The following is a 115,343-nucleotide window of genomic DNA, read 5'->3' on the forward strand; positions in this document are numbered from 1 at the left end:
CTCCTCCCCCTTCAAGGGGGAGGCTGGGAGGGGGATGGGTCAATTCGCGACGCTTGAAACCCATCCCCACCCCAGCCCTCCCCTTGAAGGGGAGGGGGCTTCGTTGTACCACCTTAAGTGCCAAACAGCACGCACCACTACACTAGCCAGGCGGGTCAGTCATCTTCGAGCTGAATGCGCGCCCTGGTTGATTCATCCATGCCTGCGGGAGAGGCGCGCACGTCTTGCGGCGCTGGGCGCAGCGGCTCAGCGCGCGTCGAGCCTCCACGAGACGCTTGAGGGGCGCCCGTCGAGCGCCAGCCTGGCGGTGGCGGGCTCGGTGCGGGCAATGACCTTGCCCGCGCGCATCACCAGCAGCCGGGTCGCGCGCAAGCGCAGCGCCTCGACCGGGTCGCCCGCCTGCAGCATGACAAGGTCGGCACGGTATCCGGGGGCAATGCCATAACCATCGAGGCCGAGGATAGCCGCCGCGGTGTCGGTAACCGCTGAATAGCACTGGCGCATGGCTGCCTGGCCGGTCATTTGCGCAACATGCAGGCCCATGCTCGCGACTTCGAGCATGTCGCCGCTGCCCAGCGCGTACCAGGGGTCCATCACGCAATCGTGACCGAAGGCCACGGGGACGCCGGCGGCAAGCAGTTCGGGTACGCGGGTCATGCCGCGGCGCTTTGGATAGGTGTCGTGCCGGCCCTGCAGGGTGATGTTGATCAGCGGGTTGGCGATGGCGGCCACGCCTGCTTCGCGAATCAGCGGAATCAGTTTCGATACATAGTAGTTGTCCATCGAGTGCATCGAGGTGAGATGCGAGCCTGCAACCCGGCCATGCAGCCCGAGCCGATGCGTGTGCTGGGCGAGGGTCTCGATATGGCGCGACATCGGATCGTCGCTCTCGTCGCAGTGCATGTCGACGCGCAGGCCGCGCTCTGCGGCGAGCTCGCACAGGATGCGAACCGATTCGGCGCCGTCGGCCATGCTGCGCTCGAAATGTGGAATGCCGCCGACCACGTCCACGCCCATGTCGAGGGCGCGGGTGAGGTTGGTGAGTGCGCCGGGCGCACGCAGTACGCCATCCTGCGGAAATGCCACCAGTTGCAGATCGAGATACGGCGCAACGCGGCGCTTCACTTCGAGCAGCGCTTCGACCGCCAGCAGGCGCGGGTCGCAGACGTCGACGTGTGAGCGGATGGCGAGCAGGCCCTTGGCCACCGCCCAGTCGCAGTAGGCCATGGCGCGTTCGATGATCGCATCCTGCGTGAGCAGGGGCTTGAGCTCACCCCACAGCGCGATGCCTTCGAGCAGGGTGCCGGACTGGTTGACGCGCGGCTGACCGTAGCTGAGTGTCGAGTCCATGTGAAAGTGCGGATCGACGAAGGGTGGGCTGACGAGCTGCCCGGCGGCGTCGATGACTTCGTGGGCATCGGCGACCAGCGAGCGTTCGACCGCAACGATGCGCCCGTCGAGGATGCCGATGTCGATCGGGCTGCGGCCATCGGGGAGCGAGGCATTGAGAATGATGACGTCGAGCATGGGAGTCCCGGTATCTGTTTGGCTGTGGTGTCGGTTGGCGCCGGTTCAGCGCTCGCCCTTGCGATACGGCTTCATCAGGGCCTGCGGATAGGCGGCGCGGCGGGCCATCACGATCAGGGCGAGGATGGACAGCAGGTAGGGCAGCATCAGGTAGATCTGGTAGGGCAGCGCGCCACCGGCCTGCTGCAGACGCAACTGAGCGGCATCGAAGGCGGCGAACAGCACGGCGCCGAGCAGGGCCTTGCCTGGCCGCCACGAGGCGAACACGACGAGCGCCACGCAGATCCAGCCGCGACCGTTGATCATGTTGAAGAAGAAGGCATTGAAGGCCGACAGGGTGAGGAAGGCCCCGGCCAGCCCCATCAGTATCGACCCGGCGATGACTGCGCCGGTGCGAACGGCGATCACGTCCACGCCCTGGCCCTCGGCCGCGGCGGGATTTTCGCCGACCATGCGCAGCGCCAAGCCCATCGGTGTGCGATAGAGCAGGTAGGCGACGGTGGGCACGAGCGCGATCGCAAGCAGGGTCAGCGAAGTCTGCCCGGCCAGTACCGGGCCGATCAGCGGCAGGCCGGCCAGCCCTTCGAGCGGCGCAAAGGCCGTGACGGTGGGGGGCGTGCTGACTTGCGGAAAGCTGACCCGGTAGGCGAAGGCCGACAGGCTGGTGGCGAGCAGGGTCACGCCGAGCCCGGCCACGTGCTGCGACACCGTCAGCCACACGGTCAGCGCCGCGTGCAGTAGTCCGAACACGCCGCCGACCAGACCGGCCACCAGCACACCGGTCCACAGGTCGGCGCCGTTGAAGACCGCGAGCCAGCCGGTGAAGGCGCCGGCCACCATGATGCCTTCGATGCCGAGGTTGAGGACGCCGGCGCGCTCGCAGATCAGCACACCCAGGGTGCCGAGGATCAGCGGCGTGGCAACGCGCAGGGTGGCCACCCAGAAGGAGGCCGAGCCGAGCATGTCGAACAGGTTGGCGAGGAAGTCCATCATGTGCGGCCCCAACGGAGGCGGTAGCGGGTGAGCAGCGTGGCCACCAGCATGGTGAGCAGGGCCGTGGCAACAATGACATCGGCGATGAAGTTGGGCACGCCCACCACCCGGCTCATGCTGTCGGCACCCACCTGCACGGCGGCGACGAAAAGCGCCGCCAGCAGCACGCCGAGCGGGTGCAGCCCGGCGAGCATGGCGATGACGATGCCGGCGTAGCCGTAGCCCGGTGACATGTCGGTGGTGACGTAGCTCGTGCGCCCGGCCACCTCGCCGACGCCGGCCAGCCCTGCCAGCGCGCCCGACAGCAGGGCGCACAGCAGTACCGTGCGCCCTACCGGCAAGCCGGCGAAGGCGGCAGCGCGGTGGTTGGCGCCGACTGCGCGCAGGGCGAAACCGAAGGTGGTGAAGCGTTCGATCAACCACACCAGGATGGCCAGCCCGCAGGCCATCAGCAGCCCGGTGTGCACCCGCGAGCGCTCGATCAGACGGCTGAACTCGAGTTCGGGGTCGAGCGCTACCGACTGCGGCCAGCCCATGGCAAGCGGGTCTTTCATCGGCCCGTCCAGCATCATCGACACCAGCAGGAGGGCGACGAAGTTGAGCAAGAGTGTGGTGACGACTTCATCCACGCCGAGCTTCAGTTTCATCCACGCCGGCCCCAACAGCCACAGCGCACCGGCAGCCGCGCCGGCGGCGATCATCAGCGCGGACAGCAGCGGCAGCGGGAGGTCGAAGGTGCTGCCGCCGTGCATGCCGCCGACCGCGACCGCCGCCAGCGCGCCGAGATAGAGCTGGCCTTCGGCGCCGATGTTGAACAGACGGGCGCGAAAGGCGACCGCCGCAGCAAGCCCGGTGAGAATCAGCGGGGTGGCGCGGGTCAGGGTTTCGGCAAGGGCAAAGCGCGAGCCGAAAGCGCCATCGAAGAGCAGGGCATAGGTCTGGCCGACCGGCGCACCTGCCCAGGCTACAAGGAGTGCGCACACGCCCAGTGTGACGAGCACGGCAACAATCGGGGCGAACAGCATTGCCCGCGGAGAGTACTCACTGCGTGATTCAAGCCGCATGCTGCGAGGCTCCTTTTGTGTCCGACGCGGCGCTTCCCGCCATGGCCAGGCCGACCGCGGCGCGGCTGCAGCCTTCGGTGGGCAAGGCGGGGCCGAGGCGGCCCTTGAACATCACCGCGATGCGGTCGGCGATGGCAAACAGTTCGTCGAGGTCTTCGGAGATCACCAGCACCGCGGCGCCGGCCGCGGCCGCATCGAGCAGGCAGCGATGAACATAGGCCACCGCGCCGATATCCAGACCCCAGGTGGGCTGGTTGGCCACGATCAGGGTCGGGGTGACGTCGTCTCCGGCCACCGACAGCGCGCGGCCCAGGATGAGTTTCTGCATGTTGCCGCCCGACAGCACCCGGGCGGGCACGTCGATACCCGACAGGCGCACGTCGAACTGCTCGACCAGCGTGCGGGTGAAGGCGCGGGCGGCCTTGCCGCGCACAATGCCGGCGCACGAGAAGGCGGGCAGGTGCAGGCGCTCCGACGCCGCGTTCTCCCACACCGGCAGGTCGCCCACCACGCCGACCGCATGGCGGTCTTCCGGGATGCGGGCGACTCGGCGGGCGATCCAGTCGCGCGGATTGGCGCGCATGGCCTGCCCGCTGACGGACACCTCGCCGCTGTCTGCCGCGAGGGTGCCGCATAGCAGATCGGCCAGCGCCTGCTGTCCGTTGCCGGAGACGCCGGCAATGCCGACGATCTCTCCGGCGCGAACGACAAGGCTGAGGTCGTCGAGCAGGGTCTTGCCTCCCTGCGCCGCATGCACGCCGGACAGGTTCAGCACCATGTCGCCATGCGGTCGCGGTTCGCGGGTGGGCAGGGTCACGCTGCGCCCCACCATGAGTTCGGCAAGTTCGGTCTTGGTGGTGTCTTCGGTGTTGCGCACGCTCACCAGCCGACCGCCGCGCAGCACCGCTACGCGTGCCGAGACGCGCAGCACTTCGTCGAGCTTGTGGCTGATGAAGATCACCGACAGGCCTTCGGCGACGAGGGTGGCGAGGGTGGCGAACAGGGATTCGCTTTCCTGTGGCGTCAGCACCGCGGTGGGTTCGTCCAGAATCAGGATGTGGGCACCGCGGTAGAGGGCCTTGAGGATCTCGACACGCTGGCGCTCGCCGACCGACAGCGCGGCCACGCGCGCGTCCGGATCGACGCCGAGACCGAAGCGCGCCGCGGTATGGAGCAGTCGTGCACGCGCGGCACGCCGGCGCGAAAACGGCAACCATAGCGGCTCGGTGCCGAGCAGCACGTTGTCGAGCACGCTGAGATTGTCGGCAAGGGCGAAGTGTTGATGCACCATGCCCACGCCGGCGGCAAGCGCGGCTTTCGGGTTACCCGGCACCAGCGGCTGGCCGAAGACCTCGATGTGGCCTTCGTCGGCGACGTAATGCCCGAACAGGATGCTGACCAGCGTACTCTTGCCGGCGCCGTTCTCGCCGAGCAGGGCGAGCACTTCGCCAGTGCCGAGCTCGAGCGAGATGTCGTCGTTGGCCACCAGCTTGCCGAAGCGCTTGGTGATGTTTGCCAGGCGCAGGGCAGGCAGGCTTTCATTCATGATGCGCGATACTCAGTTCGACTTCGGTTCGGCGTCATTCACCTTGACTGTGAAATTGCCGTCAAGAATGGCCTTTTCCTTCGCCTTCACCTTGGCGATGAGTTCAGCCGGCACCTTGGATTCGAAGGTCCCGAGCTTGGCCATCTCGCTGCCGCCGAATTTCATCGTCGAATACTTGCCATAGTCCTCGGCCTTGAAGCTGCCGGCCTTGACCATCTTGAGCGCGGTGTCGATGGTCGGTTCCATGTTCCACAGCGCCGAGGCGACCACGGTATCGGGGTACTGCGCCTGGGTGTCGATGACGTTGCCGATGGCCAGCACGCCGCGTTCCTTGGCGGCGTCGGACACGCCGAAGCGCTCGGCGTACATCACGTCCGCACCCCTGTCGATCATCGCAAATGCGGCTTCCTTCGCTTTCGGGGGATCGAACCACGAGCCGATGAAGCTGACGGTGAACTTTACCTTGGGGTTGATCTCGCGGGCGCCGTCCATGAAGGCATGCATCAGGCGATTGACCTCGGGGATGGGGTAGCCGCCGACCATGCCGATCTGGCCGCTCTTGCTCATGCCGGCGGCGATCATGCCGGTGAGGTAGGCTGGTTCCTGGATGTAATTGTCGAACACCGAAAAGTTGGGCGCCTGCGGCTTGCCCGATGAGCCGAGCAGGAAGGCCGTCTTCGGATAGTCGCGCGCGACCTTGCGCGCAGCGGCTTCAACCGCGAACGCCTCGCCCACGATGAGGCCCTTGCCCTGCTCGGCGTACTGCCGCATGACGCGCTCGTAGTCGGCATTGGTGACGTTTTCGGAGAACACATACTCGATGTCGCCACGGGTCTGTGCCGCATTGAGCGCCTTGTGGATGCGCGACACCCATTGTTGCTCGACGGGGACGGTGTAGATCGCCGCAACCTTGATCTTGTCCGCGGCGAAGGCGGGCAGCGGCAACAGGGCGGCAGCAGCCAGCGCAAGGCTCGAAGTCATCAGGGTGCGACGCATGCGATTGGTCATCTTGGCTTCCTTTCAGTGAGTGGTGTTTGCGGGAGGCGGTGAAATGGTGGCGGCGCCATGTGCCGGGCAGGGCAGACCGCAGCTGCGCAGCACGACGGTGAGCACATGGGCGGTGGCACGTTCATGGTCCGGTGGTGACAGGCGGGTCTTGCCGAGCACGGCGCAGACCTGGCTGTCGAAGTCGGCATAGGTCTGGGTCGCGGCCCAGATGGTGAAGAACAGGTGGGTGGCATCCACCGGCAGGATCCGGCCTTCGGCGGCCCACTGGTCGATGACCGCCGCGCGCTTTTCCACCGTGCTGCGCAGCTCGGTGCGCAGGTATTCGCCGATATGGGTGGCGCCGTGCACGATCTCGTTGGCAAAGACGCGCGAAGCGTCGGGACGGCGCGCGCTCAGGCGCATCTTGGCGCGAACGTAGGCGCTCAGCGCGGTTGCGGGATCGGCGTCGGCGGTGATGCTTTCGGTTTCGGCCAGCCACAGGGCGAGGATGTTCGCGAGCACCGCGCGGTAGAGCGCTTCCTTGGACGCGAAGTAGTACAGCAAGGTGGCCTTGGGTACGCCGGCGACGTCGGCGATCTCGGCCATGGTGGCGCCCTGGAAGCCGGCCCGCGCGAACACCTTCTCGGCGGCCTTCAGCATTGCGCCCTCCTGGCGCTGGCGGATGCGGCCCTTCAGCCGTGCGCCATCGTCCACACCTGTGTCGGCCTGAATGCTCATCGTGTGCCGAACAGGCGGTCGCCCGCATCGCCGAGGCCGGGCACGATGTAACCGTGCTCGTTGAGGTGGCTGTCGATCGATGCGGTAAAAATGGGGACGTCGGGGTGTTCGCGGGCCAGGGTCTCCAAGCCCTCCGGTGCCGCCAGCAGACAGACGAACTTGATGCTGCTGACGCCGTCCTCCTTGAGTCGGGAAAGTGCCGCGCTCGCCGAGTTGCCGGTGGCCAGCATGGGGTCAACCAGGATGACCTGTCGCTCGTCGATATCGGACGGCACCTTATAGTAGTACTCGATCGCCTCGAGCGTTTCCGGATCGCGATAGAGTCCGATGTGGCCGACACGTGCACCGGGCAGCAACTCGACCATGCCATCGAGCATGCCGTTACCGGCGCGCATGATGGCGATCAGGCACAGTTTCTTGCCGCTGATGACTGGCGCCTCGCAGTCGGCCACCGGCGTCGTGACCGGGACCAGTTCGGTGGCGAGGTCGCGCGTGACCTCGTAGGCCATCATCGCCGCAATCTCGCGCACGACGCGGCGGAAATTGTCGGTGGTGGTGTCCGCGTTGCGCAGGATCGTCAGCTTGTGCTGCATCAGCGGATGATCGATCTCGGTGACCTTGGGGTGCATCGCGTCTCTCCGTGGCTGGGTACGGGGTCAGAAAACGGTGCCATCACTGATGATGGTGAGCGGTGGCACGCCTCCGGCCCGGCGCTGCGCGGCGATGCGGCGTCCGGCCGACCAGGTGCCGCCCTGCAGGACCTTGGGCAGCGGGAACTGAGCCTCGTCGACACCCAGTTCGGCACGTACGGCGTTCGCAATGCGGTCGAGTCCGATCACGGTGAGCGCCCGCCACTCGACGATGGGGGGAGAATCCACCCGCCATGGCGTGGTCCAGAACTCAGCGCTGCGGGGGCGGATCACGCCGAGATCGAGCAGCAGGCCGCCATTGCGATATTCGGGCAGCCCCGTCAGTGCGTCGAGTCCGCGCACCTTGAGACCTGCGGCATCGAGCGGTTCCAGCAGCGAATAGGTGAGCCACTGCGTGAGCTTGTGGAAAGGCAGCAATTCGTCTTCCAGTGCCGGGTGGTGCCAGCAATCGCCCAGGGAAATGCCCTGCAGGCTGATCCGTCCCGGCCATACCGGCCCGAGCGCCTTGAGCAGCGTGGCGAGGATGAACTCCGCATCGATTTCGCCGCGATCGGCATGCGCGAACAAGTAATCGACAAGATTGCCGAGACGGGCAGGCTCGCCGAACACGGCGGGTGTGCCCGAGATCACTTCGCCCAGGCGGCGCAACAGGCCGGCACGGCCTTCGAGACCGACGAGCGGATTGTCTTCGCTTTCCTGAAAAGCGGTGGCCAGTCGATCGGCCGTCAGGCGGCTCAGGGCTGCCGCGTCGCTGCGCAACGGGCGCCCGGGTGCGTCGGAGAGGAGGCCGGCGGCAAACAGCTCGATACTGGCAACGGCCAGGCCCTCGGACCGCACATGGACCTGAGCATTGGCTTCGTCGCGGAAATGCCAGTCTGGACCGGCGCCGGCGTCGAGGAGCACGCTGGGTACGACGAGGTCGATGGCGATGCGGGCGATTTCGCGCTCGTCCGCCGCATGCGACATGGCGCGCAGCGCCTGCCAGCGATCGACGCCGCCAGCCTCGAAATGCCGCCAGCGGCTATGGTAGGGTACTTCTAGGTTCGGATAGTCGTGACGGATGGTGTCGGCCACATATAGCGCGGCACCGGGCAGGGCCTCCGCCCGCCACTCGAAAAACGACGAGCGGCCGCTTTCGACCGCCGCCATCACGGCCGCACAGCGCTTGCGCACCGCCTTCGCGCTCAGCAGTGCCGTCGCCGGATGGCCGATCGGAACCGGGGCGTACCATCCGGAGTTGGCGCGCGCTGCAGCGTTCATTCGTTCAGCCCCCGGCCTTTCGGCTGCAGAAGTTCCGCGGCCTGTGGCGCCCCGCTCGGGGAAAAATAGCCGGCTGCCATCTTGGCATCCATTTCGACCCGCGCATCGGCTGGAATTAGTTCGTCGGGAATGGCGACCTGCTCGACGATGTCGATGCCGGCGGACACCAGCGCATTGCGCTTCATGTCACTCATCGACGCCCAACGGTCGATACGGCTGATGCCGAGCCAGTGGAAGACGTCAGGCATCAGTTCCTGGAAACGCATGTCCTGTACGCCGGCCACACATTCGGTGCGGGCGAAATAGGTCTCGGCGCGGTCGCCGCCCTTTTGCCGTTTGCGTGCGTTGTACACCAGGAACTTGGTCACCTCGCCGAGGGCCCGGCCTTCCTTGCGGTTGTACACCACGAGTCCGACACCGCCCTGCTGGGCCATTTCAATGCAGATTTCAATGCCATGGGCGAGATAGGGGCGGCAGGTACAGATGTCGGAGCCGAAGACGTCGGAGCCGTTGCATTCGTCGTGAACCCTGCACGCGACCCGGGTGTCGGGCAGCCCGAGCTTTTCCACGTCACCGAACATGTACAGCGTCATGCCGCCGATGGGGGGCAGGAAGACCTTGAGGTCGGGCCGCGTGATGAGCTCGGGAAACATGCCCGCAGTCTGCTCGAACAGCGTGCGGCGCAATTCGCGCTCGCCGATGCCGAAGCGCTCGGCAATGCCGGGCAGGTACCAGACCGGATCGATCGCGGCCTTGGTGACCTTGACGTCGCCATTGGCAGTAAGGATGTCGCCATCGGGCTTGAGCCGCCCGGCAGCGATCGCCGCCACCAGTTCGGGCATGTTGATGTGAGCCTTGGTGACCGCGATGGTCGGGCGAATGTCGATGCCCGCTGCCAGCAGATGCCCGAATTCGTCCGCAACGCGGTGACCCCAGGGATCGAAGGACACGATCTTCTTCGGATCGCTCCACTGCGGATGCGGGCCGATTTCGGCGGCGGGGAGCGTGTTCGATAGATCTGGCCGGTGCGTGCTCTGCAGGTTGCCGGCTGCCACTGCCAGGGCCCGATACAGCGAATAGGCCCCGGAGTGGGTGCCGATCACGTTGCGCTGTGCCGGGTCGCTGAGGCTGGCGACGAAAGGGCCGCGTTCGCGTGCGGTGGGCGCCCCCCATCTGACCGTATGGTAGAGGCCGGTGCGGGTTCTGGGATGCGAGGTCAACACGATGTGGGACGCCATGGCACGCTCCTGTAACCGGGAGGAAAAAACCTGACCAGATGGTCAGTTTCAGCATAGCGAATTTCGTGCCATCCCAAAAGCCCTGTTTTTGCGTGGAGCGGGCATCGAGGCGGGCACCGAATGCGTGCCAGAAGGGTTTGTGCGCGTTTGCGATGCACGTCGGCGGTGCGCTGGACAGCACCTTTCAGTGCAGGCTAACGGGCCGGGGTGGCTCCTTTTTCTCCCTCCCCTTCAAGGGGAGGGCTGGGGTGGGGATGGGTTTGAAATGCCGCCGACGTAACCCATCCCCCTCCCAACCTCCCCCTTGAAGGGGGAGGAGAAAACCGGAGCCCATCCGAACGTCATTAGCAGGCCCCTTCCCCTTCAAGGGGAAGGACAGGATGGGGATGGGTTCGGTGGCGAGCCCTCGAAACCCATCCCCACCCCAGCCCGGTGGCCAGCGCAGAGACGCGCTGTCGTTCGAGCGGCAGCAAGTGACGCTCGCTGAAACCCCGTTCTCACCCCCTTGAAGGGTAGTGAGCAAAAGGCCGTCCACCCGAACCTGATTGGCTGGTTCCTTCCCTTTTCCTGAACATACAAGGGGGAGGAGGTCCGTTCTTTTCAGTGAACATACCAAGGGGAAGGCACCAGAAAACTGCATTCGGGGCGCGCCGATTGGCTCCCTTGCCAAGGAGTAGCCGATCATCAACCGAAACCACTACTCGAGAGGAATGCCATCAAGATCACACCACGACACTAGTCCACCGGCAGGGCGTGGTTGGCGAGTCGGGTGGATAGCACGACCGATGTCTCGCTGGTGCCATAGGGGGCGAAGGTGGCAATCAGCGCTTCGAGTTCGGCCAGTGAGGTGGCCACGACCTTGAGCATGAAGGCCGCCCGGCCGGTGACGTGGTGTGCCTCGCGCACCGCGGGCAGGGTGCCGAGCAAGGCTTCGACACGGGCGTAGGACTCGGGCGGAATGTGCAGTTCGACAAAGGCGGTGATCGGGTAGCCGATGCTGTGTGCGTCCACCTCGGCGTGATAGCCCCGCAACACGCCTTGCTCCTCGAGGCGCTTGATCCGTTCGGCGACGGCGGGCGACGACAATCCGACGCGGCGGCCAAGTTCGGCCAACGGCAGGCGGGCGTCCTGCTGCAACTCGGCGAGCAGGCGACGATTGAGGCGGTCGAGGCGGGGCTGATCGTTCATGGCTCGATTCGGACGGAGAAATTCCTTCGATTCTGAAGCAAACGCGGCCTCAAAGCATCGATTCGGCATGGTCGGCCGCCGCGGTGCACACCATACTCGATCGTCAATTCTGAGAGGACAGTGTGATGCTGATCAAAGGTCTGTTGCTGGGTTTCTCGATCGCAGCACCAGTGGGGCCAATTGGCTTGCTGTGCTTGCGTCGCGGTCTGGAGCGGGGATTTCTCGCTGCCTTTACGAGTGGTCTCGGCGCGGCGACGGCGGACGCCTGCTATGGCCTGGTGGGTGCCCTCGGGCTGGCCGCAGTGAGCACCCTGCTGATCGGGCAGACGGCGTGGCTGCGCGTTGGCGGCGGGATCTTCCTGCTCTGGCTCGCGTGGCAGACCTGGCGCGCCGCGCCGTCGCACCCGGCGGCGACCGGCGGGGGCGGACGTCTGTGGCGCGGCTACCTGAGCACGCTGTTGCTGACCCTGTCCAACCCGATGACCATCCTGTCGTTTGCCGCGATCTTTGCCGGGCTGGGCATTGCCGAGGGCGACAGAGGTGACGGCGTTCTGCTGGTGGTCGGGGTGTTCCTGGGGTCCGCATTGTGGTGGAGCATGCTGGCGTGGCTGGCGACGCACCTCGCCGCGCGAATCGGGCCGCGGCAGCTGATCGCCATCAATCGCCTGTCTGCGCTCGCGCTCGGCGGCTTCGCCGTGTGGTCCTTCATCGGCGCGGTTTGACGTCGGGGAGGGTAGCCAGGTCAAGGCGAGGCATGGCATGGCAAGGCGTCGACGCGGCGCCCTGGGGCCTCGGCTATCCGCGGTTCCTGACCGGCTGCGGCAAGTCGTGCAGGCTGGAGCCGGTCGTGATTTCGATGCGCAGGTTGGTGCTATCGACGGATCATCTGCGACCACCGCCAGGACCCATGCCGCCTCCCGGTCCCATGCCTCCGCCAGGACCCATGCCGTTGCCGAAGCCCATCCCGGTTCCTCTGGTGGGAGGCATATCAGGCAATGTCAGGCCATTGGCCTTGGCGCGTTCCTGCATTTGCGCATGATGTTCATTGCGGATCTGTTCGCGTGCTTCAGCGGTCGTAGCCGCACGCATCCGGTTCCGGTACTCCAGACGCTCCTGCTCGGTCATGATCTGGCTGCCGTAGATCTGGTCCCGGTCCTGAATCTGAGTCTGCGTGCGTTCCATTGTCGTGGCCGAATCTGCTGCCAGTGCATGAGTCGCAGCCAGTGGCAGAACGGCGGCCAGCAGCACGTGCACGAAAGTTTTCGGTTTCATGATTCATCCCTTCAGTCGGGTTGAACAAGGAGAACGTCGCAATCACCACAACCCGGTTCGGTGCTTGCGAGGACCCGCGGGGAAAGCTGGCGTCAGCACTCGATGAGCCTTACCCGGCTCGCGAGCGCGTGTGGCGCAGTCGCCTCTGGTCCTGCTCTCTCGGGGGACGGAGCCACCTGGCGCCCTGTCGTCATTGACTCATCGAACCCTGCGTTCTGCAAAGGCGGATGAGACTGCGCTCTATGCCGGCGCGCTTGTTCGGGCAGTGGGGTGTCCGTGGTCCTATTCTAGTCCCTGTATGCGGCGGCGGAGCGCCGCGTGATGAGGAAAATGTCACCGGACTTTACCGGCCAGGGGTTCGCCGCATCAACATCTAACACGAATGGCCTGCAGTGGTTTGCCGCTGATGGCGTCGATCACGACAAAGTTGACGTGACGGGGATGGGCCGGGTCTGCTGGTGTGGTGGGACTGAAGGTTTGCACCGTGGTATCGGTAGCCAGCGACGGCCATGCCGGCACTTGCCTGAGCTCGCGCACGACAAAGTCATGTTGCAGGATCTCACCCCGGTTCTCGCCTGCCGTCACTGTGCTGCGGTGCCCGTCTTCGGTGACCGCCCAATAGGCTGCGAGGCGGGATGGCGCGCGGTCGCCGGGCGTAATCCTGGCTGTCAGGACCTCGCCGGTTGCGGACAGACTCACCTGCACTGTCGCGGCAGCGCGCCGGTCGGCGGACGAGGGCAAGGGCGCGGAATACCAGTGCGGTCTATCCCTGCCGTTCACGACGACCTGAGGCGTGTAGCTGAAGCGGGCACCGTTGACGGCTTGCTGTTCGCGCTGGCGCCGGGAATGGTCGGCACTGCCGAAACGGTCACGCCAACCCAACCCGTCCCAGTAATCGACGTGAAAGGCGAGCGCAACGATGGCCGGGTCCGCCTTGAGGCGCGACAGCCAGCGATCGGCTGGCGGGCAGGAGCTGCAGCCTTCGGAGGTGTAGAGTTCGACCACGGGGGCCACGGTCGTCCCGCTTTGCGCCGTACAGGTCGATGTGCTTGGTTCGGCTGCCACAAGCGGCGCTATGGCGCAGAAATTGAGGCTCGCCGTGAGCAACAGCATCCGCAGCGGTGTTCTCGAAGACATGGCGCGTCCTCCATCGTCGATGAGGGCTTTGTCGGTCGAGCCATTCGATCCTTACACGATATTGCCTGCGTCGGCGGGTGCCGTGATCATAGTTGCTGGCTCAATTGGCGTCGTCTGCCGGTTCGGCCGCGTCGTATGCGCGCACGATTTTCCGCGCCGAGGCGTAATCGTCGTCGTCGGTCATGACTGTGGCGAAGCCCATGGGCGACAGATCGCCCACGCCACCTTGCAGGTAGTGTCCGCCTACATGCGCTTCGATGCCGTTGGCACGAAGCATGCCAGCGACGATATGGGCCTCGACGATGTTGCTTGCCCGATAGACGATCTTCATGGTCGCTGCATGTCGTGTGCGGCTTCAGGCGGTGTCGAGGCGGACGAATTGCGTCAGGCGTACGTCGACGGTGAGCGCCAGCGCCGTCAGCGCTGCCGCCCGCGCACGGCCCTCGGCGCTGGCGCGGAACAGGTGGGGGGTCATCGTCAGCAGGTCGGCAATCTGTTCGCCACTGGCCAGTTCGATGTGAAAGCGCACGTTCTCGGGCGGGAGGGCGGCAAAGCCCGGTGGGGTGAATGCTTCGGCGCTGCGCTCCGGTTTCAGGGTCGGATAGATGATTTCGCGCAGTTCCCGCAAGTGATCGGGGCCGGCATCGACCTGGATCAGCTTGCCGCCGGTGTCGAGCACGCGGGCAAACTCGGAGTAGACCGGAAAGCCGAACAGGCACAGTACGCGGTCCAGCGTGCCCGATTGCACTGGCAGGTTGGCGTTGGTGCCGACCACCCAGTTGGGGCGTCCATCCTGCCTGGCCGCCGACTGTACAGCCCATTTCGAAATGTCGAGCCCGAGCAGTGCCAGCGTTGCAGTTTCACTGGCGCAGCTGGCCAACTGGCGCAAGTAGTAGCCCTCGCCGCAACCGGCGTCCAGGCAGCTCAGCGTCGCCGCTGGCGGCACCGCGCTCAGCGTGGCGCGGCTCACTGCGTCGGCGATGGGCTGGTAGAAGCCCGCATTGAGATGCCGCCGGCGCGCGGCGACCATGTCCCTGCTGTCGCCCGGATCACGCGAGCGCTTGTGCTGAACCGGAAGCAGGTGGACATAGCCCTGGCTGGCGACGTCGAAGCTGTGTCCGGCGGCGCAGCGCCAGGTCGCGCCGTTGAGGTGAAGCCGGCCGCCATCGAGGGGGCAGGCGAGGGCGCGGAAAGGGGTAATGTTCATGCGTGCAGGTGGAGCGTGCGGAGGGCCGTTGAGGAGACCACAGCCCGGCGCGCGCGTGGGGACCGGGCTGCTTTCCCGTGCCGTCGGGTGGTCAGATGCCAGGCGGCAGTGCCTGAAACGCGGATCACGACACTAGTTCGCGCTGCACAGTGCTACGCCCTCCGCCGCCCAGCCGCTGGCCACCAGCGCCTGATAGGCGTCGAAGTCGGTCGTATAGCGGTGATTGGAGTCGTTGTACATCCACCGATTGTTGTAGGCGCGATAGACCGGACGCTCGCCTTGGCGACAGGCGCCGTTCTCGGGCAGCCTGGCGTAGAAGGCGATACCTTCGTAAGTCCAGCCCGGGTCGTGCTTCACCTGTTCGCACTCCTTCGCGTCTGCAGTATAGAAGTGGGAATTCGGGCCGACGCCCGGCGTACCGTAAAAGCGGCACACGGGTAACGCCCCCTCGGCGCCGTTGCTCCACGCATAAAAATAATCCAGCGTGTCGTACCACCCGGGACCCGCGGAGCCGCCGTTGATCAGCGCCGCTTCGGCTTTGCTGCCGGTGCGGAAATAGTGCTCGAGATCCGAATTGTAGAACTCGTAAACCAGCTGAACGCCGGCCAGCGCCGTGGCGCCTTCTATCGCGCCAATCGCACTGGCGATTCCGCTGCCGCAAATGCCGTAGGTTGCGCAGTAGCTGTAGGACGGAAAGGCGCGGGCGGTGAGCTGGATCAGTGCGCTCAACTCCGGACCGCTCAGGCCCGGGTTCATGCTCAGCGCCAACGCCGCCACGCCGGAGACATGGGGTGCGGCCATGCTCGTGCCCTGCATGTAAGCCCAGGTCGGGCTTCCGGCGGATTTGGTTCCCGATCCCACGGTGGACAGGATTCCCCCATTCGTGCCGTACACGTTCATGTCGCCGCCTGGGGCCGATACGTGCCCCGAGAAGCTGTAATTGCTGTAGGACGCCAGATCGCCGTATGGATCCACTGCCATGACAGTCAGTACGCCTTCGCAGCTCGCCGGCGTGTAATGTGCCACGTCGTCGGCCGCGTTGCCGGCCGCCACGACGATCAGTGCGCCTTGACCGATCACCTGATTGATGGCGTCCTGATAGGCGCGCGTGCAGCCTTGTCCGCTATAACCGCCGAGGCTCAGGTTGATGATCTGGGCTGGATGGGGATTGTCGGGCACGCCCGGAACCCTGAGGCCCGCCGCCCAGTACAATCCGTCGAGCAGATCCGACAAGGTGCCGCCGCATTTTCCCAGAACGCGCACCGGCAGAATGCGGGTACGCCAGGAAACCCCCGCGATGCCGGAACCATTGGCCCCGTCGGCGGCCACGATTCCACTGACGTGGGTGCCGTGCCACGAACTCCTCTGGGCCTCGCTGCCAGGGCCACATTCGCCTGCGGCAGAGTAACTTCCGGGATCGGTGGCGTCGGCGTCCCGGCCGTTGCCGTCATTCGAATAGGTTGCATCGGAGATGAAGTCATAGCCCGGCAGCAGCCTGCCGGCAAGCTCAGGGTGAGGCAGCACGCCACTGTCGACCACGGCGACCACGGTGTCGCTGGCGCCCGTGGTGTATTCCCACGCGAGCTTGGCGTCGATTCCGCCCGCAAAACCCTCTGCGGTGCCCATCAGGTTCCACTGCGATGAGACGAAATACGGATCGGTCGATTCCGCCTGATGGCGCGAGATGAAATCGGCTTCGACATGCTCGATGATGGGGAGCTTGGCGAGTTGCTGCACGATCGACTGCGTGTCGGCGAATCCCAGTGCCTGATCGAAGCGGAACACGTGCATGCGGCCGATCATCGCGCGACTGAATGCGATCGGAATCTTCGTCGCAGCCAGCACCGCCGCCAACATCGCATCCGGGGGCGGATGCCCCTGTTCGGCAAGGGATTGGGTGGCCGGATCCCGGAAACGGATGATCACCCCGCGCGAAAGCGGCTGATCGGCGTCAATGCCGGGCGGTTGCAGATCGGGGCTTGGCAGTTGCGCGCTGGTGATGGTCCTGTTCGACGAGGTGGCCGGCGCAAGGTCAAACAGGCCCTGTTGCCTGAGTACCGAGCCCATCAGGTGTTCCAGCTTCTGATCCCGTGCAGCGGCGCCAGATTCACGGGGCGGCTGCGCTCGCCCGGGCAATGACACGCCTTGGGCGCTGGCAAGGGTCGAAATTGCAGTGCAGCAACAGAGGAGGAGAAATCGACGCATCACGGTGGTACGGGTCCTTCTTCAGACTTCTTGCATGAACCGCGTGCGTTGCAGCGGGTCGGTCGGTGCTGCGATTGATCAAGGGGGCGCGACGCATTGCCCGGTGCCATCGAGGCGTGTCCGGCGCACCGCCCGGGCCGCTGGCCGCAGCGCGCTAGTGTAACAGCGCTCCGCAAGAGGATTGGGCCCACGGCGGAAACGTGCGCGCAGCGGGCTCAGGCAATGTCATCCGCAGGCCCGACCCAGCAGAACGGGTTGTGCGCGATTTCCCACAAATGGCCGTCGAGGTCCTTGAAGTAGCCGCTGTAGCCGCCCCAGAAGACCTTCTGTGGCGGTTTGACCAGGGTTGCGCCGGCCTTTACCGCGTGGGCCACGAGCGCATCGACCTCTCTTTCCGAGCCAAGGTTATGTGCCAGCGTGACGCCGCGAAAGCCGCTGCCCTCGGCAGGCACCTGAGCATCTTCGGCCAGCGCATCCCAGCCGTACAGACCGAGCCAGGTGCCATTCAGGGTAAAGAAGGCGACCGAGGGCGGAGAGTCCATGCGCGGAAGGCCAAGCCCCTTCTCGTAGAATTCGGTGGCCGCGGCGAGGTCGCGCACGCCGAGCGTAATCATGCTGATTCGGGGTTTCATTGCGGCGCCCTCCTTGATGACCGCTGACTGAACGGGGAATGGTAAGGCGAATGGGCATTTCCGCGAAGAGGCGATCGTGGGGGCGGGCGGACATTCTGTGTGTGCGTCGCATCGCTTGTCCGCGGCGAGACACGCAGGTGACCGACTCGGCGCGATGGGCCGGTGCCCTCGGGCGTAAAGCGTTACATTGGCGGCTCACGTTCAGGCGCTGTTCCGGCCGCAGGGAACCGACCCCCATGCGGTCTCGTCGAAATACCAGTTTCCGATTAACGCGGTCCGTCACCGAAGAGGACGTCCCACCCATGTTTCATGCTTTCTTTCCCCGCCCCAAGTGGTTCTTTCTGTCCTTCGCCATGTGGGCCAGTGCCTGCGTGGCGATGTGGTACGGCTTCGCGGCCGACCTCGCCGTGCATTTTCCCGGCGCGCATGCCGCACAGGCGACAGGTGACTCAGCGGGGAGCGACCTGTGGCAGTACGCGTACATGTTCATGGCCTATCTCGCCTTCGTGGTGCCGTGGTCGCTGAGCCGCAAGCAACCGTGGGCGCGGTGGTCGGTGCTCGGATCGGCGCTGATCGTGTTCATCACCTGGTTTCAGGTCGAAGTGAGCGTGATGCTCAACGAGTGGTATGGCGGGTTCTACGACCTGATCCAGAACGCGCTGTCGAAGCCGGGCAGCATTCGCGCAGCCGATTACTTTCACGAGCTTGCGACGGTGGCGTGGATCATCATGACGGCGGTGGCAGTGGCGGTGTTCAACCGCTTTTTCGTCAGTCATTACGTGTTCCGCTGGCGCACCGCCATGACTGCCCATTACACCGCGCACTGGCAGCGCGTGCGTCACATCGAGGGCGCCTCGCAGCGGATTCAGGAAGATACGATGCGCTTCGCGAGCATCGTCGAGAGCCTCGGGGTGAGTTTCCTCGAGTCGGTGATGACGCTGATCGCCTTCCTGCCCATCCTGTGGGTGCTGTCGGCCCAGGTGAGCGAGCTGCCGTTGATCGGCGAGGTGCCGCATGCGCTGGTGTTCGTCGCCATCGTGTGGTCGGTGTTCGGTACCGCACTGCTGGGACTGGCGGGAATACGGCTGCCCGGGCTGGAGTTCGGCAATCAGCGGGTGGAGGCAGCCTACCGCAAGGAACTGGTCATGGGCGAAGATCACGCCCACCGCGCCCATCCGGAGACGCTGTCGGAACTGTTCACCCGCGTGCGCTCGAACTATTTCCGGCTTTACTTCCACTATCTCTATTTCAACGTCGTGCGTTACGGCTACATCAATATCGGCCAGTTCGTCCCCTTGATCGCGTTGGCACCATCGATTGTCGCGGGTGCCTTCACACTGGGTGTCATGCAGCGCATCCTCAACGCCTTCAACCAGGTGGAGAGCTCGTTCCAGTACCTGGTGAATTCGTGGACGACCATCGTCGAGTTGCTGTCGATCTACAAGCGTTTGCGCAGCTTCGAAGCCGCCATCGCAGGCCAGCCGCTGCCTGGCATCGAACTGACCGCGGAGGTGGCACTGGCACCGGATGGAGGACGTTGAGGCTTGGCGCCCTAAGGACAGGCGGGTTTCGCGCTGGCGATCGGGCTGGGATGGGGATGGGTTCGGTCGGCCGTACTTCAAGCTCATCCCACTCCCAACCAGTCGTCTCGGCAAAGCCTCGCCGCTACGCTGGCAGCGAGCATTTCTCGCTGAAACCCCGGCGATGCCCTCCTTGAAGGAGGAGGCGCTCCATTCTTGCCCCTTCCCGGAACATACAAGGGGGTGGTCGCAGCTGCGCCCTCCCCACTATCTCGCCTGTTTGCTTGCCGGAGCGCCTAATATCCTTAGGAGAGCAGCGCGACAACAAGCAACGGGATGGAGGCGAGATCATGCTGACGATACAGGACTGCATCGAACTGTCCGATCTGACTGAAGAAGAAATCCTGGCAATCGCCGAGCACGAACATGTTCCGGAGATGATCGCCGTGGAGCTGGGGTGCTATCTGGTGCATACCGAGAGCGGCGAGAAGCGGATCAAGAAGATGATTGCAGAAGATATTGCGGATGCCCGCGGCAAGGGCGATTACAAGCACGCCGCCAGACTCAAGCTGGTGCTCAAGCACTATCTCGACGAGCACGCGAACCTGAAATAGGGGCGGGACGGGCGATATCTGTGCGCCCCGCGCCGCGGCGCGCTGCCAGCGTGCAGAAGAAGGGCACGTATTGCGCATGGCCGCCGCAGAAGACGACGTTCAGCCGCAGCGGATCGGCCGCGTCGGTAATGCCTTCCACTGCGGGCCACGGGGACAGGGTCGGGTCGGCTGCGCAGCGTTGCAGATGGGTTGCGTCGAGACCGGGGCGACGCACCTCGCCACCGCTGCTGTCGACGTAGGCCACGATATTGCCGGTGCCGAAGGTCTCGCCCAGTGCCTGCACCAGCGTCAGGAAGCCGCGATCGCTGCCGCCCCGCAGGCGAAGGGACTGACCGTCGCGCGTGTGCGCGCTGGAGCTGACCGTATCGCCCACGCCGACGATGCGCGGCATGTGTGCTGGATCGAAACTCGACTTGGCAAGGCCCAGCAAGGCGTAGTGATCGCGAGGTGCCTGGCGGGCATTGAAGGCCTCCCCCAGCGGGTAGTGGCCGGTGTGCTGAAAATAGTAGTGATTGAGGATCACCAGCACGCCGGTTTCCTTCACCGCGCCCCTGATCATGAACTGGAAATCGGTCGTGCCCGCATTGCCGTCGTCGCCGTCGCGGACAAGCTCGCGGGCGTCGGGGCCGCGTCCCTGGTTCGGTGCGTAGTGCACGAAGAATGCGTCCGCCAGGCCGACCGCCTCAGCTTCCTGCAGCAGGCTGTCCATGAAGGCTTCGAGCGCGCGCTGCAACTGGCGGTAGCGCTCGGGCTGCGCGCCGAAGCGCTGATGGAGAGGGTTGATATTCACCGTTGGCGACGCGATGTTGTCGAGCACGGTCACGTCCACGAGTGCGTCGATGTCGTCGGCGTCGAGCGCAAAGGGCGGGCTTGCGAGCAGGTCGGCGAGGAATCGCACGGCGCGGGCCGGTACTGTGCTCAGGAAGGCCAGTTCGTCTGCACTGACACCGGGATGCGAAACCCTGCCATGGCGGTCCTGGAACTGCACACCGCCAGCGGCCAGGCCGGGCAGGTACAGGCCATGCTGCTGCGCCCGCGTCGGGTGCTCGAGCGCCTTGTCGATGATGCCGTTTACTCCGCGACTGCCTATGTGCTCGCCATTGGTGAGCACATAGAACTGGCCGTCCAGTTGGCCGGCCGCTTCCACGTAGCGCGGTTCGATACTGCGCGTGAGCGGGTCGCCTACCAGTCCCATACAGACACCATCCAGGTCCTGGATAATGAGCAGGCGATCGGTGGCGGCAAGGTCGTCGATCAGGTCGGTGTGATCGAGCACAAAGAGTCGGTCGGCATGGGGCATGCCCTCATTCTACCGGTCGCAGCGGCCGTTCCCGACCGGGTCGTGCTTCAGCGCGTCGACATCTGCGCTACGTCGGCTCAATTCACGAGGCGGGTGGCAAACGCGTCGACCGCTTTCCAGTCGAGGTAGGTTTCGGCCGGAATCGGCTGACTGACCACGTAGCCCTGCGCCACATCGCAGCCTTGCGCGGCCAGATGTTGCCAGCCGGCGCGGTCCTCGACGCCTTCGGCCACCACCTCCAGATCGAGGTCGTGCGCGAGGTCGATGGTGGAGCGCACGATCACGTCGGAGTCGGTGTCCGACAGCATCGAGTGCACAAAGGACTTGTCGATCTTGATCGCATCGACCGGCAGCTTCTGCAGGTAGGCGAGCGAGGAATAGCCTGTGCCGAAGTCGTCGATGAACAGCTCGATGCCCAGATCCTTGAGCCGCCGCATGCTCTCGAGTCCGCCGCTCGGGTCTTGCATCAGCGCACTCTCGGTAAGCTCGAACTGCACCCCTTCCGGCTCACCACCCCAGGTCGCCAGCAGGTTGCGTACTCGCTCGGTCAGTCTCGGATCGCGCAGGTCGCGCGCCGAGAGGTTGACCGCCAGTGGCAGCAGGACCCCGGCTTCACGCCAGACGTAGCTTTGCCGAAAGGCCGCCTGCATCACCCAGTCGGTGAGCGGACTGATGAGCCCGCTGTGTTCGGCCAGTCCGATGAACTCGTCGGGCCAGAGCATGCCAAGGCGGGGGTGCTCCCACCGCACGAGGGCCTCGACGCCGCACACCTCGCGATTCGAGAAGCGCACCTTGGGCTGACAGAAGAGGCGCAATTCGTTGCTGTCGATGGCGCGATGAAGGTCGCCGATGAGCGCCAGTCGGCGCGCGCATTCGCGGTCGCGTCCGCCGGTGTACAAGGCCATGCCGTGGCCGTGGTGACGGGCCTGATGCATGGCGACGTTGGCGCGGCGAATGAGGGCGTCAGGTTCGGTACCGTGCCCGGGAAAGATGGCGATGCCGATGCTGCCGCCGGCATCGAGCATGACCTCGCCGATCGCGACCGGTTCGAACATCTCGGTCAGTATCCGCTGCGCGGTGCGCGACGCGGCGCCGGCATCGCAGTCGGGCAGCAGCACCGCGAACTCGGCTTCGCCCATGCGTGCGATATTCAGCGTCTCGGGCACCACCCGTGCGACGCGGGCGGCGATCTCGCACAGCATGGCATCGCCCTGGTGATAGCCCAGGGTTTCGTTGATTTCCTGGAAATGGTCGATGCCGAGCATCAGCAAGGCCAGCGGGCGATGATCGCGCTTGGCCGCCTCGACTTCCTCTTCCAGCCGTATGCGAAGGCGCCAGCGATTGGGCAGGCCGGTGAGGGTATCGCACTCGGCCATGCGGCGCACGGCCGCCTCGGCCTCGAGGGTGCGTTGGCGCGTGCGCAGCGTCTCGACGCCGAAGGCGAGGTCGTCCGCAAGCTCGCTGAGCAGATCGGCCTCGGCGGCATCGAAGGCGTCGGCTTCGGTGGCGGCGATCGACAGGTTGCCGATGACGGTGCCCCCCACGCGCAAAGGAAACGCGCTGATGGCAGCGTAACCGCGACGCAGCGCCTCATCGCGCCACAGCACCAGATCGGGATCATTGAGCACGTTGCGGCCGATACTCGGCTCACCGGTGCGGATCGCCGTTCCGGTGGCACCGCGACCCCGCTCGGCATCTGCCCAGGTGATGCGCAGGCCTTCGAGATGGGCGAGCTCGACGCCGACGTGGGCCATCACCTTGATGCTCTGCGCGGCGTCGTGCTGCGCGTAGCCCACCCAGGCATAACGATAGCCGCCCTCTTCAACGATGATGCGGCAAATCTCGCACAGCAGGGTGTGTTCATCCGTTGCACGCACGAGCGTCCGGTTTACAGCGCTCAGGGTCTTTCGTGCGCGATCCACCCGGCGCAGTTCGTCCTCGGCGCGCGCATGGCGGATCGCCGCACGCATGGAACCGATGCCATGGGCAAGGCTGCGCGCGGCTTCGAACAGAAGCTCTATTTCGGCCGTGTGAAAGGCCCCCGCATCGGCCGGCTTTAACAGCAGCGCACCGAACGGGCCGGCTCCGTCCTCCAGTGGCAGCACCGCCACCCCGGCCGCTTCCGTGCCGCCGGCGCTGCCTGAGATCGACTGCACCCACGGCAGGCCGCGATGGAGTGCGGTGACGATTTCGTCCTCGTCGACCATCCCGTCTACCACGCCAGTTCCACGTGCAGCCATGCCGCGCAACTGGCCGCCATCCTCGTCCAGATAGCCGATCCATGCCCCGGCGTAGCCGGCCAGGTCGACCGCTGCCGCGCATACATCACGCAGCAGGGCATCCTCATCTGCTTCGCCGTTCAACATCGAATGAAGCGCACGCAACAGGGTCAAGGCCCGGCTACCCGGCCACGGCACCGCATCGGGCTCGAAGTCGTCGGCTCGCCTTTCCGGATCGTGCATGTTCATGACCTCACCTCCACAGACCCGACCCTGCCATACAAGCAGTACACGCCTGATGATTGGACGCCAGATCCTCTTAAAGGTTAGCTCACGCCGAACCGCTTTTTCGGCCTCAATCGGGGGGCGTGTGGCTGACGTCACGGTACGGCGGAATTCGACCCGCCGGTACGCCGATTCCGCGTACGTGGCCAGGTGGCGGCAATCGCCAGGGGAACAAATCGGGTCTTGCTGTGGGTGGGGAATTGGAGAACACTCCAGCTATCCCAATTGTCACAAATCCGTCATGACGCCGCTTTCACCCGAATCGCTGTTCAGCTATTGGTCGGCAAACGAGATCGCGACCAATATCGTGGTTTTCATGAACATGGTCGGGGCGCTGTTTCTGGGCTTCATCGTCGGCTACGAGCGCTCTTACCATGGCCGTGCCGCAGGCATGCGGACCTACGGACTGGTCTGCGTGGCGTCGTGCGCCGTCACCGTCATCGCGGGCTATCCGGCATCGTGGTTCGGTGGTGCTGCGTTGCTGCAGAGTGCCTCCACCGCCGTCCCCATGCCCGACCCGACGCGTGTCATCCAGGGCATTGTCACCGGCGTGGGCTTTCTCGGCGCCGGCGTGATCATGAAGGAAGGTCTGAACATCAGCGGTCTGACCACGGCGGCGTCGATCTGGTCGGCGTCGGTAATCGGCATCCTGGTCGGCATCGGTTTTTATGGCGCGGCCATCCTGCTCACCATTCTGTCGGCTGGCTGCATGATGTACGTGTCGAAGCTGGAATACCTGCTGCCGTCGCGCCACGCCATCGCGATCGTCCTGCATTTTGTTCCCGACTTCAAACCGGACGAGGCCAGCGTCGGCGAAGCAATGCTGGCGCGCGGCTACGAAATCGCCAGCGGTTCGTTCGCCATCAACTACAAGGGCAATTGTCAGGAGTGGCGCTTCGTTGCCGTTGCGCTCGGCAGAGGGCGGGGCGAAAGACTGTCGAAAATGTCGGTAAACCTGATCGGTCTGCCCGGCCTGGATAGCTTCAGCATTGCCCATGCGCGGAACTAGTGAAGTGGTGCGCGCTTGTCCGTTCAGGGAAAGAACGGAGTCTCTCCCTTTTCGAGTGGGCATGGCCGGGGTTTTCACAGAGCATTCCCCGTTGCCGGCTTAGCGGAGAGGCTTTGCCGAGACGACCCATAGAGACGGGAATGGGTTCCGTTGGCGGCACTTCAAACCCATCCCCCTCCCAACCTCCCCCTTGAAGGGGGAGGAGCTCTGTTCTTGCCCTTTCCTGGAACATACAAGGAGAAGGAACCTACTAAAAAGAATGAACCCGCGAAGGCGAGGGAACCGGCTAATGAGGGTCGGGGGGGCTCGTCTCCCCCTCGTCTTCAGGGGTAAAGGTGGGGTTTCGTGAAGCGTCGTTCGCTGCCGCCTGAACGGCAGCCTCGTGGCGATGGCTGTCGGGTTGGGGTGGCACCGTTTGGCTCCCTCCCCTTCAAGGGGAGGGCTGGGGTGGGGATGGGTTTCGCAATTGTCCCAACGACCCATTCATCCATCCTTGCCTTGAACAGACCACCCCCACATACGCCAGACCACGCCATCAGCCAAGTCTATGCAGCGCGCAGATCTTGTTGCCCGACGGATCACGCAGATAGGCAAGATAGAGCTTTCCCGCCGGGCTTTCGCGCACGCCCGGCGGATCTTCGCAACTGATGCCGCCGTTGGCGACCCCCGCCGCATGCCAGGCGTCCACCGCTGCCGTGCTCTCCGCCGCGAAGCCCAGGGTGCCGCCATTGCCATGGCAGGCCGGTTCGCCGTTGATCGGCTTGGTCAGGCCGAACAGGCCGCTGTTGTTCTTGTAGAAGCAACGTCCCTTGGGATCCATGACACCGGGCCCGAGGCCCAGCGTTCCCAGCACCGCATCGTAGAAAGTCTTCGAAGCCTGCATGTCGTTAGCGCCAACGAATACGTGACTGAACATCTGTTGTCTCCATGTTGGAATTGAATGACCGTCATTCGGTCGGGTTCCTGTCCTCGTGCCTGGGCTGCGCGCCGTCGGCGGTCAGGGCTTGCACCGCTCATGGCGTCTTCACCTCGATGAACCATTTCGGGTGCATCTCATCGAAATCCGTCCGGATATTCGATGGCAGGTAGCTGGCCGAGTCCAGCACGCAAGCATGACCATCTGCGCGCCTGAATACAACCCAGTGCCAGAAATCCCTGCCTTCTTCCCGGTGATGCTTGATAGACAGCAGGGCCAGGTCAGGCAACGCATCCCACGACACGAACGGCGTCTCATCGGCGGACGTCTCGACGCCGGCGGCCGCCAGCATCCGCCGGACATGTCGGGTGTCCGACCACAGCGACTTGTCGTCCGCGTGAATACCCATCGCATTGGCGACGGCCTTCATCTCGGCGTAGGTCCTGCCGAGGATGTTGGCAGCGGCGGCGATGCCGCAGCCGGTGGGTTCTTCCTGTATGACGGGTTTGAACATGCGGCAACTCCGGGGCTGAATAGGGTCCTGCGGCTTTAGTGCTGCAGCTTGCAGCATCGGCACTCTGGCTGGCAATAACCGTGACGGTTCCGGCGCATCTGGCGGTAGTTGGTGACGTCGAGACGCATACCATCCGGGTCGATGAAAAAGGTGACCCAGTAGTCCGCTGCGTACTCAGGGTAAAGTCCCGTCTCCGACGCCGCTACGCCAACGGGATACTCGACCCGAAGGCAGAAATGATGAAGCCCTGGTGCATAGGGGGCTTGCTCATTGGCGTCGTGCGGCGGTCGAATAGGTCCGGGCGGCAAGTGCCGATCAGCTGATCTTGCGACGCAAGACAAAAATACCGCCCAGGACCATCAGTGCCGACAGCAGAATGCGGCCCCAGTCAGAAAGCATCGGAATCGGCGTTGCCAGTGGTGCACCGGGGCCACCCGGATCAACGATGACCGAGTTCGCCAACAGGTCGTCATCACCTGCGCCGCCATCCTGCAGGGTCAGCGTGACGGTATTGCCGCTGATGGTGGCACCAGCGAACTGATACCAATGGGCCACCGGGTTGGCGATGGTCTTGCCGTATTTCCACCAGACCGTTCCGGGGGGCAGATTACTCGGATAAGTGATGGTGACCGTGGCACCGGAACCCGCTGCGCCAGTCACCAGACGCAAGTCGAACAGGCCGTGTGGGAAGGTGTAACCGGCGGGTAGGCTCGGTGGGGATTTGGCATGACCGGTGGTTGCGATGAAGCCGGCGGAATTGACCGTATCAACCGTCCAGGTGCTGCCGCTGATTTCAGCGCGGGCATTGCCGGAGGTGGTGCCGGTGAGGGCATTGGGCGCCGAGCAACTGGCATTGGTGCCACTGCTGCTTCCGTTGCAGCTCCACGCCCAGGGACTCGCACTCGAGACCCCGCTGGCGGTGCCGGCAACGCATAGATTGCTTGTTGGTGCGAAGGCGGTGGCGACGCCGTCGGCGCTGCCGCAGCTGCCGTTGACGATGGGGACCAGATCGATGGCGTTGCCATTCTTGACCGCGCCCAGATCGATGTCGGTGCAATCGTCGGTGACCACGAGGTTCGCCGAACTCAGCGTGGTGGCGGAAATGACGCCGGGCAGCGTGGTCCCGGTGGTGATGCCGCCGCAGGTGGCTGGATTGCCGGTAATGACCTCGATTTTTGCCCCGGCTGGCAGGCTGGCACTGCCGCTTACGGTGAGTTTGCCGAATTGGCTACTGGCGTTGACCTTGACTCGCAAGGTGCCGACGGTGCCAGAGATGGCCTGCGTGTAGCCGCCATTGAGGGTGGAGTTGGTATTGGCGGGTAGAACGATGGTGCCCGCATTGGTCAGCGGGCCTGTGCCCTGCAGACTCAACTGGCCATCGAGAGTGCCACCGGCCTGGTTGGCAATCAGCGTCAGCGCGCTGGCGGCATCGGTACGGATCGATGCCGCGGGGCCGGTAATGGTGCCGCTGTTGGAAATCGTGCCGCTGGTGGCGGCGAGCACGTTGATGCCGTACCCAGCGCCGCCGGTGGCCGTGATCTGGCCGCTGTTAGTGATGTCCAATGGTCCGGCGGCGGAATTGGCGCTGACGCCGTGCTGGCCGGAAACCGACCCCCCATTCGAGATGTCGATGGTGCCCGACGGGGTTTCCGCTGCAATGGCGTAGTCGTCGGCGGCGGTGATGTTACCGGTCAGCGTATTGGTGACGGTGACATTTCCGTAGGCGCCGACGGTTCCAGGATCCATGTCTACCCCGGCGCGAATACCCGAGTAGCCGGCACGCGTTGCCACCACGGCTGGATCGTCGGCGGCAGTCAGCGTGCCGCTGTTGATGACGGTGACGTCGCCATATTCCGATGCACCCTGAAGCGCGCTGTCGTCACCAGAGCTGACAATGCCGGAGTTGGTGATGCTGGCCGCGCCGTTATTCGACCAGGCGACCAAGCCCTGGCGGGTGGTCGAGGTGACGGTGCCGCCGATGTTGTTAATGGTGGACAAGCCTTGATAGTTGATCGAACGGGCGCCCGCCTGATAGGCGTTGACGGTGCCGGTATTCGTGATGCTGACCACCACCGGGCTGGAGACAAGATCGTTGTATCCACCGTCCGCATACAGGCCCCGATCAGTCACCGAAGTGACATGCCCGTCATTGCTGACCGTGACCGGCCCCAGGTTGGTGCTTGCGGTTACGCCATCGGAACCGGTCGAGTGTACGGTGGCCGCAGACGTGATGGAGATGGCTCCGGACGTGTCGTTGCGAACCCAGATTCCGCCAAAGCCCCCGTTCGAGGTGATATTGACCGTGGACTCCGCCGTTACGGTGGCTTTGCGGTTGGCCTCCGTCGTCTGCATGATGACGCCGCTGTAATCCGTTCTGTTGATGACGGTGTTGCCGGTCAGGTTGAGCGTTTGATCGTAGGGGCCGCTCGCACCCGGGTCTGGACGGAGTTCGACCGATGCCGTGGTTTCACTGTCTACCGTCAGTGAGGTGGTGCCGGTGCCTGTCATGAACTGGATGTAATCCGCGGCACAATGCTGGGCGATGATGGTGCCGGTGCTGGTGCAGGCGGCGTACGCGGCAAGTGGATTGACGATGGCGCCAATGGCCGTGAACATCAAGCTCCGTCTGACGTTGCGACGAGCTTGGGCATTGAGCTGGAGTCCTTGGGTCGTGAGCTTCATTTGTATGGTCTATGACGGTGGACGTTCTAGAGTGCATAGACCGATACCGAACTGCAGAGGTGGAGCGGTCACGCCGACGGAGACCCATTATGGCTGATCTATTCCAGATCTCTATTGTCATTTTTGACAGGTTGAAGGTCAGCACGGTCCGAAGATCGAACAGGCCTGGGAGCCGTCCCCCTTCACCGCTCACTAACCGGCCGGATCTTCGATCTGGCTACCGTACGGATCGCGAATAGCGGTTTCCGGAGAAACCGCACTGGGTTTTTGATCTTCTCCGTGGTTTTGGAGCCAGGAGAATCTCGAGAGATAGCTTCCAGAAAAATAAGGAAGGCATACGCAACAGCTTGCCGCTTGCTCTGCAACAACTTCTTACGGTCGAGCGGGGCTTGCGGGAGAGCAGCCCGTGGGTGGCGCGAGGTATTTGGATGAGAAGACGGACCGGGGCTGATGGCTGTGAGTGGTTTCCCCACGTGGCGCAATGCGGACCGCCCGCCGTTTGTGAGCAGCGAAGCGCCGTCGACGGTTAAAGGTGGTCCGCTCTCTCGCTCCTACAGTGCCCGCGTCAACACGCCGATCGGCGGTGCCCATTCCTCGGCGGGCGGTTTTTTCCGTGTGACCAGCGTGAGCTGCGCCGGTGCGAACACGTTGGCGTTGTGGGTCACCGGGGTGGTGATCAGGTATTGCGCGCGGGTGGCGCGCAGGAAGGTGCCGACGCGGTCGATGTTGGCGACGTCGAGGTGGGCGAAGGGTTCGTCGATGAAGACGAATCCGCCGGGGCGGGCGTCGTCCATCAGCAGGGCGATGAGCAGGATCAGCGACTTCATCACCTGCTGGCCGCCGGAGGCTTCGCCGTCGTTGAGGCCGACGGCGCCCTTGCGGTCGAAGTCGAAGCGCACTTCGAGGCCGGCGGCGCCGAGCGAGACGTCGTCGTTTTCCAGGTGCGGGGTGGGGCAGTCGACGCTGACGTTGGAGAGGTCGCCGAGCGACTTCAGGTTCTTGCCGTACTGGCGCACCGTGGCGCGCAGCTTGGCGATGTACGCGGCACGCGCTTCGTCGGTATGGCGGCTGGCGGTGGCGCAGTAGGCCTGGCGGTCGGCATAGTCGCGCTCGCGGGTGCGCAGGTCGGCGGTGATGCGGTCGCGCAGCGTGAGCACCGAGACGTCGGTGATCCAGTCGCCCTCATCGAGGTGGCGGTGCAGGCGCTCGAGTTGCAGGCGGGCGCCGCGGGCGTCGCCGTATTTGTCGGCGAGCAGCGCGATGTCGGCGTGGTCCATCCAGTGTGCGGGCATGCCGCGACGGCGGCGGCGCAGCTTGACGATGCGCTGGGCCTGGGCGTGGCGGCGCGGGGCGTGTTCGCGGGCGATGTCGGCCAGGCGCAGCTCGACGGCCTTCTGCTCGCGGTGGCGGCGGTCGAGTTCGATCTCGATGCCACGCAGTTTCTCGGCGACTTCGTCGAGTGCGCCGCGGGCCTCGGCACGCTCGGCGATGGCTTCGGTGAGCGCCTTGGTGGCGGCGGGCAGTTCGGCTTCGGCGCTGGCGTACTTCTCGGTGTTGGCGGCGAGCAGCTGGGCCGATTGCAGGCCGAGCAGGCGCTGGCGGATGCCGGTGAGGGTGTTGCCGGCGGCGTCGAGCCTGGGGCGGATGGCTTGCAGCTGCTTGTCCAGCTGGGCGATTTCGTCTTCGAGATCGTCGATGCGCGACTGGCGGGCGAGTTCGCCGAAGTGGAAGTCGTGCGGGCGGCCGAGGTGGCGGGCGCCGCGGCGTTCGCGGTGGTAGGCGTCGCGGGTGATCCATTCCTGCTCGCGCGGCAGGTCGTGCGCGGCGTCGGCATCTTCCACGCGGCGGATGCGGTTGAGCAGGTCGGTGAGCCAGCGCGGCACCGGGGCGCTGAAGTTGACCACTTCGGCCAGGCTCATCGGGCGCGGCGGCGGGGCGGTTTCGCGCTCGGGCACGACGAAGTGGCGGAAGCGCTCGCGCTCGCCCAGCGCCCAGGCGGCATGACGGTCGGATTCGCGCTCGAGCAGAATCACATGCCGGTAGGGGCGCAGGATGGCTTCGATGGCCACTTGCCACGCCGGGTCGGTGATTTCGACCACTTCGGCCAGGCCCTGGTGGCCGATGCCTTCGGCCGACAGCGTGGCGCGGAAGCGGCTGACCTCGACGTCGCCCGGGGGGCCACTGCGGCTGCGCGCGGCACGCAGTTGTTCGCTCTTTTCCTCGAACGCGGCAAGCAGTTCGCGCTCCTTGCGGCGCAGGGCGAGCAGGGCGGCGTCGGCCGCCTCGTGTTCCTTCTCGAGGGCGACGGCGTCGGCGCCGTGTTCGGCGGCGAGTTGGGTGCGCAGCGCGTCGCGCTCGGCCAGCGTCTTCTCGATGTCGCGCACACGGTCGTGGGCGGCCAGGTGGCGCTGTTCGGCGTCCTTGTCGTGCTGCTTGAGGCGGTTGCGCTCGGCGGCTGCGGCCTGCTGTTCGGTCTGGATGTCGGCGACGCGGTTGCGGGCGTCGCGCTGTTCTGCGAGCTTGCTGGCGCGCTCGCGGTTCAGGCGCAGCAGTTCGTCGCGCTCGGTGGCGACTTCGCGGCTGAGTTCGGCACATTCGAGGCGCGGCACGATCTCGGCTTCCAGGGCATGGATCTCGTCGCTGAGCTGCTTCCATTCCAGGAAACGGTCGGCTTCGAGGCGCTTGGTTTCGGCCTGGGCGCGCAGGCGGTCGAGGTCGATGCCGAGCGATTCGAGCTCGCGTTCGGCGTTCTTCTGTTCTTCGCGGGCAGCAGCGTAGTTGTCGAGCACTTCCTTGTCGCCGAAGACGTCGAACACCAGTTCGAGCAGGGCCTTGGGCGAGTACTCGCACAGCTTGTCGGTGTCGCCCTGTTCCAGCGACAGGACCTTGGCGATGGCCGGGGTGAGTCCGCCCCAGGCCAGCCGCGTCTGGTAGTCGCGCAGGCCGGTCCAGTCGGAGGAGGTTTCGAGCGCTTCGATGGACAGGTTGCCGTCGACGATGGCGTAGTCGCGCGTCCATTCGCCGCCGCTTTTGCGGATGCGGCAGGCCAGCGTGACCTCGTCGGACAGGCACGGAAAGAAGGGGCGGCGCCCATTGGTGCCGGGGACGTTGGCGACCACGGCACGAATCCATGCGAAGCTGCGCTCGGCGCGGCGCACGTAGCGGCGGAAGTCGCGCTTGCCTGAGCAGCGCAGCGCGAACAGCGTGCGCATGGCGTCGAGGAGGGTGGTCTTGCCGGAGCCATTAGGGCCGACGATGGTGATGATCTGGGCGTCCAGCGGCAGGCTGAAACGGCGCCAGTAGTCCCAGTGGACCAGTTCGAGCGTCTTGATGTGGAACATCGTGATCAGTCTTCCGTGTCTTCGTCGGGCAGGTCGTCGTCGGGAAGCACGTCGGCGGCGTCGAAGGCGTTGGCTTTGGGGAGGGCATGGCCGGCTTCTGCGAGCACGTCGGCGAGGGTGCCGTGGATGATGCGATCGGCGAGCAGGCGGTAGTCGAGGGCGACGTCGAGCAGCGGGCCTTCGAGGATCTGGCCGTTGCGGCGCTCGATGAAGCCGAGGCGGGCGAGCTTGCCGAGGGCGAAATTGCGCACCTTGGTCTTGCCGCCGAGACGGGCGCCGAAATCTGCGATCAGCGAGGCTTCGGACAGGCCGGCGGAGACGGCGTCGCCGTGCTGTACCGGCTTTTCGCCACCGAACATGTCGGTCTGGCCGTCGTCGATGACGTCGCGGCGGGTGACCTGGCGCTCGCGCTTGGGCAGCACGATGAGCGACCAGATGATGACCAGCAGGGCGATCTCGTCGCGTGTGAGGCCGAGATTGCTGGCGGCGTATTCGCGCGTGGCACCGAACACCGGTTCGTGCATGTCGGCGTTGAGGCCGACGGCGACGTGCGCGGCGTAGGGATTGTCGAGCAGGCGCAGGCCGACGGCGGCAAGGCGGCGGTCGAGGTCTTGGCGGAAGGTCTCATCGACCAGCGCGCGCCGCACCAGGCGGTCGGTGCGCGGCAACCAGCGCTGGTTGAGCAGGCGCGCGGTGAGGGTTTGCAGTTCGTGTTCCATCAGGTCTCCGTGGCGGAGGAGGTCTCCGCGGGGCGGGCGCCGGCGTGGGCCAGGCGGATCTCGCCCGCGGTCATGCGTGCAATTTCGTCTTCGTCGACGTCGACCAGTTGGTCGGTGAACTCGATCTGCAGCGGCAGACGCATGAACTGGCCGACAGGGCCATCGGCGGGCCCGCCTGCGCCGCCGTCGGCAAGCAGCGCGAGCAGTGACAGGCGGTAGCTTGCGGCGGCGAAACCACCACCGCCCACCATGGCGTGCAGCGGCGCGGCGCGCTGCAGCTGTTCGAGTCGATGGCCGAAGTGCTCGAGCAGGCGCAGGTCCTCGTGCTCGGGTGCGATCGAGGTCGGGGCGTCATCGGCGGCGGGCAGTTCGGCTGCGGCGGCCTTGTCGTGGGTCTCGCCACCGAGCGCGGCTTCGGCACGGTCGAGCAGTTCGTGGCCGCCGGCAAGGAAGGCGGGCGCAGGGGCGGCGTCGAGCGCACCGAGGACGAGGTCGGCGAGGCGGCCGGCGTCCTGGTGGCGCAGCCAGGCCGAGACGTCGGAGGACGAAATGCCCGAGCCGCCCAAGGTCACGCGCTGGGTCTCGATCTTGTTGAGCGCGCGCTGGAAGGCGGCGTCCACGCGGGCGAGGCGGGATTGCGCCAGCCCGATGCGCTGGGCCACGCGGGCGATCTCGAAATCCACTTCGGGGTCGGACAACAGTTCGCGCAGGATGTCGGTGCCGCGCTCGAGCCAGCGCCCGTTGGCCTTCAGGCGGCTGCGGGCGGTGACGATGCGGAACTCCGAGCCCGAGGCGATGGCCTCCTCGAAGTGCCAGGTGAGATCGTTGAGCTTGGAGAGCAGGTGGCTGAGCGCGTCGGGTGTGATGCTGCCGGTGGCGCTGAGGCCGGCGAGCTGCGCGGTGAGAAAGCCGAGCTCGGCGTCCTCCTCTGCGCTGAAACGCAGCAGCATCGACAGTGCGGCGACGGCGTTGCGTCCCATGTCGGACAGGTGATACAGGCCGTCATCGGCGAAGGCCAGCAGGTCGTGCTCGCGCAGGCGCTTGAGCACGGTTTCGAGCTTGACCGGATCGAGATAGGCAAAGCGCCGCCTCAGTGCGTCCGGCGACCAGCGCGGGGCGTCCGCTTCCTGCCCGATCTCGCGCAGCACCAGCAGGCGCAGCAGGACCTCGGCGTCGGAGCCGCGAAACAGCGAGATGAAGGTGCCGACGATTCCGCGCGCAGCCAGCAGCGGCGCGATCTCGGGCACGTCGTCGGCACTGACGCCGGGGGCGAAGAAGTCGGCGAGATTGAGCAGTGGATTCAAGGTCGTCGAGGGGTGGCAGTTAGGTCGTCTTGGAACACGGTAGTCATTGGAGTTCTCCACCCCTGCCAACTGGTCCAAAGGAAAGCGAAGAGCAGGTTCGGGTGGGTAGCTCTTTGCTCCCTCCCCTTCAAGGGGGTGAGAGCGGGGTTTCAGCGAGCATCGCTCGCTGCCGCTCGAACGACAGCGCGTCTCTGCGCCGGCTACCGGGTTGGGGTGGGGATGGGTTTCAAGTGTTTCCAACCAAAACCCATCCCCCTCCCAACCTCCCCCTTGAAGGGGGAGGCGTTCCGTTCTTGCCTTTTCCTTGACCATACAAGGGGAGGGCGTTGAAGGGCCTCACCCCACTTGATCTGAACTGACTGATTGCGGGGGTAACACTTGACTTAAACGCCCTGCTTGAGACTGGCGGCGATGAAGTCGTCCAGATCGCCATCGAGCACGGCCTGGGTGTTGCCGACTTCGTAATTGGTGCGAAGGTCCTTGATGCGCGACTGGTCGAGCACGTAGGAGCGGATCTGGTGTCCCCAGCCGATGTCGCTCTTGGAGTCTTCCAGCTTCTGCTGTTCGGACTGGCGCTTGCGCAGTTCCAGTTCGTACAGGCGCGCCTTCAGCATCGACATCGCCTCGGCACGGTTCTTGTGCTGCGAGCGGTCGTTCTGGCATTGCACGACGGTACCGGTCGGTTCGTGCGTGATACGCACGGCGGAGTCGGTCTTGTTGATGTGCTGGCCACCGGCGCCGGAGGCACGGTAGGTGTCGATACGCAGGTCGGCCGGGTTGATCTCGATCTCGATCGAATCATCCACTTCCGGGAACACGAACACCGAGGTGAAGCTGGTGTGGCGCCGGGCGTTGGAGTCGAACGGGCTCTTGCGCACGAGGCGGTGGATGCCGGTTTCGGTGCGCAGGAAGCCGTAGGCGTAGTCGCCGCTGACCTTGATCGTGCAGTTCTTGATGCCCGCGACTTCGCCTTCGGTCTCTTCCATCAGCTCGACGGTGAAGCCTTTCTTCTCGGCATAGCGCAGATACATGCGTTCGAGCATGCCAGCCCAGTCCTGGGCTTCGGTGCCGCCGGCGCCGGCCTGGATTTCGATGAAGCAGGCGTTCGGGTCCATCGGGTTGCTGAACATGCGGCGGAATTCGAGCTTGCTGACCAGGGCTTCGAGGCCACCGAGGTCTTCTTCGACGGCGACGAAAGTGTCATCGTCGTCTTCGGCTTCGGCGAGTTCGAACAGATCCTTCAGATCCCTGGACTGCTGGTCGATGGTCTGCAGGGTGACCACGACGTCTTCGAGCTGGCGCTTTTCCTTGCCCAGTTCCTGCGCACGTTCGGCGTTGTCCCAGACCGAGGGGTCTTCCAGTGCGAGGTTAACTTCTTCGAGCTTCGATGCTTTCACATCGTAGTCAAAGATACCTCCGGAGTTCACGACCGCGGGCGGCGAGGTCGGCGAGTTTTTCGGCGATGGCGTTCTGGCGTTCGGCTTCCATTTACTGCTCCGGGGGACAATGCGGAAAACCGCGCATTATACCGGTGAAGGGGGCGGTTTCGCGCAGACGCGATAAACTGCATCCTTGACTCCTGCATCGATCCGCACCAATGGACCTCACTACGCCCGCCCTGCTGTTTCCCGCCATCTCGCTGCTGCTGCTGGCCTACACCAACCGCTTCCTGAGCCTGGCGCAGGTGATCCGGCAGCTGCACGCGTCGCCCGACCCGAGCAGCCCGGTGGTGATGCTGCAGATTCCCGGGCTCAAGCGTCGCATCAAGATGATTCAGTACATGCAGTCCTTCGGCGTGCTGAGCTTTCTGATGTGCGCGCTGTCGATGCTGGCGCTGTTCGTGCACAGCGAGGCAGCCGGAAAACTGATGTTCGGCGTCAGTATCGTCACGCTGGCGGTGTCGCTGGTGCTGTCACTGGTGGAGGTGCTGGTGTCCACCAACGCGTTGTCGGTGGTGGTGGACGACATCGAGCGGATGGCCGAAAGCCCCTTGAAGCACCGCTAGCCGGGCAGGTCGCTGGACAAAAGCCGATGGAATCGACGCGCGCCGGGTGCCCTTATTGCCTCGGAGCAAGCATGTCCGAAATCAGGTTGACTCGGGCTTCAAAGGAATGTTGTTTTTCGGCATGACGTTCATGTGAGAGCACCGCCGGTCTGCTGTATGGGTTTTGCATCAATGCAAAGGCCTGTTCGCCCCGGCTTGGCCGTCCGCAGGTGTCGGTCAGCTATACTCCAATTGCGTTCAGCCGATGTATTGAGGTGACCATACTGGAGGCGTGCATTGACAACTGAAAAAGTGAGAGAGGTCGACATTGCTGCACGCATCTGTCACCTCGAGGCTGAAAACGGGCAGTTGCGGCGGGAACTGGAGGCTCTCCGGCGCGAACGGCCCGGTGCTTCCAGGGTAAGTGTTTCTGAACAACAGGAATTTTGTTTGCGTTCGATACTTGACCATTTGCCGGCAATGGTTGGCTACTGGGATAAGGAACAGCGTAACCGCTTCTCTAATCACGCCTATCTGACATGGTTTGGCCTGGATCCTGAAGAGGTTCACGGCAAGCACATCCGGGAGGTGATCGGCGAGGAGCGTTATCGGCTGAATCTGCCCTATATCGAAGGCGCACTGCGCGGTGAGACTCAGCAGTTTGAGCGCATGATCCCTAAACCGGAAGGCGATGGCGTTCGCCACTCACTTGCCAACTACATTCCCGATATTGTCGATGGCGAGGTAAGGGGCTTCTACGTGCTGGTCACCGAGACGAGTGCTCTCCACGATGCCAAGGAGGCGCTGCGCGTCACCGAGGAGCTCTACCGTGCCGTGATCGACGACCAGACCGAGCTGATCTCGCGCTTCTCGGTGGATGGGGTCTTCACGTTCGTGAACGCCGTCTTTTGCCGCTTCTTCGGCAAGGAGGCCGACGAGTTGCTTGGACGGGCATGGACACCGGCGTGCCATCCGGACGATCTTTCTCATATCGAAGCCCAACTGGCGACCTTGTCGCAGACGCAGCCAACTGTCGTCATCGAGAATCGCGTGTGGTCAGGTTCCGGTGAATTGCGCTGGATGCAGTTCGTCAATCGTGGATTCTTCGATGGGAATGGCAATCTGCTTGAAGTTCAATCGGTCGGGCGTGACATTACCGATCGAAAGGCTGCGGAATTCGCGTTGCGAGAAGCCCATGACGAGCTTGAGCGGCGGGTGATAGAGCGGACCGAGCAATTGCGCCGCTTGGCAATTCAAACCACTTTGGCCGAGGAGCGTGAGCGCCAGTCCATCGCCAGTGACCTGCACGACGGGCTCGGCCAGTTGCTACATGTGGCGAAGATCAAGCTCGATATCTTGACCAAGCAGTTGCCTGCGTCGGCGTGCGGTCTTGCCGAGGAACTGGATGCCCTTCTAGCTGACGCCTGTCAGGTGACGCGCTCGCTCACCACCCAGCTCAGTCCGCCTGTCCTGAGCAAACTCGGCTTGGGTCATGCCTTGCGTTGGTTGGCCGAAGAGATGGATCGCCACTACGGATTGAGCGTCGTCGTCGACTGTGACGTACGCTGTCCGCAACTGACTTCGGAGCAGGCTTGCATCCTGTTTCGCTCGGCCCGCGAACTGCTGATCAATGTCGCAAAACACGCTGGATGCATGGAAGCACATCTGACGATGGCGTGCGACGGTGGGCAACTGGTCCTGACGGTAGCCGATGCCGGTATTGGCATGTCCGATGTTTCCCAGGTCGTGAACGAGACATACGGCTTTGGGCTGGCCAGCATCCGCGAGCGCCTGACCTGCCGGGGCGGGAGCATGGACATCGTCAGTGTCCCCGGCGCCGGGTCGAGCATCACCCTGCATATGCCAATATCGTCTCGCCAGGAAGCATCGGAGCCGAGATGAGCATCAGGATCATGCTGGTCGATGACCATCTCATACTGCGAGAAGCGCTGCGCGGGACACTGAATGCAGAGCCGGGCCTGATGGTGGTCGCTGAAGCGGGAACGGGGCGCGAGGCGCTCGAGTGTTTGAAGAAAGACTGCCCGGACATTCTTCTGCTGGACATAGGGTTGCCTGATATGACCGGCATCGATGTCGCGATTCAGGCGCTCGTGGATCATCCGAAACTGATTGTCGTCGCATTGTCCGGCTATGTCGACAAGGTGTTTATCGATGAGATGCTCAAGGCCGGCGGGCGTGCTTACGTGTCCAAATCGGCCGGCACCCAGGGACTGATTGCGGCCATTCGTGCCGTTGTCGCGGGCCATGTGTATCTCTCTCCCGAGATTACCGGTGCCATGGTCGACCGAGGCAGTTGCCATGTGCCCGGGTCGGCCCCTCCGCTCAGCATCCTTGGTCGTCGTGAGAGAGACGTCCTGAAGTTGCTGGCCAAGGGGCTGCGTTCGTCAGCCATCGGCGCTGAGTTGGGCATCCAACCGGCAACCGTTGATGTACACCGCAATAACATCAAGAACAAGCTTGGTCTGCGCACGGTTGCCGAGCTGACCCGCTACGCCATTCGAGAAGGTTTACTGTCATCGTGAGATTCGTCACGAAAACTGCACCCAACTAATGGTTTTTATGTAGTCGAACCAAAGCTTTCACTAATTGTTCTAGAATTATCAAGGCAATAGACTCTCCTCCACTAATTCTTCTCGCCCCAACCGGCACCGGCTCAAATGGTCTTCGGTCGAGTAATCAGGCTTCCTGGTTATTTCGGGACCGCCGTTCCCCATAGGCGAAAGGAGTGTGGCTGCTCTTCCTATTGAGGAGCAGCCGATTTGGGGGAAGAGTCCGAGTGAACGATTTCGCTTCTTTGAAATGGACCGCCGCGCCGGCGGTTGTGGTTGCGGTCCTTGGCGCGCTGGCGGTGCTGTTGGTGGGAGGTGCTTCTTCCCTCGCGCTGATTCTGGCTGCGCTGGTAATTGTGTTCGGTGCCGCGCTGGGCTTTCTGGCGCAATATCGGATCCGGCGAAGCCTGCGCGAGATCGAGGCGGCGGCCAGTCATGCGCGGGAAAGTCAACGTCTCGAGCAGCAGGCGTCATGTCTGGGCGGCCTGGACCAGCTCTGTAGCGGTGTGCTGCCGGTCTGGTCCGGGCAAATCGACATGGCACGCAGCCATACCGAGGAATCCATCACCGCACTGACCGACCGCTTTGCCGGCATCAGTCAGCGCATTGTCGACACCATGGCTTCTTCGCAGGGTGAATCCGGTGATGGCTTGGTCGCCTTGCTGCGTGAGAACGAAATTGAGCTCAATTCCATCATCGTCACGCTGCGCGCAGCACTGGCGACCAAGGACTCGATGCTCAGCGAAATCGCCACCCTTTCGCAGTTCACCGAGAAGCTCAAGGGGATGGCGCAGAACGTCGGCGACATCGCCAAACAGACAAATCTGCTTGCCCTCAATGCCGCCATTGAGGCGGCACGCGCAGGTGAAGTCGGTCGCGGATTTGCCGTTGTCGCGGACGAGGTGCGCAAACTCTCCGATCTCTCCGGCGCCACTGGGAAGAAGATCAGCGAAACGGTGGAAACGGTGAATCAAGCAATAGCCGCCACCCTACAAATTTCCCAAGAGTACGCCGCGCAGGATGTGGCAATGGTCACCGAGTCCGAAGCGATCATCCAGCATGTCGTTGATCGAACACAGGAGGCGGCGTTGGGATTGGCCCGATCTTCGGACGTCTTGCGCAGCGAGACCCGGTCAATTGGCGATGAGATTGCCGAAGTGCTGGTTGCCCTGCAGTTCCAGGACCGGGTCAGCCAGATCCTCGGGCACGTCAGTCGCGACATGAGCAAACTCAAGGATCGGATTGTCGAGCACGAGGGCGCGAGCAGCCGGGGTGATGCCTCGTCCCGTCTCGATGCCAGCAGTTGGCTCGAAGAGCTCTCCCGCACCTACACGGTTCCCGAACAGCATGTTGTACACGGTGGCGGCAAGCCGGCTGTGTCTGCTGCAGCGGACGACATTACTTTCTTCTAAGCATCAAGAGAACGCCAAAATGGCAAAAACCATCATGATCGTCGACGACTCCGCCTCTTTGCGGCAGGTTGTCGCCATTTCTCTCAAGGGCGCCGGCTACGACGTCGTTGAAGCCTGCGACGGCAAGGACGCGCTCAGCAAACTGGACGGGCGCAAGCTGCATCTCATCATCAGTGACGTCAACATGCCGAACATGGACGGCATCAGCTTTGTCAAGGCGGCCAAGCAACTGCCCGCCTACAAGTTTACGCCGGTGATCATGCTGACCACCGAAGCGGGTGACGCGATGAAGCAGCAAGGCCAGGCCGCTGGCGCAAAAGCCTGGGTCGTCAAGCCATTTCAGCCGGCGCAGATGCTATCAGCCGTGGCCAAGCTGGTGCTGCCGTGAGTTCATCCGCCGCCTGCGGCCGGCTGGAGATCAAGGGCGAGCTGAATATCTTCACGGCAGCCGAACTGCGCCTGCAGCTGCTCGAAGCCATCGCTACCTGCACCGAGCTCGAGGTTGATCTGGCGCACGTCAGCGAAATCGACAGCGCCGGGCTGCAGTTGATGCTGGCCGCCAAGCGCGAAGCGGTCTTGCGTAAGCTGACCTTGCGCTTTACGGGCCACAGCCCGGCGGTGTGCGATGTGCTCGAACTGTGCAAACTCTCGGGCCAACTTGGCGACCCGGTATTGATTCACTCCCCGTCGTAGGCAGGACTGGACCATGAATCTGGATGATGCCCTCCAAACATTCATCATCGAAGCCAGAGAATTGCTCGAAGACATGGAAGCGGCCCTGCTCAGCATCGAGCAGAACCCCGACGATGCCGACACGATCAATGCCATCTTTCGTGCTGCCCATACCATCAAGGGCTCCGCGGGTCTCTTCGGCTTCGATCATGTGGTGAGCTTCACGCACGTCGCCGAAAGCGTGCTCGACAAGGTGCGCAATGGCGCGATTCCCGTGACCTCCGAACTGGTCGCGATCTTTCTCGCGGTCAGCGACCATCTGGGAAATCTGATCTCCGGCATTGCCGCCGGAAATGAGCCGGATGCCGCCATGCAGGCGCTAGCCGACGAGCTGGTCGCCAAGCTCGGGAGCTATCTCGGTCAGAACGCACAGGCCAACTCCCCGTTGCCAGTGGCCACCGAAGCGGAGACGCCGCTGGAAAGAGAAAACAGTGGCGGTGTCGATTCCGACAGCTGGCACATTTCTCTGCGGTTTGGCCCCGACGTGCTGCGCAACGGCATGGATCCACTGTCCTTCATTCGGTATCTCTCGACCTTCGGGAAGATTGTCGGAATTTTCACGCTGGCCGACCAGGTTCCGACCCTCAGTGAGCTTGATCCGGAGAAGAGCTATTTCGGTTTTGAAATCGCGTTCCAGACCGATGCCGACAAGGAGACCATCGAAGGGGCCTTCGAGTTTGTGCGTGACGATGCCCTGATCCGCATCCTGCCCCCGCACAGTCTGATCTCCGAATACCAGCGGCTGATCGAAGCGCTGCCGCAGGAGGAGCTGCGCCTGGGCGAAATCCTCGTGCGCTGTGGCACGCTGACGCAGCATGAGCTCGACGTCGCCCTCAATCGTCAGGCCGATCATCCGTCGGGCCCGGCCCACCCGCTCGGTGAAGTGCTGGTCGATCAGAAGGTGGTCCAGCCGAAGGTCGTCGAAGCGGCGCTCGACAAACAAAAACAGGTCAAGGACGCGAAGGGTGCGGAATCCGGCCTGATCCGCGTCAATGCCGACAATCTCGATGACCATATCAATCTGATCGGCGAACTGATCATCGCAAGCGCAGGGGCAAACCTGATCGCGCAGCAGACGGCGAATCCCGAGCTGCACGAAGCCGTGGCCAGACTGTCGCGGCTTGTCGAGGAAGTCCGCGACTCGGCACTGACCTTGCGCATGGTGCAGATCGGCGCCACTTTCAAGCGCTTCCAACGCGTTGTGCGCGACGTCAGCGCCGATCTCGGCAAGGACATCCGTCTGGAGATCAGCGGTGGCGACACCGATCTCGACAAGACTGTGGTCGAGAAAATCGGCGACCCGCTGACCCACCTCGTGCGCAACTCGATGGATCATGGCATCGAGCCTGTCGAAGTCCGACTGGCGCGGGGCAAACCCGCCTACGGCACGGTCCATCTGAATGCCTATCACGATTCGGGCAGCATCGTCATCGAAGTCGTCGACGATGGCGGCGGCCTGAAGCGCGACCGGATTCTGGCGAAGGCCGTCGAACGCGGCCTGATCAAGCCCGAGCAGCAGCTCTCCGACCAGGAAATCCATCAGTTGATCTTCATGCCCGGTTTTTCGACGGTCGAACAGGTCAGCAACCTGTCCGGGCGCGGCGTCGGCATGGATGTCGTCTATCGCAATATCACCGCTTTGCGCGGCACTGTGGACGTCGACAGCACCGAAGGCGTCGGCACCACCATGCGGATTCGCCTGCCGCTGACCCTGGCCATCATTGACGGTTTCCTGGTCGGGGTGAGTGCCTCGTCCTTCGTGGTGCCGCTCGATATGGTTGTCGAATGCGTCGAATTGCCACCGGAACAGACTGGCGACTCGCAGGGCCACGACCATCTCAATCTGCGCGGTGAAGTGCTGCCTTTCATCCGCCTGAAGGAGATATTCGATGTTCCAGAGCTCGCGCCGTTCTCCCCGGATGGCGATGAAGAGGATGACGATACCGAGGCAGGGACGTCCCGGTTGAGCGGGGCCACCGGCTTGCTGACAGAAGAGGGGGCCGCAGCCTTGGCCAAGGACCCGGAACTCGCCTTCCTGCTCAACCCCGTGTCGCGGGAAAACGTCGTGGTGGTCCAGTACGCGGGGCGTCGGGCCGGCCTTGTGGTGGACAAGCTGATGGGCGAGTTCCAGACCGTGATCCGACCGCTCGGGGAGGTCTTCAACGGTCTCGAGGGGATCAGCGGTTTCACCATCCTGGGTAACGGCAATGTCGCCCTGATCCTCGATGTACCGGGCTTGGTCCGACGGGTGGCGGGGAACGAAAGCCGGCGTAATGGGGGCAGCGGCATATCCCTGCAGTCGGCCAAGGACGATGGCGCGGGCCGGAAACTAATCGGAGTGGGCGGGGCGCAATGATCTAGCGCTCGTCGTAGTGACCAGAACAGCAGCTATCCGCTGAAAGAACACCAATTCCTCTAGGAGAGGGACATGAAATTTACCGTCGCAAAAAAACTTGGTCTCGGTTTTGGCATTCTGTTGGCAATGATGATTTTTCTCGGCATTTTCTCGATATTCAAAATGTCGAAAGTGAACGATATGTCGACGGAAATCGCCGAAAATTGGATGCCCAGTATTCGCTTGATCGAAGAGATCAATACGAATACATCCGACTATCGAATCGCAGAGCTGAAACATGTCGTTTCGGAAAAGCCTGAGGAAATGGCTGCGGCCGAAAAGGCCATGACGGACACGCTGGCAATTTTGAGAAAGAACGAAGAAGCGTATGTGAAACTCATCTCTACGCCGGAGGAGAGAGCGCTTTACGATGAGTTTCATCGGGGGTTTGAATCCTATCTCGTACTGCACGATAAACTCCTGGGCCTGTCTCGCAATCTCAAGACGAACGAAGCCATGGAAGTCATGAATGGCGAGGGGGAAAAGCTCTATACCGATTTTTCCGCCACGCTCTTGAAACTTGTCGGTCTCAATGTCAAGGGCGGTGAAGCAGCCAGCAATCATGGCGACGAGACCTTTGCTTCCGCCCAGAAATGGGTTGCCGGTGTAATTGTCCTTTCGGTTCTGTTGGGTATCGCAATTGCTGTGTATATCGTTCGCGATCTCATCAGGCAACTTGGCGGTGAGCCCGATGTCGCTGCCGAGATTGCCAACAGGATTGCCGCCGGAGATCTGTCGAGCAAGATCGAGGTCAAGGGTGCTGATGAGGGCAGCTTGATGGTGGCGATGCAGCAGATGACGTCGACGCTGCAGCTCTTGATTGCCGAGTTGAACCACATGTCGGACGAGCACGATGCTGGCGACATTGACGTCAGGATTGACGAAAGCAGGTTCAAGAACGACTTTCAACGTATGGCTGCTGGCGTGAATAACATGGTGTTTGGACACATTGCCATGAACAAGAAAGCCATGACCTGCATTGAGAAGTTCGGTGAAGGGAACTTTGATGCACCGCTGGAGGCCTTCCCCGGCAAGAAGGTGTTCATCAACCAGACCATCGAGCAGATGCGCGACAATCTCAAGGGCTTGATCGCCGAGATGAACCATATGTCGAAGGAACACGATGCGGGTGACATCGACGTCAGGATCGACGAAAACAAGTTCAAGAACGACTTTCAGCGTATGGCTGCTGGCGTGAATAACATGGTCTTTGGCCACATTGCCGTGAAGAAGAAGGCCATGGCGTGTATCAAGGAGTTCGGCGAAGGCAACATGGATGCGCCGCTTGAGGCCTTCCCCGGAAAGAAGGTGTTCATCAACCAGACCATCGAGCAGATGCGTACCAACGTGAAGGCGCTGATTGCGGACACCAACATGCTGGTGGCCGCTGCCGCCGACGGCAAGCTCGATGTCCGGGCCGATGGTGGCAAGCACATGGGCGACTTCCGGCGGATCGTCGAAGGTATCAATGCCACCCTCGACGGCATCATTCTGCCCGTTAATGAGGCGGTTGGCGTGCTGGTCGAAATGGAAAGCGGCAACCTGATGCGGAAAGTCGAGGGTGATTACAGAGGGCAACTCAAGGATTTCAAGGATACGGTTAACAATACCGTCGACAAGCTGGCGCAGATCATTGGCGAGGTGAATGCGACGACGGAAACCCTGGCGAGCGCCACCGGCCAGATTTCGGCGACGGCCCAGTCACTGTCGCAGGCTTCCAGCGAACAGGCGGCGAGCGTGGAGGAAACCTCCGCTTCGGTTGAGCAGATGTCGGCCTCTATCCGGCAGAATACCGATAACGCCAAGGTGGCCAACACCATGTCGGCTGATGGCACGAGCAAGGCGGCCGATGGCGGCGTGGCGGTGACCGAAACGGTAGCGGCGATGAAACAGATCGCCAAGAAGATCAGCATCATCGACGACATCGCCTACCAGACCAACCTGCTGGCGCTCAATGCAGCCATTGAGGCGGCACGGGCCGGCGAGCACGGCAAGGGCTTTGCGGTGGTCGCTGCCGAAGTTCGCAAGCTTGCCGAACGGAGTCAGGTTGCGGCACTCGAAATCGGGCAGCTGGCAGGAAACAGTGTCGGCATGGCCGAGCGCGCCGGGAAACTGCTTGACGAAATCGTGCCTGCGACGCGCAAGACCGCCGATCTGGTGCAGGAAATCACTGCCGCTTCTCAGGAGCAAACGGTTGGGGTCGATCAGGTCAATACCGCGATGTGCCAGTTGAGCCAGATCACCCAGCAGAACGCCTCCGCGTCCGAAGAACTGGCGGCGACAGCCGAGGAAATGAGCGGTCAGGCTGCCAACCTGAAGGAGTTGATGAACTTCTTCTCGCTGGCTGACGGTGGCCGCAAGCGTGGGCACCAACATGTCGAGGGCAAGCACGTGGGCAGTGGTAGACAGGGGGCTGGACGCGACCGTAGCCCCCAGAACACTGCCAAGAAGGTGGCGGAAAGTGTACCGAGTGAGAGTGAAGCCGACTTCGTTCCTTTTTGAGGGATGGCCATGTCATCGAATGCCCTGCAACAAGCCACGCCACGCGGGCAGAATTCCGTGGCAACCAGGAGTTCGGAGCCCGAGCCGGACGAGCAGCATCAATACCTGACCTTCCTGTTGGGTGATGAGATGTTTGCCATCGGCATCTTGTCGATTCGGGAAATTATCGAGTATGGCTTCGTGACCGACGTGCCGATGACGCCTCCCTTCATCCGGGGGGTGATCAATCTGCGCGGCGCGGTCGTGCCTGTGCTCGACCTTGCGGCACGCTTCGGCCGTCAGGCGCGAGAGAACAGCAAGCGTACCTGTATTGTCATCGTCGATATCGAGGGCGCCAACGGCAGTCAGCAGATGGGGGTCGTGGTCGACGCGGTCAACGAGGTGCTGGAAATTGCGGGTTGTGACATCGAGCCGCCGCCTGAGTTTGGCGCTCGTATCCGCAACGACTTCATCAAGAACATGGGCAAGATCGACGGGAAATTCGTCATCATCCTCGACCTGAATCGTGTCTTGTCGGTGGAGGAAGTCGGCGTGATCGCCAACGTGGCCAACTCGGCGGCCGCTGTCTCAAGCGTTTGAAACTACAATGAAGCAGACCAACTCCGCTGGCATGCGATTGCCAGCGGATGGGACTTTCAATGGCTGAACCCAGTCCGATCACCGATCAGGAATTCGATCTGTTCCGGCGCTTGATCTACAAGATTGCCGGTATCAGCATGAGCAATAACAAGAAGGTTCTGTTGGCCGGGAGACTGACGCGCCGCTTGAAGCTGTACGAATTCAGCAATTTCTCGGAGTATTACCGGATGCTGGCCAGCGGTCAGTCGCCGGAAGAAATGCAAACCATGGTCGATCTGCTGACGACCAACGAGACCTATTTCTTTCGTGAACCCAAGCACTTCGATTTCCTGCGCGACGAGATCATCGCCAAGCGCGGGCACTCGGGCAGTTTCCGGGTGTGGAGTGCGGCCAGTTCAAGTGGCGAGGAGATCTATACGTTGGCCATGGTCCTGGCCGAGCACATGCCCGGCGAGGACTGGGAGGTGGTGGGTTCGGACATCAGTACGCGCGTTCTGGCGAAGGCTGCAACCGGACACTACTCGCTGGCACGCACGGAAGGCATTCCGCCCGGCTTCCTGCAGAAATATTGCCTGAAGGGCATTCGGGCTAATGCCGGCACCTTCCTCATCGCCCCCGAACTACGCAAACGCACGCGTTTTCACCAGATCAACCTGACTCAACCGATCGACCCGAAGATTGGTGATTTCGAGGTCATTTTCCTGCGCAATGTGATGATCTATTTCGACGCCGAAACCAAGACAAGGGTCATCAACCACTTGTTGCCACGGCTCAAGTCCGGTGGGCACCTGATTATCGGGCACTCTGAAACGCTCAATGGCTTGAAGGTCGGACCGCTGGAAACGATGCGCCCGACGATTTATCGAAAGCCATGATCGGCTAGGTTGCCTGTCCGTTCGGTACGGTACTGCTCGGGTCGGCTTTTCACATGGGGCAACACTTACAACCGGAGCATAAATGGGTAACAAGATCAAGGTTCTGATCGTCGATGACTCTGCCCTCGTCCGCCAAGTCGTCGGCCAAGCGCTGGCGGCAGATGATGGAATAGAAGTGATCGGCACCGCCTCCGACCCCCTTTTTGCGTTGCAGAAGATGCAGGTGCAGTGGCCCGATGTGCTGGTGATCGATATCGAGATGCCGCGCATGGATGGCATCACCTTTCTCAAGAAGATCATGGCCGAACGCCCGACGCCCGTGGTCGTCTGTTCGTCCCTGGCCGAGTCGGGCGCGCAGGCGACGCTGGAGGCAATGGCGGCGGGCGCCATTTCGATCATTACCAAGCCCAAGATCGGACTCAAGAGTTTTCTCGAAGACGCGTCCAATGACATCGTGCTGGCGGTGCGCGGTGCGGCCCGTGCCAATATGCGGGCGGTCCACAGCGCGCCGGTGCCCGCCCGCCGCACTGCCGACGGGCCAAAGCTCTCAGCCGATGCCGTGCTCGCACCGGCTACCGGCAACCGGGCGCTGGAGCGGACGACCGATCAGCTTGTCGCGATCGGGACCTCGACCGGTGGTACGCAAGCGCTGGAGGCAGTGCTGACTCGACTACCCGCGACCTGCGTGGGCATCGTGATTGTCCAGCACATGCCAGAGAGGTTTACTGCGATGTTTGCCGAACGCCTCGACAGCCTGTGCAGGATCGAAGTCAGCGAGGCCAGGAACGGCGATAGAGTTATTCCCGGCCGTGCGCTGATCGCTCCTGGTGGCAAGCACATGATATTGAAGCGCAATGGCGCGCAATACGTGGTCGACGTAGTGGACGGGCCGTTGGTGAATCGCCACAAGCCTTCGGTCGACGTGCTGTTCCGCTCGGTGGCCAAATGTGCGGGAAAAAACGCGCTTGGGATCATCATGACCGGCATGGGAGACGACGGTGCGCGCGGCTTGAAGGAGATGCATGACGCGGGGGCCAGAACGATCGCTCAGGATGAAGCGAGTAGCGTTGTCTTCGGTATGCCGAAGGAGGCCATCAAGCTGGGTGGCGTTGATCAGGTCATCGCACTGGATCAGGTTCCGGCCGCCATCGTCGGCTATGGCCGCGGTTCCTGAAGAGGGCAGCCCAGGTTCTCTGAATAAGCTGCTAACGAGGTACGGGTGGGTTGGTTTGATTCGCTCACCCAGTGTGTTCGAGGAAAGGGCGAGAACGGAGCTCCTCCCCCTTCAAGGGGGAGGGGCCAGACGGGGTCCCGGCGACACGTTAAGCCGGGGCGTCGGTCAGGCAGACTGTGCGAGTTCGGCGATGATCCGCTCGGCCAGCGCGGCGAGTTCGGCCATGTCGGCTTTCTCGCGGCCGTGCGATTTCAGGCGTTCGTCGGGAAAGCGCGGGATGATGTGAAAGTGCACATGCGGCACGGTCTGCCCGGCGGCTGCGCCATTGAACTGCGACAGCAGCAGGCCGGGCGCGCCGGTGACCGCCTGCACCGCGCGGGCGAGTTTGCGGGTGGTGAGCATGGTGGCCTGCAGCGAGGCGTCGCTCATCTCGGTGATGAACTCGGCGGCTTCCTTGGGCAGCACCAGGGTGTGTCCTTCGGCCTGCGGCATGATGTCGAGGAAGGCGAGGGTGTGTTCATCTTCGTAGAGGCGCTGGCACGGGAGTTCGCCACGCAGAATGCGGGCAAAGACGTTGTTGGTGTCGTAGGCCATGTTCCGATTTCCTGGATTGCAAGTCGTTGGGGAGAGGTTTCTTCTTCAGGCGGCTTCGAAATGCTCCAGCATCAACTGCACGCTGGAGACGCCATTGTATTCATTGATCGACAGCTTGTAGGCGGCCCGGATGTCACCCGGTGCGCCATCGGCGTGGTTGAACTGGATGGCGTCGTAGCGCGTGCCGCGGCGCGACAGTTCGAGCTTGAGGTGCTTGTCCTTCAGCAGGCGCTGGCGTTCGACGCGGAACACGTCGTCGAACACCGGCGCGGGAAAGCCCTGGCCCCAGATCTCCTGATCCAGCATGCGGGCGGACGCCAGGCTCATGTAGCCGGATTCGAGTCCGCCGTCGGTTTCGATTCTGCGCTGCAGATCGGCAGGGGCGACGAGTCCGCTCACCACGTCCTCGAATACCTTGCGGAAACGGTCAAGTGCGGATTCCTGGATGGTGAGGCCGGCGGCCATGGCGTGACCGCCGAAGCGCGCGATGAGGTCGGGCTCCCGTTTGGTGACGAGGTCGAGCGCATCGCGCAGATGCAGACCCGGAATCGAGCGGCCCGAGCCCTTGAGCTCGCCATCGCTGCTGCGGGCGAAGGCGATGGTGGGGCGATGCAGTCGCTCCTTGATGCGACCGGCGACGATGCCGACCACGCCCTGGTGCCAGTCGGGCTCGAACAGCGCGATGCTGGCATTGTTGCCGGCATCGAAACCTTCGAGGCGGAGCAGGGCTTCTTCCTGCATGCCGGCCTCGATCGAGCGCCGTTCGCGGTTGAGGCGGTCGAGCTCCTGGGCCATGTTCATCGCGCGGCCGGCATCGTCGGTGATCAGGCATTCGATGCCGAGGCTCATGTCCGACAGGCGGCCTGCGGCGTTGAGCCGGGGGCCGAGGGCGAAGCCCATATCGAAGGCACTGGCGCGCGCGGGGTCGCGGCTGGCGATGGCGAACAGCGCGCGCACGCCGGGCTGCATGCGACCGGCGCGCATGCGCTGCAGGCCCTGCGACACCAGGATGCGGTTGTTGTGATCGAGCTTGACCACGTCGGCGACGGTGCCAAGGGCGACGAGGTCGAGCAGCTCGGCGAGATTCGGCTCCTTGCTGGTGGCGAAGGCGCCGCGTTCGCGTAACTCGGCGCGCAGCGCGAGCATGGTGTAGAACATGACGCCGACGCCGGCCAGCGCCTTGCTGGGGAAATCGCAGCCGGGCTGGTTCGGGTTCACGATCACCTCGGCCTCGGGCAGGGTGTCGCCCGGCAGGTGGTGGTCGGTGATCAGCGTGGCCATGCCGTGTGCGCGCGCGGCGGCTACGCCCTCGACGCTGGCGATGCCGTTGTCCACCGTGATCAGCACATCGGGTTCGAGCCGCGCCGCGATCTCGACCATGGCCGGGGTCAGTCCGTAGCCTAGGGTGACGCGGTCGGGCACCAGGTAATGTACGTCGGCGCCGAAGGCGCGCAGCGCGCGGATGCCGACTGCGCAGGCGGTGGCGCCGTCGCAATCGTAGTCGGCGACGATCACCATGCGCGCGCCGGCCTCGATCGCGTCGGCCAGCAGTTGCGCCGCTTCACGGGTGCCGGTCAAGGCATCCGGAGGCAGCATCGCGCGCAGCGAGGTGTCGAGCTCGCTCTTGTTGCGGATACCACGTCCGGCATACAGGCGGGCGAGCAGGGGGTGGATCCCGGCGTCGGTGAGTGCGGTGACGGTGCGCTGAGAGATTTCGCGGGTCTGGATACGGGTCATTGCGGGGGGCACCGCAGGGGGCGGGGCCATGGATTTCAGGAGTGCGTCGAGGGTGAGCGGTTTGCGCCAGAAGCGCCAGTGGTCGCGGGCGCCGGCGCGAAGCTGCAGCGTGGAGCGGTCGCCCGGTGCGCTGAGCGTCAGCTGTTGCAGCCGGCCGCCGCGCAAAGCCAGGGCCAGCGGGGCGAACCAGTCGCGTTCGAGGGCGACCAGGTCCTCGCGCCAGGCATCGAGATCGAGTTGCAGCGAGGGCCGACGCAGGGTGTCGAGCACGACCAGCGTGTCCTGCGCCAGCGCGCGCGACACATCGGGTGCCGTGACGGGGGCGCCGGATGCGCGCGCCAGGCCGATGCTCACCGGGTCGCTGGCCTGAATCGCCGCCATCGGCGCACGCGGCGCCGTTTCCATCTTCCCCGCGCCCCAGAACCACAGGCTGTTTACCGGGCGCCGGCCGGCGGCTTCGCGCGCCTGGCTGACCGGATGGTTGTGCAGCACGATTTGAACTTCGTTCAGGGTACGCTGCCACAGCCGGGCGTCGTCGCCTTCGGGCAGGAAGTGCTTGATCGGACGTCCGACCACGTCGTGCAACGGAAACAGTCTGGCGCGGGTCGGCTGGGCGAGATGCACGTACCAGCGTGTCGGCGTGCTGGCGTCGAAGCGGCCGATGTCGGCGAAATTCTCGTTGAGGGCAGCGATGAGCTCGTCGGCTTCGTCTGCGCTGATGTCGTCGGCCGGAAATTCGCCCAGCAGCAGGTGTTCGCGCGCGAACGAAAGGTTGACCGGGTCTGCGCACAGCCACTCGCCGCCGGCTTCGTCATCGCTGGCGGGCATTGTGTCGGGCTCGCCGAGGCGGCGCAGCGTGCCCAATGGCAAGGGGTCGGCATCGAGTCCGAACAGGTGCGCAATCTGGCGGTCGAAGGGTTCGAAGTCGGTGACGTGCCGTTGCCCGAATCCGAGCAACTGGTGCAGGCCCGGCAGGGCGAGGTCTGCAGCAGGGCCGAGCAGTGTTGCGCTGGGCCAGAGCAGGCCGGGGAGAACTAGATGAATCTGCATGAAATTGCCACAGGGTTTAGCCGGCCGAGTCTAGCACGCACGGGAGGTCCGCTCGTTCGTGTTGCCGTGGTGGTGACGGAGCCGGCCGCATGAGGATCAGCCGCCCGTCCGGCGTACGCGCAGGCCGTCCTCATTGGCGGGCCGGTGCGCGTCGCCCGTCGATTGGTAAAAAGGTGCAAGCAGGCGCGGTGGCCGACGGCCAAGGACCGATACAATGGCGCCCATCATGATTGCTTCCCCTTCGATTCTTCCGGCTGGCGCAGCGCGTCGCAAGCCGGCCCCTTTTCTGCCCATGTCCCGCGCCGAGATGAATCAGCTCGGCTGGGATGCGTGCGACGTCATCCTGGTGACGGGCGACGCCTATCTTGATCACCCCAGCTTCGGCATGGCCCTGGTCGGCCGCCTGCTGGAGGCGCACGGTTTTCGCGTCGGCATCATCAGCCAGCCAGACTGGCATTCGGCGGAGCCGTTCCGGGCGCTGGGCAAGCCGCGGCTTTATTTCGGCATTACCGCCGGCAACATGGATTCGATGGTCAATCGGTATACGTCCGACCGCAAGATCCGCTCCGACGATGCCTATACGCCGAACGCCGAACCCAACAAGCGGCCCGATCGCGCGGTCACCGTGTATGCGCAGCGTGCGCGCGAGGCGTTTCCCGGGGTGAATGTGGTGATCGGCAGCATCGAGGCTTCGCTGCGGCGGATCGCGCACTACGATTACTGGTCGGACAAGGTGCGGCGCTCGGTGCTGCCCGATTCCAAGGCCGACATCCTGCTGTTCGGCAATGCCGAACGGGCGCTGGTGGACCTGACCCGGCGGCTGGACGCGGGCGAACCGATCGAGTCGATCCGCGACCTGCGCGGCACCGCGTTCATGGTCAGGCCGGGTTGGCGGCCCGACGGGTGGGACGAGACCGCTTCGACCGCGATCGACCGCCCCGGGCGCATCGATTCGCATCCCGATCCCTATGCAATGGAACCCACTGCGGCTGCGCCGGCAACGAGTGCCGATGGCGCCCAGCCGGTTCGCATCGTGAGCCGCGAAGAACGCGTGGCCAGTCGCCGTGCGCAGCGCGAGCACACCGTGGTGCGTCTGCCGTCCTACGAGGAGGTGAAGGACGATGCGGTGCTGTACGCTCACGCCTCGCGCGTGTTCCATCTCGAGTCGAATCCGGGCAATGCACGGGCGATGGTGCAGCTGCATGGCGAGGGCCCCGGCGCGCGCGACGTGTGGCTAAACCGGCCGCCGCTGCCGCTGACCACGCCCGAGATGGATTTCGTCTATGGCCTGCCCTATGCCCGCCAGCCGCATCCGGTCTACGCCGGGGCGCGGATTCCGGCCTGGGACATGATCAAGTTCTCGATCAACATCATGCGCGGCTGCTTTGGCGGCTGTACCTTCTGCTCGATCACCGAGCACGAGGGCCGCATCATCCAGAGCCGCTCCGAGGCGTCGATCCTGCGCGAAATCGAAGAAATCCGTGACAGGTCGCCCGACTTCAAGGGCCATATTTCCGACCTCGGCGGACCGACCGCGAACATGTACCGAATGGCGTGCAAGGACCCCGAGATCGAGCGTTCGTGCCGACGGCTGTCCTGTGTGTATCCGGGCATCTGCGAAAACCTCGGCACCGACCACGGGCCGCTGATCCAGCTCTATCGCAAGGCGCGTGCGATTCCCGGCGTGAAGCGGATTACCATCGGCTCCGGGTTGCGCTACGACCTCGCGGTACGCTCGCCCGAGTATGTGAAGGAACTGGTGACCCACCATGTCAGCGGCCTGCTCAAGATCGCCCCCGAGCACAGCGAGGACGGCCCGCTGTCGAAGATGATGAAGCCGGGCATGGGCGCCTACGAGGCTTTTCGCGAGCTGTTCGAGAAATATTCGAAGGAAGCGGGCAAGAAGCAGCACCTGGTGCCGTACTTCATTGCCGCCCACCCGGGCACGACCGACGAGGACATGCTGAATCTGGCGCTGTGGCTCAAGGAGCGCGATTTCCGCCTCGACCAGGTGCAGACTTTCCTGCCCACGCCGATGGCGATTGCCACCGCGATGTACCACTCGCGCAAGAACCCGCTGAAGAAGGTCTCGGCCGATTCCGAAACGGTCGAAACCGTACGCACTGGCCGCATCCGCAAGCTGCACAAGGCCTTCCTGCGCTGGCACGATCCGGAGAACTGGCCCATCCTGCGCGAAGGCCTGATGCGCATGGGCCGCGCCGACCTGATCGGTGCCGGGCCCAAGTGCCTGGTGCCGCGCCATCAGCCAGCCGGGCCTGCCGCGGCGGGGCGTCCGGGGGCACCGGTCGGCGGTCCCGTGCGCAAGCCGGTGGCGGATGCCGCGCGTCAGCCCGGGCGTGCGCCGGCGGCCAGGCGTCATCCGGCTCGCGCACCGGCTGCGGGCAGCAAGCGCGCGATGCGGGACAGATGAGCGGCCCCGATTTCTGAGCACAACAACAATTCACTCTCTCGAACCCATTTCAGATGCGCTATGAATTCCTGGTTGGCCTGCGCTATACCCGCTCACGCAAGCGGGCGCAGGGGCGGAACCGTTTTATCTCCTTCATCTCGCTGGTGTCGATGCTGGGCATTGCGCTCGGCGTGGCGGCGCTGATTGTGGTGCTGTCGGTGATGAACGGCTTTCAGGAGGAGTTGCGCACACGCATCCTCGGCGTGGCTTCACATGTGCAGGTGCAGAGCCTGGATGGCGAACTGCGGGCCTGGCAGCAGGTGGGCGAACAGGCCGGGCGGCATCCGGCGGTGATGGCGTCGGCGCCCTACGTTCAGGAGCAGGGCATGCTGTCCTTCGACGATGCCGTTCGCGGGACCATGGTGCGAGGCGTGGTGCCGGCGATGGAGGACAAGGTCGCCGATTTCGGCCAGCACATGAAGGCGGGTAGCCTGGCCGCGCTGCAGGCGGGGCGCTTCGGCATCGTGCTGGGGCGTGACCTGGCGCTGGCACTGCGGGTGGGGATGGGCGACAAGGTGACGCTGATCGCGCCGCAGGGCCTGGTGACGCCGGCCGCGGTGCTGCCGCGGGTGAAGCAGTTCGAGGTGGTCGGCATCTTCGAGGCCGGCATGTACGAATACGATTCGGGCCTGGCACTGGTGCATCTGGCCGACGCGCAGACCCTGTACCGGATGGGCGATGCCGTGAGCGGGGTGCGGCTCAAGCTTGCCGACCTGTTTGCGGCGCCGCGCGTGGCGCGTGAGCTGGTGGGCTACATCGACGAACCCGGCCTGATGATCAACGACTGGACCCGCAGCCATGCCAACTTCTTCCGCGCCGTCGCGCTGGAGAAGACCATGATGACGCTGATTCTGTTCCTGATCGTCGGTGTGGCCGCGTTCAACATCGTGTCCACGCTGGTGATGGCGGTGCAGGAGAAATATGCCGACATTGCGATCCTGCGCACGCTGGGGGCGAGCCCGGGCTCGATCATGACCATCTTCGTGCTGCAGGGCTCGATCATCGGCCTCGTGGGCCTGCTGGCCGGGCTGCTCGGCGGCCTGGCCATTGCGCACAACCTCGATGTCGTCATTCCGGCGCTGGAAGCGATCACCGGCGCCACGCTGTGGAACAAGGAAGTCTATTACATCAACGAATTGCCTTCGAAGGTGCTGATGAGCGACGTAGTGAGCATTCTCACCGTGTCGTTCTCGCTGACCCTGCTCGCGGCCATCTATCCGAGCTGGCGGGCATCCAAGGTGAATCCGGCGGAGGCGCTGCGCTATGAGTAACAGGAACGGACACGTCGAAGGCGAGCCGGTGCTGGCCTGCGAGGGGCTGGAGAAGCAGTTTCGCGAGGGCGCCGATGCGGTCAGGGTGCTGGGCGGGGTCACGCTGGAGGTGGCACGCGGCGAGCGCCTGGCCATCGTAGGTGCGTCGGGGTCGGGCAAGAGCACTTTGCTTCATCTGCTTGGCGGGCTGGATGTACCCAGCGCCGGCGCGGTGAGACTGATGGGGCAGGATTTTTCGAAGATGTCCGACCGCGCACGAGGCGATTTGCGCAACGGTGCGCTGGGCTTCGTATATCAGTTCCATCATCTGTTGCCCGAATTCTCCGCGCTCGAAAACGTGGCCATGCCGCTCTACATTCGGCGCATGCCACGTGAGCAGGCCGACGAGCGCGCGGCGGCGATGCTGCGCGAGGTGGGTTTGGGGCACAGGCTGGACCACGCACCGGGCGAGCTCTCCGGCGGCGAGCGTCAGCGCGCGGCCATCGCTCGCGCGCTGGTCACCGAGCCGGCCTGCGTGCTGGCCGACGAGCCCACCGGAAATCTCGACCGGCGTACGGCGGAAGGCGTGTTCGACCTGATGCTCTCACTCAACGAGCGCCTTGCGACCAGCTTCGTCATCGTAACCCATGACGATGCGATGGCGCGGCGTACCCAGCGCAGTCTGCGCCTGGAGGATGGTCTGCTGGTGTAGGACAGCGCCGGAATCAAGTGCAGCGCCGTGCGGCGTGGAGGCCGCGGCGCCGGCTTCAGACACCGTGGCGCTTGCTTGACTGCGCGCGATTGACGCTGCGCTGGCGCCACTGGCGGATCAGCCAGATCCGCCAGGCCCCGCGCACCAGGAGGTAGCCGCTGGAGGACAGGCCGGCTGCCAGCAGCACCAATCCGAGGGCCAGCGGTTTGCCCAGGCCGGCCATCCACTGGATCATCGCGCCGATCCAGCCGCCGAGATCCATTCCAACGAGCTCCGGTGGCGCGCTGAAGGCCACTGCGCCGGCGCCGCCGAGCGCCCAGTCGCCAATCCCGAACGCCAGCAGGTAGAGCGGCACGATGGTGAAGGGGTTCGTGTAGAGCGTGATGATCAGCGCCAGCGGCAGGTTCACGCGCAGCAGCACGCAGGCAATGGCGGCGCCGAGCATTTGCAGCGGCCCCGGGATCAGCCCGCAGAACAGGCCCACCGCGACCGCTCCCGCTGCCGAATGCCGGTTCAGATACCACAGCCGCGGATGCAGCAGCGTGCCGGAAAAGGGCCTTAGCCATCGGTTGTCGCGGATGGCGTCGTGCTTGGGGAGAAAACGCTTGAGGGTCTTTTTCATGGTGCGCTTCGATTCTAGCCCAGCTGCAGGCGCGATCGCGCCTTGCCCTGCGGATATCGCTACGGGCATGATGTCGAGATATGCCAATTGCAATTTTCGCCTTCGTCGCCGGGGTCTGTTTGCTGCAGGGGCAGGCCCGTCTGCCAGCGTTTGGCCTGGTCGGCGAGGCGGCGACGCTGCTGGCCCTTACCGCAATGGCAGGGCTTTGCTGGTACGGGCGAAAGCGGGCCATGACCGGCCGCCGCCGGGTGTTGTGTGATGCCGCCCTCGGCCTTGCGCTGATCGGATGCGGCTTTCTCTACGCGGCGGTGCGCGCCGAGGTCCGGCTCGAGGATGCCCTGCAGGGCAGTCTGGAGGGACAGACACTGGAAGTTACCGGCGTCATTGCCGATCTGCCGCGTGAGGGAGACGATGGCCTGCGGTTTGTCTTCGACGTGGAGCGGGCCGACGAGGGTGTCCCCAGCCGCATTTTGCTGAGCTGGTATCGAGTTCGCGAAGAAGGTGCCGCACTGCCGACGGTATCGGCCGGGCAGCGCTGGCATCTGGCGGTGCGGCTGAAGCGGCCTCACGGCAGTTCGACGCCCGGTGTGTTCGACTACGAGGCGTGGCTGCTCGAACACGGGATCCGGGCGACCGGCTACGTTCGCAGCGGGCGGGTGGCCACCGGCGCGGCGGCGCAGGCAACCGGCTTCATGTATGGTCTTCATCGTCTGCGGGGGCAACTGCGCGCCCGCATCCTTGAAGCGCTGCCGGGCGCGCCGCATGCAGGCGTACTGGTTGCGCTGGCGGTCGGCGACCAGGGTGCAATCGACCCGGCCGACTGGGAGGTGTTCAGGCGCACCGGGGTATCGCACCTGGTGGCGATTTCGGGCATGCACATCTCGCTTGTCGGCCTGTTGGCCGGCGGCCTGTGCGCGATGCTGTGGCGGCGACTGCCGTGGCTGACCCTGCGCCTGCCCGCGCGCAAGGCCGCGACGATCGCAGCACTCGTGGCCGCTGCGGGCTATGCCATGCTGGCCGGCCTCGGGATTCCGGTGCAGCGCGCACTCATCATGATGACGGTCGGCGCGATTGCGTTGCTGACTGGACGTGAATCGAGCGCGGTGCGTGTGCTGATGCTCGCGCTTGCAAGCGTCACTGTGCTCGATCCATGGGCGGTACTGTCGCCCGGTTTCTGGCTCTCGTTCGGGGCGGTGGCAATCATCCTGCTGGTGATGGGCGGGCATGTGGCCCCGATCGCGCCGTGGCGGGCGGCGGTGAAAATACAGCTTGCCGTCACGCTGGCGAGCATGCCCTTGCTGGTCGGGCTGTTCAACGCGTTTTCGCTGGTCTCGCCGGTGGCCAACGCGCTTGCCATTCCACTGGTGAATTTCGTCATCACGCCGTTGGCACTGGCGGGCATCGTATGGCCGCATGCCTGGGTTCTCGTGCCTGCCGATGCGGCCACGACCTGGATGATGGTGGCACTCGAATGGCTGTCCTCGGCAGAGATGGCATTGCGGCAGCAGTCGTCGCCGCCGCCGTGGCTGACGCTGGGTGGTGCGCTTGCTGCGACGTGGATGTTGCTGCCGCGCGGCACGCCCGGTCGGCTGGGTGCGATCGCGCCCGTGCTGGCCTTACTCGCGTGGCAGGCCGGTCGTCCCGCGGAGGGCAGTTTCAGGGCCACGGTGCTCGATGTGGGGCAGGGGCTCGCCGTGCATGTGCAGACGGCAGCGCACGATCTGCTCTATGATGCCGGCCCGCCCTACGGTCGGACGGATGCCGGCGAACGCGTCGTGCTGCCGTTTCTGACCGCGGCCGGGGTGAACCGGCTGGACCGGATGATCCTGTCACATGATGATGCCGATCACGTCGGTGGGGCGGAGAGCATACTGACAGCGCTGCCGGTTGAGCGGATTCTAGCCGGCGAGCGCGAGGCGGTACTGCGCGGGCTGGGGGCGTGGCCATCCGCCGTGTGTGTGGCCGGTACGAAATGGACATGGGACGGCGTCCTCTTCGAGGTGTTGTGGCCCGATCCGACGATGTTGCCGCCGCGCCGCAACAACGACCTGTCGTGCGTCATCCGCGTCAGCGCGGATGGCGGTTCGATGCTGTTGCTGGGCGATATCGAAGAGACGGCGGAGACGGCGCTGCTGGCGCGCCATGGTGACGCACTGGCAAGTTCTGTTGCAGTCGTGGCCCATCATGGCAGCCGCTCTTCGTCGACGATGGATTTCGTCGATGCGGTGATGCCGGCCGCGGCGATCTTCTCGGTCGGTTACCGCAGCCGCTTCGGCCATCCGCATCCGGCGGTGTGGGCGCGATGGAGCGCGGCCGGTGCGCGCAACTATCGCACCGACGCGCAGGGCAGCATCATCGTGAATGCGGATCGTGATGGTGTCGATATCGACGCCTGGCGGGCGCGTGAGGCGCGTTACTGGCACGGACGCTGACTGACGGACCTTGTGGAATACGCAAGCCAAAGGGCTACGCGACATCCAGCACTCGACGGTGTGGGGATTCTGTATTACTTTCGAAGCATTCAATGCAGCAGCTTCATCAAACAAGAAAGCGATAAATGACGAATGCAATCGGCCGCTTCGAACTCAGGCGCGAACTGGGGCGCGGCGCGCAGAGCGTGGTATTTCTGGCGTTCGATCCTCAGCTCGAGCGTGAAGTTGCGGTCAAGACACTGCATTTCAGCGACAGGCGATCGGCGCAGGGCGAGGCATTGCTTGCCGAGGCGCGCAGCGTAAGCCGCCTGCGGCATCCAGGCATCGTTCCGGTGTTTGAGGCCGGCGAGTCCGGTGGCGATCCCTACCTCGTGTTCGAGTACGTCCCGGGCGAGAGTCTCGCTCAGTTGATGCATCGCGAGGGCCGGATCGAGGCGGGGCGCGCAGCCGAACTGATGGTGCAGATCCTCCAGGCGGTGGCCGCCGCGCATTCGGAAGGTGTGATTCATCGCGATCTCAAGCCTGGCAACGTGCTGTTGGATGTCGACGGCACGCCGCGGGTGATGGATTTCGGCATTGCTCGGCGGGTAGAAGGGGCCGGGGCCGCGGCGGGCGCGTTTTCGGGCACACCAGCCTACATGGCGCCGGAGTACGTTCTGAAGCGCGAGGTGAGCGCACGCGGTGATGTCTATGCTGCGGGCGTGATCCTGATCGAGATGCTGCTCGGGCGCAGGCTGTTTTCGGGTAACGACGTTGACGCCGTAATGCGCAGGGTGGTGACCGAGACCATCGACATTCCCGCCGATGCGGGCATCGACGAGCGGCTGTCGGGCATTGCGCTGCGTGCGGTGGCGCGCGATCCGGAGATGCGCTATCAGTCCGCGCTGGAGTTTCTGCAGGCGCTCGAGGCCTGGATGGCACCGGCCGCGGAGCTTGCCCCGGGGGAGGCGAACCAGAGTACGGTCGATTTCCTGTTGCGCAGGATGCGGCACAAGAGTGACTTCCCGGCGCTGTCGGAGTCGGTCGGCGCGATCAATCGCATCGCCAACAGCGAGTCGGAGAGCGTCACCAAGCTGTCGTCAATGATCCTGCGCGACTTTTCGCTGACCAACAAGCTCCTCCGCCTGGTCAATTCCGTCTATTACCGTCAGGCGGGTGCCGGCAATATCAGCACGATATCGCGCGCGATCGTAGTGCTTGGCTTTGATGCCGTGCGCAATATTGCCGTGACCGTGCTGCTGTTCGAGCACCTGCAGAACAAGAAGAATGCCGGCCAGCTCAAGGAAGAGTTTCTGCGCGCCAATCTTGCCGCCTTGCTGGCGCGAGACCTTGCGGGCAGGATGACTTTCCGGGATCTGGAGCAGGCCTACATCTGCTCCATATTTCATGGTCTCGGGCGCCTGCTGTCGCAGTTCTATTTCCCGGAGGAGTGCGACGAGATCCGCCGGCTGGTGGGGCAGAAAGCCTGTGGTGAAGAGGCGGCAGTGCATCGTGTGCTGGGCCTGAGCTACGAGGACCTTGGTGTCGGCATTGCGCGCAGCTGGGGTTTCCCGTCGGTGATCGTCAATAGCATGCATCGCTTGTCGGCAGGCACAGTGCGCAAACCCGTTACTCAGGAGGAGCGTTTGCGTGCGGTGTCGGCGTTCTCCAACGAGATCTGCTCGGCCATCGCGCAACTGGCGCCAGAGCCACGGGAACGTGAGATCGAGCGCATCGCCGCACGCTTTGCAGAAGCATTGCCGGGGGCCGGCAAGGATCTGCGTGAGACGGTAACGGCGGCGATCGACGAGTTGGCCGATTTCGCGCGGATCATCCGGATCGATCTGGGACAGACGCAACTCGGGCAGCAGTTGAAGATTTTCGGCGACAAGCATCACGGGCGAGCACCCGGATATGACGCAGCTGGCGATGACGGCACGGAAGACGGCGTGATCCCGGGCGTGACGATCCCCGCGACAAGACACGCGGCGACGGATGCGGACGACCAGCCGGTCGACCGCGAAGCGGTGTTGTCGGCAGGTATCCAGGACATCAGTAATACGCTGGTCGAAGACTTCAAGCTCAACGATGTACTGCGCATGATCCTCGAAACCATGTACCGCGCCATCGGTTTCAAGCGCGTGCTGCTGTGCATACGCGATGCGCGCAGCAATACCATGCAGGGCCGTTTTGGACTGGGCCCCGATGTCGGTACGCTGGCGACGAAGTTCCGTTTCCCGCTCGGTTATACGCCTGACATCTTCCATGTGGCGACCTCGAAAGGGGCTGACATCCTGATCACCGATGTCAACGATGCCAAGATTGCAGACCGCATTCCGGACTGGTTCCGTGAATCGGTTCAGTCCGCCACCTTCGTGTTATTGCCGCTCTCGATCAAGCACAAGCCGGTGGCGCTGATCTACGGCGACAAGGATTTGGCCGGTGAGATCGTGTTTTCAGAGCGCGAATTGTCACTGCTGAGAACCCTGCGCAACCAGGCCGTGCTTGCGATCAAGCAGGCGAGTTGAGGGCGTGCGCGGGGTTGGGGCTCCTGGGCTGAAGTGATGGACTGAGGCGCGAATGTGCGCGGGTGTCTGCCGCTCAGCGCACTACCGGGCGATTGGGCAACTGGTTACCGCGGCTGCGGCTGAGGGTCTGATCCGGGTCGGGAAAGTGCTCGCTCAGTGCGCGGTCTGCCGCATCGATGGCCATACGCAAACCCGCTTCGTAGTCGCCGTCGGCGAACGCCTTGCGGATCCGGTCGAGTTCGCCCTCGAGATGGGTCGGCCCGAGCCGGTCCGCGATGCCGCGGTCGGCAACGACCTCGATCCGGTGTTCGGCGAGCTGGACATAGATCAGTACGCCGTTGTTGTCTGCGGTGTCCCACACCCGCATGGTGGAAAAGAGGTCGATGGCACGTTCGCGCACGAGTGCATCGATCGGCTCGCGTCGCCAGGCATGGCGCCACAGCATCGCGCGCGGCAGACTGGCCTCGACGCACACGCAGATCTCCCCGGTGTGCTTGAGTTCGCTGTGCTGGATGCGTTTGTCGAGGCGGTCGAGTGCATCCTTGCCCAGCAGACGAAAGGCGTCGTCGGCATCAAGCCAGAAATGGCGCAAGAGTCGTGTCGTCAGGTTCATGATCACCAGCCTCCCGAGGCGCCGCCGCCACCGAAGCTTCCGCCACCGCCGGAGCGGAATCCGCCGCCACCACTGCGACCTCCGCCGAATCCGCCGCCGCGGATGATCGGGCCGCCGCCGGGAAAGCCACCGCCGCCACCACCACCGCCGCCCAGCGCGATGGTGAACACCAGCGCAAGCACGCCGCCCACGATGGCCAACAGCAGGCTGCCGGTCATCAGCTGGACGATGAAGCCGACTGCGCCGGCGGTGGCCAGTGTGCCGAGCTTGCGTCCGAGCACGCTGGTGAGGATGCCGCCGAGCAGGGGGACGGCGACGAAGAGAAAGACGGCCGTGTCCTCCAGCGAAAGTCCCGAATTGGCGGTTGCGATCGCGCTTGCATCTGGCCGTGGCAGGTCTTCGCCGGAGATGCGCGCAATGAGTCCGTTCACCCCGGCAGCGATACCGCCGGCGAAATCACCTTCGCGAAAGCGCGGGGTGATGAGACCATCGATGATGCGAAAGGCGATGACATCGGGCACCGCGCCCTCGAGCGCACGTGCGACCTCGATCCGGACCTTGCGGTCGTTTTTGGCCACCACCAGCAGCACGCCGTCACCGATCTCGCGGCGGCCGATCTTCCATTGATCCGCGACGCGGAAGGCGTAGGACGCAATGTCTTCCGGTGCCGTCGTGGCGACCACCAGGACCACGATCTGCGTTCCGCGCTCGGATTCGAATGCAGCCAGTCGGGATTCGAGCGACTGCAGCGCGTCTGCCGATAGTGTGCCGGTCCGGTCCATGACGCGCGCGCTCAGCGCTGGCACCGGCTGCAAGGCCTGGGCAGAGACGACCGAGCTCAGCAGCAGGAGCAGTGTGCAGGCGAGGTAACGCAATGCCAGCCTGATCAGGTGCGCGGGGTTCAGCGTCGATGATCGGGCCGTTGCGTGATTCGACGTGCAGCGGCGCTCCAGGTGGGACAACATGCCTCAGTGCGCACCCTGACTGCCGAAATCGACGGTCGGCGGTCGGGAGATCTCCGCCTCGTTGGCGACGGTGAAGCTGGCCTTGGGCGTATAGCTGAACATCATTGCCGTCAGGTTGGTGGGAAAGCTGCGCGCGAGCACGTTGTACTGCTGGACGGCGCCGATGTACTTGTTGCGTGCGACGGTGATCCTGTTTTCAGTACCTTCGAGCTGCACCCGCAGTTCCTGGAAGGCCTGGTTGGCTTTCAGGTTGGGGTAATTCTCGGCAACCGCAAGCAGGCGTGACAGGGCACCGCCGAGCTGGCTTTGCGCTTGTTGAAAACGTGCCATGGCCTCCGGATCGTTGAGCGTTTCGGGCGTAACCTGGATAGCAGTGGCGCGCGAGCGCGCTTCGATGACGCGGGTGAGCGTGGTTTGCTCGAAATCCGCTTCGCCCTTGACCGTGGCCACGAGATTGGGCACCAGATCGGCGCGACGCTGGTACTGGTTCAGCACCTCGGCCCAGGCCGCCTTGGTGTCTTCGTCGAGGCGCTGGAAATCGTTGTAGCCACAACCCGACAGGCTGGCCAGGGCGGCGATGCCGAGCACAAGCGAAAAGCGGCGAATGAGTCGATCGAACATGTCAGTGAGTCTCCGTTTGCCGGGGGTCAGATCCGCGGGGCACCGGTCAGCGTGTGCAGACGCTCGACGGCGCTCGCATCGAGTTGCAGCAGTTGTGCCAGTTGGCGCAGGTAGTTCCGCTCGGCGTCGGTGTCCAGATTGATCGCCAGCAGTGACGCGGCGTACACCTGGGCGCCGACCAGCGGGTCGGGTACGTCGGCGGCGAGTGCAGGCAGATCGACCGGGGCGCGAAGCGCATCGGCAATGAAGCGCTTTTCATCCTCGCTGACGCCGTCGTCGTCGATCTTGTCCACGATACGTGAGATCTCTTCATCGTCGACTTCACCGTCCGCCTTTGCCGCGCTGATCATTGCCCTCAGCACGAGCGCCTCGTTACGGGCCGAGGTGAGTTCCGCAAACTGTTGCGGAGCGACCGCCGGCATCGGCGAGCTCGCGCCCGCAGCCTGAGATTGTTGCCAGTACTTGAACGCAGCGATGGCAAGGGTGCCGAGAATGGCCATGCCGCCATTACCCGCACCATTGCCCGCACTGTTGCCCGTGCGACTGCGGCTCGATCCGCCGCCGAGCAGCACGCCGGCCAGGTCTCCGAGACCACCGAGCCCACCGCCTTGGGCGCCGCGGCCGTTTGCACCGCCGAGCAGCACGCCGGCAAGGTCGGCCAGCCCGCCGCCCGATGACGCAGATCCACCACGTCCGCCGCCGAGCGCGCCTGTAGCCAGATCCAGCAGGTCGCCGAGACCGCCGGTATCCCCTCGCGCGGTGGACTGCCTGCCTCCCTGGCCACCTGCAAGACTGCCGAGCAATTCCCCCAGCCCGTCCATGCCGCCGAGGCCCCGGGCCCCGAGTGCATGGTCGAGCCGTTCACGACTGTTGGCAGCCATGCCTTGCTGAAGCAGTTGCCCGATGATGTTGCCGAAACTCATGTTATTGACTCCTCGTTGCGGGTGATGCCCCGCGCATGGACGCTGCCCGTGGGCGTGCGGCAGTGGCGGAAAAGGTTGGCATCGTCATGTCGATTGCAAGGATGCCCGAATATCGTTGCAGACTCAAAGTCTGCGGCAAACACTTGCCAGCCATGGCTGTTGCGGACGTGGCCGGCCCGGGGGCCGGTAATAGTGGTGAAGTACCCGGAAGCCTGCCGCCGATAGCAAGCTCGTCCACGTCTCCAGGCTGTAGTAGCAGCCGTAACGACTGCCGTCGAACCCCTCCTGATCGTTGCCATGCGGGTTCGAGCTAAATAGCACGCCGTCTGGCTTGAGGCTGCGGTGCAGGTGTGCCAGCACGGTCGGGAGCGCGCCACGGGGCACGTGAAATAGTGAAGCGTTGGCGAATATTCCGTCGAAATGCGCCGCGGGCAGGTCGAGCGCGGTGAAATCCTGATGCAGCACTTCGCAGCCCGTGTCGGTTCTCGCCATGTCGACGAAGGCGGCTGCGCCGTCGAGTCCGACCGCATGATGCCCGAGTGCGGCGAAATGGCGCAGGTCGCGCCCCGGTCCGCAACCGAAGTCGAGCAGGGTATAGGGCTGCGGCCCCACGATCGCGCCGAGCAGGGCCGCGTAGTTCTCGCTGACGTCGTGATCCCGGGTCGCGTCGCGGAAGGCAGCCGCCTGTTGATCGTAGTGCGAGAGGGTGGCGCGGGTAAGGTCGTTCATCGATCCTGTGCGGATGGGGGGAGAGAGTCTTTCCAGCGGCGGGCGGCCGCTGCGGCGGAGGTGCCCAGCCTATCATCGGGGCACCCGACTGTGCGCCTCTGATCGAAGGAAATACATGATACTGCACGTTTTCGGTGCAATGAGCGGGGCGCATGCACGTCCTTGATGCGTGTATCAGATGCTGGTGCCCCTGAATGGCGCGTGCTCGGGTGCGACCGGTTGGCAAGGTTTCTGCTTTGCGTCTACGACAAGGAGTCCAGCATGGCAGAAACCCGTTCCACCTGTTGTTATTGCGGCGTCGGTTGCGGCGTCATCATCGAGCACGAAGGCGGGCGCATCACCGGCGTCCGCGGAGACCCTGCGCATCCGGCCAATATGGGGCGCTTGTGCACCAAGGGGTCGACGCTTCACCTGTCGGCCGCGCCGGAAACGCTGGCGGTTCGCGCGCTTCATCCGGAAATGCGCGTTGCGCGCGGCGCATCGCGTGAACGGGTGAGCTGGGACGCGGCTCTGGACCATGTGGTCGAGCGCTTCGCCACCATTATTGGCGAACACGGTCCGGACGCGGTGGCCTTCTATGGTGCCGGGCAACTCTTGACGGAAGACTATTATGTCTTCAACAAGCTGGTGAAGGGTCTGATCGGTACCAACAACATCGACACCAACTCCCGTCTGTGCATGTCGAGCGCAGTCAGCGGCTACAAGATGACGCTCGGCGCCGATGCGCCCCCGGCGAGCTACGAGGACATTGCCCTCACCGATTGCCTGTTCATTTCCGGCAGCAATACCGCGTTTGCGCATCCGATCGTGTTTCGCCGCGTGGAGGACGCGCGCAAGGCCAATCCGGACATGAAACTGGTCGTCATCGATCCCCGCCGCACTGATACGGCCGAGGCAGCAGACGTGCATCTTGCACTGCTTCCCGGCACCGACATTGCGCTCTACAACAGCATGCTGCATGTGATGTTGTGGGAGGGTCTGGTCAACCGCGACTATATCGATGCGCATACGGAGGGCTTCGACGCGGTCAAGCGCACTGTGCGCGAATACACGCCGGCCATGGCCTCGGCGATCTGCGGATTGACAAAAAAGGACATCGAGTGCGCGGCGGAGTGGTTTGCGGGCAGTCCGGCCACGTTGTCCATGTATTGTCAGGGGCTCAACCAGTACGCTTTCGGCAGCCATAACAATGCGGCGCTCATCAACCTGCATCTGGCGACGGGGCAGATCGGCCGTCCCGGCGCGGGGCCGCTGTCACTGACCGGCCAGCCCAACGCGATGGGGGGGCGCGAAGTCGGCGGTCTGGCCAATCTGCTGTCGGCGCATCGTGATCTGGCGAATGCAGCGCACCGCGACGAGGTAGCGGCATTGTGGGGCGTCGACAGCGTGCCCGAAAAACCTGGCAAGAGCGCGGTGGAGCTGTTCCAGGCCTTGCGCTCGGGCGAGGTCAAGGCGGTCTGGATCGCATGCACCAATCCGGCGCAATCGATGCCGGACCAGACCCTGGTGCACGAGGCCCTGGCCAATGCCGAACTGGTGGTGGTGCAGGAGGCGTTCTCCCACACCGAGACCTGCCGCTATGCGGACGTGCTGCTGCCGGCCAGTACCTGGGGGGAGAAAGATGGCACGGTGACGAATTCCGAACGCCGCATCACGCGGGTGCGAGGCGCGGTGTCGGCACCGGGGGAGGCGCGCCACGACTGGCAGATCGGTGTCGATTTCGCCCACCGGCTCGGTACCCGGCTTGGCAAGGAAAAGCTTGCGGCTGCGATGTTCCCCTACGAGGCGCCGGAGCAGATCTGGAACGAGCACCGCGAGAGCACCCGCGGCCGCGATCTCGATATCACCGGCCTGTCCTACGCGCTGCTCGAGGATCGCGGACCGCAGCAATGGCCCTTCGCCGAAGGGGAGACGACGGGCAGGCAGCGGCTCTATGAAGACGGCGTCTTTCCCACGCCGTCGGGCAAGGCGCGCTTCGTCGTGACCGAACACGCGCTCACCGCAGAAACGCCGAGCGCCCGCTATCCGCTGCACATGATCACGGGGCGCCTGCGCGACCAGTGGCACGGCATGAGCCGCACCGGCCTGGTGGCCCGGCTCTACAACCACGAGCAGGAGCCGATGCTCCACCTGCATCCCGAGGATCTCGAGCGGCGCGGACTCAATGATGGCGACCTGGTCGCGGTGCGCGGACGCGGTGGGCAGATCGTGCTCAAGGCCATGGCGTCGGCGGCCATGCGACCGGGGCAGTGCTTCCTGCCGATGCACTGGGGCGGCAACGCGATGTCCGGGCTGGGGGCGAATACGCTGACGCCGGCAAAGTTCGACCCGTATTCGAAACAGCCCGAACTCAAGCATGCCGCGGTGCAGGTGGAGGCGTTCGTGGGCGGCAGCACGCTGGTGGCGATGCGCGCGATGAAGGACGACATGGCGGACAATCCGCATGCGCTGATGGAACGTCTGCGTCCGCTGCTGGCGAGTTTTCCGTATGCGAGTCTGACCCTGGCCGGGCGGGAAAATCCAGTCGTGGTGCTCAAGGCCAGAGCCGAGCGTATCGACCCCGTCGTGATCAAGCGACTGGACAGCGAACTCGGGCTCGATGATCCGCTCAAGACCCTGAGTTACAGCGACAGCCGACGCAATATTGCCAAGCAGGCGCGGGTGGATGGCGACCGCCTGACCGCCGTGCGACTGAGTGGCGAAGCGCTGGCGTCGGAATGGCTGACCGATCTGATGGTCAGGCGCGAGTCGGCGGCGCCGGTGCGGAACTGGCTGCTTGCGCCCGTGACCCAGCCACCTGCGGGCAAGGCCATGCGCGGCAAGGTCATCTGCAATTGCTACGACGTTTCCGAGGATGACATCCTGGCGGCGTTTCGTGGCGGCGAGTCGCTCGATGCGCTGCAGGCGCGCACCCGCTGCGGGACCAATTGCGGCTCCTGCGTGCCTGAACTCAAGCGGCTATCGCAGTCGGCTATGGTGCCGAGAGCTGCCGCCTAGCAAGCGTTGTCCGTGTCGTCGGGGCGGTATCAGCGCTTGCGCGCCGGTGCCGCCCCGTATTTCTTGAACACGGCACGGGCATCGAGTTCGGCCCGCTCCTGAGTACAGATCGACGGGTCGTCGTCGTGTCGGCTGAAGAAGTCGTCGGCTTGCGCGCGCATCACGATGGCCACCGCATCCTCCTCGCTCTGGTTGAAGCGCTCGTAGAGCAGGGTGCAGACTTCGTCGAGGTGCTCTTCGTAGGTCATGTTCGTGTCCGGATGTCTTGGGTGAGGATCTCAGCGTGTACGGCGGGCGGCGACGACGTGCTGATACAGTCCGCCGAACAGTGTCCGGTGAGACCAGTCGAAATCCGCCGATCGTGCCGACATCGACTCGATCGGGGTGTCCAGCAATGACTGGGCATAGGGTTCGAGGGTGCGGAACACGAGCGTCATGATCGGCCCGAGCGGATGCCAGCGTGCGCATCGATGATAGTCGACGAAGACCGCCTTGCCGCCGGGTTTCACTGCTGCCAGAAGGTTGTCGACGATCTGCCGGCGTTGGTGTTCGGGGACCTCGTGCAGCAGGAAGAAGCAGCACACGCCGTCGTGGTCCCGCCCCAGCGGCGTGCACAAGTCGGCGAGGCGTGCGGCCGCCTGCGTGTGGCCGGCGAGCTTGCGCCTGACATTGGCGATCTGGAGGGGGGCGACATCGACCACTTCGAGCTCACCGTGCGCGCCCACCCGCTCGGCCAGCATCATCGAAAAGCGGCCGTACACACAGGCCGCCTGCAGGACCTTCTGACCGGGTGCGAACTCGGCCACGGCGGCCCGCATCAGGCGGCCTGCGTTTCCCCACAGGATGGCCGACACCACCACACTTCTGTCCAGCCATGGCAGTGTGCGTTGGTTCAGGTAGGCCCAGGTGTAGGTGCGGCTCAGATAGTCCGGCAGAATTTCGGTGGCGGCGGCGGAATCGCGCTTGGGTGGGCTCATTGCGGCTCCATGTTGTCGGTCGGGGGCGATGACGCGGGTCCGGTCGAGAACCGCGACGGGGCGAGAGTACGGGTCGCCATGCTGCGAACCCCTGCGCGCATGCCGCAATGCACAATGGCGCCAGTATGCCCGCCGGACGGGCGTTGCGACAGATGTCGGTACGCGTCTTCGGTACCGGCCTGCCAAGGCCGGCATCGGCGCGACGAATGTGCGGCGCCCGGTTTCAGAAACTGACCTTGACCGCAGCGGCGGCTCGCAAGGCCTTCAAGCGCGCTTCGTCGATGCTGCGGTCGAGCGCGAGCGCAACCCCCATGCGGCGCTGACCTTTGACTTCGGGTTTGCCAAACAGGCGCAGTGCCGTATCCGGCTCGCTCAATGCGGCTGCCAGGTTGCCGAACACGGGGCGGGTCGAGTCGCCCTCGACCAGGATGACTGCTGATGCGGCCGGGCCGAGCTGGCGAATGGCCGGAATCGGCAGGCCGAGAATGGCGCGCGCGTGAAGGGCAAATTCGGACAGGTCCTGCGAGATGAGCGTCACCAGTCCGGTGTCGTGTGGGCGGGGGGATACCTCGCTGAACCAGACCTGGTCGCCCTTGATGAAGAGTTCGACGCCGAACAGGCCGCGGCCCCCGAGCGCCTCGGTGACGGCGAGGGCGATGCGCTCGGATGCAGCCAGTGCCTGCGGGCTCATCGCCTGCGGTTGCCAGGACTCCTGATAGTCGCCCTTTTCCTGGCGGTGCCCGACGGGCGCACAGAAGGTGGTGCCGCCTGCGTGGCGCACGGTGAGCAGCGTGATCTCGTAGTCGAAATCGATGAATCCCTCGACGATGACCCGTCCCTTGCCGGCACGACCGCCTTCCTGGGCGTAGTCCCACGCCTTGCGCACGTCGTCTTCGCCTCGAAGCAGACTTTGACCCTTGCCCGACGAGCTCATGATCGGCTTGACCACGCATGGAAAACCGAGCTGTTCGATCGCTGCGACGTATTCCTCGAAGCTGTCGGCGAAACGGTAGGGCGAGGTGGGTAAATCGAGTGTTTCTGCCGCGAGACGGCGGATGCCCTCGCGGTTCATCGTCAGTTGGGCTGCGCGCGCGGACGGAATAACGATGTAGCCTTCGGCCTCGAGCTCCACCAGTGTGGCGGTGGCAATAGCCTCGATCTCGGGCACGATGTAGTGCGGTTTTTCCTGTTCGATGATGGCGCGCAGGGCGGCCCCGTCGAGCATGCTGACGACGTGGCTGCGATGTGCAACCTGCATCGCCGGCGCGTTGGGATACCGATCGACCGCGATCACTTCGCAGCCGAAACGCTGCAGTTCGATGACGACTTCCTTGCCGAGTTCGCCTGAGCCGCACAGCAGCACGCGGGTGGCAGTGGGGGAGAGCGGAGTGCCGATACTGGGCATTGACGAGATCCCGTGAGCGGTTGAGAAATGCGCAGACCACCGGGTTGGCGGCGGTCTGCGAAGGCTGCAGCGAAGTCCGCTTAGCGTGAGATCGGCTTATAGCGGATGCGCTTGGGTTTGGCGCCTTCTTCACCCAGGCGTTTCTTCTTGTCCTCTTCGTACTCCTGGTAATTACCGGCGTAGAAGGTCCATTGCGAGTCGCCCTCGGCCGCCAGGATGTGGGTACAGATGCGGTCGAGGAACCAGCGATCGTGCGAGATGATCATCGCGCAGCCGGCAAATTCGAGCAGCGCATCTTCGAGCGCACGCAGGGTCTCGACGTCGAGGTCATTGGACGGTTCGTCGAGCAGCAGCACATTGCCGCCGGCAATCAGGGTCTTTGCCAGGTGCAGACGGCCACGTTCGCCGCCCGACAGGTTGCCGACGATCTTCTGCTGGTCGCCACCCTTGAAGTTGAAGCGGCCGATGTAGGCGCGGCTGGGCATCTCGAAGCGGCCGACGGTGAGGATGTCGGCGCCATCGGAGATGGCCTCGAACACGGTCTTGTCGTTGGCGAGGCCTTCGCGGGACTGGTCCACCGCCGCGATCTTGACCGTCGAGCCGATGACCACCTCGCCACTGTCCGGCTTGTCCTGGCCCTGGATCATCTTGAACAGCGTCGATTTACCGGCGCCGTTGGGGCCGATCACGCCGACGATGGCGCCGGGCGGAATGCTGAAGCTGACCTTGTCCATCAGCAGTTTGTCGCCGAAGGCCTTGGACACGTCGTGGAATTCGATGACCTTGTCGCCCAGGCGCTCGCCGGGCGGAATGAAGATCTCGTGGGTCTCGTTACGTTTCTGGTACTCGACCGTGGTCATTTCCTCGTAACGCGCCAGACGGGCCTTGGACTTGGCCTGGCGTGCCTTGGGGTTGGAGCGCGCCCATTCCAGCTCGGTCTTCATCGCCTTCTGATGCGCGGCTTCCTGCTTGCTCTCCTGGGCCAGACGCTCGCCCTTCTGTTCGAGCCAGGAGGAGTAGTTGCCCTTCCACGGGATACCGTGTCCGCGGTCGAGTTCGAGAATCCACTCCGCGGCATTGTCGAGGAAGTAGCGGTCGTGGGTGACGGCGACCACGGTGCCGGGGAAGCGGGTGAGAAACTGTTCGAGCCATTCCACCGATTCGGCGTCGAGGTGGTTGGTCGGTTCGTCGAGCAGCAGCATGTCGGGGCGCGACAGCAGCAGCTTGCACAGTGCCACGCGGCGCTTCTCACCGCCGGACAGGTTGCCGACGACGGCCTCCCAGGGCGGCAGGCGCAGCGCGTCGGCGGCGATTTCCATCTGCGTCTCGACGTCGGTACCCGCAGACGACAGGATGTTCTCGTACTTGGCCTGCTCTTCGGCGAGCTTGTCGAAGTCGGCATCGGGCTCGGCATAGGCCGCGTAGATCTCTTCGAGCTTCTGCCGCGCTTCGACGATTTCGCCAAGTCCGGATTCGACCTCTTCCTTCACCGTCTTGGCCGGATCGAGTTCGGGTTCCTGCGCGAGGTAGCCGATGCGCTGGCCGGCCAGATGCTGGACCTCGCCTTCGTATTCCTTGTCGACGCCCGCCATGATACGCAGCACCGTCGATTTGCCCGAGCCGTTGAGACCGAGCAGGCCGATCTTGGCGCCGGGGAAGAAGGAGAGGGAGATATCCTTGATGATCTGACGCTTGGGCGGAACGATCTTGCTCACGCGCAGCATCGACATTACGTATTGGGCCATGGATTTCCGGAAGGGATGGACACGAAACCTTGGAGTCTACCCCAGCTCGCGCCCGCCTCGCCATTCGCTGGTGCAGGGGCGGGTGGCCGGTGTGGCGTGCCATTCGCGGCAAGGCACTTGTCAGGGGCCGGGCCGATACAGTGGTCGGGTGTCGATGCGACGCTCGACTTCGTCGATCAGGTCACGGTAGGCGGGGCTGTCCATGGTGCCGAAGCGGCGACGAAACTCAGCCTCGGGGATGAATTCCGGCAAGCCGGACAAGGGCGGGAGGAGATCGGCGTCTGCCAGAGGCGCTGACAGCAGGCTGTCGATGCGCTGCGGATGGTCGGCAAGCAGCTTGCCGAAGCGTGTGCCGGCCCGGTCCGCCGCGAGGTCGGCGAAGGAGAATCCGCTGCTGCCACGGGCGTCATCGAGTTCCTTGTAGAGCCCGATGGCGTCTGCGACCGGTTCACCCGCCCAAGCCGACAATGCGGCGGACACGATGAAATGCTGGGCACTGTCCTCGCGTTGCTGGAGCGTGATGACACGGTAGGGCGGGCGGGGCCAGGCGGCCGCCTCGGGAATGGCCGTGGCGAGATTCCTGCCCGCAAGATAGCTGGCTAGCACCAGAAGCGCCGCTCGTCGTTGTTCGAGGGCGTCGTCGCCATCCGTCCTGAGCATGGGCTGCAGGATCTCGCCCAGTGCAAGTTCGCGGTCGCGTGCGCGAAAGCCGAGCAGGGCCGCGAGATTGCGTTGTGCCGCTTCCAGATGGGGGCGTCCTGCTTCCGGCAGGGCAAGGGTGCGAAAGCGCGACAGCAGCTCGGGTTGCCAGGTGTAGACGAGATCGAGGTGACGCCCGCGGGGGGCGATCACGACGCGGTCGATGGCACCCTGGACGAGCCGCCAATCCTGTTCATGGCCCCAGAGGCGTGCCGCAACGTCCAGTGCGGGCACGACCAGGTGCGGCGGAATCGTCAGCCTGCCGACGCGCAATGTGCTCAGTGCCATGCTGCCGTTGGCGGCGCTCAGCACTGCCTCCAGATTGACATGGCGCGACACGGCCGAAATCTTCAGCGGCAGGCTGACCCGCAGTGCGGCGGTCGTATCCGTGACGGTAAAACTTGCACGACCGTTGCCGAATCGCGTTGCGAGATGATTACTGCCGGTGTCGACGAGAGCGACCGGGATCGACACCTTGCGCGTCTGACCGCCTCGCAACTGCCGGGGATCGTTGAGCCGGAAGAGGCGCTTTGCGTCGGCGATGGCGGTGGGCGAGATGGTTTCCGGACGACGGACCAGGGCGTCTGCGTCGGTGGCGAGAAAGACGATCCCGGCAGCCGAAATCGCGACCACGGCAATCGCTACCGCAAGGTACAGCAAGAACCTTCGCATGGCCGTTATAGAAGGGTGTGCCGAGCGTCGGTGGCATGCAAGGCCAAGTACATCACGCATCGAGCAGGCGTTCGATATCCTGCGCCAGCGCCGCGGGCGAGGTCGTCGGGGCGTAACGTTGGACGACATTGCCGTCGCGATCGAGCAGGAACTTGGTGAAGTTCCATTTGATCGATTCGCTGCCCAGCACGCCGCGCGCATTCTCCTTCAGCCAGGTGAACAGCGGGTGGGCGTTCGCACCGTTGACGTCGATCCTGGCGAACATCGGAAAGCTCACGCCATAGTTCTTTTCGCAGAAGGCGGCAATTTCGGCGCTATCGCCCGGCTCCTGGGCGCCGAACTGATTGCACGGGAAGCCCAGTACCGCGAAGCCGCGCGCCGCGTAATCCTTGTACAGTTGTTCGAGTCCGGCGTACTGGGGGGTGAAGCCACATTGGCTGGCCGTGTTGACGACGAGCAATACCTTGCCCGCGTAGGTGCCGAAGGAGGTTGCCCTGCCGTCGAGGGTATGAAGGACAGTTTCGTGGATGGCAGTATTCACGGCCGCGCTCCTGCGACTTGGGATGCGCGGAGTGTGTCGTGAGCGCGTGCCGCGGTCAAATGCCGGAGAGCCTGCCCTTGAGGGGCACGACCGGTGCCGTCGGCAGGCCGGATCTGCGGGCGGCCAGTTTCAGCTCGAAATCGGCAGCGGTGATCGGGCGGCCGAAAAGGTAGCCCTGCAATTGATCGCAGCCGTGGGCATGCAGGAAGTCGCGCTGCGCGTCGGTCTCGACGCCTTCGGCGACCACCTTCATGCCCAGGCTGTGGGCCAGGGCGATGACGGCGGCGGCGATCTTGCCGTCGGCGTTTTCGCGGTGGATGTCGTTTACGAAGCTGCGGTCGATCTTCAGGATGTTCACGCTGAACTGCTTCAGGTAGGCGAGTGACGAATAGCCGGTGCCGAAATCGTCGATCGAGAGATCGATACCCATGCTGCGCAATGCACTCAACGTCTCGATAGTGCGGTCGACGTCGCGCATCAGCATGGTCTCGGTCAGTTCGAGTCCGAGCAGCCCCGCAGGCAGCTTGGCCTCGGCAAGGACATCCTCGACCAGGAACGCCAGTTGGCGGTTCATGAATTGCTGCGCCGACAGGTTCACCGCCACAGGTACCGGCATCAGACCGGCATCGCGCCAGGCCTTCAGTTGGCGGCAGGCTTCCCGCAGCACCCACTCGCCAATCGGTACGATCAGGCCCGATTCTTCGGCGACCGGCACGAAGCGCCCAGGGGCGATAAGCCCGAGCTCAGGGTGGCGCCAGCGCAGCAGGGCCTCGGCACCGACCAGATTTCCGGTTTCGGTGCACACCTTGGGTTGATAGTGCAGTTCAAGCTCGCCACGATCGAGGGCGCCGCGCAACTGATTTTCGAGCAGGAGGTCGCCGAGCGATGCCGAATTCATGTCAGCCGAATAGAACTGGAAGGCGTTGCGGCCTTCGGCCTTGGCGCGGTACATCGCCGCGTCAGCGTTGCGCAGCAGTTCAGCAGGGGTGCGCCCGTCGCCGTCGAAGATGGCGATGCCGACACTGGCCGTCACCCGGATCTCGTGCTCGCCCAGGAGGTAGGGACGGCTCACGCTCGCAAGCAGCTTGCGGGCGATGTTTGCTGCGTCGTGAGGGTGGGCGATCTCGGGTATGACGATGACGAACTCGTCGCTCCCCGGACGGGCGACGGTATCGCTTTCGCGCACTTGGGACTGACAGCGCAGGGCCACCTGTTGCAGCAATCCGTCGCCGAGGTCGTGCCCGAGCGAGTCGTTGATGGTCTTGAACCTGTCCAGATTAAGCAGCAGCACGGCGGTGTGGCTGTTCGAACGGCGCGCCTGCAGGATGGCCTGCTCGATGCGGTCCTGGAGCAGCGCTCGATTGGGCAGGTTGGTAAGCGTGTCGTGATGGGCGAGGTGATGGATGCGGGCCTCGGCCTTCTTGCGTTCAGTGATGTCGGAGAACAGTCCTATGAAATGGTTGGGCTTGCCGGCTTCGCCCTTGACCGCGGTGATCGACAGCCATTCGGGATAGATCTCGCCGGACTTGCGCCGATTCCAGATTTCGCCCTGCCATTGTCCGCGCCGATCCAGCGTGCGCCACATGTCGCGGTAGAAATTGTCCGCCTGGCGGCCCGATTTGAGCATGGCAGGCGAGTGGCCGAGCATTTCCGCGGCGGCGTAGCCTGTAATCTCGCTGAAAGCGGGGTTGGTCGCCTCGATCCTGCCCCGGCCATCGGTGATCAGCATGCCTTCGGAGGCGTTTGTAAACACCGTGGCGTAGAGCTTGAGGTCGCTTTGGGTACGATCCAGTGCGGCGATGCGCTCCTCGAGCTGACGGTTCGCCAGCGCCAGGTCACTCGAGGTGCGCGCGAGCCGCATCATGGCCAGTGCGAGATAGCCCGCCAGCACCAGTGCCAGCACATAGAGGCTGAGCCGATAGTCGTGTGCCTTGCGCGAGGCGCGCTGGTAGCCTTCGGCGTAGGTGCCTGCAAGCTCCTCGCTGAGTCTTGCGGTCGGCATCGCGAGCGTCTCCCGCGTGACCGTATCGATGATGCGTTTGCGCTCGAGGACCACTCTGCCGTGCATGAGCACGTTGCGGAAGCGTTCGCGGTAGCTGCCCTGTATGCTCGCCAACTGGCGTTCAAGCTCGACTAGCTTCTGCTCGAGCCGGTTTCCAAACGCGTCATCCGTGGCATGGGCATGCGTCATCACGCCGCGCACGAAGATGCCGATCGGACGCGTCAGCGCAATGGGCGCGTTGGGGTCGTCCACCAGGCGGTCGGTGGCCAGTGGAAGGTAGGCGAGCGAGTTTCGCAGCACGGAATGTTCGCGCTTGAACAGGTCAATCTGTTGAGCTTTGTTGTGCAGCACGGACTGATATTCGGCAACCTTCTCCAGTACGAGCCGCCTGTCGTTGGGAGCGAGAAAATCCGGCGCCTGGGCGAGTTCGGAGATGTCCTGCTGCAGGGCATTGACCGCTGCAACGATGGTGTCGAAGTCGGTTTGCAGTCCGACGCGGTTGGCCAGTACGGCAGCGTTCAGCTCGGCGTCGGCCTGGCGCAGCAGCCTGATTTCACGACCGTAATGTTCGTGCGCCTGGGCAGAGACGGCATCCGCGTTCAGAAACAGCCAGCTCAACAGGCTGACGGCGATGGCAATGGCAGACAGCGTCCATCGGAGTCCGCCGCGCGAGAAACCGATCATGCCCAGCCGCGGACGGGCGGCAGGTCGCGTCACTTGAGCGGCTCCCCGCGATACTCACCCGTCAGGGTGGAGAGAAACGCCACGAGCAGGCGCTTGTCTTCCGCCGATAATTCACGCCCGAGCTGATAGCGGGCCATGATCTCGACCGCTTCATCGAGTTGAGTCACGCTTCCATCGTGAAAGTACGGCGCGGTCAGGGCAACATTGCGCAGGCTTGGCACCTTGAACACATGGCGGTCTTCCATTCGTCCGGTGACGTTGAAACGTCCAAGATCGCTTGGTGTGCTCGTTCCCCGGCTGGCGAAATAGTCGCCCATCACGCCAAATCGTTGAAACAGGTTGCCGCCGATGTTGGCGCCCTGATGGCAGCTTGCACAGCCGAGATTCTTGAACCGGTTGTAGCCCTCGATCTGCTCGGGATTGAGGGCGCCAGCTTCGCCGCGAAGGTACCTGTCGAAAGGCGCGTTCGGGGTCAGCAGCGTTTCCTCGAAACGGGCGATGGCGTCCGCGATGGTTTCGCCGCTGATACCTTGAGGGTAGGCACGCGCGAAACGCGCGCGATAGTCTTCCCGGCGCTGCAAGCGCGCGACGATTTCATCCCAGTTCGAATTCATTTCCACCGGATTGTGCACAGGGCCACGAACCTGCTCCTTGAGCGTCGTGGCGCGGCCGTCCCAGAACTGCACGAAATTGAGGCTGGCATTGAATACGGTGGGCGCGTTGATCGTTCCGGTCGCTCCGCCTACCCCTTTCGAGCGAGGCAGATTGTCGGCCCCTGCACGATCCAGGGGGTGACAGCTTGCGCACGAAATCGAGTAATCGCTCGATAGCAGTGGGTCGCGAAAGAGCTGCTCGCCCAATGCGACGCGATCCGGGTCGGACTCACGCTGGTGGGTCGGCAGCGGCGCCAGAGGCTCTTCTCGCCGGATGGCATCGGCCATGACCAGCTGTGCAAGGCTGTGGGGGGCCTGTGGCGGTTCACGCCAGCTCAAGACGACCAGAACCGCTGCGAAGGCAGTCAAGAGTGCAGCTAGTACGAAATTAGGCGTATTCCCGTTCACGCCGGCATTCTAGTGACACTTAATCGACGACGCTTGATTTGGGTCAAAGAAGTTTGGATCTGGTCGGCGTAGGGAAATGATGATTGACTAGAATGAGTCGTCCCGGTGCGGCCTCGCATTCACCGGGACGGATTTGATCGACGGTTCGATCCTGATCAGCGTTCCACGAAGGCGCGCTCGATCACGTAATCACCAGGCTCGCCGATCCGTTTCGAGATCTGGAATCCCGCTTCGTCCAGCAGTGTGCAGCAGTCCTTGAGCATCGACGGACTGCCGCAGATCATCGCGCGATCGAGTGCTGGATCCAGCGCCGGAAGGTCGCAGTCGGCGAGCAGCTTTCCAGAGCGGATCAGATCCGTCAGGCGGCCATTGTTTCGGAAAGGCTCGCGGGTCACGGTCGGGTAATAGACCAGCTTCTCACGCACGGCGTCCCCAAACCACGGATTTTGCGGCAAGGTCTGCTCGATGAAGTCCGCGTAGGCCAGCTCGGAGATATGGCGCACACCGTGGATCAGCACGATGCGTTCGAAACGTTCGTAGGTCTCAGGATCCTGGATGACGCTGATGAAGGGCGCCAGCCCGGTGCCCGTCGACATCAGGTACAGGTTGCGGCCGGGTCGCAGGTCGTGCAGTACGAGCGTACCGGTGGGCTTCTTGCTCACCACGATCGGGTCGCCTTCGCGCAGATGCTGCAGGCGTGACGTCAGCGGCCCGTTCGGAACCTTGATGCTGAAGAACTCGAGGTGCTCCTCGTAGTTGGGGCTGGCGATGCTGTAGGCGCGCGTCAAGGGACGGCCATCGAGTTCGAGTCCGATCAGTACGAACTGACCGTTTTCGAAACGCAGTCCGGGGTTACGGGTCGTGCGAAAACTGAACAGGGAGTCGTTCCAGTGATGGACGCTGAGGACACGCTCTTCATTCAGGTTGCTCATGTTGCGCTCGCTATGTGCAGGTTGATGGGCAAAGTTTATCGAGCTTGCCTAACCTGATTGGTGGATAATTCAGCTAAGACTTACCTGTTTTGTAAATATGAAGTACACCTTGCGACAGATCGAGGCATTCGTGGCCATCGCCCGCAGCGACAACGTGTCGCGTGCGGCGGAGGCGCTCAATCTGTCGCAATCGGCGACCAGTGCGGCACTTGCGGAGCTCGAGGGCCAGTTTGGACAGCAGCTCTTCGATCGCCATGGTCGGCGTCTGCACCTGAACGAGCAGGGGCGATTGCTGCTGCCACGGGCAGTCGAACTGCTCGATCGTGCCGAGGAAGTCGAGGCTTTGCTGCGCGGAGAGCGCGGCCTCGGAAGCCTGCGTGTCGGCGCGACACTCACCATCGGCAACTATCTGCTGCCACTGATCGTGGCGGGGTTTCTGCAGCGCCACCCGGAAAGTCATGTGCAGCTGCAGGTGCACAACACGGCCAATGTGGTGGACCAGCTGGTTCATCACGAAATCGATCTGGGTCTGGTCGAAGGCAAGGTGCTGGATCGCGAGATCGAAGTTGAACCTTGGGTGGATGACGAACTGGTGGTGTTCTGTGCGCCGTCGCATCCACTGGCCCGACGGACGGTGGCGAGCGTGGCCGAGATCGCCGCCGAGCCGATGATCCTGCGCGAGCGTGGTTCCGGCACCCGCGAAACCCTCGAGCAGGCATTGCGGCACTGGACCGGGGGCCTTCGCGTGCAGCTCGAACTCGAACACACGGAAGCGATCAAGCGCGCCGTCGAGAGCGGTCTGGGCATCGGCTGCATCTCACGCCTCGCACTGCGCGATGCGTTCCGGCGTGGAAGTCTGGTGGCGGTCGAGACCCCCGAGCTGGATCTGCGCCGGCGTTTTCAGTTCATCTGGCGCCGGGGCAAGTACCATACTGCAGCCATTCGCACCTTTCTCGACGATTGTCGTGCGCTGACCGCCGGGGTACGGCAGAGTCACGAGATTCCGCTGCCGGCGGTGCCCTGAGTTTTTTTGCCCTGCTGAAGTAAGACGGACGCAGGATTACATTTTTGACGGAGTGTCCGAGCATGAGCGATCAGCAGTTGAGCTGGGTCGAACAAGGTGAAACGCAGTGCCTGCGCTGGCAGTCGGAGAGCGGCATGCCTCCGCCACGGCGCGTGCAGATGGCCGATGACACGATGAACGCGGATACCGCCTATCGTCTCGCCTGCGAGGGCACGGCACTGTTGTGGCGCGGCGACTTCCAGAATGCGCGCCTGTTGTTGCAGGCGGTGGCGCGACGCACCGAACCCGATCCGAAGAAGGCTGCGCGCAAGAAGGCGAGGGCGACGGAGGTGACGCCTGCACATGCTTTTCATCTCTACCGCCAGTCGCAGGCGCAGCGCGCACGCATTCTCGGCATGCTGCTGATTCCGGTGGGAGAGGACTACACCATCCCACTGCGGCGAGCCCCGGATATCAGCGCGGCCTGCGTAGAGGCCCATGGCGAAAGTGCGGGGCCGTTCGTGATGTCGCTGCGCGAGTTGCTCGGGCTCGTGAGTGCGCACGAATGGCGCAAGAAGGGGGTGGAGATTCCGGCGCTCGGTGGGCGAATCCATGCCCACTACGGGGTGTATTCCCCTGTGCGCGGCGAGTATGTCGATCTGGTGGCAAAGGCGCCGCTGCCCGGAAAGAAGCTCGCATTCGATATCGGCACTGGTACCGGCGTGCTGGCGGCACTGTTGGCTCGACGCGGGGTGGAGCGTGTGATCGCGACTGACCAGTCGGCGCGGGCCATCGCCTGCGCACGGGACAACATCGAACGGTTGGGTCTGGCGGCGCGGATAGAACTCGAGGCAACCGATCTGTTTCCGGAAGGGCGGGCTTCGCTGGTGGTGTGCAATCCGCCGTGGCTGCCGGCTGCGGCCACCTCGTCGTTGGAGCAGGCGGTGTACGACCCCGATAGCCGCATGCTGAAGGGCTTCCTGCGGGGGCTGACGGCGCACCTGGCGCCGGGCGGAGAAGGCTGGTTGATCCTGTCCGACCTGGCCGAGCACCTTGGCCTGCGCAGCCGAGAATTCCTGCTGCAGGAAATCGCCGGGAATGGTTTGAAGGTACTGGCCCGTACGGAGGTCCGTCCGCAGCATCCTCGTGCTACGGATGCATCGGACCCGCTACACCATGCCCGCGCGGCCGAGATGACGTCGCTGTGGCGTCTCGTGGCAGCGTGACCCGCACCTGAGCGTCAGCCCGGGCCAAACGCCGTCGGCCCAGGATCGCCGCCGGCCTCAGCCCGGAAGGTCGCTGCAGGCCGCTGACTCAATGCGCTGGCTGCAGGTGGGCGGGGTCGGTGCTGTCCTGCCGATCGGGCATGTAGGCTGCAATCTGGCAGCCGATCGACGCAACGTAGGGGATGCATTGCAGGCACAGGATGCCGACCCAGAGCTGGGTTTCGATGCTGTCGGCGCCGCGCATGGCCACCAGCGAGATCGCGCCGAGGAGCAGCGCGAACAGCATGCCCATCTCCTCGCGGATCGGTCCGAAGAATGCCAGCGCGCCCTTTGCCTTCCATCCCTTGGGCGTTACTACGAATTCGCCCTTCTTCTTCGCCAGGCCAGCGAACACGCCACGCGCGATCGAGTGTGCCAGTCCGACCGACAGGATCGACGCGCCGAGGATGTCCTTCCAAGGGCAGTCCATCGTGCGGCGGTAGAGAATCGGGCCCAGTGCGGCCTTGAAAGCCATGAAGCCCAGAATCGGGAACGCCAGCGCAGTGACCGGCAGGCCGAACGCCTTGGGGAATGCGAGGATGCCCAGCGTCCACAGCAGACTGCCGAAGGCGAAGACCAGTTGCAGCGCATCGCCCAGCCACGCAAACCAGCCGGTGAGGAAGTGGTAGCGCTGCGCGAGGTTGAGCGTGCTGCGACCGACCATGTGCGGCAGGTGGTTCTTCAGAATCTGCATGGCGCCGAAGGCCCAGCGGAAGCGCTGGCTCTTGATTGCGGCAAAGTCCGAAGGGGTGAGGCCGCGGCCGAGGATGTGGTCCACGTAGCGGGTATCGTAGCCGCGTTCGATCAGGCGCAGGCCAAGTTCGGTGTCCTCGCAGATGCACCATTCCGACCAGCCGCCCACTTCGTCGAGTGCGAGCCGCCGCACCAGGGTCATCGTTCCGTGCTGAATCAGTGCGTTCCGCTCGTTACGATGGTGCATGCCGATGCGGAAGAAGCCGTCGAATTCCCAGTTGCACATGCGGCGGAAGGGCTGGGTCTCCCAATCGCGGTGCGCCTGCGGTGCCTGCACGACGGCAACGTCGGGCTTGTCGAAGTGCGGAATCAGACAGGCCAGCCATTCCGGATCGACGACGTAGTCGGCATCGACCACGCCGACGACCTCGGCGCGCGGATCGGTCACCTTGAGGCCGTAATTGAGTGCTCCCGCCTTGAAGCCGGGCCAGTTCATCAGGTGGAAGAAGCGGAAACGCGGGCCGAGTTCGGCGCAGCGTTTTTCCAGCGGCTTCCACAATGCTTCATCCTTGGTGTTGTTGTCGAGGATGAGTACTTCGAAGTTGGCATAGTTGAGCGCGGCCAGGCTGTCGATGGTGGCAATCACCATCTCGGGCGGCTCGTTGTGACAGGCGAGGTGAATCGACACGAAGGGCTGGTCTTCGGGCGCATGCGGGGGGAGTGGCATGAAGCGGCGCTGCCACTTGTCCTTGAACAGGATCTCGCCGAACTCGAAGCCATGCGACAGCAGGACCGCTGCCGTCATACCCGTGGCCGCAATGAGCATGCCCAGACCGATCAGGTCGCGCTGGGTGAGATAATAATCGACCGGGACGTTGAGGCCGATGATCAGCGTCGACACACAGGCTTGGATCATGCCCGCCAGGAAGATCCGTCCGCCGATGCTCCAGTCGGTGAGGAAGAAGGCGATCAGGAACATCGGCAGCAGCGCCAGCACGCCGGCATTACTCGCCTTCTTGCTCCAGTGCGGATCGCGTTGCACCAGCCCTTCAAGCGCGAACTTGGGTTCGCGGTCGGCATTGAACATGCCCCAGTAGGCACCGGCCCAGCCCTCGATCTCGACCTTCCACGGCTGGTCGATGGCTTCCATCAGAAAGTAGTCCATGCGCGCGGTACGCGGGTTGGCGAGGAGCTCACGGATGAAGCGCGCTTCGTTGTCCAGCGACGGTACGGCGGCACCGATGACCGGCCCCTTGCTCGGCCAGCCAATTTCGCCGACGACGATTTTCTTCTTCGGGAAGGCCTTGGCCAGCTCGTCGTAACGCTGGAATGCATAATCGACGGCGGCTTCCACCGGCACGCCCTCGTGATAGGGCAGCAGGTGAACAGTGATGAAGTCGACGTGCTTGGCCAGTTCCGGATATTTGAGCCAGACGTGCCACGGTTCGGCCGACGACACCGGCTTGCGTAACTGCTTGCGCGCGCGGTCGAGGTATTCGATCAACTTCTCCGGGCTGACATCGCCACGCAGGATGGATTCGTTGCCCACCATGACGCGCTCGATATGGCGCATTTTCTTCGCGGCCTCGATGACTGCGGCGATCTCGCGCTCGTTCTTTTCCTTGTCCGTGTCGAGCCAGGCGCCGGCCGTGACCAACAGGTCACGTTCGCCTGCCAGCGGCAGCAGATTCGGCAAATCGGTTACGCCATAAGTGCGCAGGTTGTCCGACATGCTGGCGAGCAGGTCGAGATCGCGCCCGAGCTCCGCATCGTTGGGATATTTTCCCAGCAGCGGGCTCTGATCGCGCTGAAATCCGTTGTAGGCAAAACCCTTGATGCTCTGAGTTGCGCCCGCGACTTCGGCGCCGCGGTTGAACTGCTGCCACAGCCAGTATTGAGCAAGCGCAACCAGCACCGCAATGGCAAAGGCCACGATCAGGCGGTAGGTGAGTGACGCAGCATTTTTCATGTCGAAGGCGTTTCCAGTCGAGGGCATGGATGCCCGGGTCGTCAGCAAGGGCGGCGTGGTACGTCGCAATTGAAGTATGACTCAGCGCAAACGCGCAAATTCACTCGGAACCGGGTATCTGTGACAGAATCCACGCCTTCCGAATTTACTTCAACGCGCAACATTTTATTCAGTCTTTCAGTCTCTTAGGAGATATTGCCGAGGCTGATTTGCAACAGGGCATGTGTTGTTCGTACGACGACTGATTTGTAAGGGAAAAGCAGCTTGAGTCGAAATGTTTTGTTCAAATATGGTGCGTGCTCGATCTTCATCGCTGGTGTTGTGGTGTTGATGCTTGTGCTCGGACTGCGCTACGGCGCGATCGAAAACGGCTTGCTGCCGCGCGACTGCACAGCGGCAGCTACTGCCGCGGATTTGTCCTGCAGCTTGAAGTGGGCGCTTGTACAGACCTTCCACCAGCAGCGCGTGGGGTGGTTCAGCCTGGTCTGCGGCTGTGCGGCGTTCATGCTGTCGTGCCGACGTCTGGCCTGGGCCGGCTGGTTAAGCGGTGTGGCCGGACTCGTGCTCTACAGCTATGACTACGCGGCCGTGGGCGGCTTGCTGTCATTGCTGGTGCTGTTGCGCCCGCACCAGCACCGGCAGCGCGAACACCAGGCCGGTTAGCAGCCAGCCGATGGCCTGGGGATTGGCGGGTTCCGGTAACCAGCGGCCGACGACCGCGAAGGCGAGAATCAGCGCACACACATGCTCGGCCCGGCCGGCGCCGGGACGCCACCAGCCGATGACACCGTAGATCATCGCGGGTGCGAGGTAGAGCAGCGTGGGAAAGTCGCGATAACGTGCATCGGCGAACAGCAGCAGTGCGGCGATGGCTGCGGCAAACAGTAGCACGCCGCGCAATACGCCAAGCGCATTGGCGGCGCTGAACTCGCGCTGCCGAAGTCCCGACCACGCCGCTTCGGCGTGAGGCAGAGGGGCGCCGGGCCAGCACGCCAGCGCAAGCGCGGATAGCACGCCAGCAATGGCAACCGCGCCGAGCACGCTCCACTCGATGGTATCGCGATAGGCAAGGACGGCGTGTTCCCAGTGCAGGACCGCGATCAGACCCGTCATGGCACCGCTCAGTGTCAGTGCGCCGACGCGCAGCATGGAAGCCTTGCCGGCGCTTGAATACAGGGCCAGTATCAGGGTGAGCAGCGCACCGAGCGATGCGCCGGCAAGCGGGGTGACGAGATCCTCGCGTTCGGCCACAGGGCCGGCAAGGGGAAACTTGGGCAGCAGGGTCTGTGCATCGAGCATGCCCCAGAAGCCGCCAACCGTGCCCTCGAGACGGCGCTTCCACGGCTGGTCGATGGCCTCGATGAGATTGTAGTTCCACCCGCTGGCATGGGCTTGATGGATGAACTCGCGGATATAGCGCGCCTGATTGACACGTGACGGCTTCGATGCTTCACGCTGGCGTCCGGCGCTGGGCCAGCCGGTTTCGCCGATCAGGATGTCCTTGCCCTTGAAGTGGTTGGCCACTTCGGTGCGGATCTGTCCGACGTGGCCGATGGCCTTCTCGATATCGACCGGGTCATCCTCCCAGAACGGCAGAATGTGTACCGTCACGAAGTCGACTGCGTCCGCAAGGCTGTCGTTGCGTATCCAGAACTCCCAGACGTCGGCATAGGTGACGGGGACGTCCGTCCTGGCCTGTGCGTACTCAATATAGCCGCGCATCTCGTCGACCGTGCGCTCCCGCCTGAGCAGCACCTCATTGCCGACGATCAGCGCCTTGACCACGTCCGCATTGTCGTTGGCGACCTTGAGGGCGTGATCGAGTTCGAGCTGGTTCCTGGCGCGTTCGTAGCCGATCCAGGCACCGACGAGTACCTTGATGCCCAACTCGCGGGCGACGGATGGCACCTGGTCCAAACCTTGATCGACGGAATAGAGGCGCACGCACTCGGTGATCTTTGCCAGTGCTGCGAGGTCGTCGGCGATCTGCTCACGCGAGATGACGGCCTTGGCGTCGAACGGTGTCTGACCCGGGCGATGGTAGGGGGCGTAAGAGACGCATTTCAGCCGTTCGCCGCCCGCAAGCTGGAGATCGTGCATCGACACCGGCCGGGCTTCCCAGGTTACCCACGCGAGGAGTGTAACGAGTCCGGCCAGATGGGTGATCAGCAGGGCGATCCAGAGCGATCGGCGTTTCGGGCTGGGTGAGGTCATCGGTGGCCGGCAGGTATTGTGGAAGTCGACAAAAAAAATGGCGTACAGGGCGCAAAAAAGCCACGCCCGCAGGCGTGGCTTCGTTGCGAAGCGCGTGGATTCTAACCCGGAAGCGGGTTCGGCCCGCGTTCAGTCGGCGTAATCGCTCATCGGTACGCAGGCGCAGAACAGGTTGCGGTCGCCGTGCACATCATCGATGCGATTGACGCTGGGCCAGAACTTGTTCTCAGCCACCCACGGCAAGGGGAAGACCGCCTGCTCGCGGGTATAGGGCCGGTCCCACTCGCCCATGATGTCGGCTTGCGTATGGGGTGCATTCCTGAGCGGATTGTTGTCTGGCTGCCAGCTGCCGTTCTCGATCTGACGCACTTCCTCGCGGATTGCGATCATCGCCTCGACAAAGCGGTCGATTTCGGCCAGGTCTTCGGATTCTGTCGGCTCGACCATGATCGTTCCCGCCACCGGGAAGGACATGGTCGGTGCATGGAAACCGTAGTCCATCAGGCGCTTGGCAATATCGACTTCAGAGATGCCGGTCGCGGCCTTGATCGGGCGGATGTCGAGGATGCACTCATGCGCGACCCGACCCTTGCTGCCGGTGTAGAGCACCGGGTAATGCGCGCCGAGCCGGTTGGCGAGGTAGTTGGCATTGAGGATCGCCACTTCAGTCGCGCGCTTGAGTCCGCTGCCGCCCATCATCGCGATGTACATCCACGAGATCGGCAGGATGCTGGCCGAGCCGAAGGGCGCGGCAGACACGGCGCCCTGGCCCTTGTGCGCGCGCTCCGCTTCGCCCGTGGGGGCGACGACGTGGTCGGCCATAAAGGGGGCGAGGTGGGCCGCGAGCCCGATCGGGCCCATGCCGGGGCCGCCACCGCCGTGCGGAATGCAGAAGGTCTTGTGCAGGTTCATGTGCGACACGTCGGCACCGATGGAGGCGGGCGAAGTGAGGCCGACCTGCGCATTGAGGTTGGCGCCGTCCATGTACACCTGACCGCCATTTTCATGCACGACGGCGCAGATCTCGCGGATCGACGCTTCGAATACGCCGTGTGTCGACGGGTAAGTGATCATCAGCGCGGCCAGTTCATTGCTGTGCTGGGCGGCCTTGGCCTTGAGGTCTGCCACGTCGACGTTGCCGCGCTCGTCGCAATCCACGACCACCACTTTCATGCCACACATCTGTGCGGTGGCAGGGTTGGTGCCGTGCGCGGACTTCGGGATCAGGCAGACTTTGCGCTGGGTGTCGCCGCGACTGGCATGGTAGCGGGCGATGGCGACGAGACCGGCGTATTCGCCCTGCGCGCCCGAGTTGGGCTGCATGCAGATTGCGGGAAAACCGGTCACGGCGCGTAGGTAGTCGGCCAGCCCTTCGATCATCTGCAGATAGCCCGTCGCCTGCTCACGCGGCACGAAGGGGTGCAGATTGGCAAATTCCGGCCAGGTCACCGGAATCATCTCGCTGGTCGCGTTCAGCTTCATGGTGCAGGAGCCGAGCGAGATCATCGAATGGTCGAGCGCGAGGTCGCGGTTCTGCAGCTTCTTGAGGTAGCGCAGCATCTCGTGTTCGGTGTGGTGGGTGTTGAACACCGGGTGCGAGAGGACTGCGTCGGTGCGCAACAAGGCGGCGGGGATGGCGCCGCCAGCCTGCGCGACGCTGACGTCGAGCGCGTCGACATTGGCCGTGGCGCCGAAGCAGCCCAGCACGGTCTGAATGTCTTCCCGGGTCGTGGTTTCATCGACCGATACCCCGATCGAGGTGGCCGACGCATGACGCAGGTTGTAACCGGCGGTATCTGCGGCGGTCAGGATCTGCGCCGTGTGAACACCGGTATCGACTTCAATGGTGTCGAAGAAACTTGCGCTTGCGAGCTTGAAGCCGGCAGCACGCAGACCTTCGGCGAGGATGGCCGTGTGGCGGTGGATACGCGCTGCGATCGTCTTCAGCCCCTGCTGGCCGTGATAGACCGCATAGAAGCCCGCCATGTTGGCCAGCAGCACCTGCGAGGTGCAGATGTTGGAGTTGGCCTTTTCGCGGCGGATATGCTGTTCGCGCGTTTGCAGCGCCATGCGCAGCGCGGTGTTGCCGCGGGCGTCTTTCGATACGCCGATGATCCGACCCGGCATCGAGCGCACATGCGCCTCGCGGGTGGCGAAAAACGCCGCGTGCGGGCCGCCGAATCCCATCGGCACGCCAAAGCGCTGTGCCGAACCGAGGGCGATGTCGGCACCGAGGGCGCCCGGACTCTTGAGCAGGACCAGCGCCATCAGGTCGGAAGCGACGGCGACGACCGCGCCTTTCGCCTTCAATGCCGAAATCGGCGCGGCAAGGTCGGTGACGGCGCCGTGTGCGTTCGGGTACTGCAGCAGCGCACCGAACACGTCATGGTCGCCTGCACTTGCCGCATCTCCGAATACGAGTTCATAGCCGAAGTAATGCGCACGGGTGCGTACGACGTCGATGGTCTGCGGGAAGGTGGCTGCGTCGACAAAGAAGGCATTGGACTTCGACTTCGACACCCGCCGCGCCATGGTCATGGCTTCGGCCGCCGCGGTGGCTTCGTCCAGCAGCGAGGCATTGGCCAGTTCGAGTCCGGTGAGGTCGATCACCATCTGCTGATAGTTCAGTAGCGCCTCGAGGCGGCCCTGCGCAATCTCCGCCTGGTACGGGGTGTAGGCAGTGTACCAGCCGGGGTTCTCCATGACGTTGCGCAGAATTACCGCAGGCGTATAGGTGCCGTAGTAGCCGGCGCCGATCATCGAACGCTTGACGACGTTCTTCTCCGCGAGTTTGCGCAGTGCGTTCAGCGCCACATGCTCGGGCTGGGGCGCGGCCAGCGGCAAGGGCGCTTCGAGGCGAATGGCGGCCGGAACCGTCTGGTCGATCAGGGTATCGACGTCGGCAACGCCGATGGCGGCGCACATCCGGGCAATCTCGTCGGCGTTGGGGCCGATGTGGCGATGAATGAAGGCATCGCGCTGCTCGAGCTGCGCAAGCGGGGCGGAGAGGAGGGTGTCGGTCATGTCGGATACGGCTGCGAGTTTGGGAGCGGAGCGGAGCGGCCGGCAGGCACCGCAAGGTGCCCGCCCGTGTGGCTTGCTTACTGTGCGGTTTCGGCGGTGTAGCCCGCGGCGTCGAGCAGACCGTCAACATCGGCCGCATTGGCGGGTTTGAGTTTGAACAGCCAGGCGCTGTAGGCATCGGCATTGACGCTTTCGGGCGCGTCGATGACGTCCTGGTTGGCCGCGATGATTTCACCGGCAACCGGGGCGTAGATGTCGGAGGCCGCCTTCACCGATTCGATGACGGCGCAGGCTTCGCCGGCAGCGAGCTGGCGACCGGCTTCGGGCAGTTCGAGGAAGACCACATCGCCCAGCGCTTCCTGCGCATGATCGGTCACGCCGATGGTCAGGCTGCCGTCGGCTTCGACGCGAATCCATTCGTGGGACGCGGTGTACTTCAGATCGGCGGGGACGTTGCTCATGTAATTCTCCGGTATATGTGTGGAGTGCGAAACGGGACGGGAAAAGAGGGGGCGCAACGGCGGCGATGGCGATCTGGCCTCGCTCGCCCGGTCGCGCCAGATCAGGCGACTGCCTTGCCGTTACGGACGAAGGGCAGGCGTACGGCACGCGCCTTGAGCAGCCTGCCTCGGACATCGACGTCGACAAGGTCGCCGGGTTCGGCCGCAAGCGGGAGACGCGCAAAGGCAACCGACTTCTCCAGCGTCGGAGAAAAGCTGCCGCTGGTGGTCTCGCCCTCACCAGCAGGCGTGATCACCTTCATGTGGGCGCGCAGCACGCCCTTGTCCTCGAGGATAAGGCCGAGAACGCGGCGGCTGGCAGGGGTGGCCAGCAGTGCCGCCTTGCCGACGAAATCGCGCGATTCGTCCTTGAAGTCGACCGTCCACCCGAGCCCGGCATCGAGCGGCGACACCGTTTCGTCCATGTCCTGGCCATAGAGGTTCATGCCGGCTTCCAGGCGTAGCGTGTCCCGCGCACCCAGCCCACAGGGCGCAACGCCTGCGGCGGTGAGTCCATTCCAGGCTGCGGCAGCCTGATCGGCAGGCAGGGCGATCTCGAAGCCGTCCTCGCCCGTGTAGCCGGTGCGACCGACAAAGATGTCGCCGACGGCGGTCCCCGAGAACGGCTTCAGCGGCTCGCTTGCGCTGCGCAGCGCGGGCAGGGCCTGCCAGGTCTTTGCTCGCGCGTTCGGGCCCTGCACCGCGATCATGGCGAGGTCGCGGCGTGCGTTGAGGCTGACGTTGGCGGCAGTTGTGGCAATGCGCTTGCGCATCCACGCCACGTCCTTGTCCGCTGTGCCGGCATTGACCACGATGCGGTAGCAGGTGTCCGACAAGCGATAGACAATGAGGTCGTCGATCACGCCGCCGTCTTCGTTGAGCATGCACGAATACAGAGCCTTGCCGGGCTCCCTGAGCTTGGCCACGTCATTGGCGAGCAGGCCGCGCAGGTAAGGGGTGGCGTCGGCACCGTCGAGATCGAGCGAGAGCATGTGGGAGACGTCGAACATGCCGGCATCGCGGCGTACGGCGTGGTGCTCTTCAATCTGCGACCCATAGTTGACCGGCATGTCCCAGCCGGCAAAATCGACCATGCGGGCGCCTGCGGCGACGTGGGTGGCATGGAGAGGGGTCTGTCTGGCGAGTGTATTCATCACTGCTCCGGAAACGTGGACGAAAAATGGGGCGATACCGGCAATCTGCCTGGTTCGCCCCATCTGTCCCTTGTACCTGAGAGATTCCGGCGCCATGTGCGTGCCGGGTGCCCCTTCGGTGGATGCGCAGCCCGCCGCTTGACGTGCCCGTATCGCTCTCCAGAATTTCCTTGCCGTGCGCGGTCCTTTTGCCTGAGCGATTCCGGGGGGTTACGCCTTCGGCGACTCTGCAGGAGAGTGCTCTCCCGCGCATCGTTGCGGAAGATAGCACTCCTGAGGAGATCGCCGCAACCCGCTCCGGAGGCTTTCCGAAAGATGTCGACGCGGTGTTTTGCGATGCGCATGGCGGCAGTCTGCAGCCAGGATGCGCTACACTGCCGCCTCTGGCGCAGGACGACCCCGTCGTCGCCAATCCTTTTTCAGTTTTTACGGAATATCAGATGTTCGAGGCTGTCCGCAAAAATCAGCGTGTTGCTCAGGTGATCCTGGCCATCCTTATCGTGCCCTTTGCCTTTTTCGGCCTGGATTCGTACTTCAGGGACGGGCCAGGCGGTGGCGAGGTTGCCAAGGTCGGCGGCACGCCCATCATGGCTGCCGAGTTTGAACAGGCCTTGCGCGAGCAGCAGGATCGCCTGCGCAGTCAGTCGGACGGCCCGGTCGATCGCAGCCTGCTCGAGTCCGAGGCCTTGCGGCGCGCGGTGGTGGAGAACCTGGTCAATCGTCGGGTGCTGGCGCTGTACGCTGCGGAAAACCGCATGGTGGTCACGCCGGCGCAATTGCAGCAGACCATCTCCGAGGTGCCGACCTTCCAGGAGGATGGCCGTTTCTCGCTCAAGCGCTATGAAAACCTGCTGCGCGCGCAGGGCATGTCGCCCGCCATGTTCGAGGCGCGTCTGGCGCAGGACGTCAGGGTGCAGCAACTGGCGTTGCCGGTGGGCGAGGGGGGCTTCGTTGCCGAAGCCTCGGCGGGTCGCTTCCTGTCGGCGCAACTCGAAGAGCGCGAAGTGAGCGAACTGCACTTTCCCGCGAGCCGGTATCTGGATCAGGTGAAACTGGCCGACGATGCAGTACAAAAATACTACGACGCCAATGGCTCGAGCCTGGAACGGCCCGCACGCCTGAAGGCGGAATACGTCGTCCTCGATGAAGCCGCTTTGCAAAAGCAGATCAACGTAAGCGAGGACGACATCAAGGCCTATTACAAGGCCAATGCCTCGCGCTACGGACAGGCCGAGGAGCGTCGGGCCAAGCACATCCTGATTCAGGTTGCCGCGGACGCGGACGAAGCTGCGGCGAAGAAGGCGCAGGAGCAGGCCGACGAACTGTACGCACGACTCAAGAAGGACCCGACCCAGTTCGACGCACTCGCCAAGGAATTCTCGCAGGACCCGGGCTCGGCGTCCAAGGGGGGGGATCTCGGCTTCTTCGGTCGCGGCATGATGGTGAAGGCGTTCGAGGATGCCGCGTTCGCGCAGGCGAAGGGCGAGATTGGCACACCGGTTCGTTCGGACTTCGGTTTTCATATCATTGAGGTCAGCGACATCCGGCCGGCAACGATGCGCCCGCTCGATGCGGTGCGTGAGGAGATCCAGGCCGAGCTTGCCAAGCAGGCGGCAGGACGGAAATTTGCCGAGCTGGCCGAACAATTCTCGAACATGGTGTATGAACAGTCCGACAGCCTGCAGCCGGTGGCCGAGGCGCTCAAACTGGACATTCGTCATACCGACTGGATCTCCCGCGATGCACAGGCGCTGGGGCCCTATCAAAATGCCAAGCTGGTGGATGCCGTTTTTGCGGATGATGCGGTCAAGAATCGTCGCAATACGCAGGCCATCGAGACCGGCGGCAATACGCTCGTCGCCGCGCGGGTGACGGAATACGAAGCCGCCAGAAAGCCGCCGCTGGACGAGGTGAGGCCGGCAATCGAGAAGCAGTTGCGTGCCGAGGAAGCGGCGCGCATGGCTACCGCGGCCGGAGAGGCGGCGCTGGCGGCGCTGAAGAAGGGCGAGAAGGTTGAGGGCAGTTGGGCAGCTTCGCGCAAGTTGCAGCGCGGTGCGCCGTCGCTACCGGGCAATGCCATGCAGGCTGTGTTTTCTGCAACGAGCGTGAAGTTGCCCGCCTATGCAGGTGTCGGCCAGTTCGGAGAGGGTTACACGATCTATCGCGTCGATACGATAAACCGGCCGACCCTGGCGGCGGATGATCCGCGTCTCGCCGCTGTGACCAAACAATATGGGAAGGTGTTGGCCGAGCGTGATTTCGCGGCCCTGATTGCCGAATTGCGCCAGCGTTACAAGGTGTCCATCAGTCTCCCGCCGGTAAGAGCCGAGTAAGGAGAGGGTGCGTATTGCGCATTGTCCCTGGCGGGAAATGCGTAATACGCAAGCAAATCAAAAAAGCCCGGTGCAGGTGCATCCGGGCTTTTTTGTCGATGGGTCGGCGACGGCCTCCCCAAGCGGGGCTTACATCGGTTCGGCGTTGCCGAGTGCCGTCGTATTGAAGCCCGCATCGACATACATGATTTCGCCGGTCATGCCGCTGGCGAGATCGGAGCACAGGAACGCGGCGGCATTGCCGACTTCTTCGATGGTGACATTGCGGCGCAAGGGGGCGTTGTGCTCGTTGAACGAGAGCAACTTGCCGAAGCTGCCGATACCCGAGGCCGCGAGCGTCTTTATCGGCCCGGCCGAAATGCCATTGACCCGTGTGCCTTCCGGCCCGAGGCAGACCGCCATGTAGCGCACAGCCGCCTCAAGACTGGCCTTGGCCATGCCCATGATGTTGTAGTTCGGCATCGTACGCACCGCGCCCAGGTAGGACAGGGTCAGCAATGCACCGTTGCGACCCTTCATCAGCGGACGGGCGGCCTTGGCCAGGGCGGGAAAACTGTAAGCACTGACCTCTTGCGATACGCGGAAGGCCTCACGGTTGAAACCGTCGAGAAAATCACCTTCGAGCGCTTCGCTGGGTGCAAACGCTATCGAATGCACAAGGCCGTCGAGGCCGTCCCACTGGGCGCCGAGCTGTACGAAGAGATCATTGATCTGGGCGTCGTCCTGCACATCACAGGGGAAAAGCATCTGACTGTCGAAATCTGCCGCAAGTTTGGCGACGCGATCCTGAAAACGGTCATTCACGTAGGTGAACGCGAGTTGTGCGCCTTCGCGATGCATGGCCTTGGCAATACCGTAAGCAATCGAACGGTTGCTCAACAGCCCGGTGATGAGGATCCGTTTACCGGCGAGAAAGCCCATGGAATCAAAACTCCGAATGACAGAAGGCAAGATTATAGCGAAAACGGCTGGTCCGGTAGCTTGCAGGCCGAACTGACACCATTATCGATGTAATCGAGTTGTCGCCCCGCGCTCAAAACCTGCCAGAATTCACCCGTTCCAGGCTTCACCTCCGGGCCTCGTCTTCAACAATAAAGCGCCTCAAACTCAAGTGATCGTACGTCCTCGTCCCCACTGGATTCGCCTGCTCTTCGTTCGTCGTGGCTCGGTCCTGCACCGCATCCTTCCGCAATTGCTGTTCACCACGGGTCTGGCGTGCGCCGTCGTGATGGCGCATGGCCAGCTGTATCACTGGAAGGTCACGCTCACATCGAGCCCGTTCTCGCTCATGGGTGTTGCTTTGGCAATCTTTCTCGGTTTTCGCATCAACGCAAGCTACGATCGGTACTGGGAAGCACGCAAACTGTGGGGCCGGCTGCTGGTGGAGTCGCGCAATCTGACACGTCAGGCGCTGACGCTGACAGCGGCGGGCGCCGATGTGCGAGGGTTCGCTTGCATGCAGGTCGCGTTCTCACGCGCGCTGCGAAACCAGTTGCGTGGTCTGCCCCGGGCCGAAGGACTGACCGGTTTGCTGCCGCGAGAGCAGGTCGATCGCGTTTCAACGGCGCGCTTTGCGCCCAATCTGATCTTGCTGTGGCTTGCCGAGTGGGTACGAGATTGCCGCGAAGCTGGCCGGATCGACCCGATGCTCGCGCAGCGCATGGAGGTACCGCTGAGCGGATTTTCGGAGGTGCTGGGCGGTTGCGAACGAATTGCGAGTACGCCCTTGCCGTTCACATACTCCGTTATCCTGCATCGCACCGTCTACCTCTATTGCATGATGCTGCCGTTCGGTCTGGTTGACGGCATCGGCGCGATGACGCCGATCGTCGTCGCCTTCGTCTCCTACACCTTTTTTGCGCTGGAAGCGCTTAGCGACGAGATCGAGGAGCCTTTCGGCCTGATGCCGAACGATCTCGCGCTCGATGCGATGACTGCGGGCATCGAGGCCAGTGTGCGCGAGATGCTGGGTGAGCAGCCTGCGCCTGCACCGCAGCCGGACGACAGGTTCATCCTCACCTGAGCCGATGAATACGACCAGATCGAAACCTGCGGCGAGCCTTCCCCCGCGCCGGGGCGTGCGTAGCCTGCGTCGCTTGGGCGGGCTGTGCATGCTGTGCGCGATGATGAGCGCGTGTGGACCGGTACTCAACGACCCCTATCCGGCTGCCGAGCGGGGGGAGAACATCCTGTACACGGCGTTCACGCAGCAGCCGAAGCACCTCGATCCGGTACAGTCGTATAGCGAGGACGAGGCCAGTTTCCTGTACCAGGTGATTGAGCCGCCCCTGCAGTACCACTACCTGAAACGACCCTACGTTCTCGAAGCGGGGGTCGCCGATCAGATGCCCAGCGTCAGGCTTTACGATGCGGCGGGGCGCGAACTTCCTGCCGACAGCGATCCGGCCAAGGTCGCCTCGAGTGTGATCGAGATCCGCATCCGTCCCGGCATTCTTTACCAGCCTCACCCGGCCTTTGCTCGCGACGACAGCGGTGCATTGCGCTACGCCGCGCTGGGTGCCGAAGCCTTGCGGGCGATCCGGTCTCCGGTTGATTTCGCCGAAACGGCGACCAGAGAGCTCGAGGCAGGTGATTTCGTCCATCAGATCAAGCGTCTGGCCAGCCCGCACCTGCACTCGCCGATCTTTGAGCTGATTGCCGAGTACCTGCCGGGACTGAAGAAGTTGCAGGCACAGTTGCTTGCGGAAGCCAGGGAAACACCGGGCTGGGTTGATGTCGGCCGGTTTGAGCTCGAGGGGGTCGAGGTGGTGGATCGTTACACCTACCGAATCCGGCTCAAGGGTATCTACCCGCAATTCCTGTACTGGCTGACGATGCCGTTCTTCGGACCGGTGCCGCCAGAAGTTGATCGCTTCTTCGGCCAACCAGGCATGGCCGAGCGCAATTTGAGCCTCGATCGATGGCCTGTGGGTACGGGCCCCTACATGCTGGTGGAGAACAACCCGAACGCGCGCATGGTACTGGCCCGCAATCCGAACTACCGTCACGACACCTATCCGTGCGAAGGGGCGCCGGGCGACGCTGAAGCCGGCCTGCTGGACGACTGCGGCAAAGTCGTGCCCTTTGTGGACAAGGTGGTGTTCTCGCGGGAGCGCGAAGGCATTCCGTACTGGAACAAGTTTCTGCAGGGGTATTACGACGCCTCCGGCGTCTCGTCCGACAACTTCGACCAGGCAGTCACCATGACCAGCCACGGCGAGGTCAATCTGTCCGAGGACATGGAGCAAAAGGGCATCCGTCTGCTGACCACGGTGTCACCATCGATCTTCTACCTCGCTTTCAACATGCTCGACCCGCTGGTCGGCGGCGGCGAGAATGCGTCGGCGGCCGACAGCGACCGCGCGCGCAAATTGCGCCAGGCCATTTCCATTGCGCTCGATATGGAAGAGTTCGTCTCGATCTTTCTCAATGGCCGCGGACTGCCGGCGATGCATCCGATTCCGCCCGGTGTGTTTGGCGCCCGCGAGGGCGAGCGTGGCATCAACCCGGTGGTCTACCGCTGGGTCGACGGCAAGGCTGTCCGGCGCAGCCATGATGTCGCCAGGCGCTTGCTGGCCGAGGCTGGTTGGCCGGACGGCCGCAATGCGCGCACGGGAGAGCCGCTGGTGATTCACCTCGATACCACGCCGGGCGGGCTCGGCGACAAGGCGCGCTCGGACTGGCTGGCAAAGCAGTTCAGGGAACTGGGGGTGCAGTTCGTAGTGCGCCCGACCGACTGGAATCGTTTCCAGGACAAGGTTCGCCTGGGCAATGGACAACTGTTCTTTTTCGGCTGGAATGCGGATTATCCCGATCCGGAAAACCTGCTCTTTTTGCTCTACGGCCCTCAGGGCAAGGTGAAATATCAGGGCCAGAACGCGTCCAACTACGTCAATGCCGAGTACGACGCGCTGTTCGACCGCATGAAGGTGATGCCCGATGGCGCGCAGCGCCAGGCGGTCATCGACCGCATGATCGCGATCATCCAGCGCGATGCGCCGTGGGTGTTCGGCTTCTATCCGAAGTCCTATTCCCTGCAGCACGGCTGGGTGCATAACCGCAAACCCGGATCCATTGTCCGCAACGGACTCAAGTACCAGCGCCTGGATGTCGAGGCACGCGCACGGGCCCGTATGCAGTGGAACGCGCCGGTGCGCTGGCCGCTGGCGGTGCTCGTGCTGGCCCTGCTGGTCATCGCGCTGCCCGCGTTTCTGCATTGGCGCCGGCATGAACATGCAACGGCAGTGCGTGTGCGCGCGACGGGGAGGGGGGACTGATGCTGGCCTACGTGTTACGCCGCCTGTTGTATGCGGTGCCGATCCTGCTCGGTGTGAATCTGCTCACCTTCCTGCTGTTTTTCGTCGTGAATTCTCCCGATGACATGGCGCGCATCCAGATCGGGGTCAAACGGGCAACCCCGGAAGCGATCGAGCGCTGGAAGGTCGATCGCGGCTACGACAAGCCGATGTTCTTCAATGAAGCCGAGCGCGGCACGGCCAAGCTGACCGACACGCTGTTCTTCGACAAGTCGCTACGCATGTTCGCGCTCGACTTCGGGCGCGCCGACGATGGTCGCGACATCGCCAGCGAGATTCTCGAGCGCATGGGCCCCTCGCTGGCAATCGCAGTGCCGACCTTCCTGCTCAGCCTGTTTGCGTCGATCACGTTTGCCTTGCTGCTTGTATTCTTCCGCGCCAGCTACCTGGACTTCTGGGGCGTGGTGCTGTGCGTGGCGATGATGTCCGTGTCGAGCCTGTTCTACATCATCGGCGGACAGTGGCTGGTGTCCAAACTGTGGGCACTGGTGCCGATCTCTGGCTATGCCGGGGGGCTGGATTCCTTTCGCTTCCTGGTGCTGCCGGTGCTGATCAGCGTGATTGCGGGCCTGGGGTCGAGCGCGCGCTGGTATCGCACCATCTTTCTCGAGGAAATCTCGCGTGACTATGTGCGCACGGCACGCGCCAAGGGCTTGTCCGAACTCGCGGTGCTGTTTCGCCACGTGTTGCGCAATGCGCTCATCCCGGTGCTGACCGGCGTGGTCGTCGTCATCCCGCTGCTGTTCATGGGCAGCCTGTTGGTGGAGTCCTTCTTTGCCATTCCCGGCCTGGGCAGTTACACCATCGACGCCATCAATGCGCAGGACTTCGGTGTGGTGCGGGCCATGGTGTTCATCGGCTCGGTGCTCTACATCGTCGGCCTGATCCTGACCGACCTGTCTTACACGCTGGTGGATCCCAGAGTGAGGCTGGCGTGATGATGGCGTTCAAGCCCGTCCTGTTGTGGACTGACCTGCTGTTGTTCGTGCTCGTCTCGGCCGCGCTGCTGATGGTATTCCATGTCCGCCGCCACCCGCCCTTGCGAGAGGCCTGGCGCAAGGTGGGCCAACGTGCCGCCGGCATGGCGTCGATGACCGTGCTGCTGGCCTTCTTGGCAGTGGGGCTGCTCGACAGCATCCATTTCCGCCCTGTGCTGCGACCCGTCGAGGGGCAGACCCGAACCGAGGCGGTCTATTCGTCGGAAGTGCTGAGCGTACTCGACGCGTTGCTCGCCCCTCTGCGTCTGCAGACCGAGAAGACCTATTCGGCACCCTTCGCGCTCAGGCTCTATCAACGCGAAACCGTCGAAACGGCCGACGGCGGCCAGGCCCGGGACTACCCCCGCCTGGTGTACGGCGGACGTCACCTGGCCGAAGGCGAGGCGGTTGCGCCCGATCTGTCGAGCAGGGTGGGCGCGATTCTGTGGCGGGCAGGTTTGCCGATTCTGGGGGTGATGTGCTGCATCACGCTGATCGTCGGCCGGCGTGGGCAGGGTAGCTTTCCGCAGGCAGCACTGGATGTGCTTGGGGGACGTGCGACGCTGGCCTGGCGTGCGGCACTGGTGAGTGGCGCACTCATCGCGCTGGTGGTTGCTGCGGCGTACGAACTGGCCCCCCTTTACCACGTGCTGGGCACCGACAAGGTCGGGCAGGACGTGCTCTACCTGTCGTTGAAAAGCGTACGCACGGCGCTGATCATCGGCACCATCACCACCCTGGTGATGCTGCCGTTCGCGGTCGCGCTCGGCATTGCCGCGGGTTACCTCGGCGGCCTGGTCGATGATGCGATCCAGTACCTGTACACCGTGCTCAATGCCATCCCAGGCGTACTGTTGATCGCCGCTGCGGTGCTGATGATGCAGGTCGTGATCGACACCCATCCGCACTGGTTCGAAACGGCCGCCCAGCGCTCCGATGCACGCTTGCTCGCGCTGTGTTTCATTCTCGGCATTACCAGCTGGACCGGCCTGTGCCGCTTGTTGCGGGGCGAGACGCTGAAGTTGCGCGAACTCGAGTACGTGCAGGCCGCGCGTGCCTTCGGCGCCAGTACTCCGACCATCCTGCGGCGCCACATCCTGCCCAATGTGATGCATATCGTTCTGATCGCGCTGGTCATGGACTTTTCAGGACTGGTGCTGGCCGAGGCCGTGCTGTCCTATGTCGGCATTGGCGTCGATCCGACCACGATCAGCTTCGGTACCATGATCAACATGGCGCGCGCCGAACTCGCCCGCGAACCCATGGTGTGGTGGTCGCTGGCATCGGCGTTCGCCTTCATGTTCGTCCTCGTGCTCGCCGCGAACCTGTTTGCGGACGTGGTGCGCGATGCCTTCGATCCGCGACGATAGGCCCGATGGGAGGAGCGCGCTCCCTGAATTGGTCGAGGCTCAGCCCTTGGCGCGCATCAAGCGCTGCTTCTCGCGTTCCCAGTCGCGTTTCTTGTCGTCTTCGCGCTTGTCGAACTGCTTCTTGCCCTTGGCAAGTCCGATCTCGGCTTTCACCCGGCCCTTGCTGTAATGCAGGTCGAGCGGCACCAGCGTGAAGCCTGCACGCTCGACCTTGCCGATGAGTTTGGCGAGTTCGTGCCCGTGCAGCAGCAGCTTGCGCGTGCGTACGGGGTCGGCATGAATATGGGTGGATGCGCTCGACAGCGGGGTAATGTGCATGCCCAGGATGAAAAGCTCTTCACCACGCATGATGATGTAGCTTTCCTTGATGTTGGCCCGGCCCGCACGAATGGCCTTGACTTCCCACCCTTCGAGGACGAGCCCGGCCTCGTACTTCTCTTCGATGAAGTAGTCGTGATAAGCCTTGCGATTGTCGATGATGCTCATGGGTGGATGTGTTCGTCCGGACTGCCGGACCAAGCCTTTGCGGTAGAATCGCGCATTTTAGCAGTTCGGCGATCCGATCGCCCCCATACCCGATGGCTGACGTCAAGAAACTCGTCCTGATCGAATTCACGCCGGCGCAGATGTTCGAACTGGTGGACCGCTGCGAGGATTATCCGCAGTTTCTCCCCTGGTGCGGCGGCACCGAAGTGCACAAGCGCACCGAGAACGTCACCGGTGCGACCATCCACATCAACTATCACGGAATCAAGGCGCATTTCAGCACCGAGAACGAGAAGCACCCGCCGACGGAGATGATCATTCGCCTGACGGATGGGCCCTTCAACAGACTTGACGGGAACTGGCACTTTACTGCCTTGGGTGATTCGGCATGCAAGGTCGAATTCAACCTGCATTACCAGTTTTCGAGCAAGCTGCTGGAGAAGGTGCTGGGGCCAGTGTTCAATCACATTGCCAACACCTTCGTCGACTCCTTCGTCAAACGCGCCGCTCAGGTCTACGGAAAGCAGTGAACATGGCAGAAATCATCAACGTCGAAGTGACCTATGCGCTGCCGCAACGGCAGGAGCTCGTCCCGCTGCGCCTGCCCGAGGGCACGACGGTTCGCGCGGCGGTGGAGGCGTCGGGGCTGTTGAAGAAATACCCTGATATCGATATCGACGGTGCCAACAAGCTTGGCATCTACGCGAAGCTCGCCAAGCCGGACACGGTATTGCGTGATCGCGACCGGGTCGAAATCTATCGCCCGCTGATTGCCGATCCGAAAGCGGTGCGCAAGAAACGCGCAGACGAAGGCAAGGTCATGAAGAAGGGCGGTGGATCGGCCGACGAGGCTTAGGCCGGCAAGTGCGCCGGGCGGGCGCTCACTTGCAGAAATCGTCTACCTGCTTGCGCACCCGTGTTTCCTCTTCGGCACGCGCCGCATCGTCCAGGATGACGCGCTGACCGTCGCTGCCGTAACGGCCGATGCGCTGGCCGGAGTTCAGTGCGGCGAGGTTGCTGCGGGCATCCTCGCAGGCGCGCTTGCGTTGTGCAGCATCCGCGCTTTCCTTTTCCGCTTTTGCCTGGGCTTCGGCTTCGGCCGCACGCCGCTGCCGGAACTCGAGCTCCTTCTCGGCCAGCGTCTTGGGCTTTGAGGCATCGGCCGACTTTCCGTCCTGGGTACCGGCGGGTCGTGCAGACGCGGGCGCCGCTTCACGAATGGTCTTCACTGCGCCGGACGGCGGCGGTGTATCGGAGAAATGGACTTTTCCGTCTGCGTCTTTCCACTTGTAGATTTCGGCGCTGGCCGGCAGTGCAGCGAGCAGGGCAAGCATCAGGAGGGCAGAGCGCTTCATTTGAGATATCTCCGGGTTGCTGCGCCGCTTACATGAGGCGAGACGCCTCTGTATAATACGGATTTGGTCGAAAGGATAAAAGCCATGCGAGTGATCCAGAAGGCGCTGACGTTTGATGACGTCCTTCTTGTTCCCGCCCACTCGACGGTGCTCCCGCGCGATGTCGGCTTGCAGAGTCAGGTTACCCGCAATATCCGTCTGAATATTCCGCTGGTATCTGCCGCAATGGATACCGTGACGGAGTCGCGCCTTGCCATCGCGCTGGCGCAGGATGGCGGAATTGGTGTGGTGCACAAGAATTTGACCGCGGAGCAGCAGGCTGCCGAGGTCCATAAAGTGAAGCGTCACGAATCCGGGGTGCTCAAGGACCCGATCACCGTGCCGCCGACGATGCGTGTCGGTGAGGTCGTTGCGCTGACCCGCCTGCACAAGTTCTCCGGGTTGCCCGTCATCGACGGCAACCGCGTGGTGGGTATCGTGACTAACCGCGACCTGCGTTTCGAGTCGAACCTCGATCAGCCCGTCTCCGCCATCATGACACCTCAGGAACGGCTGGTGACGGTAAAAGAGGGCGCCAGCCTCGATGAAGCGCGCGAGTTGCTACGCAAGCATCGCCTCGAACGCGTGCTCGTCGTTAACGACGAGGGCGAGTTGTGCGGCCTGATCACGGTCAAGGACATGATGAAGTCCACCGAGCATCCGCAGGCGGCAAAAGACGAGCAGGGCAGGCTGCGCGTGGCGGCGGCGGTTGGGGTGGGCGCCGGCACCGAGGAACGTGTCGAGCTGCTCGCCGAAGCCGGCGTGGACATGATCGTCGTGGATACGGCACATGGCCATGCACAAGGTGTGCTGGACCGGGTGCGCTGGGTCAAACAGAACTTCCCCAGGGTCGAGGTCGTCGGCGGCAATATCGCCACGGGCGATGCGGCGCGCGCGCTGGTCGATGCTGGTGCGGACGGCGTCAAGGTGGGCATCGGTCCGGGCTCGATCTGCACCACGCGTATCGTGGCCGGCGTCGGCGTGCCGCAGATCACCGCCATCGACAATGTCTCGCGTGCACTGCAGGGCAGCGGCGTGCCGATGATCGCGGATGGCGGCATCCGCTATTCGGGCGACATCGCCAAGGCCATTGCAGCGGGGGCCAATGTGGTGATGCTGGGCGGCCTGTTTGCCGGTACAGAAGAGGCGCCGGGTGAGACCGTGCTGTTCCAGGGGCGTTCGTACAAGTCCTATCGCGGCATGGGTTCGCTGGGTGCCATGCAGAAGGGTGCGGCGGATCGTTACTTCCAGGACAGCTCGGCCAATATCGACAAGCTCGTACCCGAAGGCATCGAGGGGCGTGTGCCGTACAAGGGCACGGTGGGCGCGGTGATTCACCAGTTGGTTGGTGGCCTGCGTGCGTCGATGGGCTATCTCGGTTGCGAGAGCATCCCGGCCATGCATGAGCGGGCGCAATTCGTCGAGATCACCTCGGCCGGCGTGCGCGAATCGCATGTGCATGACGTGCAGATCACCCAGGAAGCACCCAACTACCACGTCGGTTAATTGCGTTATTGAACCGAAACAGGCGGCCGTGGGCCGCCTTTCTTCATTTTGAGGCAGTCATGTCCCACCAGAAAATCCTCATCCTCGACTTCGGCTCCCAGGTCTCCCAGCTGATCGCGCGTCGGGTCCGCGAGCAGCAGGTCTATTGCGAACTGCATCCATTCGATGTCAGCGACGAGTTCGTGCGTGAGTTCGGCGCCGACGGCATCATCCTGTCGGGTGGTCCGAACTCCGTGTATGAAGCGGCCGACTGGCGTGCGCCGCAGGCGGTATTCGAGGCCGGTGTGCCGGTGCTGGGCATCTGCTACGGCATGCAGACCATGGCATCGCAGCTCGGTGGCAAGGTCGAGAGCTCGCCGACGCGTGAATTCGGCTACGCCGAAATGCGGGCGCAGGGGCATTCGCGCTTGTTCAAGGACATCCAGGACCGCAGCAACGACGCAGGTCATGGATTGCTCGACGTATGGATGAGCCACGGCGACAAGGTGACCGGTCTGCCGCCGGGGTTCAAGGTCATCGGCAGCAACGAATCGACACCGATTGCCGCGATGGCGGATGAAGATCGGGGTTTCTACGGCGTGCAGTTCCATCCCGAAGTCACGCACACGATCAAGGGCAAGGAAATCATCGCCCGCTTCGTGCACGAGATCTGTGGTTGCGGCAACGACTGGAACATGCCCGACTACATCGCCGAAGCGGTGGAGCGGATTCGCGCACAGGTGGGTGACGAAGAGGTCATCCTCGGACTCTCCGGCGGGGTCGACTCCTCTGTTGCGGCGGCACTGATTCACCGTGCCATCGGCGATCAGCTCACCTGCGTCTTTGTCGACCATGGCCTGCTGCGCTTGAACGAAGGCAAGATGGTGATGGAAATGTTCGCCGGTCGCCTCCATGCCAAGGTGATTCATGTCGATGCTACGGACCAGTTCCTTGGCCATCTCAAGGGTGTGACCGATCCGGAGCAGAAGCGCAAGATCATCGGCCGCGAATTCGTCGAAGTGTTCCAGGCCGAGGCGAAGAAGCTGCCGAAGGCGAAGTGGCTGGCGCAGGGAACAATCTATCCTGATGTCATCGAATCGGGCGGCGCCAAGAACAAGAAGGCGCACACGATCAAGAGTCACCATAACGTCGGTGGCCTGCCCGAAACGCTCGGCCTGAAGCTGCTAGAGCCGCTGCGCGAACTGTTCAAGGACGAGGTCCGCGAGCTTGGCGTAGCGCTCGGGCTGCCGCATGACATGGTGTACCGCCATCCTTTCCCGGGGCCGGGCCTTGGGGTGCGCATTCTTGGCGAAGTGAAATCCGAGTTCGCCGACCTGTTGCGCCGTGCCGATGCGATCTTTATCGACGAGCTGCGCGCCGCAGACTGGTACGACAAGACCAGCCAGGCCTTCGCGGTGTTCCTGCCGGTGAAGAGTGTCGGCGTGATGGGCGATGGCCGCACCTACGAATACGTGGTGGCGCTGCGCGCGGTGCAGACTCAGGATTTCATGACTGCGCACTGGGCGGAACTGCCGCACAGCCTGCTGGGCAAGGTCAGCAATCGCATCATCAACGAGGTGCGAGGGATCAACCGCGTCGTGTACGACATCTCCGGCAAGCCGCCGGCGACGATCGAGTGGGAGTGAAATCGGGTCCTTCGGGGTCTATCGTTAGCTATCGAAAATATGTCATAACGTGTTGAGTTATAAAGAAATACGTCGCGACATCTATCGGTGACTATCGCCGGCAAGCGGAGCAGGTTGGCGATATCCGTGACGGTAGATCCCAAGGGCCGGATTAAAACCCTGCCGTTAACTATTCGGACCGAACCGATCTTTGACGGTAAAACACTCATAAGAAAGCTTGTTTCATGCGGCTTTCCGAGCATCTGCAGGTCTCCTGACCCCTGACGGCAAGTTGCCGTCATGAACTGAGGGAAACCTCGATGCTTACCGACACCACATTTCGCAATCTCGAGCCTAAGGCCAAGCCCTACAAGGCTTACGGTCGCGATGGCATGTACGTAACGGTATCGACCACCGGTACCGCCACCTTCTTCCGCTACGATCACCGTCTCAATGGCCGGCGCGGGACGCTGATCATACGGACGGTATGGACCGTCCTGTACACCATAGGCTTCCTGCAACTGCTTGATCTGCTTCTCGTACTGCTTCCGGATGTCTAGCGGATTCGCTCGCAGGGCATTCTTCCATGCCCCGCCTGACCTCTTCGATTCAGGTCTCAATCTCAAACGGAGGCAGGTCATACGAACGACTAGCCTCTGCCACCGCCATCTTGCGCTGCAGAATTTCCAACACCAACGCACGCTTGCGCTTGGCCGTCCAGTGCTTGATCTCGTCTTCCATTGCCGTACCCAGGTGTCACTCCTCTTTGGGGTAAGACATGAGGAGGTTTTCAATGGGTCAATACAACTGGAGCGTAGCGTCGAGTCAGGGCTGTCCGGTGGGGCAGGTGTCAGCAAGACGGTGTTACTCAGCGCAGGCAACCATCCTGCGACGCCTTCGTGGTACCTGAGTTTCAAGATGTTGGCGGCGGGCTAAATCGCCCCTGCGTGTCGCTGCGAGCGGCACCGGTCGACATTCAATCTGTCGAGGTCGCGATATTGCATCTTTGGTCGACGATGGTTCTGCGGGCTCACCCATTATGGGGGTATCGCCGTGAGATATAACGAGGACATCGCGTTGGGAGACTAATCCGATATGGGTAGTCAATGTGTCGAAAATTTTGACACTTCAGCCTCCTCAATGAATAACTCAATAACATATATGGAATGTAAATATTTGATATTTATGCTGGATTGCCTCTTTTATGCATTATGGCATTGTTTGTGCTTTCGTTCGATTCGAATTGCCCGCCCGGATGGTCTGATCGAACCGCGGGGCAAATCTTTCGTTCGTATAAACAGGGAATACTTCATGAAAATCCAACTAAAAGTGCTGACGCTTGCGCTTGCCATGGCGACTAGTGTTTCTGCCCATGCTGGTGTGGTGACGGTGTGGGGCGAAACGCTTGGTGGTTTCAGTCAGACCAGCATCAACGATTTCTACAACGGTCTTGCGGGGCATAGTTCCTCTATTGCCACCGGCACGTTGGACACAGTCAGTCTCGCCGGGGTCAATCTCCTGTGGGCGACTCAGCCTGGAAATGCGTACACGGTTGCGGAGTTGAACACGATGTCCAACTTCCTGGCTGGCGGTGGGCGAATTGCCTTCATGGGCGAGCATGGCACTTTCGGGGCTGCGCAGAACACATGGATCAATGGCGCGCTCTCCTTCCTGGGGAGCACGATCACGATCAACAATGTCATCGTCGATAGTGGTTTCCGCAGCGCAAGCGTCGGCGATGGTCAAATTCTCAGCCATGCACTGACCACCGGGGTCAATACATACCAGTACGCTGCGTTTGCGCCGCTCACCATCAGTGGAACAGCCGAGGCGCTGATGCTGGGTGAAGAGAATTTCAACGGCGCGTCCAGCGTCATGATGGCTTACCAGAATATTGGACCTGGCAGTGTGTTCCTGATCACGGACCAGAACGTGTGGGACAACGCTCCTGACTGGTTGGGGAGTTTCGACAATGGCCGCATGTTCGAGAATCTCTTGAGCGGCAATACCGGCGCACCGCCCGTAAACCCCAACCCCGTATCCGAACCTGCGTCGTTCGCGCTGCTCGGTATCGGTCTCATGGGGCTGGCAGCTGCCCGCCGCCGAAAGTCGGCCTGACGTTGTTGCATAGCACCGTGTAGCATCCTGCGGGCAATCTCGAAGCCTGACTTGCAGGCTTTAATCAGGCTGCATTACGGTGGACCCCGTAAGCTCAAGGGCTTACGGGGTCTTTTTTCGTGTATTTGCGCAAGCAGCGATGCCCATGCTGCATTATCTGGCCAGATGCATCGTCGAGAACCCTGCATACGGTGCCGGGCCGACGCAGAAGCGTTTCTCGGCGAAGGGTGTCATGGGTCAGCCTCCGCGCTGCACGTTGCGCGCTTGAGCAGGAAAGGGGTATTGACAGGGCTAGACCGGATCGTCATTCGGGGGGAGGGCGCCCGCTCCACAGAAATGGATGTTGCGGCGCAGCGTGTCAATGTTTAATCCCTTCTCATCGAAACCAGAGTCAACGCCACTTGCATTCGCACGCGCAATGGTCACAAGCACAAAATGCTGTGAGCGAGCGCTGTATGGGTCCGACAAGGATGGTGCTCGGTTCAGGCCAGGTTCGGATTGAAGGGCGGTACCGAATGGTCCTTCGGCGCGGGTCTAATGCGAGATCGTGGAAAAGGGTACAAAAAGAAAAGGCCCGCTCAACGGCGGGCCGGTGCATCGGCAGGCGTTGCCGTGGGTAATCAGCTTTGAGTCGAGTCGGTACGATAGGACTGGATAATCGGCAACAGCTGCCCGAACACCTTGGGGGTGCCCGCGACCACGTTGCCCGTGGTCATGAAATTGCCTTCGCCGGCAAAGTCCGACACCAGGCCACCGGCTTCCTGCACCAGCAGCACGCCGGCGGCCATATCCCACGGCGCGAGGCCGATTTCCCAGAAACCGTCAAGGCGGCCTGCAGCCACGTAGGCCAGATCCAGCGCTGCGGCACCGGGACGACGAATGCCGGCGGCTTTTTGAGTAAGCTCGCGGAACATGGCAAGGTAGGCGTCGATGTTGCCGAATTCGCGATAGGGGAAGCCGGTGCCGAGCAGCGCATCTGACAGCCGCGTGCGACGCGAAACCCGGATCCTGCGATCGTTGAGGAAGGCGCCACCACCGCGCGAGGCGGTGAACAGCTCATTGTTGATCGGGTTGTAGACTACGCAGTGTTCGGGCACGCCGTTCTTGGCCAGTGCAATCGAGATGGCGTACTGCGGGAAACCATGGATAAAGTTCGTCGTGCCGTCCAGCGGATCGATGATCCAGACGAATTCGCTCTCGGCGCCGGACTCGCCCGACTCCTCTGCTAGAATCCCGTGCCCCGGATAGGCCTCACGAAGGACTTCGATGATGGCTTTCTCTGCGGCGCGATCGACTTCGGTCACGAAGTCATTGGGCGATTTCGATTCGACGGTGAGCAGTTCGAGTTGCGTCGAAGCCCGGTTGATGACGGTTGCGGCGCGGCGTGCGGCCTTTACGGCGATATTCAGAGTGGGATGCATGCGGATCGGTCTCGGCGGGTGGAGCGGTCCAGGGCAGTGCGCCCCGTAACGATCAAATACGAAAAACGGTGAATTTTAATATGAATGGCGCCTTTGCGCTTGATCGCGTCCGCGTCGTCCTTTCCCGGCCCAGTCATCCGGGCAATATCGGTGCGGCCGCGCGGGCGATGAAGACCATGGGGCTGTCGCAGCTGTGGCTTGTTTCGCCTGCCGCTTTCCCTGATCCGGTGGCCGATGCGCGCGCCTCCGGGGCCGTCGACCTGCTCGAATCGGCCCGAGTCGTTGCGACGCTGGAAGAGGCGCTGGCCGGCACTGTGCTGGCTGCGGCGGTGACAGCGCGCCGACGCGAACTGAGCCTGCCGCGCATGACCGCACGCGCCGCAGCGGTGGAACTCGTGCGCTGGTCCGGGCGCGGTGATCTGGCGCTTGTGTTCGGTAATGAGACCAGTGGCTTGTCGAACGAAGAGGTGGGCCTGTGTTCGATGCCGGTGACGATCCCGACCAACCCGGACTTCTCATCCCTCAACCTCGGTGCCGCAGTGCAGTTGCTGTGCTACGAGATGCGCATGGCAGCGATGACGCCGGCCGACGTCTATGCTGGCGACCCGCAGCCGCAGGTGGCGACCCACGATGAAGTGGAGGGCTTTCTCGCCCATCTGGAGCAGGCGGTGACAGAGAGCGGGTTTCACGAGCCACACAACCCACGCCGGCTGATGCCACGTCTGCGGAGGCTGTTTGCCCGTGTGCGCCTGGAGAAGGAAGAGGTCGGCATCCTGCGCGGCATGCTCTCTAGCTTTCAGCGCAAAGCCGAGTAAAATAGTAGGCTATTGAAACAAGGACTGGTGACGATGCGTCGTTGCCCCATTCAAGTACCCGGAGAGTGCATTTCATGTTTGAACACCTGCGCGAGGACCTGGCCAGTGTGCGTGAGCGCGACCCTGCCGCCCGTTCGACCTTCGAGGTGTTGACCTGTTATCCGGGTGTGCACGCGCTGATTTTTCATCGTCTGGCACATGCGGCGTGGAAGCGCAATCTGTACTGGCTCGGCAGGTTCATCAGCCACATCAGCCGCTTTCTGACGGGGATCGAGATCCACCCGGGTGCGGTGATCGGGCGTCGGGTGTTCATCGACCACGGCATGGGCGTGGTCATTGGTGAAACGGCCGAGATCGGGGATGACTGCACCATCTACCAGGCCGTGACCCTGGGCGGAACGTCGCTGTATCGGGGTACCAAGCGCCATCCCACGCTGGGCAAGGGTGTGGTGGTGGGGGCGGGCGCCAAGGTGCTGGGCGTGCTGGGCGGGTTCACCGTCGGCGAGGGCGCCAAGATCGGCTCCAACGCGGTGGTGGTCAAGCCGGTTCCGGCGGGCGCGACGGCGGTCGGCAATCCCGCCCGCGTGCTCGACCCAGAGCGCGATGCCGAGCGCGCGCAGAAAGCCGAGCAGATGGGGTTCTCTGCCTACGGCGTGACGCGCGACATGGATGATCCGGTGGCCAAGGCGCTTCACGGTCTGCTCGATCACGCGGTCGAGACCGATCGCCGCTTCCAGGTAATGTGCAAGCGGATGGAGGCGGCAGGACTCAAGCTCGACCAGTCGGTCGAGTCCAATGATGACTTCGATGCGTCCAGATTGTCCAAGATGGTCGATTGAACCGGATGGTTCGGTGAGTAGTTGACCGTTTTTGTCGGGATACGTATAGTTGAGTGAAACATTCGGGTATTAGCCCGTTTGATCACTTTTGCTTCGAGGAGGCATCATGAGACTGACGACCAAGGGCCGTTTTGCCGTCACTGCGATGATCGACCTGGCTGCGCGTCAGGCTGATGGGCCGGTGACGCTGGCGGGAATCGCCGAGCGGCAGAAGATTTCGCTGTCATATCTCGAACAGCTCTTTGGCAAGCTCAGGCGCTACAAGTTGGTGACGAGCGTTCGTGGTCCGGGCGGGGGCTATCGCCTGGCCAGGGACATGCGTTCGATTACCGTGACCGACATCATCATTGCCGTCGACGAACCGCTCGATGCCACCCTCTGTGGCGGCAAGCAGAATTGTCATGACGAGCATCGCTGCATGACGCACGATCTGTGGACCAACCTGAACAAGCGCATGTATGCCTATCTCGACTCGGTGACGCTTGGGGCGCTGGTGGCGCGCGAGGTGAAACCCGACCCGGATGTGAACGTGCTGCGCGAGGTTCGCCGGCGGGCATCTGTTTCGCTGCACGACGCGGCCACTGTGTAAGGTGGTGAGCGCAATGTTTGCCCCGGCCTATCTCGACTGGAACGCCAGCACGCCCGTTGATCCGGCAGTGCGCGAAGCCATGTTGCCGTGGCTGGATGCGTCATTCGGCAATGCATCGAGCCGACACGAGTACGGGCGTCGTGCCCGTGCTGCCATCGACGCGGCGCGAGCGCAGGTTGCTGCGGCGGTGAATGCCCACCCAACCGAAGTCATCTTTACCAGCGGCGGGTCGGAAGCGAACAATCTCTTCCTCAAGGGCGCCGCGGCGATGATGAAGCCGGGTCTGGTCGCCGTCAGTGCCATCGAGCATCCCTGCGTACGCGAGCCGGCGCGGCAGTTGCGCAGGCTTGGCTGGGTCATGCGTGAAGTGGCGGTCGATGTGCATGGTTGCATCGACGCGGACGACTGGAAGTCCACGCTGGAAGCGCGGCCCTCGCTGGTGTCGGTGATGCTCGCAAACAACGAGACCGGCGTGCTGCAGGATATCGGCGCGCTCGCGACCCAGGCGAAAGCGGGTGGTGCCTACATACATACCGATGCAGTCCAGGCCTTGGGAAAGATCGTTGTCGACTTTCGCGCGCTCGGCGTCAATGCCTTGACCCTGTCGGCGCACAAGATCGGCGGTCCGCTCGGTGCCGGTGCCTTGATTGTCGACAAACGTGTCGAATTGGCACCACTGGTCGCAGGTGGCGGACAGGAGCGTGGTCTGCGCTCGGGAACCGAGAATGTGGCCGCGATTGTGGGTTTCGGTGCAGCATGCGAAGCGGCCGTTGCCCGCATGAGCAAGGAGCAGCGCCGTCTGGCAGACTTGCGTGATTCGCTCGACGCCGTGCTCGTGGCGGCGGGCGCGACCCTGTTTTCCACGGCGCCGGCCCGTCTGCCAAATACCTGCTTCTTCGGTTTTGATGGCATCGATGGCGAGACGCTGGTGGGCAAACTCGATCGGGCCGGCTTTGCCTGTGCGAGCGGCTCGGCGTGTTCGAGCGCGAATCCGGAACCGTCACACACACTGCTGGCCATGGGTGTGGCGCCAGATACGGCGCGAACGGCGGTAAGGGTGAGTCTCGGTCGTGATACCACGGCGAAGCAGGTCACCGAGTTCGGTGGCGCTCTGATTCGAATCGTTGACGAATTGAAGAACCTCGCTGCCATGGCGGCGTAAATGTACAGATTATGCGGAGAAACCCAATGCTGAAGTTCCCGATCTATCTCGACTATTCTGCAACCACGCCGGTTGACCCGCGCGTCGCCGCGGCGATGATCCCGTGGCTGACCGAACAGTTCGGCAATCCCGCCAGCCGCTCCCACGCGTATGGGTGGTCGGCGGAGAAAGCGGTCGAAGATGCCCGCGAGCAGGTTGCCGCACTGGTGAATGCGGACTCGAAGGAGATCGTGTGGACCTCCGGCGCAACCGAGTCCAACAACCTTGCCATCAAGGGTGCCGCGCATTTCTACAAGGGCAAGGGCAAGCACGTCATTACCCTGAAGACCGAACACAAGGCGGTTCTCGACACGGTTAGAGAACTCGAGCGTGAAGGCTTCGAGGCGACCTATCTCGACGTCCAGGAAAACGGCCTGGTTGATCTGGAGGCATTCAAGGCGGCCTTGCGTCCGGATACGATCCTGGTGTCGGTCATGTTCGTCAATAACGAGGTCGGTGTTATCCAGCCGATCGCCGAAATCGGCGAGATCTGCCGCGAAAAGGGCATCGTTTTCCATGTGGATGCCGCGCAGGCGACGGGCAAGGTCGACATCGACCTGAGCAAACTGAAGGTCGACCTGATGAGCTTTTCGGCGCACAAGACCTATGGCCCCAAGGGTGTGGGCGCGCTGTACGTGCGACGCAAGCCGCGCGTGCGCCTGGAGGCGCAGATGCACGGTGGCGGCCACGAGCGCGGGTTGCGCTCGGGCACGCTGGCGACACATCAGATCGTCGGCATGGGCGAGGCCTTCCGTATTGCACGCGAAGAAATGGGCGTCGAGAATGAGCGCATCCGTGCGCTGAGGGACCGCCTGTTGAAGGGGTTGACCGATATCGAGGCGACCTATGTCAATGGCGACCTCGAACATCGGGTACCGCATAACCTGAATATCTCCTTTGCCTATGTCGAGGGAGAATCTCTGATCATGGCGATCAAGGACATCGCCGTTTCGTCGGGCTCGGCCTGTACCTCGGCCAGTCTGGAGCCGTCGTACGTATTGCGCGCGCTGGGGCGTAACGACGAACTCGCACACAGTTCGATCCGCTTTACCATCGGGCGCTTCACGACCGAGGAAGAGATCGATTACACCATCGACCTGCTGCACAAGAAGATCGGCAAACTGCGCGAACTCTCGCCACTGTGGGAGATGTTCAAGGATGGTGTCGATCTGGATTCCGTGCAGTGGGCAGCGCACTAACGTTTCAGTATCAGGAGAACGAAAATGGCATACAGCGAAAAAGTGCTGGATCACTATGAAAATCCCCGCAACGTCGGTTCCTTCGCCAAGGACGACGATAGCGTTGCGACCGGCATGGTCGGCGCACCGGCCTGTGGTGACGTGATGAAACTGCAGATCAAGGTCGGCAAGGACGGCGTGATCGAGGATGCGAAGTTCAAGACCTATGGCTGTGGTTCGGCCATCGCATCGAGTTCGCTCGTGACCGAATGGGTCAAGGGCAAGACGATCGATCAGGCGCTCGAGATCAAGAACACCCAGATTGCCGAGGAACTGGCGCTACCGCCGGTTAAAATTCACTGCTCGATCCTCGCCGAGGATGCGATCAAGGCGGCTGTGGCCGACTACAAGAAAAAGCACGAAGTCTGATACGGAGGTTCACGATGGGCGTCACTCTCTCTGAAAGTGCGGCAAAGCATGTGTCCACCTTCATTGCCAAGCGTGGCAAGGGTGTGGGCATCCGGCTGGGCGTAAAGACTTCGGGCTGCTCCGGCATGGCTTACAAGCTCGAATTCGTCGATGAAATGCACGACGAAGACCTGATCTTCGATAGTCACGGGGTCAAGGTCATCGTCGACCCGAAGAGTCTCGTCTATCTTGAGGGCACCGAGTTGGACTTCGTCCGAGAAGGCCTGAACGAGGGCTTCAAGTTCAACAACCCGAACGTGAAGGATGCTTGCGGCTGCGGCGAGAGCTTCAACGTCTGATGGGACGCCCGGAGGCGAGCGACCGCATGAGCATCGATCTGACCCAGGACTTCTTCACCCTGTTCGGTTTGCCGCGCCGCTTCGACATCGATGAGGCCAAGCTTGACCATGCATGGCACGAACTGCAATCCCAGGTGCATCCCGATCGTCATGCGCACCTGTCGGATCTCGAAAAGCGCCGTTCGATGCAGTGGGCCACACGGGTCAATGAGGGCTTTCGCACCTTGAAGAAGCCGTTGCCGCGCGCAAGCTACCTGCTCGAGCTCGCGGGTATCGACGCTGCGCTCGAAACCAATACCGCCATGTCGCCCGAATTCCTGATGGAACAGATGGAGTGGCGCGAGGCGGTGGAGGAGGCGCGGCAGGCGGGCGAGGTGGATGAACTGGAGCAACTGCACCAGCGCTTGCGCCTGCATTCACGCGAAGTGCTCGAAAGCCTCAGTCAGGAGCTGGATGAGGCGCACGACTATGTCGCTGCGGCCGATACGGTTCGACGCCTGATGTTCATTGAAAAGCTTCAACACGAGATTGACGATGCCCTAGAGGCACTCGAAACCTGAACCTGGAATTTTCTGATGGCACTGTTGCAGATCGCAGAACCCGGAATGTCCACCGAGCCGCACAAGCATCGGCTTGCAGTAGGCATCGACCTCGGCACTACGAACTCGCTGGTTGCCACCGTGCGCAACAGCATTGCCGTATGTCTTGCTGATGAAAGCGGCCGCTCGATGCTGCCTTCGATCGTGCACTATCGCGCGGATGGCAGCATCGATGTCGGCCAGTCTGCGGTGCTGGCGCAGGCCAGCGATCCCCGCAACACGATCGTGTCGGTGAAGCGTTTCATGGGACGTGGGTTGAAGGATGTCGCCCACGTCGAGACCATGCCCTATGATTTCGAAGACAGCCCTGGCATGGTCCGCTTGCGCACGGTGCAGGGGGTCAAGAGCCCGGTGGAGGTTTCCGCCGAGATTCTTCGCGTACTGCGATTGCGGGCCGAAGCGAGCCTGGGTGGCGCGCTCGATGGCGCCGTGATCACGGTGCCGGCCTATTTCGACGATGCCCAGCGCCAGGCCACCAAGGATGCGGCCCGGCTTGCCGGACTCGACGTCTTGCGTCTGCTCAATGAACCGACCGCAGCGGCGGTCGCCTACGGTCTCGATAATGCTGCCGAGGGCGTGTACGCGGTCTATGACCTTGGCGGCGGCACCTTTGATCTGTCGATCCTGAAACTGTCGCGTGGCGTCTTCGAGGTGCTCTCCACCAATGGCGATGCCGCCCTCGGGGGCGATGATTTCGATCATCGCCTGTTCTGCTGGGCGCTCGAGACGTCCAAGCAGTCGCCGCTATCGTCCTCCGATTCACGGCGCTTGCAGATCA

The 115,343-nt window shown here is 63.4% G+C and carries 95 protein-coding genes, 2 pseudogenes and 1 riboswitch (1 of these 98 cut by a window edge); of the genes and pseudogenes, 44 read left to right on the top strand and 53 right to left on the bottom strand.

The window, feature by feature from the left end:
• Window positions 1–246 precede the first annotated feature (246 nt).
• The 10 genes from J5J83_RS03175 to J5J83_RS03220 form a co-directional block, all read right to left on the bottom strand.
• Window positions 247–1,527 (bottom strand): amidohydrolase family protein, encoded by a 1,281-nt coding sequence (locus J5J83_RS03175; protein WP_212345332.1) that lies wholly within the window; start codon window positions 1,525–1,527, stop codon window positions 247–249.
• A 45-nt stretch (window positions 1,528–1,572) separates the two neighbouring features.
• Window positions 1,573–2,520: an ABC transporter permease gene (locus J5J83_RS03180; protein WP_212345334.1), complete on the bottom strand. Its 948-nt coding sequence runs from the start codon at window positions 2,518–2,520 to the stop codon at window positions 1,573–1,575.
• A complete protein-coding gene (locus tag J5J83_RS03185; RefSeq protein WP_212345343.1) occupies window positions 2,517–3,584 on the bottom strand; it encodes an ABC transporter permease in 1,068 nt (355 codons plus the stop codon). Before J5J83_RS03185 ends, J5J83_RS03180 begins: the two co-directional genes overlap by 4 nt.
• On the bottom strand, window positions 3,574–5,130 hold the full coding sequence (locus J5J83_RS03190; protein WP_212345346.1) for an ABC transporter ATP-binding protein: 1,557 nt from the start codon (window positions 5,128–5,130) through the stop codon (window positions 3,574–3,576). Before J5J83_RS03190 ends, J5J83_RS03185 begins: the two co-directional genes overlap by 11 nt.
• Window positions 5,131–5,142: 12 nt before the next feature.
• A complete protein-coding gene (locus tag J5J83_RS03195; protein WP_212345349.1) occupies window positions 5,143–6,138 on the bottom strand; it encodes a BMP family protein in 996 nt (331 codons plus the stop codon).
• Window positions 6,139–6,150: 12 nt separating this feature from the next.
• Complete coding sequence (locus tag J5J83_RS03200; protein ID WP_212345351.1) at window positions 6,151–6,855, bottom strand: TetR/AcrR family transcriptional regulator; 705 nt, start codon at window positions 6,853–6,855, stop codon at window positions 6,151–6,153.
• Window positions 6,852–7,484 (bottom strand): uracil phosphoribosyltransferase, encoded by a 633-nt coding sequence (upp, locus tag J5J83_RS03205; protein WP_212345353.1) that lies wholly within the window; start codon window positions 7,482–7,484, stop codon window positions 6,852–6,854. Before upp ends, J5J83_RS03200 begins: the two co-directional genes overlap by 4 nt.
• A 27-nt stretch (window positions 7,485–7,511) precedes the next feature.
• Window positions 7,512–8,765, bottom strand: a complete 1,254-nt coding sequence (locus J5J83_RS03210) for a URC4/urg3 family protein (protein ID WP_212345355.1) — start codon at window positions 8,763–8,765, stop codon at window positions 7,512–7,514.
• A complete protein-coding gene (locus J5J83_RS03215; protein ID WP_212345357.1) occupies window positions 8,762–10,003 on the bottom strand; it encodes a GTP cyclohydrolase II in 1,242 nt (413 codons plus the stop codon). The genes J5J83_RS03210 and J5J83_RS03215 overlap by 4 nt, the downstream gene beginning before the upstream one ends.
• Window positions 10,004–10,738: 735 nt before the next feature.
• Window positions 10,739–11,191 (bottom strand): Lrp/AsnC family transcriptional regulator, encoded by a 453-nt coding sequence (locus J5J83_RS03220; RefSeq protein WP_212345359.1) that lies wholly within the window; start codon window positions 11,189–11,191, stop codon window positions 10,739–10,741.
• A gap of 125 nt (window positions 11,192–11,316) precedes the next feature.
• Between J5J83_RS03220 and J5J83_RS03225 the strand changes: the two genes are divergently transcribed.
• The gene (locus tag J5J83_RS03225; protein WP_212345360.1) at window positions 11,317–11,913 is read left to right on the top strand and encodes a LysE family transporter; all 597 of its coding nucleotides are present in this window, start codon (window positions 11,317–11,319) and stop codon (window positions 11,911–11,913) included.
• Window positions 11,914–12,073: 160 nt separating this feature from the next.
• Here the strand turns inward: J5J83_RS03225 and J5J83_RS03230 are convergent, their stop codons facing one another.
• The 6 genes from J5J83_RS03230 to J5J83_RS03255 form a co-directional block, all read right to left on the bottom strand.
• Window positions 12,074–12,463, bottom strand: coding sequence for a hypothetical protein (locus J5J83_RS03230; RefSeq protein WP_249115601.1), 390 nt, complete (start codon window positions 12,461–12,463; stop codon window positions 12,074–12,076).
• Between the two features lie 366 nt (window positions 12,464–12,829).
• Complete coding sequence (locus tag J5J83_RS03235; RefSeq protein WP_212345374.1) at window positions 12,830–13,600, bottom strand: DUF1223 domain-containing protein; 771 nt, start codon at window positions 13,598–13,600, stop codon at window positions 12,830–12,832.
• 100 nt (window positions 13,601–13,700) lie between these two features.
• On the bottom strand, window positions 13,701–13,931 hold the full coding sequence (locus J5J83_RS03240; protein ID WP_212345377.1) for a DUF2007 domain-containing protein: 231 nt from the start codon (window positions 13,929–13,931) through the stop codon (window positions 13,701–13,703).
• A 24-nt stretch (window positions 13,932–13,955) separates the two neighbouring features.
• Window positions 13,956–14,807, bottom strand: coding sequence for a putative RNA methyltransferase (locus J5J83_RS03245; RefSeq protein WP_212345380.1), 852 nt, complete (start codon window positions 14,805–14,807; stop codon window positions 13,956–13,958).
• A 132-nt stretch (window positions 14,808–14,939) separates the two neighbouring features.
• Window positions 14,940–16,874: a S8 family peptidase gene (locus tag J5J83_RS03250; protein WP_212345382.1), complete on the bottom strand. Its 1,935-nt coding sequence runs from the start codon at window positions 16,872–16,874 to the stop codon at window positions 14,940–14,942.
• 353 nt (window positions 16,875–17,227) lie between these two features.
• Window positions 17,228–17,644 carry a VOC family protein gene (locus tag J5J83_RS03255; protein ID WP_212345384.1) on the bottom strand — a complete coding sequence of 139 codons (417 nt, stop codon included), beginning with the start codon at window positions 17,642–17,644 and terminating at the stop codon, window positions 17,228–17,230.
• 302 nt (window positions 17,645–17,946) lie between these two features.
• On the opposite strand from J5J83_RS03255, the gene sbmA reads away from it, so the two are divergent.
• Together sbmA and J5J83_RS03265 are read left to right on the top strand one after the other, a co-directional pair.
• Complete coding sequence (gene sbmA, locus J5J83_RS03260; protein WP_212345386.1) at window positions 17,947–19,185, top strand: peptide antibiotic transporter SbmA; 1,239 nt, start codon at window positions 17,947–17,949, stop codon at window positions 19,183–19,185.
• Between the two features lie 329 nt (window positions 19,186–19,514).
• Window positions 19,515–19,778: a hypothetical protein gene (locus J5J83_RS03265; RefSeq protein ID WP_212345388.1), complete on the top strand. Its 264-nt coding sequence runs from the start codon at window positions 19,515–19,517 to the stop codon at window positions 19,776–19,778.
• On the opposite strand, the gene stpA is transcribed toward J5J83_RS03265, so the two are convergent.
• Both stpA and J5J83_RS03275 read right to left on the bottom strand, forming a co-directional pair.
• Window positions 19,741–21,078, bottom strand: a complete 1,338-nt coding sequence (gene stpA, locus J5J83_RS03270) for a glucosylglycerol 3-phosphatase (protein WP_212345390.1) — start codon at window positions 21,076–21,078, stop codon at window positions 19,741–19,743. The two genes, J5J83_RS03265 and stpA, sit on opposite strands and share 38 nt — an antisense overlap.
• 77 nt (window positions 21,079–21,155) lie before the next feature.
• Window positions 21,156–23,546: an EAL domain-containing protein gene (locus tag J5J83_RS03275; RefSeq protein ID WP_349251856.1), complete on the bottom strand. Its 2,391-nt coding sequence runs from the start codon at window positions 23,544–23,546 to the stop codon at window positions 21,156–21,158.
• 277 nt (window positions 23,547–23,823) lie between these two features.
• On the opposite strand from J5J83_RS03275, the gene J5J83_RS03280 reads away from it, so the two are divergent.
• Window positions 23,824–24,591 carry an MgtC/SapB family protein gene (locus J5J83_RS03280; protein ID WP_212345393.1) on the top strand — a complete coding sequence of 256 codons (768 nt, stop codon included), beginning with the start codon at window positions 23,824–23,826 and terminating at the stop codon, window positions 24,589–24,591.
• A gap of 535 nt (window positions 24,592–25,126) precedes the next feature.
• Here J5J83_RS03280 and J5J83_RS03285 read toward each other — a convergent pair.
• The 7 genes from J5J83_RS03285 to prfB all read right to left on the bottom strand — a co-directional run bounded on the left by J5J83_RS03285 (window position 25,127) and on the right by prfB (window position 35,555).
• A complete protein-coding gene (locus J5J83_RS03285; protein ID WP_212345396.1) occupies window positions 25,127–25,507 on the bottom strand; it encodes a VOC family protein in 381 nt (126 codons plus the stop codon).
• 97 nt (window positions 25,508–25,604) lie between these two features.
• Window positions 25,605–26,078 carry a hypothetical protein gene (locus J5J83_RS03290; RefSeq protein ID WP_212345399.1) on the bottom strand — a complete coding sequence of 158 codons (474 nt, stop codon included), beginning with the start codon at window positions 26,076–26,078 and terminating at the stop codon, window positions 25,605–25,607.
• Window positions 26,079–26,336: 258 nt separating this feature from the next.
• Window positions 26,337–28,637 carry a choice-of-anchor U domain-containing protein gene (locus J5J83_RS03295; protein ID WP_212345402.1) on the bottom strand — a complete coding sequence of 767 codons (2,301 nt, stop codon included), beginning with the start codon at window positions 28,635–28,637 and terminating at the stop codon, window positions 26,337–26,339.
• A gap of 617 nt (window positions 28,638–29,254) precedes the next feature.
• Window positions 29,255–32,044 (bottom strand): AAA family ATPase, encoded by a 2,790-nt coding sequence (locus tag J5J83_RS03300; protein WP_212345404.1) that lies wholly within the window; start codon window positions 32,042–32,044, stop codon window positions 29,255–29,257.
• A 5-nt stretch (window positions 32,045–32,049) separates the two neighbouring features.
• On the bottom strand, window positions 32,050–32,763 hold the full coding sequence (locus J5J83_RS03305) for a hypothetical protein (RefSeq protein ID WP_212345406.1): 714 nt from the start codon (window positions 32,761–32,763) through the stop codon (window positions 32,050–32,052).
• A complete protein-coding gene (locus tag J5J83_RS03310; protein WP_212345407.1) occupies window positions 32,763–34,067 on the bottom strand; it encodes a hypothetical protein in 1,305 nt (434 codons plus the stop codon). The genes J5J83_RS03305 and J5J83_RS03310 overlap by 1 nt, the downstream gene beginning before the upstream one ends.
• Before the next feature lie 383 nt (window positions 34,068–34,450).
• A protein-coding gene (gene prfB / locus J5J83_RS03315) for a peptide chain release factor 2 (protein ID WP_212345409.1) occupies window positions 34,451–35,555 on the bottom strand; the annotation gives its coding sequence in 2 pieces (ribosomal slippage) (window positions 34,451–35,473 and window positions 35,475–35,555; 1,104 coding nt in all).
• Between the two features lie 109 nt (window positions 35,556–35,664).
• On the opposite strand from prfB, the gene J5J83_RS03320 reads away from it, so the two are divergent.
• The 11 genes from J5J83_RS03320 to J5J83_RS03370 all read left to right on the top strand — a co-directional run bounded on the left by J5J83_RS03320 (window position 35,665) and on the right by J5J83_RS03370 (window position 48,290).
• Window positions 35,665–36,072 (top strand): DUF2721 domain-containing protein, encoded by a 408-nt coding sequence (locus tag J5J83_RS03320; RefSeq protein ID WP_212345411.1) that lies wholly within the window; start codon window positions 35,665–35,667, stop codon window positions 36,070–36,072.
• A 276-nt stretch (window positions 36,073–36,348) separates the two neighbouring features.
• Complete coding sequence (locus J5J83_RS03325; protein ID WP_212345413.1) at window positions 36,349–37,953, top strand: PAS domain S-box protein; 1,605 nt, start codon at window positions 36,349–36,351, stop codon at window positions 37,951–37,953.
• Entirely contained in the window at window positions 37,950–38,594 is a 645-nt protein-coding gene (locus J5J83_RS03330; RefSeq protein WP_212345415.1) for a response regulator transcription factor, read from the top strand. Before J5J83_RS03325 ends, J5J83_RS03330 begins: the two co-directional genes overlap by 4 nt.
• Before the next feature lie 203 nt (window positions 38,595–38,797).
• Complete coding sequence (locus tag J5J83_RS23105; RefSeq protein ID WP_212345418.1) at window positions 38,798–40,033, top strand: methyl-accepting chemotaxis protein; 1,236 nt, start codon at window positions 38,798–38,800, stop codon at window positions 40,031–40,033.
• Between the two features lie 19 nt (window positions 40,034–40,052).
• Window positions 40,053–40,421, top strand: coding sequence for a response regulator (locus J5J83_RS03340; RefSeq protein WP_212345420.1), 369 nt, complete (start codon window positions 40,053–40,055; stop codon window positions 40,419–40,421).
• Window positions 40,418–40,726, top strand: coding sequence for an STAS domain-containing protein (locus J5J83_RS03345; protein WP_212345422.1), 309 nt, complete (start codon window positions 40,418–40,420; stop codon window positions 40,724–40,726). Before J5J83_RS03340 ends, J5J83_RS03345 begins: the two co-directional genes overlap by 4 nt.
• A 13-nt stretch (window positions 40,727–40,739) precedes the next feature.
• A complete protein-coding gene (locus J5J83_RS03350; protein WP_212345424.1) occupies window positions 40,740–43,121 on the top strand; it encodes a chemotaxis protein CheA in 2,382 nt (793 codons plus the stop codon).
• A 72-nt stretch (window positions 43,122–43,193) separates the two neighbouring features.
• A complete protein-coding gene (locus J5J83_RS03355; RefSeq protein WP_212345426.1) occupies window positions 43,194–45,662 on the top strand; it encodes a methyl-accepting chemotaxis protein in 2,469 nt (822 codons plus the stop codon).
• 57 nt (window positions 45,663–45,719) lie between these two features.
• Window positions 45,720–46,241, top strand: coding sequence for a chemotaxis protein CheW (locus tag J5J83_RS03360; protein WP_349251857.1), 522 nt, complete (start codon window positions 45,720–45,722; stop codon window positions 46,239–46,241).
• A 59-nt stretch (window positions 46,242–46,300) separates the two neighbouring features.
• Window positions 46,301–47,116 (top strand): protein-glutamate O-methyltransferase CheR, encoded by an 816-nt coding sequence (locus tag J5J83_RS03365; protein WP_212345430.1) that lies wholly within the window; start codon window positions 46,301–46,303, stop codon window positions 47,114–47,116.
• Window positions 47,117–47,198: 82 nt separating this feature from the next.
• Window positions 47,199–48,290: a chemotaxis response regulator protein-glutamate methylesterase gene (locus tag J5J83_RS03370; RefSeq protein ID WP_212345434.1), complete on the top strand. Its 1,092-nt coding sequence runs from the start codon at window positions 47,199–47,201 to the stop codon at window positions 48,288–48,290.
• Window positions 48,291–48,455: 165 nt separating this feature from the next.
• On the opposite strand, the gene J5J83_RS03375 is transcribed toward J5J83_RS03370, so the two are convergent.
• The 3 genes and pseudogenes from J5J83_RS03375 to J5J83_RS03385 form a co-directional block, all read right to left on the bottom strand.
• Window positions 48,456–48,884 carry an HIT family protein gene (locus tag J5J83_RS03375; protein ID WP_212345437.1) on the bottom strand — a complete coding sequence of 143 codons (429 nt, stop codon included), beginning with the start codon at window positions 48,882–48,884 and terminating at the stop codon, window positions 48,456–48,458.
• 45 nt (window positions 48,885–48,929) lie between these two features.
• Window positions 48,930–50,621 (bottom strand): single-stranded-DNA-specific exonuclease RecJ, encoded by a 1,692-nt coding sequence (gene recJ / locus J5J83_RS03380; protein ID WP_212352763.1) that lies wholly within the window; start codon window positions 50,619–50,621, stop codon window positions 48,930–48,932.
• Between the two features lie 15 nt (window positions 50,622–50,636).
• Window positions 50,637–51,671: pseudogene (locus J5J83_RS03385) on the bottom strand (hypothetical protein); the annotation flags it as partial.
• Between the two features lie 292 nt (window positions 51,672–51,963).
• Between J5J83_RS03385 and J5J83_RS03390 the strand changes: the two are divergent.
• From J5J83_RS03390 to lolD, 3 genes are read left to right on the top strand one after another with little or no spacing between them, the layout of a single operon-like run.
• Window positions 51,964–54,102, top strand: a complete 2,139-nt coding sequence (locus tag J5J83_RS03390; protein WP_212352765.1) for a YgiQ family radical SAM protein — start codon at window positions 51,964–51,966, stop codon at window positions 54,100–54,102.
• 53 nt (window positions 54,103–54,155) lie between these two features.
• Window positions 54,156–55,412, top strand: a complete 1,257-nt coding sequence (locus J5J83_RS03395) for a lipoprotein-releasing ABC transporter permease subunit (protein WP_212345440.1) — start codon at window positions 54,156–54,158, stop codon at window positions 55,410–55,412.
• Entirely contained in the window at window positions 55,405–56,103 is a 699-nt protein-coding gene (gene lolD, locus J5J83_RS03400; RefSeq protein WP_212345443.1) for a lipoprotein-releasing ABC transporter ATP-binding protein LolD, read from the top strand. The genes J5J83_RS03395 and lolD overlap by 8 nt, the downstream gene beginning before the upstream one ends.
• Window positions 56,104–56,158: 55 nt before the next feature.
• Here the strand turns inward: lolD and J5J83_RS03405 are convergent, their stop codons facing one another.
• Window positions 56,159–56,725: a DUF2062 domain-containing protein gene (locus tag J5J83_RS03405; RefSeq protein ID WP_212345446.1), complete on the bottom strand. Its 567-nt coding sequence runs from the start codon at window positions 56,723–56,725 to the stop codon at window positions 56,159–56,161.
• 80 nt (window positions 56,726–56,805) lie between these two features.
• Here J5J83_RS03405 and J5J83_RS03410 point away from each other — a divergent pair, with 80 nt between their 5' ends.
• A complete protein-coding gene (locus J5J83_RS03410) occupies window positions 56,806–59,157 on the top strand; it encodes a DNA internalization-related competence protein ComEC/Rec2 (RefSeq protein WP_212345450.1) in 2,352 nt (783 codons plus the stop codon).
• Window positions 59,158–59,282: 125 nt separating this feature from the next.
• Window positions 59,283–61,664 (top strand): serine/threonine protein kinase, encoded by a 2,382-nt coding sequence (locus tag J5J83_RS03415; protein WP_212345453.1) that lies wholly within the window; start codon window positions 59,283–59,285, stop codon window positions 61,662–61,664.
• Window positions 61,665–61,737: 73 nt separating this feature from the next.
• Here the strand turns inward: J5J83_RS03415 and J5J83_RS03420 are convergent, their stop codons facing one another.
• The 5 genes from J5J83_RS03420 to J5J83_RS03440 all read right to left on the bottom strand — a co-directional run bounded on the left by J5J83_RS03420 (window position 61,738) and on the right by J5J83_RS03440 (window position 65,515).
• Entirely contained in the window at window positions 61,738–62,277 is a 540-nt protein-coding gene (locus J5J83_RS03420; protein WP_212345456.1) for a TPM domain-containing protein, read from the bottom strand.
• A 2-nt stretch (window positions 62,278–62,279) separates the two neighbouring features.
• The gene (locus J5J83_RS03425) at window positions 62,280–63,242 is read right to left on the bottom strand and encodes a TPM domain-containing protein (RefSeq protein WP_212345459.1); all 963 of its coding nucleotides are present in this window, start codon (window positions 63,240–63,242) and stop codon (window positions 62,280–62,282) included.
• 3 nt (window positions 63,243–63,245) lie between these two features.
• Window positions 63,246–63,863 (bottom strand): LemA family protein, encoded by a 618-nt coding sequence (locus tag J5J83_RS03430; protein ID WP_212345462.1) that lies wholly within the window; start codon window positions 63,861–63,863, stop codon window positions 63,246–63,248.
• A 26-nt stretch (window positions 63,864–63,889) separates the two neighbouring features.
• Window positions 63,890–64,786: a tellurite resistance TerB family protein gene (locus tag J5J83_RS03435; protein WP_212345464.1), complete on the bottom strand. Its 897-nt coding sequence runs from the start codon at window positions 64,784–64,786 to the stop codon at window positions 63,890–63,892.
• 123 nt (window positions 64,787–64,909) lie between these two features.
• Window positions 64,910–65,515 (bottom strand): class I SAM-dependent methyltransferase, encoded by a 606-nt coding sequence (locus J5J83_RS03440; protein ID WP_212345466.1) that lies wholly within the window; start codon window positions 65,513–65,515, stop codon window positions 64,910–64,912.
• Between the two features lie 261 nt (window positions 65,516–65,776).
• Between J5J83_RS03440 and J5J83_RS03445 the strand changes: the two genes are divergently transcribed.
• Window positions 65,777–68,512: a nitrate reductase gene (locus tag J5J83_RS03445; protein ID WP_212345468.1), complete on the top strand. Its 2,736-nt coding sequence runs from the start codon at window positions 65,777–65,779 to the stop codon at window positions 68,510–68,512.
• Between the two features lie 29 nt (window positions 68,513–68,541).
• On the opposite strand, the gene J5J83_RS03450 is transcribed toward J5J83_RS03445, so the two are convergent.
• The 9 genes from J5J83_RS03450 to J5J83_RS03490 all read right to left on the bottom strand — a co-directional run bounded on the left by J5J83_RS03450 (window position 68,542) and on the right by J5J83_RS03490 (window position 79,230).
• Complete coding sequence (locus tag J5J83_RS03450; RefSeq protein WP_212345470.1) at window positions 68,542–68,760, bottom strand: hypothetical protein; 219 nt, start codon at window positions 68,758–68,760, stop codon at window positions 68,542–68,544.
• A 30-nt stretch (window positions 68,761–68,790) separates the two neighbouring features.
• Complete coding sequence (gene rquA, locus J5J83_RS03455) at window positions 68,791–69,489, bottom strand: rhodoquinone biosynthesis methyltransferase RquA (RefSeq protein ID WP_212345472.1); 699 nt, start codon at window positions 69,487–69,489, stop codon at window positions 68,791–68,793.
• Window positions 69,490–69,712: 223 nt separating this feature from the next.
• Window positions 69,713–70,894: a formate-dependent phosphoribosylglycinamide formyltransferase gene (gene purT / locus J5J83_RS03460; RefSeq protein ID WP_212345474.1), complete on the bottom strand. Its 1,182-nt coding sequence runs from the start codon at window positions 70,892–70,894 to the stop codon at window positions 69,713–69,715.
• Between the two features lie 80 nt (window positions 70,895–70,974).
• Window positions 70,975–72,639 (bottom strand): energy-dependent translational throttle protein EttA, encoded by a 1,665-nt coding sequence (gene ettA, locus J5J83_RS03465; RefSeq protein WP_212345476.1) that lies wholly within the window; start codon window positions 72,637–72,639, stop codon window positions 70,975–70,977.
• Between the two features lie 120 nt (window positions 72,640–72,759).
• On the bottom strand, window positions 72,760–73,998 hold the full coding sequence (locus tag J5J83_RS03470; protein ID WP_212345478.1) for a hypothetical protein: 1,239 nt from the start codon (window positions 73,996–73,998) through the stop codon (window positions 72,760–72,762).
• Between the two features lie 64 nt (window positions 73,999–74,062).
• A complete protein-coding gene (locus J5J83_RS03475; RefSeq protein WP_212345481.1) occupies window positions 74,063–74,551 on the bottom strand; it encodes a glutathione peroxidase in 489 nt (162 codons plus the stop codon).
• Window positions 74,552–74,606: 55 nt separating this feature from the next.
• Complete coding sequence (locus tag J5J83_RS03480; protein ID WP_349251858.1) at window positions 74,607–77,270, bottom strand: EAL domain-containing protein; 2,664 nt, start codon at window positions 77,268–77,270, stop codon at window positions 74,607–74,609.
• A complete protein-coding gene (locus tag J5J83_RS03485; protein ID WP_212345484.1) occupies window positions 77,267–78,178 on the bottom strand; it encodes a cytochrome-c peroxidase in 912 nt (303 codons plus the stop codon). Before J5J83_RS03485 ends, J5J83_RS03480 begins: the two co-directional genes overlap by 4 nt.
• Before the next feature lie 275 nt (window positions 78,179–78,453).
• Window positions 78,454–79,230, bottom strand: a complete 777-nt coding sequence (locus J5J83_RS03490) for a ferredoxin--NADP reductase (RefSeq protein ID WP_212345487.1) — start codon at window positions 79,228–79,230, stop codon at window positions 78,454–78,456.
• 97 nt (window positions 79,231–79,327) lie between these two features.
• Here J5J83_RS03490 and J5J83_RS03495 point away from each other — a divergent pair, with 97 nt between their 5' ends.
• Together J5J83_RS03495 and J5J83_RS03500 are read left to right on the top strand one after the other, a co-directional pair.
• Window positions 79,328–80,254 carry a LysR family transcriptional regulator gene (locus tag J5J83_RS03495; RefSeq protein WP_212345489.1) on the top strand — a complete coding sequence of 309 codons (927 nt, stop codon included), beginning with the start codon at window positions 79,328–79,330 and terminating at the stop codon, window positions 80,252–80,254.
• A 62-nt stretch (window positions 80,255–80,316) separates the two neighbouring features.
• Window positions 80,317–81,459 (top strand): class I SAM-dependent methyltransferase, encoded by a 1,143-nt coding sequence (locus J5J83_RS03500; RefSeq protein ID WP_212345492.1) that lies wholly within the window; start codon window positions 80,317–80,319, stop codon window positions 81,457–81,459.
• An 88-nt stretch (window positions 81,460–81,547) separates the two neighbouring features.
• Here the strand turns inward: J5J83_RS03500 and J5J83_RS03505 are convergent, their stop codons facing one another.
• Window positions 81,548–84,160 (bottom strand): glycosyltransferase, encoded by a 2,613-nt coding sequence (locus tag J5J83_RS03505; RefSeq protein WP_212345495.1) that lies wholly within the window; start codon window positions 84,158–84,160, stop codon window positions 81,548–81,550.
• A 264-nt stretch (window positions 84,161–84,424) separates the two neighbouring features.
• On the opposite strand from J5J83_RS03505, the gene J5J83_RS03510 reads away from it, so the two are divergent.
• On the top strand, window positions 84,425–84,823 hold the full coding sequence (locus J5J83_RS03510) for a hypothetical protein (RefSeq protein ID WP_249115602.1): 399 nt from the start codon (window positions 84,425–84,427) through the stop codon (window positions 84,821–84,823).
• On the opposite strand, the gene J5J83_RS03515 is transcribed toward J5J83_RS03510, so the two are convergent.
• The 4 genes from J5J83_RS03515 to gcvT all read right to left on the bottom strand — a co-directional run bounded on the left by J5J83_RS03515 (window position 84,764) and on the right by gcvT (window position 91,052).
• Window positions 84,764–86,374: a beta-1,6-glucan synthase gene (locus J5J83_RS03515; RefSeq protein ID WP_212345498.1), complete on the bottom strand. Its 1,611-nt coding sequence runs from the start codon at window positions 86,372–86,374 to the stop codon at window positions 84,764–84,766. The two genes, J5J83_RS03510 and J5J83_RS03515, sit on opposite strands and share 60 nt — an antisense overlap.
• A 129-nt stretch (window positions 86,375–86,503) precedes the next feature.
• Window positions 86,504–89,398, bottom strand: coding sequence for an aminomethyl-transferring glycine dehydrogenase (gcvP, locus tag J5J83_RS03520; protein ID WP_212345501.1), 2,895 nt, complete (start codon window positions 89,396–89,398; stop codon window positions 86,504–86,506).
• Between the two features lie 77 nt (window positions 89,399–89,475).
• Window positions 89,476–89,859, bottom strand: coding sequence for a glycine cleavage system protein GcvH (gcvH, locus tag J5J83_RS03525; protein ID WP_212345504.1), 384 nt, complete (start codon window positions 89,857–89,859; stop codon window positions 89,476–89,478).
• A 101-nt stretch (window positions 89,860–89,960) separates the two neighbouring features.
• On the bottom strand, window positions 89,961–91,052 hold the full coding sequence (gcvT, locus tag J5J83_RS03530) for a glycine cleavage system aminomethyltransferase GcvT (protein ID WP_212345507.1): 1,092 nt from the start codon (window positions 91,050–91,052) through the stop codon (window positions 89,961–89,963).
• 170 nt (window positions 91,053–91,222) lie between these two features.
• A riboswitch (glycine riboswitch) is annotated at window positions 91,223–91,310 on the bottom strand.
• Between the two features lie 182 nt (window positions 91,311–91,492).
• On the opposite strand from gcvT, the gene J5J83_RS03535 reads away from it, so the two are divergent.
• Window positions 91,493–93,385 (top strand): SurA N-terminal domain-containing protein, encoded by a 1,893-nt coding sequence (locus J5J83_RS03535; RefSeq protein WP_212345509.1) that lies wholly within the window; start codon window positions 91,493–91,495, stop codon window positions 93,383–93,385.
• 129 nt (window positions 93,386–93,514) lie between these two features.
• On the opposite strand, the gene fabI is transcribed toward J5J83_RS03535, so the two are convergent.
• Window positions 93,515–94,306 carry an enoyl-ACP reductase FabI gene (fabI, locus tag J5J83_RS03540; RefSeq protein ID WP_212345511.1) on the bottom strand — a complete coding sequence of 264 codons (792 nt, stop codon included), beginning with the start codon at window positions 94,304–94,306 and terminating at the stop codon, window positions 93,515–93,517.
• Between the two features lie 190 nt (window positions 94,307–94,496).
• Between fabI and J5J83_RS03545 the strand changes: the two genes are divergently transcribed.
• The 4 genes from J5J83_RS03545 (at window position 94,497) to J5J83_RS03560 (ending at window position 100,048) form a co-directional block, all read left to right on the top strand.
• The gene (locus tag J5J83_RS03545) at window positions 94,497–95,408 is read left to right on the top strand and encodes a bestrophin family ion channel (RefSeq protein ID WP_212345513.1); all 912 of its coding nucleotides are present in this window, start codon (window positions 94,497–94,499) and stop codon (window positions 95,406–95,408) included.
• A gap of 88 nt (window positions 95,409–95,496) precedes the next feature.
• Window positions 95,497–97,662: an ABC transporter substrate-binding protein gene (locus tag J5J83_RS03550; protein WP_212352769.1), complete on the top strand. Its 2,166-nt coding sequence runs from the start codon at window positions 95,497–95,499 to the stop codon at window positions 97,660–97,662.
• Window positions 97,662–98,639, top strand: coding sequence for an ABC transporter permease (locus J5J83_RS03555; protein WP_212345516.1), 978 nt, complete (start codon window positions 97,662–97,664; stop codon window positions 98,637–98,639). The genes J5J83_RS03550 and J5J83_RS03555 overlap by 1 nt, the downstream gene beginning before the upstream one ends.
• Window positions 98,640–98,641: 2 nt before the next feature.
• Window positions 98,642–100,048, top strand: coding sequence for an ABC transporter permease (locus J5J83_RS03560; RefSeq protein WP_212352771.1), 1,407 nt, complete (start codon window positions 98,642–98,644; stop codon window positions 100,046–100,048).
• Window positions 100,049–100,087: 39 nt separating this feature from the next.
• Here the strand turns inward: J5J83_RS03560 and smpB are convergent, their stop codons facing one another.
• On the bottom strand, window positions 100,088–100,534 hold the full coding sequence (gene smpB, locus J5J83_RS03565; RefSeq protein WP_212345518.1) for an SsrA-binding protein SmpB: 447 nt from the start codon (window positions 100,532–100,534) through the stop codon (window positions 100,088–100,090).
• 92 nt (window positions 100,535–100,626) lie between these two features.
• Between smpB and J5J83_RS03570 the strand changes: the two genes are divergently transcribed.
• Both J5J83_RS03570 and J5J83_RS03575 read left to right on the top strand, forming a co-directional pair.
• Window positions 100,627–101,064, top strand: coding sequence for a type II toxin-antitoxin system RatA family toxin (locus J5J83_RS03570; protein WP_212345521.1), 438 nt, complete (start codon window positions 100,627–100,629; stop codon window positions 101,062–101,064).
• Between the two features lie 2 nt (window positions 101,065–101,066).
• Window positions 101,067–101,390 (top strand): RnfH family protein, encoded by a 324-nt coding sequence (locus J5J83_RS03575; protein WP_212345524.1) that lies wholly within the window; start codon window positions 101,067–101,069, stop codon window positions 101,388–101,390.
• 25 nt (window positions 101,391–101,415) lie between these two features.
• Here the strand turns inward: J5J83_RS03575 and J5J83_RS03580 are convergent, their stop codons facing one another.
• Window positions 101,416–101,889 carry a DUF4124 domain-containing protein gene (locus tag J5J83_RS03580; protein WP_212345527.1) on the bottom strand — a complete coding sequence of 158 codons (474 nt, stop codon included), beginning with the start codon at window positions 101,887–101,889 and terminating at the stop codon, window positions 101,416–101,418.
• A gap of 84 nt (window positions 101,890–101,973) precedes the next feature.
• Between J5J83_RS03580 and guaB the strand changes: the two genes are divergently transcribed.
• From guaB to J5J83_RS23230, 3 genes and pseudogenes are all read left to right on the top strand, one after another.
• Window positions 101,974–103,434, top strand: a complete 1,461-nt coding sequence (guaB, locus tag J5J83_RS03585; RefSeq protein ID WP_212345529.1) for an IMP dehydrogenase — start codon at window positions 101,974–101,976, stop codon at window positions 103,432–103,434.
• 59 nt (window positions 103,435–103,493) lie between these two features.
• Window positions 103,494–105,059, top strand: coding sequence for a glutamine-hydrolyzing GMP synthase (gene guaA / locus J5J83_RS03590; RefSeq protein WP_212345532.1), 1,566 nt, complete (start codon window positions 103,494–103,496; stop codon window positions 105,057–105,059).
• A 299-nt stretch (window positions 105,060–105,358) separates the two neighbouring features.
• Window positions 105,359–105,511 (top strand): annotated as a pseudogene (locus J5J83_RS23230) (Arm DNA-binding domain-containing protein); the annotation flags it as partial.
• Window positions 105,512–105,647: 136 nt separating this feature from the next.
• Here J5J83_RS23230 and J5J83_RS23110 read toward each other — a convergent pair.
• Complete coding sequence (locus J5J83_RS23110; RefSeq protein WP_282959119.1) at window positions 105,648–105,779, bottom strand: hypothetical protein; 132 nt, start codon at window positions 105,777–105,779, stop codon at window positions 105,648–105,650.
• A 570-nt stretch (window positions 105,780–106,349) separates the two neighbouring features.
• Here J5J83_RS23110 and J5J83_RS03600 point away from each other — a divergent pair.
• Complete coding sequence (locus tag J5J83_RS03600) at window positions 106,350–107,156, top strand: PEP-CTERM sorting domain-containing protein (RefSeq protein WP_249115604.1); 807 nt, start codon at window positions 106,350–106,352, stop codon at window positions 107,154–107,156.
• A gap of 620 nt (window positions 107,157–107,776) precedes the next feature.
• On the opposite strand, the gene J5J83_RS03605 is transcribed toward J5J83_RS03600, so the two are convergent.
• Entirely contained in the window at window positions 107,777–108,577 is an 801-nt protein-coding gene (locus tag J5J83_RS03605) for an inositol monophosphatase family protein (protein WP_212345536.1), read from the bottom strand.
• Window positions 108,578–108,657: 80 nt separating this feature from the next.
• On the opposite strand from J5J83_RS03605, the gene J5J83_RS03610 reads away from it, so the two are divergent.
• The 9 genes from J5J83_RS03610 to hscA all read left to right on the top strand — a co-directional run.
• Entirely contained in the window at window positions 108,658–109,392 is a 735-nt protein-coding gene (locus tag J5J83_RS03610; protein WP_212345539.1) for an RNA methyltransferase, read from the top strand.
• A gap of 74 nt (window positions 109,393–109,466) precedes the next feature.
• Window positions 109,467–110,231 (top strand): serine O-acetyltransferase, encoded by a 765-nt coding sequence (gene cysE / locus J5J83_RS03615; protein WP_212345542.1) that lies wholly within the window; start codon window positions 109,467–109,469, stop codon window positions 110,229–110,231.
• Window positions 110,232–110,337: 106 nt separating this feature from the next.
• Entirely contained in the window at window positions 110,338–110,820 is a 483-nt protein-coding gene (locus J5J83_RS03620; protein ID WP_212345545.1) for a Fe-S cluster assembly transcription factor, read from the top strand.
• Between the two features lie 13 nt (window positions 110,821–110,833).
• Window positions 110,834–111,982 carry a cysteine desulfurase family protein gene (locus J5J83_RS03625; RefSeq protein WP_212345548.1) on the top strand — a complete coding sequence of 383 codons (1,149 nt, stop codon included), beginning with the start codon at window positions 110,834–110,836 and terminating at the stop codon, window positions 111,980–111,982.
• Window positions 111,983–112,011: 29 nt separating this feature from the next.
• Window positions 112,012–113,220 (top strand): IscS subfamily cysteine desulfurase, encoded by a 1,209-nt coding sequence (locus J5J83_RS03630; protein ID WP_212352775.1) that lies wholly within the window; start codon window positions 112,012–112,014, stop codon window positions 113,218–113,220.
• Window positions 113,221–113,244: 24 nt separating this feature from the next.
• The gene (gene iscU, locus J5J83_RS03635) at window positions 113,245–113,628 is read left to right on the top strand and encodes a Fe-S cluster assembly scaffold IscU (protein WP_212345551.1); all 384 of its coding nucleotides are present in this window, start codon (window positions 113,245–113,247) and stop codon (window positions 113,626–113,628) included.
• 14 nt (window positions 113,629–113,642) lie between these two features.
• Window positions 113,643–113,966, top strand: a complete 324-nt coding sequence (gene iscA / locus J5J83_RS03640) for an iron-sulfur cluster assembly protein IscA (protein WP_212345554.1) — start codon at window positions 113,643–113,645, stop codon at window positions 113,964–113,966.
• Between the two features lie 26 nt (window positions 113,967–113,992).
• Window positions 113,993–114,526 carry a Fe-S protein assembly co-chaperone HscB gene (hscB, locus tag J5J83_RS03645; protein WP_212345557.1) on the top strand — a complete coding sequence of 178 codons (534 nt, stop codon included), beginning with the start codon at window positions 113,993–113,995 and terminating at the stop codon, window positions 114,524–114,526.
• A 15-nt stretch (window positions 114,527–114,541) separates the two neighbouring features.
• Window positions 114,542–115,343, top strand: partial view of a Fe-S protein assembly chaperone HscA gene (hscA, locus tag J5J83_RS03650; protein ID WP_212345560.1) — the beginning only. Its footprint extends 1,070 nt past the window's final position; the window shows 802 of its 1,872 coding nt (coding positions 1–802); it begins with the start codon at window positions 114,542–114,544; its stop codon lies beyond the right edge, outside the window.

It is taken from the genome of Azoarcus sp. L1K30 (assembly GCF_018122735.1).
In the GTDB taxonomy this organism is placed as follows: domain Bacteria; phylum Pseudomonadota; class Gammaproteobacteria; order Burkholderiales; family Rhodocyclaceae; genus Parazoarcus.

What these genes read in the sequence shown, in the direction of transcription:
- J5J83_RS03560 (WP_212352771.1), top strand. Translation starts at nt 98,642, where the DNA reads ATGGCGTTCAAGCCCGTCCTGTTGTGGACTGACCTGCTGTTGTTCGTG.
- J5J83_RS03550 (WP_212352769.1), top strand. Translation starts at nt 95,497, where the DNA reads ATGCTGTGCGCGATGATGAGCGCGTGTGGACCGGTACTCAACGACCCC.
- J5J83_RS03425 (WP_212345459.1), bottom strand. Translation starts at nt 63,242, where the DNA reads ATGTTGTCCCACCTGGAGCGCCGCTGCACGTCGAATCACGCAACGGCC.
- J5J83_RS03435 (WP_212345464.1), bottom strand. Translation starts at nt 64,786, where the DNA reads ATGAGTTTCGGCAACATCATCGGGCAACTGCTTCAGCAAGGCATGGCT.
- J5J83_RS03440 (WP_212345466.1), bottom strand. Translation starts at nt 65,515, where the DNA reads ATGAACGACCTTACCCGCGCCACCCTCTCGCACTACGATCAACAGGCG.
- J5J83_RS03490 (WP_212345487.1), bottom strand. Translation starts at nt 79,230, where the DNA reads ATGAGCAACCTGAATGAAGAGCGTGTCCTCAGCGTCCATCACTGGAAC.
- J5J83_RS03280 (WP_212345393.1), top strand. Translation starts at nt 23,824, where the DNA reads ATGACGCCGCTTTCACCCGAATCGCTGTTCAGCTATTGGTCGGCAAAC.
- gcvT (WP_212345507.1), bottom strand. Translation starts at nt 91,052, where the DNA reads ATGAATACACTCGCCAGACAGACCCCTCTCCATGCCACCCACGTCGCC.
- lolD (WP_212345443.1), top strand. Translation starts at nt 55,405, where the DNA reads ATGAGTAACAGGAACGGACACGTCGAAGGCGAGCCGGTGCTGGCCTGC.
- J5J83_RS03515 (WP_212345498.1), bottom strand. Translation starts at nt 86,374, where the DNA reads ATGACCTCACCCAGCCCGAAACGCCGATCGCTCTGGATCGCCCTGCTG.
- J5J83_RS03575 (WP_212345524.1), top strand. Translation starts at nt 101,067, where the DNA reads ATGGCAGAAATCATCAACGTCGAAGTGACCTATGCGCTGCCGCAACGG.
- J5J83_RS03570 (WP_212345521.1), top strand. Translation starts at nt 100,627, where the DNA reads ATGGCTGACGTCAAGAAACTCGTCCTGATCGAATTCACGCCGGCGCAG.
- J5J83_RS03485 (WP_212345484.1), bottom strand. Translation starts at nt 78,178, where the DNA reads ATGGCCGATGCCATCCGGCGAGAAGAGCCTCTGGCGCCGCTGCCGACC.
- J5J83_RS03295 (WP_212345402.1), bottom strand. Translation starts at nt 28,637, where the DNA reads ATGTTCACGGCCATTGGCGCCATCGTCAATCCACTTGCCGCGTACGCC.
- guaB (WP_212345529.1), top strand. Translation starts at nt 101,974, where the DNA reads ATGCGAGTGATCCAGAAGGCGCTGACGTTTGATGACGTCCTTCTTGTT.
- J5J83_RS03605 (WP_212345536.1), bottom strand. Translation starts at nt 108,577, where the DNA reads ATGCATCCCACTCTGAATATCGCCGTAAAGGCCGCACGCCGCGCCGCA.
- J5J83_RS03190 (WP_212345346.1), bottom strand. Translation starts at nt 5,130, where the DNA reads ATGAATGAAAGCCTGCCTGCCCTGCGCCTGGCAAACATCACCAAGCGC.
- hscB (WP_212345557.1), top strand. Translation starts at nt 113,993, where the DNA reads ATGAGCATCGATCTGACCCAGGACTTCTTCACCCTGTTCGGTTTGCCG.
- J5J83_RS03350 (WP_212345424.1), top strand. Translation starts at nt 40,740, where the DNA reads ATGAATCTGGATGATGCCCTCCAAACATTCATCATCGAAGCCAGAGAA.
- J5J83_RS03175 (WP_212345332.1), bottom strand. Translation starts at nt 1,527, where the DNA reads ATGCTCGACGTCATCATTCTCAATGCCTCGCTCCCCGATGGCCGCAGC.
- J5J83_RS03600 (WP_249115604.1), top strand. Translation starts at nt 106,350, where the DNA reads ATGAAAATCCAACTAAAAGTGCTGACGCTTGCGCTTGCCATGGCGACT.
- J5J83_RS03210 (WP_212345355.1), bottom strand. Translation starts at nt 8,765, where the DNA reads ATGAACGCTGCAGCGCGCGCCAACTCCGGATGGTACGCCCCGGTTCCG.
- gcvP (WP_212345501.1), bottom strand. Translation starts at nt 89,398, where the DNA reads ATGACCGACACCCTCCTCTCCGCCCCGCTTGCGCAGCTCGAGCAGCGC.
- J5J83_RS03625 (WP_212345548.1), top strand. Translation starts at nt 110,834, where the DNA reads ATGTTTGCCCCGGCCTATCTCGACTGGAACGCCAGCACGCCCGTTGAT.
- cysE (WP_212345542.1), top strand. Translation starts at nt 109,467, where the DNA reads ATGTTTGAACACCTGCGCGAGGACCTGGCCAGTGTGCGTGAGCGCGAC.
- J5J83_RS03235 (WP_212345374.1), bottom strand. Translation starts at nt 13,600, where the DNA reads ATGTCTTCGAGAACACCGCTGCGGATGCTGTTGCTCACGGCGAGCCTC.
- J5J83_RS03410 (WP_212345450.1), top strand. Translation starts at nt 56,806, where the DNA reads ATGCCAATTGCAATTTTCGCCTTCGTCGCCGGGGTCTGTTTGCTGCAG.
- J5J83_RS03415 (WP_212345453.1), top strand. Translation starts at nt 59,283, where the DNA reads ATGACGAATGCAATCGGCCGCTTCGAACTCAGGCGCGAACTGGGGCGC.
- J5J83_RS03370 (WP_212345434.1), top strand. Translation starts at nt 47,199, where the DNA reads ATGGGTAACAAGATCAAGGTTCTGATCGTCGATGACTCTGCCCTCGTC.
- J5J83_RS03180 (WP_212345334.1), bottom strand. Translation starts at nt 2,520, where the DNA reads ATGATGGACTTCCTCGCCAACCTGTTCGACATGCTCGGCTCGGCCTCC.
- J5J83_RS03405 (WP_212345446.1), bottom strand. Translation starts at nt 56,725, where the DNA reads ATGAAAAAGACCCTCAAGCGTTTTCTCCCCAAGCACGACGCCATCCGC.
- J5J83_RS03255 (WP_212345384.1), bottom strand. Translation starts at nt 17,644, where the DNA reads ATGAAACCCCGAATCAGCATGATTACGCTCGGCGTGCGCGACCTCGCC.
- ettA (WP_212345476.1), bottom strand. Translation starts at nt 72,639, where the DNA reads ATGGCCCAATACGTAATGTCGATGCTGCGCGTGAGCAAGATCGTTCCG.
- smpB (WP_212345518.1), bottom strand. Translation starts at nt 100,534, where the DNA reads ATGAGCATCATCGACAATCGCAAGGCTTATCACGACTACTTCATCGAA.
- upp (WP_212345353.1), bottom strand. Translation starts at nt 7,484, where the DNA reads ATGCACCCCAAGGTCACCGAGATCGATCATCCGCTGATGCAGCACAAG.
- J5J83_RS03375 (WP_212345437.1), bottom strand. Translation starts at nt 48,884, where the DNA reads ATGGCCTACGACACCAACAACGTCTTTGCCCGCATTCTGCGTGGCGAA.
- J5J83_RS03200 (WP_212345351.1), bottom strand. Translation starts at nt 6,855, where the DNA reads ATGAGCATTCAGGCCGACACAGGTGTGGACGATGGCGCACGGCTGAAG.
- stpA (WP_212345390.1), bottom strand. Translation starts at nt 21,078, where the DNA reads ATGCCCCATGCCGACCGACTCTTTGTGCTCGATCACACCGACCTGATC.
- J5J83_RS03265 (WP_212345388.1), top strand. Translation starts at nt 19,515, where the DNA reads ATGCTGACGATACAGGACTGCATCGAACTGTCCGATCTGACTGAAGAA.
- recJ (WP_212352763.1), bottom strand. Translation starts at nt 50,621, where the DNA reads ATGACCCGTATCCAGACCCGCGAAATCTCTCAGCGCACCGTCACCGCA.
- rquA (WP_212345472.1), bottom strand. Translation starts at nt 69,489, where the DNA reads ATGAGCCCACCCAAGCGCGATTCCGCCGCCGCCACCGAAATTCTGCCG.
- J5J83_RS03505 (WP_212345495.1), bottom strand. Translation starts at nt 84,160, where the DNA reads ATGAAAAATGCTGCGTCACTCACCTACCGCCTGATCGTGGCCTTTGCC.
- J5J83_RS03445 (WP_212345468.1), top strand. Translation starts at nt 65,777, where the DNA reads ATGGCAGAAACCCGTTCCACCTGTTGTTATTGCGGCGTCGGTTGCGGC.
- J5J83_RS03330 (WP_212345415.1), top strand. Translation starts at nt 37,950, where the DNA reads ATGAGCATCAGGATCATGCTGGTCGATGACCATCTCATACTGCGAGAA.
- J5J83_RS03395 (WP_212345440.1), top strand. Translation starts at nt 54,156, where the DNA reads ATGCGCTATGAATTCCTGGTTGGCCTGCGCTATACCCGCTCACGCAAG.
- J5J83_RS03225 (WP_212345360.1), top strand. Translation starts at nt 11,317, where the DNA reads ATGCTGATCAAAGGTCTGTTGCTGGGTTTCTCGATCGCAGCACCAGTG.
- J5J83_RS03285 (WP_212345396.1), bottom strand. Translation starts at nt 25,507, where the DNA reads ATGTTCAGTCACGTATTCGTTGGCGCTAACGACATGCAGGCTTCGAAG.
- J5J83_RS03495 (WP_212345489.1), top strand. Translation starts at nt 79,328, where the DNA reads ATGAAGTACACCTTGCGACAGATCGAGGCATTCGTGGCCATCGCCCGC.
- J5J83_RS03340 (WP_212345420.1), top strand. Translation starts at nt 40,053, where the DNA reads ATGGCAAAAACCATCATGATCGTCGACGACTCCGCCTCTTTGCGGCAG.
- J5J83_RS03420 (WP_212345456.1), bottom strand. Translation starts at nt 62,277, where the DNA reads ATGAACCTGACGACACGACTCTTGCGCCATTTCTGGCTTGATGCCGAC.
- J5J83_RS03430 (WP_212345462.1), bottom strand. Translation starts at nt 63,863, where the DNA reads ATGTTCGATCGACTCATTCGCCGCTTTTCGCTTGTGCTCGGCATCGCC.
- iscU (WP_212345551.1), top strand. Translation starts at nt 113,245, where the DNA reads ATGGCATACAGCGAAAAAGTGCTGGATCACTATGAAAATCCCCGCAAC.
- purT (WP_212345474.1), bottom strand. Translation starts at nt 70,894, where the DNA reads ATGCCCAGTATCGGCACTCCGCTCTCCCCCACTGCCACCCGCGTGCTG.
- J5J83_RS23110 (WP_282959119.1), bottom strand. Translation starts at nt 105,779, where the DNA reads ATGGAAGACGAGATCAAGCACTGGACGGCCAAGCGCAAGCGTGCGTTG.
- J5J83_RS03620 (WP_212345545.1), top strand. Translation starts at nt 110,338, where the DNA reads ATGAGACTGACGACCAAGGGCCGTTTTGCCGTCACTGCGATGATCGAC.
- J5J83_RS03355 (WP_212345426.1), top strand. Translation starts at nt 43,194, where the DNA reads ATGAAATTTACCGTCGCAAAAAAACTTGGTCTCGGTTTTGGCATTCTG.
- J5J83_RS03390 (WP_212352765.1), top strand. Translation starts at nt 51,964, where the DNA reads ATGTCCCGCGCCGAGATGAATCAGCTCGGCTGGGATGCGTGCGACGTC.
- J5J83_RS03195 (WP_212345349.1), bottom strand. Translation starts at nt 6,138, where the DNA reads ATGACCAATCGCATGCGTCGCACCCTGATGACTTCGAGCCTTGCGCTG.
- J5J83_RS03320 (WP_212345411.1), top strand. Translation starts at nt 35,665, where the DNA reads ATGGACCTCACTACGCCCGCCCTGCTGTTTCCCGCCATCTCGCTGCTG.
- J5J83_RS03230 (WP_249115601.1), bottom strand. Translation starts at nt 12,463, where the DNA reads ATGAAACCGAAAACTTTCGTGCACGTGCTGCTGGCCGCCGTTCTGCCA.
- J5J83_RS03240 (WP_212345377.1), bottom strand. Translation starts at nt 13,931, where the DNA reads ATGAAGATCGTCTATCGGGCAAGCAACATCGTCGAGGCCCATATCGTC.
- J5J83_RS03220 (WP_212345359.1), bottom strand. Translation starts at nt 11,191, where the DNA reads ATGAACGATCAGCCCCGCCTCGACCGCCTCAATCGTCGCCTGCTCGCC.
- J5J83_RS03580 (WP_212345527.1), bottom strand. Translation starts at nt 101,889, where the DNA reads ATGAAGCGCTCTGCCCTCCTGATGCTTGCCCTGCTCGCTGCACTGCCG.
- J5J83_RS03305 (WP_212345406.1), bottom strand. Translation starts at nt 32,763, where the DNA reads ATGGAACACGAACTGCAAACCCTCACCGCGCGCCTGCTCAACCAGCGC.
- J5J83_RS03275 (WP_349251856.1), bottom strand. Translation starts at nt 23,546, where the DNA reads ATGAACATGCACGATCCGGAAAGGCGAGCCGACGACTTCGAGCCCGAT.
- J5J83_RS03300 (WP_212345404.1), bottom strand. Translation starts at nt 32,044, where the DNA reads ATGTTCCACATCAAGACGCTCGAACTGGTCCACTGGGACTACTGGCGC.
- J5J83_RS03450 (WP_212345470.1), bottom strand. Translation starts at nt 68,760, where the DNA reads ATGACCTACGAAGAGCACCTCGACGAAGTCTGCACCCTGCTCTACGAG.
- J5J83_RS03555 (WP_212345516.1), top strand. Translation starts at nt 97,662, where the DNA reads ATGCTGGCCTACGTGTTACGCCGCCTGTTGTATGCGGTGCCGATCCTG.
- J5J83_RS03185 (WP_212345343.1), bottom strand. Translation starts at nt 3,584, where the DNA reads ATGCGGCTTGAATCACGCAGTGAGTACTCTCCGCGGGCAATGCTGTTC.
- gcvH (WP_212345504.1), bottom strand. Translation starts at nt 89,859, where the DNA reads ATGAGCAACGTCCCCGCCGATCTGAAGTACACCGCGTCCCACGAATGG.
- J5J83_RS03365 (WP_212345430.1), top strand. Translation starts at nt 46,301, where the DNA reads ATGGCTGAACCCAGTCCGATCACCGATCAGGAATTCGATCTGTTCCGG.
- J5J83_RS03250 (WP_212345382.1), bottom strand. Translation starts at nt 16,874, where the DNA reads ATGGGCTCGGTACTCAGGCAACAGGGCCTGTTTGACCTTGCGCCGGCC.
- guaA (WP_212345532.1), top strand. Translation starts at nt 103,494, where the DNA reads ATGTCCCACCAGAAAATCCTCATCCTCGACTTCGGCTCCCAGGTCTCC.
- J5J83_RS03500 (WP_212345492.1), top strand. Translation starts at nt 80,317, where the DNA reads ATGAGCGATCAGCAGTTGAGCTGGGTCGAACAAGGTGAAACGCAGTGC.
- J5J83_RS03290 (WP_212345399.1), bottom strand. Translation starts at nt 26,078, where the DNA reads ATGCTGCAAGCTGCAGCACTAAAGCCGCAGGACCCTATTCAGCCCCGG.
- J5J83_RS03215 (WP_212345357.1), bottom strand. Translation starts at nt 10,003, where the DNA reads ATGGCGTCCCACATCGTGTTGACCTCGCATCCCAGAACCCGCACCGGC.
- J5J83_RS03535 (WP_212345509.1), top strand. Translation starts at nt 91,493, where the DNA reads ATGTTCGAGGCTGTCCGCAAAAATCAGCGTGTTGCTCAGGTGATCCTG.
- J5J83_RS03245 (WP_212345380.1), bottom strand. Translation starts at nt 14,807, where the DNA reads ATGAACATTACCCCTTTCCGCGCCCTCGCCTGCCCCCTCGATGGCGGC.
- J5J83_RS03610 (WP_212345539.1), top strand. Translation starts at nt 108,658, where the DNA reads ATGAATGGCGCCTTTGCGCTTGATCGCGTCCGCGTCGTCCTTTCCCGG.
- iscA (WP_212345554.1), top strand. Translation starts at nt 113,643, where the DNA reads ATGGGCGTCACTCTCTCTGAAAGTGCGGCAAAGCATGTGTCCACCTTC.
- sbmA (WP_212345386.1), top strand. Translation starts at nt 17,947, where the DNA reads ATGTTTCATGCTTTCTTTCCCCGCCCCAAGTGGTTCTTTCTGTCCTTC.
- fabI (WP_212345511.1), bottom strand. Translation starts at nt 94,306, where the DNA reads ATGGGCTTTCTCGCCGGTAAACGGATCCTCATCACCGGGCTGTTGAGC.